This is a genomic window from Salipiger sp. PrR003 (genome assembly GCF_010500785.1).
Classification (GTDB): domain Bacteria; phylum Pseudomonadota; class Alphaproteobacteria; order Rhodobacterales; family Rhodobacteraceae; genus Salipiger; species Salipiger pacificus_A.
On record NZ_JAAGOV010000045.1, the window covers coordinates 1 to 86,367 of the forward strand.

An 86,367-nucleotide genomic window follows, 5' to 3' on the forward strand; every position below is an offset into this window, starting at 1 on the left:
GCTGCGATCAAGCAGGTTTTCTACCGCCCTCGAAAGCAGCGATACATCCTTTACGCAGCATCGGTCAAAGTGGGCTCTTCAGTTACATTCGCCGCGAGGAGAATGAACGTCAACTCCTGCGAAACTCATCCGTGCTCCGCGATGATAGCTCTCGTTGTCTGAACTGCCGAAGCAAGCGTTGTCCGGTCTGTGTTCGTGATACCTAGGCCCTCAACATCAAGCGACAGTTGACCTTGGCCACCTCCGCTTGCAGCAGCACGAGCCGCGCGGCCGCGGGCCTTCGCTGCGCTGACAGGGTCAGTTTTCGATGCGTTAGGCACATTGTGGCCGACTTCCCGCGGTCCCGCAGCCGCCCGCACTTCCTGCAGTTCTTGCTTCAACCTCTCCACCGTTTCCCGGGTCTCAGACATCTGCCGATCCCGCCGCAGGCCGTCCTCGTCCGGATATGGGAAGCTTCCCGATTGACAGGCGTGCAGAACCTTCAACGCCGGGTCCTCGAAATACTTCACCCTTCTTGCCCGGATCGGCATCTGCGCGTCGATCACGAGGATGACCTCGTCGAGGTCCATGCGTCGGGCCTCATCCTCGGTCAGGAGCGGGGTATCTTCTGTCCTCTCCGAGACGCTGCGCCCTTCGAATGGATTGCGTCCAACAGCACGGGAGCGGGTCACCACACGCTTGGTGGTCTTGCCGACAGCCTGGCTCAATTCCTCGATGGTCTTCTGCTCGGACGGGGTGAGGTAGAGCTTTACCCCGGCGCCGCCCTGCAGCGACCTGCGGGTGTTTTCACCATAGATCTCGTCCAGCGCCGGGATCGTCTGGGTCACGATGGCGAGGTTGCCGCCGAAGGAGCGCAGCGTCTTTATGCTTTCGGCGACGATTGGCATTTTCCCGAGCCGGTCAAACTCGTCGAGCATGATCATCACCGGCCAGGGCTCGTCATCGCCGGGTTCCTGTGCTTGCAGCGAGGCGATCAGGTCCGAGAAGAAGAGGCGGATCAGCGGGGCAAGCGGGCGGATCATCTCGGATTCGACCGCAAGATAGATCGCATGTGGGCGACGGCGGATATCCCGGAAGGAAAAGTCAGAGGTCGCGGTGGCCGCGTCGATCGCGCGGTTGTCCCAGGTGTCGAGACCCGATGTCATGAGAAGCGAGAGGTAGGAGGTGAGGGTGTCGTTGTTGGTCGAGGCCATACGCTCGAAGATCAGTTTGGCCGAGGTGTTCTTCACCTCCTGCGAACGCTTCAGATATTCCTTCTGCTTGTCGCCCCCCGAGGCGGTGATGCGGTAGATCTCGCCGATGGTCGGCACGCCGCGCTCGAAGGCCAGAAGACCGGCCGCCACGAACAAGTCGATACCGCCTGCGAGAAGGCCGCTCAGCTTTTCGTTGTCGGTCTGCAGGAAGAGCTTCGCGGTGAGTTTAAGCTCCATCTGCTGCCGGTCGGGGTTGGTCATGGCAGCAATGCGCGCCAGCGGATTATAGCGATGTGTTGGTCGGTCCCAGTCGGTCGGCGCGAAGCGGAAAACCTTGTCCCCCATGCTGGCGCGGAAGCGCGAGGTCTCGCGGAAGTTCTCGCCTTTCACGTCGAGCACCACGGCGGAGCCCTTGTAGGTCAGCAGGTTCGGGATCACGAACCCCACGCCCTTGCCCCGGCCTGTAGGCGCCACGATCAGCGCGTGGGGGAAGGTTTTTGAGACTAGGAACGGGCGCTTGGATTTCGGGGAGCCGAGCTTGCCCAGAAGGAAGCCACCGTCGGGCTTGGCAAAGAAACCGTTCCTGTTCATCTCGCTGCGGGTCTGCCAATGCGTCGTCCCGAAGCGGGTCAATGCATCCCCCAGAAGCGTGACGCTCAGCATCAGCGATGCCAGGCCGAAGCTGCCAAGGATGAGGTTCACCCAGAGGAAGTCTTTCGGTGCAGACTGAGACAGACCCCGATATTCGCGGGCAAGCAGGGTGACGTCGAAACGGGTGGGAGAAAGCCCATAGCGGAACATGACAAAGCCGGTCGCCACGACATAGCCCATGGCGAGACCGACCAGCACGAGGCTCAACACTCCTAAGGCAATCTTGCCTTTATCCATGGGTGATCCCCTTCTCGCCATCTGCCGCAGCGTGGCGTGCGCGCTGCGCCTCTATCTGTTCTTCCGCCAATGCATCGAGAACGCGCTCCATCGCCGGGCCGTGCGCAGTGACCTCGCTGCTCTGGAGATAGGTCTTGGCGAGTTCCAGCTGGCGCAGCGGATCCTCGGTGAATGTGTCCAGGACGTCCGCGTTACCGGCCCGCAGCGCGTCGATTGCGTCGTGGCTTAGTCGCTCGTTTATCTGCCGGACGATGTCCTGCTGCTCTGACTCGGAGAGCGGGCCCTCGACGTCGGCGTTTCGCACAAAGGCCATGACGGTTGGCGCTGTCTCTTCCAGATACCGGCGCTCGGCGTAGTCTTGTCGCGCCTGGTCCTCGATCTCGAAACTGCGCTCGCTGATATAGGCACGCGACGCGCCTAGCGAACGAAGGTGATTGATTTCGTCCTGGACGGCCTTCCCGAATTCATCATCCGGCATCTCCGTGCGATAGCGGGCGAGGGTGCGGAGCTCTTCGGCAATCGGACCGAGATGATCCGAAGGATCCCGCAAGGCGAGGTCCATGTCGCCAGCATGAAGCGTGCGGTCCTGCTCGGATACCGCATATTGCGGCGGCATTCGACTGTCGGTGATCTGTTCCCAGGCCATTGAGGCCAGTTCGGCATGTTGCGGCGATTTCTGCGCGTAGACGTCGAACGCGGCGCGGGCCTCTTCAACCTCCACGGCACCTGCCCGCCGGACGGACGGGTCGTCGAAGAACGGATGATCGAAATCCGTCCGGCGGAACTGCGCCACCAGCGCTCTGAACGCCTGCCGCTCCGATGGGGCAAAGATGTCGGACCCATCTTGCGCGAGATCACTCCCAGGTGTCGTCAACCGTTCACCAAGCGCTGCCTCAGCGTCATCCACCTCGTCGACCTCGGTTGGCGCGCGCAGGACGCGTACATCGGTCAAAACATCGCCCAGCCGAACATGCACGGCTTCCAGCCGGTCGAGCGCGTCTTCCCGGTCCGCAGATTTCTCCAGATCGAGGTCGCTTGCTTTGGCAATCCCCTGCAGATCCTGTGCCAGCCACTGGCGCTCCAATGCGGCATTGCCTGCCCCCTCCCGCAGGCGCGCGGCCACAGCCTCGGCATCGATGCCCGTGCCTTGCAACGCTTCGGCCAGCTTTGGTGCCACCTCTCCATCGTCAAGACGCGCGAGGTGATCTTCACTGGCGTTTGGCCTTGCATAGATGCCGTCCCGGGACGGAGCATCGACCAGGGCGGCGGAGCGATCCCCGAGCGGGTTCAAATGCGCGACCGAGGCCAGAACGTCGGTCAGCTTGCGCTCGATCACCGGCCTCTCGGCCGCCGGCGCCCTGTCGATCGCCGCCTCGATCTGGCGAATGTTCTGAGAAAACTCGGTGATCAGCGTGTCGAACGCTGCTTCGTCTTGGGACATGTAGATGGCTCCGTCAGCTTGCATCTGACCGCCACTGGCAAGGATGGTGCTGGCCCGCTCGAGCGCTTCGGCCACGTCGTCGAAATTCGAACGTGACGCCTCCGCCGCGAGCCCACGGTAGATCAACGCCTTGTGCCTGACGGTTTCCAGAGCGGCCCCCAGGTCCGCGCCGGTTCTCTGGCGCTCAACTGGGGGACGACCTTCGTCGCGAGCCTTGTAGATTTCATCGATCTCGGCGCGGTAGGTCGTGACGCCGCGATCCAGACGACGCGTCGCCTCAAGGCGGATCCCATGAACCCGGGCCGCCTCGACCATCGCCTCGCGAAAGGCGTCGTAGTTGAAGTGATGATCCTTCCCGAGAAAGAACATTTCGCCATCCTTGCTGCGGCGGTTCAGAACAATATGCGCATGTGGATGCGCGCGATCTTGGTGTATTGCAGCAATATAGTCGAATTGCGACCCCTCACCTTGAAAGAACTTCTCGCAGACCGCCTGGGTGATATCGCGCACCTCTTCACCCCTGGTCCCAACCGGGAATGCCATCAGCAGATGCGACGTATGGCCAAGCTTGGGGCTGTAGCGCTCGTTCCACTGGTTCTCGAACCGCCGCGCCACTCGGTTGATCTCGGCTTCCGAGAGCTGCTTCTTCCCGTCATGGGTGCCGCGACTGTCGAGGATATGGGTCGACTTTGTTGTGAGATATGTGAGCTGAGCCCGTAGCTGCGCCCCGGTGTGACAGCCCCCTTTCGAGATAGCCTTGAAGATCGCTGGCGAATAGCCGCGCGCGGCCCGAACCATCTGCGCGCCCCTGGAAAGCCCCTGCCAGGATCCCGAAACTCGGCTCCAGCCGCGGTCAAATAGCGCCGGGTCGATGCCACGGACCCGGTCACTCCGCGCCATTCTCATTCCTCTCGGCGAGGCCCGCCAGGGCAGAGCTGATCTCAAGGTCCAGCACGCTGCGCCGCGCACGCGACATCTCCTGGACCTGGTCGGCCAGATCGAAGACCAGACCCGCAAGGGCGCGGACGTCACGGTGACTTGAGGCCGGGTAGGACAGTCTCTCGCCCCGCACCTTGGCCTCGTTCAGACGTCGCGCGATCTGGTTCACGTTGTTGCCGACCCGGTTGAGCGCGGCGCCGAGGTTGCGCAACTCGTCACACATCTCGTCGTCGGGCAGGAAAACACCTTCGGCCGCCAGCATCAGGCGGCGCATGGCATCCGAGCGGTGCGCAATCCCGCGCCGCGACAGCGCCGCGTCGAACCGGCGCAGGTCGTCGTCCGAGACCCGGATCCCCACAACCCGCGATCGGCTGCCGTTCGCTGTCTGACGCTCATCCCAGTGGTTCACCACGTTGTAGATCGTCTTCAGGCTGACATCGTAGCGGGCTGCCAACGACACCGCGGAGACGCCGTTCCGGCGCTCTTGGGAGATGGTCGATCGTTCGATCACTGACAGTCTGCGGCGGCGGGGCATTTTGAAGTTAACGTTCCTATTTCTTGCCAACTTCGTACAAGCCCGCCGACTCCCAACGCAAGTGGAGTCGACCATAAGGGCTTGTACTCAATGTAGAAAATCGCCCTGCAGGGGCGATTTTCCGTCCTTTGTCAAATGGATCGCGCGTCGCGCTCATTGCACCACGCGATGCGGTCTCCGCATCGCGCATCGCGTCTTTCGCGCCCCGTCTCTTGCACCCCGCAAGACGGGTTTTGCTGCGTGCTAACCGGCTCGCGTCACCCGCAGAACGACATACGCGAGACTGCCTCCCGTCGTCTGGAGCGCGCTAACCGTCACCTGCATTCTGTCCGAAGCGCATCGCCAAGCGTATCCCGACACTTGGAGGGTGTGTGATGCCCCGCGGCGAATGCTGATGGCGCCACGGCAGACGTCGCACGGTCATCGCACAACGCCGCCCGCTGCATGCCAAACGCGGGTCGCATCCCGACTTCTGCTTGACCCCTCCGCCTCATGCGTTTAGCGACATTTGGGTATTATCGTTGCGATTCACTATTTTTGCGGAGGATCAGAATGCCGAACGAAAATCTTGTGGTGATCGCAGCGATGGCCCGGAAAGGGGGCAGTGGAAAAACGACGCTTTCGCGCGCCTTGATCAGCGCCGCGATCGCCGCCGGACGCAGAGTGATGTTGATCGACACGGACAGCACGAGAGTACTCGGTGCCTGGCATGCTCGGGCGGAAACCGGTGGGCTGAGTTCGCCGCTTCTCTGCTCGGTCACCGTCGAAAGCGTGGCGGGTGTCGAGGATCAGATCAATCAGGTCTACATGGCAGGCACGGCAGACTTCATCTTCATCGATACCGCAGGGGTCGGTGCCGAATGGTCAGACGGCATTGCGGTGCTTGCGGACCACATCGTGACGCCCGTCATGCTGTCGACGTCTGATTTCGATGTCGGAGCGCAGACTTCTGATTGGTTTGAGAAACTGAAATCCCGTGTTGACGACCCCTCCAGCCTTCCGCGCCACCACGTCGTCCTCAACATGGTCGACCCGAAAACGACCCGTGCTGACGCCGCCCTGATTGAAGAAGCGCTCACCCGTTTTCCGGTGATTGAGACCGTCATGATGCGACGAAACACTTACAAGGAGATGGATCAGAAGGGGCTTCTCCACGCCTTGGCGCTGGAAAAGCAATCCGATCCGAACCCCCTTATGCGTCCACATGTACGTCATGTCGTCGAGGCGCTTGAGGAGGCGACGGACATTCTCAACAACATTCTTGCTGCGTGAGGACAGTCGATTGCGCAAGAAGATCCCGACCATCACTAGGCCCGACCCAGCCTACGCCGCCACCCTGCAACAGGGTGACCGCGAGGTTCCCGAGAAGGAGGAAGAGGTACAGGTCACAGCAACAAAGACAGGCACCCCAGTCGCTGACGTTGGCGCTGATCGGCACGAGTCAGAGCGTGCGCCGAAAAGTGCCGTGGCGCCGCACCAAGTCACCGCGGAAAGCTCTGACCCGCATACCAGCCTGAGAGCTCCCGTTTCGGCACGAGCTTTGAGCCCGACCCGGAAGATCGACATCAGGGTCAACGCACTCGAACGACAGGAAGCAGCGCTGGAAACTTGTGGTGTTGAGCCGGCACATGTGGTGCGTGCCGCCCTGCGCCGTGCAGTCAAAGGCTGGCAACTGTCGCCGGTCTTCGCGCCAATTGCTGAGGAGCGGCGCACTCGAAACACGCAGTGGCAGGCCCGGACATCACTGGCAGTCGATGCGGCCAGCCTGGGTATGCTCCTTCGGGACCACGACCCCCTCGACGTCTTGAGTAAATGGGCTCTGATCCGCGGCCAAGTGGAACCACGCATATGGGGCGAGATCGACAAAATCTTGGAAGAAATTGCCGTTCGCGCTGCATCGCCGCATGAGCAGCACACACCGTAAGAGATCTATCTGAAAAGATAACTTGCATTTCGCCGGTGGATTTTCGCCCAACGGCAGAAGCTCGCCTTGCAGTTGCGGAAAACGTGGCGCTATTGAGCGTCATATAGATTTTCAGACCTCAGTGGTGACGAGTTACGAGGTCCATTTAGGAGGAACGCATTATGAACACGAAGCCCCGCCTGACTGGCGAACCGATCATGCGCATCCTCTGCAAGACATCTGAAAATCTGGTTGGCTACCTGTACCAATGGAACAATGGCGACGTGCAGCCTGCCTGGTTCGACGGCGCCATGGCGGACGTTCGCTATGAACCATTCATTCAAGCGACGGAACAGAACCCAGTCGATCCGAAGACCCCCAGACCGCGTCAGCAAGATCTGACGCACCTTGAAAAGGCCTAGCTCAAGGCCTCGCGTCGGTTTGTGGGTCATCCCATCCCGCAGGTCCTTTGAGCGATAGAGTTGACTTCTATGCCTCAAAAGTGATCTATCTGTGAGTTATAGAAAGGATATCTATAACTCATGGCTTGGAACTGGACGCTGCCTGATTGGCCGGATTTCCGGTATGACGCCTCCGCGCTGGAGCCGTTTGAGCAGACGTTCCTGCTGTCGTCCGGAGAAATCCTCGGCGCGGTCCATCATGTCAGCCAGCCGGAGCGCGAGCAACTCCGCATCGAACTGCTCAGCGAGGAAGCAATGCAGACGAGCGCCATCGAGGGTGAAATCCTCGACCGGCTCAGTGTCCAGTCTTCGTTGCGCCGCCATCTGGGCCTCGATCCGGACAGCTACCCTGCCAAACCGCGCGAACAGGGCGTCGCGGAAATGATGGTCGACGTCTATTCCAGTTTTGCAGAGCCGCTGACCCATGAGACGCTGTACCGCTGGCATCGAATGCTCCTGTCCCATGACAGTCGGTTGGAAACCATCGGGGCCTACCGACAACACGCCGAGGCGATGCAAATCGTTTCCGGCCGCCTTGACCGGCCCACGATCCATTTCGAAGCGCCGCCCTCGGAGCGGGTCATGCCTGAGATGGAGCGATACGCGGATTGGTACAACAAGACCGGGCCGGGGGGAGCAGAGCCGCTTCCAGCGCTGACGCGCGCAGGGCTAAGCCACCTCTATTTCGAGAGCATCCACCCATTCGAAGACGGCAACGGACGCTTGGGTCGCGCCCTCGCTGAAAAGTCGCTGGCGCAGAATATTGGCCAGCCGACCCTCATCTCGCTCGCCTTCACCATCGAGAAGCAGCGCAAGGCATACTACGACCAGCTCGAGCAGCATCAAAAAACGCTCGATGTGACCGATTGGCTCGTCTGGTTCGCGGAAGTTGTCTTGAAAGCCCAACAGGCAACACTCGACCGCGTCGGCTTCTTCATCAGCAAGGCACACTTCTACGATCGTCACAGAGACCACTTGAACGAACGCCAGGCCAAGGCCATCGCTCGAATGTTGCGGGAAGGCCCTGGCGGTTTCAAAGGCGGCCTCAGCGCCGACAACTACCTCAAGATCACCGGAACCTCACGCGCGACCGCGACCCGCGATCTGCAGGATCTGGTCGAGAAGGGCGTGCTCGCTCGAACCGGCGAGCGGAGGCACACGCGATACTGGTTGAAACTCGACTGGAGTGAATAAAAATTGCATGAAAACAACAATTTATAAAAAATCCGATAATTCGTTTTATGTAATTTTTTTGCCCTATTGATATTTGAATCGGGCTAGCTAAGAATCTGAAAAAACCAGCGCGGTAAAATAGCTCCAAGTAGCGCTTTATTGAGAATGCTTCCCCGGATTCAGCCTGTTTGAGCTGCAACGAGCATGACGATACAGGACGAAGGCCGCCTGAAGGCGGCATGGAACCAGAAGACAATCCCTGTCGCGCTTCGCCGTGACGGCAAGGGCGAACGGGTCAGGGTCCGCCTTCCTTATGCGGACGACAACTATGCCTGGCTCAGGAATGGCCGGCGTATCCGGCCAAGCTGGAACTCGGCACTGGGATGCTGGGAGAGTCCCAAGGCATGGTTCAATGACCTCGTGAACCGCTGTCTTCGCCGCTGGGGCCTGATCTATGTCATCCAACCCTACCGGGAGCAGGAGATCTGCGCTCCGGCCTGCATGAACGCCATCGGCCATGAGTGCCAGTGTTCCTGTATGGGGGCCAACCACGGCCAGGGCGACGATGGCGGCTGGTTCTCGACAAGCGAGGCCTTCGCGGCCCGATGGGGCGACCGTGAGCTCGCCTGTCGTCTCATGACGGTCAGCTCTGAAAAGTAGAGGCCCGGCCGATATGGCCAGGCCTGCGACAGACGTGCAGATGATGGTCATGACCAGACAGAGAGGCCCGTCGAGAACAAATCACAGCTTGGGGCGATCCTGTTCTGGAACCTCCCACGGGTCTTCCAGGGTGACGATGCCGTAGCGGACGCCGTCGTGGCCGGCCTTCGGAAGAAAGGTGATCATCCCGATATCCAGGATCATCCCCTTGTCGTGCATGTGCTGCTGTCGGAAGTGACCGAAGTGCATGAGATATCCGAGGCCCTCCAACTCGAGACACAGCGCAGAGATCGCGGCCGAATACTCAAGCCGCTGGCCGGCGCTGCTCATATCCCAGATCCCGTCCAGATCGGTCATCCAGTCCGAAATCGCGGCAGTCAGTTCGAGGGCATTGCCGGCCTCCACCGCGCCGGCGTTGATCAGGAGCCCGTGCCATTCGCGGTTACGGGAATAGAAGTCGTTGGGCTTCCTGATGGGGGACGTGGGCACAAGCACCGTCTTTTTCAGCGCGCGCTCCATTTCTTCCTGCTGGCGCTTCTCCTCCTCGGGGGTGGGCTTGGAGAAGACCTTGATGTCGAACCCGAGGCCGCGCGCGAGGCTTCGCAAGGTCTGCACCTCGGGCACGTGCCGTCCGCTTTCCACCTTCTGGATCGTGCGGACCGTCAACCCGGAGGTGTCCGCAAGGTTCTCCTGGGTTAGAGAGAACATCTTGCGGATATACTTGCACTGGTTGGCGATATACTCGGCGTCTCGTTCCATCGTTTCCATCAGATCACTCCATGTTGCTGACAGGAATAGCATGGCACGCCGGCTCTGGGGGGGCCCCGAACGCAACCCGAACGCTCGACTGTTATCCCGCCCCGGGGCCGCTGTCCTTGCACCAGTCAATCCGCCCCTGCCGGATCCAGAAGTGACACCGGCATTCGTTCGTCTGGCGGACCGACGGCGAGATGGTCGGGCGCCTCAGCCAGTCTGACATGGCCGTCCACCTGGGCCTCCGGTTCTTGCTGAGGGACAGTTTGATGGTCTCGCCGCACCCACCAGGGCAGTGGAAGCAGGCCCATTTGTCGACGCCATCGCGCACGATGGTCATCTCCCCCGGCACGATCTGATCCGGCGTCGGGTGTGTGGGTGTTACCCTGGCAAGCAGATCACTTCGTGGAATGAGGCGGAAGAGCTCGAGGCTCTTCCGCAGAATGTCGATCATCATCCCGCTCACCCGATGCGATCCAGGAACGGATCGATGTCGCCGAGACCCCAGTATTCCTCGCTGCCGCAGACCGGGCAGTCGGACCGGGGCTGCGCCGCCTGCGAACGCTCTAAACCCTTGTCGAGCTTGCGATAGCGTTGCCATGTCCATCCACCGCCGCCGCGGAAGTCGACGAGACCGGCAAGAAGTTCGTTCACTGCCATGGTGGCGGCCTCGGAGGTGAAGGTCACGACGGCCGGCGCGGGATTACCTCCGCCGCGGACGTAGGCTTCGGTCTTCTGCCGTTCATATTCGGCGGGGTCCGATCGCTGGAGGTCCTCCTCGCGAGCCCTGACGCGATCGACTGTGCCGCGGCAGCCGTGGCACGCCGACGTGGGAAACAGCACGCTGACCCGCGCGGCCATCTCGAGGAGGCCGGGCTCACCATCGTCACGGGGCATGAGGACCAGCCCGACATCGATGACCGGGATCAGGTAGAAGTGCGCCACGCGGTTCAGGTAGAGGCGCCCGGCGTGATCGTCCGTGCATCCGAAGATGACGTCGCAGGATTTCAGCGCGTCACGGATATGCGGCGCATCCACCCAGCCGTTCATCGACCGGATCTCGACGTCGAGGCCCATCATCGTCACCTCGCGCGCCATGACGTCGACCTTGGGCACCGCGTTTTCGGCATCCTTTCGGGTCGCGCCATACAGGCGGTTCAGGTTGGAATGCTCGACCACGTCATCGTCGATGACCAAGATGCGCCCCACGCCGAGGCGAGCGAGGAGATGGACCACCGGGCTGCCGGTGCCGCCGCAGCCGACCACGGCAACGGAGAGCTGTTTGAGGAGTCCGTTGACCTCCGGCCCGAAGGCCAGTGCCTGCCGGGCCAAGGCTTCCGACGGGGTCGGCACGTCGGTCGACTGGATCTCGAGCCGAATGCCGATGACGGTCACGCGGTGACAGGGCAAGGGTGCCATGTCGTCTTCCCAGACCCGTGCCCGGTAGAGGCCGTCACCGACTTGCACGACGCTCACCAAGCGTGTCCCCTCGCCGTTACGGTTCCGAGCCATGGTGAAGAGGTCGCGCTCGTTGCGATCGTCCTGGTCCGAGAAACCGTCGAAGCCTCCCGGGTGACTATGAACGATCGCCGGCACCAGGCCTTCCTCCTTGGCCCGGCGACAGAGCTGGGCGAAGGAGTTGGTATTCCAGGTGACGTGCTTGTCGCTGGCATCGACGCGGTCCTCCTGCGGGATCGCGATGACCTCGTAGGAGGTGTAACGGGTCCGCGGCTCGAGGTCCCAGGGGTCCTGCGCGATCTCGCTTTTGCCGAGCAGCATGTAGGCGGCGCCCTCGTGCCCACGGGGGTGCGCGAGCAGCGCCTGCAGCTTGTCGCGGTGACGGGCGTGGAGGGTGATGTCGCTGCGCTTCATGCCGCCACCTCCAGGGCCTCTTCGACCCGCTTCAGCATGGTCCAGATGCCGTCGGTGCCGGGACGCCACTGGTTGTTATGGCGAGACCAGCGCTGCCAGTTCTGGCCATCAAAGGCCTGGCGTGCCTGCGTGCAGCGGGGCTCACGCTGGCCGGCAAGGAGCTTCAGATGCGGCACGGCGTAGAACATGTCGGGGGCGACCTCGGGATACGAGGGCGGCAGCAGGATCAGGATATCCACCTGGGCGACCTGATACTTGCCTTCCGGCAGCGTGATCCCGGTGAGGATCACGCCCTTCTTTCCGCCTTCGATGACCTCGCGAACGGTGATGCCGCGACCCTCGAGGTAGAGGCGATCCTGACGGGGGAGGAGGCTCATGCCGCACCCCCTTCCGTGGTCTGGGGCACGCCGGTGAAGAAGTGCTCCAGGCCAGCATCCGCGAGGCAGATCAGATCGGTGTCGCCGACCAGGATGTCATCCTTGCCGGGGATCACCTGCCAGACGGCGAACTTCGCGGGATCGACCCCGGCCAGCTTCTTGAGCACGCGCCCGCTGATGACCTTGTGGCCCCACTCGAGGCGTTTGCCATCGATGTCGAAGCGGAAGGATTCCGCGCTCGGGAAGACCAGGAAGCGCTCGACCTGGCCAGGGCGCAGATCCGTGGTTTCCTCGAGGCGCAGTTCTTCAAGTTCACCGTTGCGCAGCACCTGGAACACGAGGTGTTCCTCGGCCTTACGGAAGTCGGCCCCCTCGATGATCTGGCGGCCGGTGGGCGTCGGATCGTCGATGACGGCGTCGGTGAACTTCAGGTCGTGGTCGCCGACTTTGACCTTGTAGGGTCCGTGGTCGCGGGGCTTGCGGCCGGCCTTCAGGGCGGCCTGGAGATCTTCGATTTCCATCTGTTCGGTAGTCATGGCAGCAAATCCTTTTCTTGTCTGCTCGACGCCCGCAGCAGGCGCCATCAATGGTGTATGCGCGGCACAAGAGTGTTCGCGTTCGTAGCCTTAATATTTTTTTGAATTTTCTTGACTGCGATAGGTCGCTGCGTGCGCATATGTATATTAAGAGCAGCGAAGATGGCGATTGGCATGGCGAAAGACACACCCCAAGAGTTCAATACCCTCAAGGAATTCACTGACGAACTGGACCTTCTCTTCCGCGATGATGTCGCACTCAGAAAGCTCCTTCAGAAGGCGCGTAACTGGTGCATTCGGAACAACCGAGTCGGCGACGAGGAGGAGGTCCTTCAAGAGGCCGTCATGAGGGTGATGAAAAGTGAGATCACCGGGACACGCCAATGGCCCAAAGGTGTTGCACTTATGGACTTTCTCTCCGGCGTGATGCGGAGCATTGCATCGGAGCGGCCTAAGATCGGGTTTCGCAAGAACGCCGACAAAGACATGGAGGCCGCGAAGGACATTGCCTCGTCGTGCAACCAAGAAGGGCAGCTCTTCGAGAAAGAATTTATGGCCCGCTTCATGGCGCTCTTCGAGGGTGATGACGATTCACAGCTATACCTCCTGGCTCTGGAGGAAGGGCAATCGAAGTCCGAGATCATGACGGGCCTCGACTGGAATGAAAGGGAATACAACACGGTGGTGCAGCGGGTCAAAAGGACACGCAACGCACACCCGGAAATGAAAGAGATGCTCAATGGCGAAGGATAAGAAAACCTTTCAAGATCGCCTGGCGGAGGAAATCGACGAAGCTATCACGAACGCTTCAGACGAGGATATTCGAAAAGAGGCTGAAGAGGCCGGGGAGGACATTGCTGCTTTCGGTGATCGCATGAGAGCTTGGCTGGAGACCGCGAAAGACGAGGTCGCCGAAATGGCAATGAAGGAAGCCAAGGCCGCAGCTGAGCAAGATCGTGCAACGCGCGACCAAAATGTCGTCTCCATGGCTCAACGCAGGCCTGCGAACAGGCCTGGCAACTTCATGCCCGATACGGTGGCCGCTCGTCATGGAAAGAAGCTGTCGGAGAGAGACAGAAAAGGGATCGAGAAGGACTTGGAAGACCTGTTCGACGATGACGCTTGGCCTGACAAAAACGGCGATGAAGAATGACTCATTCTCCGCGTCGTGCTGAGGAGATCCTCCAGGCTTTGCGCCTGAAGCGACCGGAAGACATCAACCTTGAAGCCATTGCCTGGCTTCAAGGTGCCAAGGTTGACTACCGGGAAATGGACGGATGTGAGGCTTGCATCCATGGTCGAGCTGACGTCGGCCGCGCGATAATCGCCGTGAATGACGCGCATGGAAATCTACGGCGCCAGAGGTTCTCCCTCGCACACGAACTGGGGCACTGGGAATGGCACAGGGGAGAACATCTGTTTTGTGCAAAAGAGGATATCGGGGGTAGCAAGGGGCGGGAACGAGGAATGTCCCGAGAGAAGGGCGCCAACCGGTTCGCCTCAGAGCTGTTGATGCCGGAGTTCATGCTCAAGAGCGCTCTGAATGACTTCAAGAAATTCGATATGCGCACCGTCCGTCTTCTTTCGGACGCCTTTTCTGTCAGCAAGACGGCCATGGCGTATCGCTTGGTGGATCTGGATTTCGAGCCGAGCCTCCTGGCCTCTTACAGCCGCGGCGGCCTCAACTGGTTCAAGAGATCGAAGAGCGTCGGGGAGCGATGGTTCCTGCGTCGAACACTTGACCCGCAGAGCAACGCTCACGATATCCTGCACAAGGGAGCCCGGGACGACATCTCGCTGTCTCTTATGGACGCGGACACCTGGTTCGATACAGAGGGCGCCGATCGGTATGAGCTTGCTGAGCAGTCGTTCCGTGTGGGTGACGACGAGGTCATGACCTTGCTGGTCCTGAAGAGCGAATACATGATGGCGCGATAAAAATTCACAACTTCAATAGCTTCTTCACCCAGCAAGTGCTCAAGCTGACTTAAATTTACCCACGCTGTATTGACGAGATGCCTCAGACTGTCTCCCAAGCATGCGTTCGTACACCTGCCGCTCCTGCTCTAGATCACGTGCTTGGTCGGCTTGCGCTTCACGTTCACAGCCTTTCGCGTATCGCTTCAAAGCAATACATCTCTTGGGAAATGACCGTGCAGCGTTTGAGTTCAAAGTCAGTGGCTGCATCGGGCCGCTTCTTCAAATTTCGCCCAATAATTTGTAGCCCCGCCGCTTCTTCGTCGCCGACAGCTTCATCAGAGCGTTGACCGCCCTGCCCTCGTCATCATGCTGTTCGATTAGCATCTGCCCTCGAAGCCCGATACGGCCCCATTCCCGCACAAGGCATGCGCCGCCAAACAGGTCCGGCTGAACGCTCATTCGATAGAAGCGCCGCATGTTGAGAGACGGGTCGATCCGCTTGAGATCGACCGTTGTCGGGAACACTTCCATTTGCTGCGACGTGTCGAACATGTTGTTGGCGCCTCTCTCCAGACCACAATATCAAGCGCTCTTCGACGTTTCCACATTGTTCTGTCCCGAAAAGAAAGAGAGGGCTCACGCCCCCTTCTCGAACTTCATGACCGGGATGCCGAGCTTCTTGGCCTTGTCGGCGAGGTTTTCCTGGATACCGGTTCCGGGGAAGACGAGGACCCCGACCGGGAGCACATCCAGCATCGCGTCGTTGCGCTTGAAGGGCGCTGCCTTGGCGTGCTTGGTCCAGTCGGGCTTGAAGGCCACCTGCGTCACGCTGCGAGCCTCGGCCCATTTGGCGGCGATGAGCTCTGCGCCTTTGGGGCTGCCACCGTGCAGGAGGACCATGTCGGGATACTTGGTCCGGACCTGGTCGAGCTTGCCCCAGATCAGGCGGTGATCGTTGAAATCGGTCCCGCCGGTGAGGGCGACCTTGGGACCAGCGGGCAGCATCACTTCGGTCTCGGCGCGGCGCTTGGCGGCCAGGAAATCGCGGCTGTCGATCAGAGCGGCGGTCATGTGCTGGCGGTTCACGATTGATCCGGTGCGGGGGCGCCAGGTCGATCCCGTGTGATGGACGAACTCGGTGGCGGCGTGATCGCGCATCATGTCCATGCAGTTGCGCCGTTCAACGAGAGTCAGGCCTTCGGCCGTCAGGCGCTCGAGTTCGACGGACTTCACTTCGGAGCCGTCCTGCTCGCGCTGGAGGCGGCGCTGCGCCTGCTCGTTCTCATCGAGCGTCCGCTCGATCCGGGCCGTGGCGCGGTGGAAGAGGTTGACCTGGCCCCAGAGCACCTCTTCGAGGTCGGGTTCCATACGGGTGTCTTCCAGGGTCGCGACGAGGGCGTCGAAGATGTCGGCGACGGCGACGGCGAGGCGCTGCCCATCGGGCATCGGGCGCGGATCGGGCCCGTCAAAGGGGCGATAGCCGTAGAGCTGGAGCTCGTCGAGCGCATGGGCGGTCTGGGATGCGCTATGGGCGGGTTCATACGCGTCGTCGTGGGTGTGGATCGTCATCGGTTTCTTGCCTCCGGGCCTGTCTCGTCCGCGCGTCATCCCGCGCGGCCTTCATGGGCAGACCCGAGCCGTCGGGGCGGTTGCCCCTTCACCCCGGCTTCACCGGGGCCGGAACAACGTGGAGGAGGTCGGCAGGGAAGCTATTTGTCTCGCGATGCAAAGGCGGCTTTGCCGCCGGCGGAAATAGCTTCCCTTCCGACCTTGCAGGGGCAACTGCTTTGACGGCCTGCCCATCTCTTGAAGGCCGCTCGGGTGACGGGTGGATGCGGAAGGCCCGGGATGGGGTGAGGACGACGATCCAAAGCCACGACTGGGATGCAGCCCCCTTCCCCGTACTCCCAGCCCCCCCTGCGCGATGCAGCTCAGCTGGGCAGGCGATGCCGATCCTCTGGCCCGATCTGACCCGCCAGATGCTGGCGCAGCGCGTCCTTGCCGTTTGCCCGAAGATCATCGTTGAAATCCCCGAGCCGCGGCTCCAGCACGCGCACGTGCACCCCGACCTCGGAGGCTCTGGCGCTCAACTTCTCTGCCGCGCGATGCCCGGCCGGATCGCGATCGATGGCGATGTAGAGGCGCTGGAGCCCCTCCGGCAGCAGAACCGCCCCGAGGTGTCCCGACGAGAGCGCCGCCCAGACGGGCAGACCTGGGATTGCCTCGGACAGGGACAGCATGGTCTCGATGCCTTCGCCGATGACGAGGATGTCATCCTGCGGGGTCAGCCTGACAGCATTGCCGAGGAGGTGACCCATAGCCCGACGCTCTGGCTTCACTGCCGCCTTCCCCTGCCCGTCAGCGGCCAACCAGGTGCGATGCACGCCCTGAACGGCCCCTGCCCCATCGGTAACCGCCGCGATCATCGCCGGTCTGGGGATGTTCCGGGTCTGCCCCTCTTCCCGATGCCAGCACTTCGGGTGGAAGCGTAAGGCGCCGTTCGCCCCGAATTGGGTGATGCCTCGGGAACGGAGGTAGGTCTCAGCAAGCGTGCCTGTGATCGGGTTCGAGGCAGCGAACAAACGCGCCGCCGCCGCAGGAGTGCCACCGAGCGCCTTGGCCTTCCTCGGCTCTTGCCTATCCGGGACGACCGGCTGCGGACGGCCAAGATGCGCTCGGGCCTCGGCGAGAAGGTCGGGGAAGCGCGTGATCCCCATCCGGGCGCGGATGATGTCCAAGAGATCGCCATGCTCGCCTGTGGCCCCATCCGTAAACTTGCCCGCTGCCCCTGGTCCCGACGCAGGGCCCGTCAACCGCACGAAGAGCGACCGGCCGGGGTTGTTCTGCAGATCGCCGACGATCCAGTAGGATCCTTCCCGCCGTCCGGCGGGAAGGTAGGCACGACAGACGCCTTCGGCATTTTCAGCCAGATCGCGCACGAGGTCTTCGGTCTCGGAATACATGGGTCAACAACCTCCGCGATCATGTAGCCTTGCGACAGGACAACGTGCAAGCAGACGATCCAGTATCTCGATGCCATCGGCGTCGGTCGGGCAAAACAGCCGAAGCTTCCAGCTGATGATCTCCGAGAAGAAGCCATCGGCCTTGAGCCGATCCTTGGCGGCCTCCGAGAAGCCCGAGAGTTCGATCCGGTTCACGCCCATGACACGGGAGCGGTGCAACTCCATCCCTTCGGCCAAGCGCACCACAGTCTTTCCCTCCAGAACGAGGGCATGGACCTGCGCGGCCGAGAGCTTGGGCGCATCGGCGGCCAGCGTGGTCGCGACCCAGGCAGGCGAGACTCGTCGACCGATGATGCGCTGACCGTCATCGGTCTGCAGGCGGTAGACGCGGGTTTCATCCTGGGGGAGCTGCTTCCAGATCGGCAGCAGCAGACCTGCCACGATGTGCAGTGTGGAGACCGAAAACTCCGGCACCTCGGCCAGTTCCGCAGTCCACGCCGCAGTGAAGGCCGCGCGGTCGGCCTCGAGCCAGTGGGTGTCCTCCATGACCTTGGCCGGGACCGTGCTGGCATCAAGCGGGCGGATCAGGCGCAGGCGCGGCTCGATGGTGCCATCATCGAGCATCAGGCTGGTGGCGGGCACCTGCACTGCAGCCCGACCCGAGCGGCTGTTGACCAGCAAGCGTGCCTTCGGGTCATCGAGCCAGTCCAGCGCATCCGCGAGCGCGGTAGGCGTGTTGCGGCGCTTTTCCGCGATGGTCAGCAGCTGGGTTTCCGCGCCGGAGCCCGGATGGGTGTAGATGACCTGTACGTCGGTCACCCGGAAGCTCTCGGCACGGAGTGTCTCGAGCCCGAGATCATAGACCCCGGCGGCGATGGCGCCCTCAATTCGCTGATCGAGGAGTTCTTCGAAACCCGCGAACAGCACGGCCTGCATGTCGATCGTCAGCGCCAGCAGGCGATTGAGGAAGGTCGTGATCGGCGGCAGGTCATCCTTCAGCCCGTTTTCATCGGTCAGGCTGAGCCCGGTCGCATCCTCGAAAGCCCCGAGCGAACATCCGGCCAGATCGCCGCGATAGATGCGGCGGTAAAGCTGGCGCAGGGCGTCGCGGGCGTAGGGCGACTCGAGGTTGTCTTCGGGCCGGAACAGCCCTTGCCCGCCGGTCTGGCGCTGGCCGCGCGTTATAGCGCCAAGCGTGTCGAGACGTCGCGCAATGGTCGACAGGAACCGCTTTTCCGCCTTCACATCGGTGGCGACCGGCCGAAAGAGCGGCGGCTGCGCCTGATTGGTGCGGTTGGTGCGCCCGAGGCCCTGAATCGCCGCGTCTGCCTTCCAGCCGGGCTCCAGGAGGTAGTGGACCCGCAGGCGCTGGTTCTTCGCCGCGAGATCGGCGTGATAGCTGCGCCCGGTGCCGCCGGCATCCGAGAAGATCAGGATACGCTTTTCGTCATCCATGAAGGCTTGGGTTTCCGCGAGGTTCGCGGCTCCAGCCCGGTTCTCCACCACGAGCCGTGCCGAATGCCCTTCGCCCTTCCGCACGATGCGCCGCGAGCGCCCCGTGACTTCGGCCACGAGATCCGTGCCGAAGCGCTGGACGATCTGGTCGAGTGCACCCGGCACCGGCGGAAGCGAAGCCAGTTTCTCGATCAGCGCGTCACGACGGCGGACGGCTTCGCGGCACTCCACCGGTTGGCCGTCGCGCGTGACGGGGCGCGACGAGAGGTTACCCTCGCTGTCGGTGAAAGGCTCGTAGAGCTGCACCGGGAAGGAATGGGCGAGGTAGTCCAGAACGTATTCCCTGGGCGTGATGTCGACCCGGATGTCGTTCCACTCCTCGGTCGGAATCTCCGACAGGCGGCGTTCCATCAGTGCCTCACCCGTCGAGACGATCTGGATGACCGCCGCGTGACCCGCAGCCATATCTGCATCGATGGATGCGATAAGCATGGGGGTCTTCATCGAGGTGAGCAAATGGCCGAAGAAGCGCTGCTTGGCTGACTCGAAGGCTGACCGCGCAGCGGATTTCGCCTGGCGGTTCAGCGTGCCCGACCCGCTCGGCCCGTCGGCCGCGCCAGAAATGTTCGCCGCCTCCAACGCCGCGGTCAGGTTGTTGTGAATGATGGCGAAGGCCCCGGCATAGGCATCGTAAATGCCGCGCTGCTCGGAGCTAAGAGCATGTTCCAGCATCTCGTATTCGACACCGTCATAGGAAAGCGACCGCGCTGTGTAGAGGCCGAGCGCCCGGAGGTCGCGGGCCAGAACCTCCATCGCCGCGACCCCGCCAGCCTCAATGGCTTCCACGAATTCCGACCGGGTCTGAAAGGGGAAATCCTCCCCGCCCCAGAGCCCGAGACGCTGAGCATAGGCAAGGTTGTGGACCGTCGTCGCGCCCGTGGCCGAGACATAGACCACGCGGGCATTCGGAAGTTTGTGCTGCAGGCGCAGACCCGCCCTGCCCTGCTGCGATGCCATGGTATCGCCCCGCTCGCCTTTGCCCCCGGCGGCATTGGCCATGGCATGGCTTTCGTCGAAGATGATCACCCCGTCAAAATCCGTCCCGAGCCAGTCGACGATCTGTTCAACGCGGGATTTCTTGGCCCCCCGTTCTTCCGAGCGCAGCGTCGCATAGGTGGTGAAGAGAATGCCCTCGGTCAGAGGGATGTCGCGCCCTTGTGCGAAACGCGACAGCGGCGTCACCAGAAGCCGCTCCTGGCCAAGCGCCGACCAGTCGCGCTGCGCATCCTCCAGAAGCTTGTCGCTCTTCGAGATCCAGAGCGCCTTGCGTCTTCCTCGGGCCCAGTTGTCGAGCAGAATCCCGGCCGACTGACGGCCCTTTCCCGCCCCGGTGCCATCGCCGAGGAAGAAGCCGCGGCGGAAGCGGACGGCGTCAGCGGCATCGTCCGGTGCAGCGGAGACCACGTCTCCGGTCTCATCGACGGTCCAAGACCCAGTGAGATGCGCGCCATGCGCCTCGCCCGCGTAGATGACGGTCTCGAGCTGCGCGTCGGACAGCAGGCCGTCGCGCAGGACGGCCGGGGGCAGCTTGGGGCGGTACGTGGGTTTCGGCGGTGCGACAGAGGCCATGGCCGCCGATTGCACAAGCTTGGTCGGGTGCGATGCGGCGTCTGGGATGTCGATAGCCTGCAGACGGAAGGTCTCGTAGATCGCATCGGACAGCCGTGCGGCGTCTTCGTCCTCGGCGGCGTCGCGGAGTGCGTAGTTTAGGTCCTCGGCCTCAGTCTGGGTTTCAGGCTTCGCCGGATTGGCTGCAGAGGTCGCGTGCGGTCGGCGGACGGGTTTGCGGGTGGTGAGGTGAGAATTTCCCGGATGAGAACGGCGGTGCAAAATTAGTCCACGGTGGCGGCGGGATAGTCCTGCTGCGGGCGGCGTAAAAACCGGCCACTTTGCTCTTCTTGCGGCGGCAGGGAGGGCGTGGAGATCTATACCGTGGAGTTATATCGAAAGGTTCGTCTGGCCTGCGCCGACGGCATGAGCAAGCGTGCGGCAGCAGCCCATTTCAACATCTCTCGTGATACGGTGGAGAAGGCCTTGGCGTTCTCGGTGCCGCCTGGCTATCGGCGAACGGCGCCGATCAAGCGGCCAAAGCTGGACGGGTTTACCGAGATCATCGACGCGTGGCTCGATGGCGACAAGACGGTGCATCGCAAGCAGCGGCACACCGCCAAGCGCATCTTCGACCGGCTTCGTGATGAGCATGGGTTCACCGGCGGCTACACGATCATCAAGGACTACGTTCGGGAGCGCCAGCGGCGTGGACAGGAGATGTTCGTGCCGCTGGCGCATCCTTCGGGGCATGCGCAGGCGGATTTCGGCGAAGCGGTCGTTGTCATCGATGGCGTCGAACAGAAGGCTCATTTCTTCGTCATGGATCTGCCGCAGAGCGACGCGTGTTTCGTGCGAGCCTACCCCGCAGCGACGGCGGAGGCCTGGATGGATGGCCATGTCCACGCCTTCGCTTTCTTCGGAGGCGTGCCGCTGTCGGTGCTTTATGACAATGACCGCTGCCTGGTCTCGAAGATCCTGCCTGACGGGACACGTCGGCGCGCCACGCTGTTCAGTGGGTTGCAGTCGCACTACCTGTTTCGCGACCGCTACGGGCGACCGGGCAAAGGCAATGACAAGGGCAACGCCGAAGGGCTCGTGGGATATTCGCGGCGGAACTTCATGGTTCCCGTCCCGCGCTTTGCCAGTTGGGAAGCTTTCAACGCTGATCTCGAAGTCCGGTGCCGCAAGCGCCAGCGCGACGTCTTGCGGGGCGAGGCCGAGACGATCGGCGCACGGCTGCAACGCGATCTGGCGGAGCTAAGAGCCCTGCCAGGAACGCCGTTCGACGCCTGCGAGCAGGTCAGCGCCCGGGTCAGCTCTCAATCTCTCGTTCGGTACGGCACCAACGATTACTCGGTGCCGGTTGCTTATGGGCATCGGGATGTTTGGGTGCGCGGCTATGTTGATCAGGTCGTGATCGGCTGTCGCGGCGAGGTCATCGCCCGGCACCCGCGGTGCTATGCGCGCGAGGACATGATCTTCGACCCGATCCATTACCTGCCGCTGCTCGAGAAGAAGATCAATGCCCTGGATCAGGCCGCCCCCTTGGCGGGCTGGGGCCTTCCAGTTGAGTTCGAGACCCTGCGCCGCCTCATGGAGGCGCGGATGCAGAAGATGGGCCGCCGCGAGTACGTGCAGGTGTTGCGCCTTCTCGAGACCTTCGAACTCGCCGACGTGCATGCCGCGGTGAAGAAAGCGCTGAAGCTGGGGGCGGTCGGCTTCGACGCTGTCAAACACCTCGTGCTGTGCCACGTCGAGAGGCGGCCACCGAAGCTTGATCTCGACGTCTATCCCTACCTGCCGCGGGCCAACGTGGGGACCACCTCGGCGGCCAGCTACATGTCTCTGCTGTCGGGAGACGCGGCATGACCGGTGCGCCGCAGATCCTGCTTGCTCATCACCTGAAGACGCTGAAGCTCCCGACCTTCTTGCGGGAGCACGAGAAGCTGGCGCGCCAATGTGCAGCCGAGGGCCTGGACCACGTCCAGTTCCTCGCCCGACTGGTCGAACTGGAACTGATCGACCGCGAGGGACGGATGATCGAACGCCGGATCAAGGCTGCAAAGTTCCCCGCCAAGAAGAGCCTGGACAGCTTCGACTTCAAGGCGATCCCGAAGCTCAACAAGATGCAGGTACTGGATCTCGCCCGTTGCGAATGGATCGAGCGGCGCGAAAACGTCATTGCGCTCGGACCGAGTGGCACGGGCAAGACGCATGTTGCTCTGGGGCTGGGACTGGCCGCTTGTCAGAAAGGAATGTCGGTCAGCTTCACTACGGCCGCGGCACTGGTCAACGAGTTGATGGAAGCCCGCGACGAGCGCCGCCTCCTGCGGCTCCAGAAGCAGCTGGCCTCGGTCAAACTGCTCATCATCGATGAGCTGGGCTTCGTGCCTCTGTCAAAGACCGGCGCCGAGCTACTCTTCGAGATGATCTCGCAACGCTACGAGCGGGGCGCCACGCTCATCACCAGCAACCTGCCGTTCGACGAATGGACCGAGACCTTCGGAACAGAGCGGCTGACCGGCGCTCTGCTCGACCGCCTGACCCACCACGTCAACATCCTCGAGATGAATGGCGAGAGCTACAGGCTCGCGCAAAGTCGGGCCCGAAACGCCGGCCAGACCCCATAGAAAACCGCAACGCGCGCTTGAGCCCGCCGCTCGGGCTACGCCCTCCCGGCGGGCTCAAGCGCGCAAGAAAGTGGCCTGCTTTTGCGCCGCCCCGTGGCCGGTTTTTGCTCCGCCGTTGACACTCGTCATCGGGCCGGTTGAACCATTCGGACGACACCCGCCCGTTCCGCTCACCCCGGCTCACATCCACCTTCCAGCCACCAGCCCGCGTCGGCTGTACCGGATCCAGAACTTCCACAACGCCCATCGGCATTCCTCCGCGACAGGCGCCGGGAGCCACTCTCCCAGCCTTTAACCTGTCGCGAAAGCAATCAGCCTTTCTCTCACTCTTCAAAAGAGGCACGAGCGGCGGCAATGCGGGACGAAGCGGGCGCTCGCTGCGATTGCGCAATCGCCGAATTTCCTACCCAGATTCGGTTGTTCCAGCGCAGTATGTGTCCATCTCTAGATGTGCGTGGGAATCTCAGACTTAGGGGGTGAAAGGTGAGCAAGTTGCAGGATGAAGAGGGCAAGACCGACGAACTGCCACAAGGCATTACGATTCCGAGCGACCTTCAGTTTTCCGCCAGAATGTTTCCAGACGAGGACTACGCCAAGGAGGCGATGTACAAGTTGCATTCCGTTCTCAGCGTCATCAGTCAATCCATCGACCTAACTAACCTGGATGGCGTGACGGTCGCCTTCGACTACGACGAAGCACTGGCTGATCTTGATCGTGGATATGAGACAACCTACACACTCACCGCCACCAAAGGTGTCGCCATCGGTGTTGCAATGGCGCCCACGGTAATTCGCGACGGTGTGATCAAAACGCATCTAGTACTTAACGCGAACTACGCGCTCAGCATCCTAGAAGGACCTGGGGAGGAAACCGAATACTTTTGGCAATCACTTCACCTAATTGCACACGAATGCGCGCATGTGGAGGTGACAGCAGCATTTGACAAGTCGTTCCCCGGGTTTCTTCTTCAGAAAACACACAGCAATATCCTAGATAACATGCGCTGGCAGGTTATTCTGGCAACGTGGGATGAGTATGCTGTATGCCGCATCGCCGGCTCCATTGGAGATGATCCCGTAGAGGGTTACCTCGAAACCTTGGTCAAGGTGTTGGGCGATACCAGGGGCCAATGCTGTGAGCTGATTAAGGCATATCGGACCCACGGGGATGTTGGGCAGATTGTAGGGGAAGTATATGGGAAGCTCGGCGATCTGCTGAAGTATTCATCTTACTTTGTGGGTGCTGCAGCAGCGCAGGAAACCCCAGAAACGCATCCGCCTGCTCTCACCGATGAGGCTGAGTTTGGGTGGTTTTCTCCGTTCTACGAACGCTTGATTGAAATGCAGGAGGCGCTTTGGAACGAGTTTGGGAGATGGAAGAATTTGGATGCCTTCGAGGCAATCGGCGATATCTTAGAGGACATGGCTGAGAGCATTGGTGTCGAAGCGTCGCGCGAGTCCGACGACCTGATCAAATTCAATATTCCATACCGACCGGAAAGCATGCCCGACATTGCCATGACGAACCCGTTAATGCGTGCACTGCTCGGCAGATAGCTGCATTGCATCATCGGCCAAAGTGGGCTCGAAGCTACATTGTAGCAGTGCAGCGAACCCGGCGGGTTTCCCCGCCGGGCCTGAGGGGGGGAGACCCCGTTCCTCAGAACGGGATCTCATCGTCGCGGTCGACCAGTTCGGGGTTTTCGTTCTCGGCCGACTTCGGGCGGCTCAGGAAGTCGACCTTCTCGGCAATGATCTCGCAGCCGTAGCGGTCGTTCCCCATGCTGTCGATCCACTTGGTGTAGTGGATGCGGCCGTGGACGAGGACCTTCATGCCCTTTTCGCAATGCTCAGCGACCGTCTTGCCGAGACCGTTGAAGCAGGTGATGCGGTGCCATTCGGTGTCCATGACCCGGTAGCCGTTCTCGTCGCGCATCACACGGCCTTCCGAGAGGCGGGGGCGCGAGGTGGCGAGGCTGAAGTTGGTGATCTTGGTGCCGCTCTGGGTGGTGCGGACTTCGGGGGTCTGACCGATGTTGCCGGCGAGGATGACGATGTTCTGCATGATAAGCTCCTGTGTGTCCTGTCTTCGGGACCGTCCCTTCGACAAGACCCTGAAAAAGCCCGTCGGGTGACGCGTGCACGGTGGACAGCATGGACACCGGAAACCCCCAAAGGACCGGGGTGGAGCGGGCAGGACGCCAAAGGCGGCCAACACGGCCCGGACTGACGCGGGGTTGCGCGCGAGAGCCCGAACGGGATTAGGGGATTGTCAGTCGAAGGGATGGCCCAGAAGACAGAGAGATGCGGGGAGCCCTTGCTAGACCATGTCCCCTTGCCAATCGGGACTGTTTGACCCAAAGCCCAACTCCCCACCAGCGGCGCAAGTGTCCATCACCGGCTCTCGCCCCCCTGCCCTTCCCCGCTGGGAAATGCAGGGCCTTGCCGCGACAGGCTATCGATACCGGAATATTCAGGACACGGACCGCACCCACTAGCTGAGTGGGATCTCGGGACGTTGTCGCTTAACGCGGACAGAAAATGCAGAAGGAAGTCGCCGGGGCATTCTTCACGGTCTTGGATTGGCAGATGGCGAAAGGTTGCGCGAAGGCGGAAGCCATCGCCATGGTATGGGCCACTTCCTGGCCGAGCTGATCGGGGAGAGCGGATACCGCTTTGCGCCAACATTGTTGGATTTCCGGCTCCCTGAGCTCTTGGCGCCGACCTGGTCAGGTCACGGCCGAAAACTACGGGGGTTCGTCGATGTGGCGGCGATAGATTGACGGCTGACGACATGACCGCGCGGCAAACTCCGGGTTCAGTCTGGGTCGGACCGATCAACTGCGTCCAACTCGAAAATCGTTGCCTCGGGTTTCGGCCCCATCACACGCGTTGGCAGATTAGGCGCAGGCAATTGCCCTCTGTGGTGCCCCTTCACCAACACAACTTTACCGCTGCGATAGCGCCGCTCATGTTCGCTCACCCAATGGCGAACAGGGCCGCTTCGCCCGTCCTGGACCTGACGCTCGAACTCAAGGCGAGCCTGCCGCTCCTGCATGTGAGCCGCGGCCTGCGGACCAATGCGGATTGTAAGATGGGATTTCTGCGCACCTAGAATCCAGGACTTCCCGAATTTTCGAGCGGTCTTGGCATCCTTGGCTGTGAACGTCTCGTTTTCCGTGGGAATGATGCCACCCAAGTCCGGGGAAACCAGCATCGCAAAGAGCGCGTAAGGGATGAACAGGTCGTAGCCTGTTTCAACTTGGTGCACCGTGCGCCGACCGTTGATCATTTCCATCGTATCACCGCTCCGCACACGGAATTCGACCATGGAACGGCTCAACTCGACTTCGACGTTGTCGTAGTTCAACTCGCCTGTCGGAATTCGCTTCACGAGCAAAGCGCAGATTGGATCGACGACCCGCGAATTCTCGCGGCGATGGAACATCGTGATGCGCAAGTGGCCCTTGTTACGATCATCGATGAGATAGCCGCGTAGACCAGTGCCTACGGGTTTGTCGTCATGTCTCGTTACAGGTGAAGCCCGTTCAAAGCGCGCGACACCCAGCTCTCGATCGTCGAATTCGACCCAAACAACGTCGGCAGGGAGCTTTACCTCACCCAGAATGGCCATTGCGGGAAGACCGGTTTCCGAAGCCTGCTTGGCGACTGCGTCATGAAGCGTATCGGCATAGGCTGCAGCCATATGGTCGAGCAGGTACACTTTCGCTTGCTGCAGGGCATCGAGCGCATACTCGCGAAAGCGCCTCAGATCTTCGGACGGCGCAAAGTGCCAAACAAGGTCGTCAGCAGGAGCCGATCTACCCGCAAGCGATGAACCGTATAAGGAAATCAATGATTTGTAGAGCATGCGACGTGACCTGAACCAAATACGACGCAGTTTCCGACGAACCCTGACGATATTCAAGCGGTCTTCATGGCACTGCAATTGACCGCTGATGTCTGGGCAAAGCCAGATTGGCTGACGCTCGAGCTCGTTTTTATGCAAAGGCATGCCGACCATCGTCGGCTCATTTTGCCGGTCAGCCGGAACGGTGGACAGGCGAAAGGCCCGGATCGGAGCCTTGCTCCGAACCCGAGCCGTCTGAAACGTGAGGCCGAAGCCTCACCCGAAAGGATCGTATTCCGAGACGATCACGACCTCGTCGCCGTCGATCTCATCGGCGGGGACAGCGCCATAGGTTCCATCCCCGGCCTGGAAGACGACGATCGAAACCATGAGCGTGGCGGCGAGGGAGGCGGCGAAGGCGTGAGCATCTTTGCGGGACATCTGTTTGGCTCCTGTCTTGGAGGCGGGGGACCATCCCCCGCGCGACAGGACCTCGCAGGCCCGAAGACTGGCTGACATCACCGGGTGCGTTCGGCTCGTCCGAATCCACCCGGCGGCACGGGTTCGCCCGTAGTCCGCCCCCTCGCGGGTTGATCTCGAAGACAGGATTCGGGGCAAGGAAGGGAATGGCGAGCGGGGGATGGTGCGACCGCTGACTGGAGCCGTATGTTCCACTGATGTCATCGCTGCCAGCCTCCCGGCAGACATTTGGTACCAGATCTAGTTCCGTGTTGGATTGGAACCTATGGTGCCCCGCGATCTCGCGGGACAGGGTCGTGATGGGTGAGAGGCCCGCGCTTTGGCGGGCCCCTTGGGTTCTACGTAGGCTCAGGCGGCAAGCTCCGCGCCCCCTGCCCTAGCAGCGCCTTCTTCGCCGACAATCTCCAGCCGCGCATTGCGATAGCCTTCTTTGGCGATCCAGAGCTCGGCAGCCGTGACAGACTCGGCCAGGTGGAGCAGCTCCGTGCAACCGCCGAAATCCAAAAGGACGCGAACCTGCCCGGGCTGTGGTTCCTCAGCGACCTCGAAGGTCAAGGCGCTGTCAGCCGAATGCGTTCGCATGATCGTCACGAGAATGACCCCGTCCGAAGAGAAATTCCCCTCGTGCAGCGTGAACGACGCCGGCGCAGTCCAGGTCGGATAGGGTCGCGGTGGCTCCTTCTTGACAAGACGGCCGACGCCGTTCGAGCGCTCCCAGGCCGCGAGCTTCTTTGTGAACCGCGCGGGCGGTTTCGGACTGTTGTCGGTGTAGCGAATGAGCGCCCCCAGGGGCGCGGTGTCGAGAATGGTCGTTGCAGACATGATTCCTCATCCTGAATGCGTGATTTTTCATTCATCTAGTTGATATTGTTGAGATTTATGAGATTGAGGGCGGGTTTTCCCGCCCTCGGATGACTCAGATCACTCCGCAGCCATCATCGACGCATCATCACCCGGCAGGTCAGCGGTGAGGAAGGCGGGAAGGTCGACATCCTCGGTCTGGTCGATGTCGGAAACGGGTTCAGACGCCCCCTGCCCTTCTGCACCGTCCAGTACCGCCGGATCGTGACGGCGAAGAACCTCCGGCAACCAGCCGCTGTCTTTCAGCAGACGCTCGGCTTCAGTCGCCATCTCGCCCTTCTTCAGGTGATCGAGGAGTTGGGCAGTGCCTTCCCCTTTCGCCTCGCGCACGGCCTCGAGGATCCGGGCCTTGGGCACGCGGTTCAGGTAGGTATCGGCAGTCGGCTCCCAACCTGCCTCGACCATGTCGAGTTCGACCGCCTGTGCAACCAAGTCGGACTGAGTCATCCGCTTGGTCAAACCGCTGGCGGTGATACCGGCACCATAGGGGTTCACCTTCTCGTGGAGCGCGTTGATCCCGAAGCTGAGGCAATGCGCGAGCAGCGACAGCCGGCTCCCTTGATCAAGGGAGGTCAGGAAGTCCCAGAGCGCGGCATCGTCGCCGAGCGGCAACTCGGCCTCCCACTCCGCGTGGCGATCGTCCACCAGCTTGGCCACCACGCTGTCTTTCAGATCGCTCGCCTGCGCGGACATGTAGACGTGACGTACCGAGACCTCGAGGCAGCTGCCGACCGAACTGGACGTCCGGAAGGTATCATTGACGAGCCTCAGGAGCAGAAGCGTCAACGCGACGTCAGGGGAGCGACCGACAGCTTCGCGCAGTGCCAATGTCCGGTGCGCCGTCAGCTCCATGACCAGCCGCTCAGGCAAGGGCTTCAAGGCACCGTCGTCCTCGTCTTCGGGCACGTTCGCGCCGAGGGCTTGACCGGCAGCAGTGATCACCGTGCCATTGCCGATACCATCTACGCTGTTCGGCGCTGAAAGCTCAGCGCGCTGCCCGTCTGCCGCCAGTTCACCGCTGTGGACATTGGCGTCTTCCCGAGGCTCATCCTCAGGCCGCACGAAGCCCCGATAAACTGCAAGCTCGCCATAGCGGTCAAGCGTCACAAACGCCCCTGCCCGTGCGATCTCCTCCGCGTCGAAAATCAGCGGCCGGGCATCGAGTTTCTCCATCGCGACTTCCAACTCGCCAAGACGCGCGTCGATCTCTTCGGGGAATTCATCCTGGCCCTCGTATTCCTCCTCGAGCGCCCGGTACTCGGCAAGCAGCTTGGCATGGGCCGCGCCTTCGTCATCTGTCATCGGCGCCGGGTCTCCGCTCAGCCGCCGCAAACCGTGGCTATAGCCATAGGGCAGGTCGAGCGAAACCTCGATCCATTTCCAACCTTCGGTCGCAATCGCTTCGGCTTCAGCCTGAAGCTTCTCGCTGACCAGACGATCGAGCAGGGCAGGGTTTTCCAGCCAGCCGCCGTCATCGCCCTGAAAGAGGTCATGCAACATGGTGCCACCAGCCGTCTCGTACGCCTCGACGCCGACAAAGACAGCACGACGGTCAGAGGCCCGCACCGAGGTTTCTGTCAACATGCGCCGGATCTGATAGGGCTCTTTATTCCAGGACGAACGAATTGCCTCCCAGACCTGAACTTGGCGCTCGTGATCCGGATTGACCGTAAAGGCCATCAGCTGCTCCAGCGTCATCTCGTCCTCGGCATAGAGCTCGAGCAGGGCAGGGGCCACGGCGGCGAGTTTCAGGCGCTGTTTGACCACCTGCGGCGTGACGAAGAAAGCGGCCGCGATCTCTTCATCGCCTTGACCCTTCTCCCGCAAAGCAACGAAGGCGCGGAACTGATCGAGCGGATGCAGGGCTGCGCGCTGCATGTTCTCAGCGAGCGAGTCGTCTTCGGCGAGGATCGCGGAAGTGGCATCCCGTACGATGCAGGGAATGGGCGTCGTCTTGGCCAGACGCTTCTGCTTCACGAGGATAGACAGGGCCTGGAAGCGCCGACCACCAGCGGGGATTTCGAACTTGCCGGTCTCGGATCCATCATCCGCCAGAACGGGCCGAACGCTCAGGCTCTGCAGCAACCCGCGGCGGGCGATGTCTTCGGCCAGTTCCTCAACCGAGATGCCAGCCTTGATGCGCCGGACGTTGGACTGGCTCAGAACGAGTTTGTCGAAGGGGATATCCCGGGACGGGGACAGGGTGACTTTCTGGGTAGATTTCGCCATCAGATATTCTCCACGACGGGCGCCGGAAGCCACTCTCCCGATCTCACTTCCCGTCAACCCTTTCACAGCCCATCTCTACCTCTCAACATGTCCACCGCGGTGGACATCACGCAGTAGCTGCCCCAGAACGAGAAAGCCTCTCCAACAACACTGATGGGTTGAAGTCAGTTTCTCTGCGACCGAGCGTGATGCTGTGGAAATACGCTCCGAAGTCTCGGATGCGGTTGCTCATCTGGAGAATTATGAAGATGGCGCACGATGCTTTTTGAGAGCCTATCTTTCTAGCAGCCTTTTCGAAGGTGCTTTCGTGGATTCCCATCATTGGAGCGAGCGTTCTGGCGTGGCTTTCGACATCGTGCCAGTTTCTAAGTGAGTTCGTCGCGAACGATGTAGCTTGATCACAAACGGTTGTGAGTGTTTGCAGGGGAAGTGTTTCGCTGTCGGTCCCGCTTTCTAAATCTTTTTGTTCTTTTTTAGACTTAGAATGGTGGCGGACAGTTTGCCCGTCATTGGCGGGCAGTTTCATTGTTTCTGGTGCGTCCACCGCGGTGGACATCTGTTTGCATTGAGCTTCCAGTTCGCCGAGCAAAGCACGATACTCCGTGATCGAGAGCTTCCTCCGAAGAACTCGGCGTACCTGATGAGTGAGTTCGTTCTCGGGGTCAGCTTCGTCGATCTGCGCAAGTTTGGTTAGGATTTGCTTTCGCAAAAACACGCGATCCCGACGAGCGTTTTCCATCGCTTGGGCTGTTGCAAGTAGTTCGCCGGCACGCGCGAGCAACGGAGCCAGCGACAAGCCATAGCTAATGGACTGACCTTCGGACGACTTCACTCGGTATCTTTTGCGATTTGGGCTGTCGTGGCGCTTCATAAAACCGAGTTCAACAAAGCGATCGATGTGCCTACGGAGGGTTCGTTCATCGATCCCGCCAACTCGACGGCAGATCTCGTCGTTGGAAGCGAAGACTGTGTCGCCATGCCCAGGCTTGAGAAAGCTCAGCATCGCTTGGAGCGTTTGAACATGTCCTGGACGGAGACCGAACAGGCAGCGACTATCTCTGAGCGCGCGGAAGACTGCCCAGATGTCGGTTTCAGGTGTGGTCGTGGGGGGGGTGCCCTTGCCGACGCCAAAGGTCTGAACGGAAAGCTTTGTGAATGCCATGTTTGTTGAACGACGACCGTTGCGGCCCACAACTTCCCCGGCTCTTCTCGCTGTTTTTGGCGAGAAAAGGCAACAAAAAGACGTCCACCGAATCGGTGACTCTTGACCGGCATGTCGGAGATTGCTACATCACAGGTGCAAATCAGATGATGAGGGCTCTCCGGGGGAAACCTTGGGGGGCTCTTTTCTTTTCGGTCTTCGCCTTTCTCCTCTGCTCGTGTTTTTGGTTATGACCGGGGATCAGCTCCCCGAGCCTCTCTCATTCTGCCATTGTTCAAAAAGCTGTCGCAGCGTGGTTTCCGCGCGCTCTTCGAGCCATTGGCCGAATTCCGGGTTGTCCTTGCGGGTGATCTTGATAGCGATCGACTTGCCATCGACTGAAAGTGTGCCGACAGGGCTACCACTATTGTCCTTTACCACGGTCGTTTGGCCACGGGCGCTTTGGTTGGCTGCGCCACGCGCCTTGCTGGAGCAAGCAACATAGACGGCTTGAAACTTGTCCGTGCTTGGAGTGGTGTCAGGCAGAGAGGCAAGTGTCTCAAGCGCAATGTCGACAAGCGGAACCTTCTCTGAAAGTGCAGCAAGATCACCCCATTGGCGTCGACCTACGCCATGAGCCGGGCCGATAAGCCGGACAAGTTCGTCAGGCAGCTGCTCGATGACTACACGATGGTTCGACACACCTTGCCGGGTGAGGCCTAGGGCGTCCTGAATGACGCCAGGCTTGTAACCGGCCTCCTGCATCTCTTTGATAAAAAGAGATTTTTCAATGAAGGACGGATCCAGCCGCAGGTTGTTTTCCTGACCTTGCGCGATCAGAGAAGCATCATCATCGAGCGTTCGAACGATCGCTTTGACGGTTCCACCAACTCTTCGAATGGCTGCAAGTCTACGACGCCCGTAGATGATGCGGTATCGATCCGGTTGGTCAGAGGGGCGAACCATGATCGGCACTTGCTGACCATGCTTGCGAATGCTTTCGGCGAGATCTTCAATGCTACTATCTTCCAGGATCAGGCGATCCCGGAGACCATCCATATCGATCCGGTCGGGTTCGATATCTCGGATTGAGTTGGCAGTGATTTCCCGGAGAGAATCCCGCAATCCGCCAACCGAGCCAGGTAGCTTCGAGGATTTGACCGGGGCAGGGGAGGAGGCTGCCGACTCTTTCTCGTCTTTCGGTGGCTGGTTGAAGATATTTCGAGCCATCAGCGACGCCCCCATGCCATTTGGATTGTCTGCTCCAGCTCATCGGCAACGCTGTTCACGCTGGTCAAAGCCCGATCAATGGTCTTCCGAATGAGCTGGCTCGGGTCTACCTCATAGATGGTTTGCTGAGTCATGCCGGCGTCAGAAATGGCTGTCGACTTCAGCATCGGTTCAGTCATGACTTGGCCCGCAAGGATTGAACGCAGGTACCCGGCCATTTGCGTTTGTGGTCCGTCCGACGGCTCGTAGCGTGTGATCAGGAACTTTACGAAGTCCCAAGTGACATGTCGTCCAATCGCCTCTTCGACGGCTTTGACCGTTTCCGAAGCGAGTTTGAGGAACTGGCTCATCGAAGCGATGTCGAGCATGCCGGGGACGACCGTCACAAGTAAGCCCGTGGACGCTGCCAATGCTGTCAATGTCAGGAAGCCCAACTGCGGAGGGCAATCAATCAGCACGATGTCATAGTCTGAGTCGACTTCCTCTAGCGCCAGAGCAAGACGCTCTGCAAAAATCGGCTGAACCCTACGCGCAAGGGCATTCGCTGTCTCGGTTTCGTACTCGGACAACATCAAGCCAGCCGGGACCATGTCGAGCTTGTGGAAGTATGTTTTCTGGATGACCTCCGAGAGCGGAACTTGATCATCGTATCTCAATGCGTCGTAGATTGTGCCGCCTTCGGCAAATTCGAGCTCAGGCCGGTAGCCGAAAAATGTCGTCAAACTGGCTTGTGGGTCGAGGTCCAGCACAAGCACGCGGTAGCCACGCAGGGCATACCTGTGTGCCAAATGGATCGTCGCTGTTGTCTTCGAGCTACCGCCTTTGAAATTCACGACCGAAATGACCTGAAGACGGTCGCCGTCTCGGCGGCCAGGTCTGTACGCGTCAGCATTTTTGCCTGTCCGCGCCAAAATGTTGCGGAGGTCGTCAACTTCTTCGGCCGTGTAGAACCTATGACCGCGACCGTCAGTGTGAACTTCTGGGAAGCTGCCATCTTTGTGGCGGTTGCGCAGGTTCGACGTACTAACGCGCAGCAACTCGGCGACCTCGGTCGAGCTGAAGCGGCGCAAGGACTTGCGTTCTTCTGGCTCGAACGCAACTTTCATCTGCCGGTCAAGCGACTCAGCAAGACTGTCTGCGAATGCTCCGATGTCGGAAGAGCCTATACCTTGCGTGTAGCCCGTATTTCGATCATCCATGTTCTGCCGCCTCTCATGGCCTTTGCTAAGGCTCTTTGTCGTTCTGACGGTCGAAGCCGCGTCTGACGCGTTTTGCCGTCAGAATGGAGATGCCACGAACATCTGTGTCCGGCAAGAAGAATCTAGATGTAGTGGAAAAGTTATCCACAGCACCAATTTGGTCGCGCGGGGCTTGCGACAGATAACGCATTGATTAACAACGATAAAGACCGTTTCTGGCGAAGCCGATACCCTTCGAGATATTTTCTGCTCGCGCGAACTAACCCCAAGGCTTTGTTGGATATTTACGTGGCTTTCGTCCAATTGAGGTGATGATTCTGGAAGATTTGGGCCGAGCGAACAGAGTGGTTTGCCGACCATTGGCGCCTACAAAAGGCCGAGACGCTCTGCCCGCTCCAGCAGCATTCTGACTGAGGAAGGCTGCCAGCTGGTACGACCGCGAGGGGTGCGCTCACGCATGGATTCCAGTCGGTCGCAGATTGCCTGCAAGGTGATCTCGGGGTCAGCACCTTTGATCGCAGCGACTATCGCAGGCAGGCGATCGTCAGTTTCGCGTCGTCCGGCGCGGCCAAGAACTTCATCAGGCAGAAAGCCGTCGCGCACATATGCCTTCACGGCGCGGAGCAGGCGGCTTTGGGTCCAATGGCGATCTGGGGGCAGGGGGCCATTGATAATCCGGAGGACGTCTTCCCAAGCCATATCGGGGCGCAAGCGGCGCACATGGGGCACCCAATCCTGCGCTGTCTCGTTCAAGCGCTCCATGTAGCCGTCCTGTCGAGCCACCCGCACCTTGCGCAGCGCTTCAGGGTCCTTGGCGCGAAGACCTGGGTTGCCGCCTACGCGGCCCTTTGAGTGTGCCGAGGCAAGTCCGGCTTTGGTACGCTCGCGGATCAGAGCGCGTTCGAACTCAGCCGCAGCGCCCAGAACCTGCAACGTGAACTTGCCCTGGGGCGAGGCAGTATCGATCGGGTCCTGGAGCGAGCGGAAGAACGCCCCCTTGCCTTCCAGTCTTTCGATCACCTCAAGTAGGTGCGACAAAGACCGCGCAAGCCGGTCGATCCGCACGACGACCAGCGTGTCGCCCTTGACAATCCGCTCCAGCACACGTGCAAGCACGGGCCGCGCGCGATTGCCGCCCGAGGCGTGCTCTTCAAAGATCTCGGCGCATCCCGCAGACTGCAGTGCCTCAGACTGGGGCAGGGGGGTCTGATCCTCGGTGGAGACGCGCGCATAGCCAATCAGCGGCATGAAACTGGGCCGTTTGCAATTTTATGTACCACCAATAAACGACCGTTTGTAAATGAATGCAAGGGCGCGCTCTGTGGCGCTGTTCATCAGAAAGCCCTTGGTTTCCATACGCAGAGCGCGATCAGGGAGGTCTCGCGGACCATCGCGCGCGCGTGCTATGTAAGGTGTACAAACGCACTCTGATAAAACCCTTGGGTAAAGCTCAAAATAGCTGTATTTTGCGCATATGAGGCCTGGAACCCCCGCATTGTATGATGAATCCGACGCGCTCGGCATTTATGCTGAGGAGGTCGAACAGGCGTCTGAGGACGACCTGTGGTTTCTGCCCGGTCCGATGGACGACGAGCCGGACTATTTGCCGCCGGGACCACGGGCCGAACCGCGTGAAACCGAGGTCCTCGACGAATGGCGGAAGGCAGAGGGCGGGCAGGCCGCGCGTCTTGCCCGTGTGGCCGGTCGCGTCGGCGCGCTGGACGACCGGTTGAAGCGCGGACCGGAAGGATGGCGGCATCGGCTTGCGCTGATGGAGGCCGCAGATTTGAGCTGGCACACCGGTGACCGCATCAGCCAAGACCGGCTGGCGCTCTGGATCTCGCTGCGCCTGTCCGGTGTCCAGGACGACACGGCGGCGCTGGCGCGAGTCGGATGGGCGATTCGGCGACTGACGGGTGGACCGGGACCGGAGCAGGACCTTTCCGCCTTCCTCGACCGTCGCGACCCCGAGAACATCAGTGATGAGACCGAGCCGTTCGTGGATCGCGCGAGCGGTTGGCTGGATCTGATGGGGCAGGCCACGGACCTGCACCCGATCACTCGCGCTTGCGCGGGCTTTCACCTCTGGCGCCTCGCGGGGCTCGGGCAGCACGACGACCGTATGGAAGCGGCTGTCGCAGCTGCGCGGATCGCGGCCAGCGATGGAAGAGGCGCAGTCTTCACGCCTCTGGCCATGGGCGGGGCAGGGGGACTACGAGCCGGTGGTTCACCGTTCGAACGTCTGGAACGCTGGCTATACGGGATGGAAGCCGCGTGCCTGACCGCGGTGCGGCACCTTGACGATATCGAGGCATGGTCGGCGCGGGCGGAAGCCGAAATGACATTGCTCTCGGGCAGGACGCCGCCGGCCTTGCGCGCAGTGCTGACCGAATGGCCGCTCGTCTCTGCGCCAATGGCCCAGGCCCTGACGAGTGCCAGTCGCGCCGCTGTTCAGCGCAACCTTGCATGGATGCAAGAGCGGGGTCTGATCCGCGAGGTGACAGGACAGGGGCGGTTCAGGATGTGGAAGGCGACAAACTGAAGGTTAGCGTGGGTCTCACCCGCTCACTCGACAGCAGCGATAACCGCGAGCACGCGGCAGGGCGCGCAGAAACTCACCAACACTTAATGCATTTGTTGCACTTATTTCATATATGGTGGTAGAGAACAGAAACCGGAGAGGAGACCACCATGAACATGCTGGCACACCGACATCTTCCGCCCACGCCGCAGGACGCAGCGATTGCGCGCGTCTCTGGCCAGGCATTGTCACGCTTCGCCCAGGCGCGCGCGCCGTTGAAACTTCGTGTGACGGACTCCGAGCAGATGGAGCCGATCGAGCTTCCTGCGGGCGCCGTATCGCTGCTCATGGAGATCCTCGAGGCGATGGCAGCGGGGCGGGGGGTCACCATCATCCCCGAGAACGCCGAACTCTCGACCGTACAGGCCGCTGAGGTTCTGAACGTCTCGCGTCCGTTCCTGATCAAGCTGCTCGAGGATGGTGCCATACCGCATCGGAAGGTCGGCAAGCATCGCCGCGTCCGCATGGAAGACGTGATGTCCTACAAGGCCGCGATCGATACCGAGCGTGAAGCTGCGCTCGATCAACTGGCCGCCGACGCTCAAGAGCAGGACATGGGCTACCGCTCGAAATGAGCCAGTACACGGTCCTGTTCGATGCGAACGTCCTTTATCCCGCGCCGATGCGCGATGCACTGATGCAGTTGGCGGTCACAGACCTTTTCAAGGCCAAGTGGACGGCCGATATCCATCGGGAGTGGATTGATGCGCTTCTGCGCAATGAACCTCATCGGGAGCGCGCCGCGCTGGAACGAACTCGCGACTTGATGGACAGGGCCACACGCGACTGTCTGGTCACCGGCTACGAGGCATTGGTGCCGGCCCTAACACTGCCGGACCCTGACGATCGGCACGTTCTGGCGGCGGCAATCGTTGGGCGCTGTGACGCGATCGTCACGCAGAACCTGAAGGACTTCCCACCAGCGGCACTTGCGCCCTTTGGCATCGAGACCCAACACCCTGACGACTTTTTCCGGAACCAACTGTCTCTCGCGCCCGGTCTGGTCTGTTCCGCGCTGCGGAAAGTTCGCGCGCGCCTCAAGAATCCGCTCAAAAGCGTCGACGAGTATCTCGCGATCCTGACACAGCAGGGGTTGGTCGCCACGGTTGCCGACCTGGAGCAATTCGCCGACCTGCTTTGATCCCAGAACTGCCCTGACTGAATACGTTCTGGCCAGAGTTGTGGCACCCGATCCATCATCACCGCGAGATTTCGCCCGCCAGGACTGCACGCCCGTGGACTGCAAGCGTAGCAGTGAACCTCGGGCAACCGAACTGCCGGATCACGGCGACAATGCGCGCATCGTACGCCGCTTGCCCTATGACGCGACACAGGTCTGACGCGTGAAACTGGCGGTTCGAGCTTGGCGCAGCCTTGATCTGTTCGTGCAGCTCGCGCTCTCGTGGCTCTTGAACCGGCTGTGGTGCGGGGAGAGCCGGTGGGCGCGTCGCTTCTCCAAGCGAGGTGCGCCACCGGCGCATGAAGCCGAGCAGGAAACCGGCCGGAACCTTGCTGTTCCCACGGGCCCGGTTGAAGGCAAGGAAGCGTTCCCAGATCACTTGCGTATCGACGTTCCAGCAGGGTAGGGCGCTCTTCGCGGCCTTGATCAGCTCGGCCCAGCATGTTCGGAACACGTTCGAGCAACCGTCAATGTTGATCTGTCCTGTGAATATAGTTTTGTTAGATTCTTCTCTAGATAGTGATGTGTCGCCTCCGCCTGACACGAGATCGTGGGTCTGTTCGCCGTCGTCAAAGGCCGCGAAGCGGAAAAGCCAGGGGGCGAACTTGCCGTTCGATTTCTCGCGCTCAAGCTTCAGTTCAGAAGTTTCAAGCTCACTCAGCAGAACGCTCAGGTACTGGCGCGAGACGCCCATCTTCGCCGCCAGAGAGGACAGGGTGAAGGCAGCCGTGCCGCGGGGCAGGCCGTTATACCCATCCTTCCACGCAATTCCGTCGAGGATGAGCGTGGCCAGCTTGTGCGCCGAAACGGAGAGGTCTGTCTGCGTGATTCGCCTGAGGATCAGGCCGGTCGTTGGTTCCATGGTCGTATCTCCTAAGAGACGATGCCATGTCGAGAGCAAACAACATTCTTGCCAGCAAAAACACTTTGCTGGTTGCAGGGGTTCGGACACTGCGCTAAAAAGACCGTGTTCAGGGGTTTTTTTCTAGCGCGGCGTCAGGCTTCTCGGTCTGGCGTCGTTTCCCTTTTTTGGGGTGATGCACTGCCTCCGGTGCAAGTTGATCGGAGCGGGCCAGTGCTACGCTGGCCCGCATGGGGTTCAGTATCGAACCTCTTCGAAGCCGTAGTTTCCTTCATGGTCGCGCCAATCGACGAAGACCGAGCGATAACTCACCCAACCACAGTGCTCGGGACGGGGCAGAAGCGAGGCAGGTGGAACAGCTCCCACGCTCGATCTCTGCCAGCGATAATCGCCCTGCACACCGTAGGAGCCGAGCCTAGTCGAGTCGTAGCGGATGCAATCACCGTCACGATCCTGATGTTGGCTGAACTGGACATGGTAGACGCGGATGCTCCGAACGAAGTCGAAGGCGCTGCCAGAGATGTCGATATCGGCGCGTTCATCGGCCTGCGCCAACACGAACGGACCTGTCGCATCCGGGAGGCTGATCTCAGGCCGGACGGGCGTTGTTGCAGAACTCAGTCGGTGAAGGATTCACATCGGGAATCCATGCGGTTAGACGATCTGCATGAGCAAGCCCAAGCCCGCCCGCTACCGCACGACGAACTGGTCCAGCTACAACGATGCGCTCAGGAAGCGCGGATCGCTGCTGATCTGGCTGGACAAGGAGATGACCTGGCACGCGCCGCATGAGGGACGCCCAGGGCGCCCGCCGGTCTTTTCGAATGCCGCGATCCAGTTTTGCCTGTCGCTCAAGGTTCTGTTCAAGCTACCGCTCAGGCAGACAGCCGGAATGGTCGCGAGCCTCCTGCGCCTGGCAGGGCTAGACTGGCCCGTTCCGGACTACTCGACGCTGTGCCGCAGACAGAAGACCCTCAAGGTGCAGATCCCCTATCGCCGTGCCGAAGGGCCGCTGAATCTTCTGGTGGACAGCACCGGCATCAAGTTTCTTGGCGACGGCGAATGGCAGGCCCGCAAGCATGGCGTTCAGGGCCGCCGCCAATGGCGCAAGGTGCATCTGGCGATGGATATCGCCACCTCGGATATCCGGGCCGTCGAGTTCACCCCTAGCCGGGAAGGCGACAGCCCAGTCCTGCCGGACCTGTTGGGCCAGATCCCCGAGGACGAGGACATCGGCACCGTGACCGCGGATGGTGCCTACGATACCCGCCGCTGCCACGGCGCCGTCATCGCACGCGGTGGCACGGCAATCATACCGACCCGAAGGAACGGTCGAGCTTGGAAAGAGGACTGCCCGGCTGCCAAGGCGCGCAACGAAACCCTGCGCGCCACGCGTCACTACGGTCGGGCATTCTGGAAGCGGTGGACCGGATACCACGCCCGTAGCCGAGTGGAGGCCAAGATGCGATGCCTGAAGGCCTTCGGTGAGCGCATCGCCGCGCGGGATCCAGATCGCCAAACCGCCGAAATCCACATCCGGGTCGCCCTTGTCAATCGCTTCAACGCGCTCGGCACCGCCCACGTCGTCCGCGTGGCATGAAACTGAATGGGAAAGGGGCACTCACAACTCAGGCCGACTTTCTGCAACAACGCCAACGAGATCTACGCGGCCCCTGTCTCCTGAGCGCGGAACCGCTGACGGAATGCGTGAAGCTGAGAAGAGATGACAAACCGGTCGAACCGGGGATCGGGACACCCCAGGGGGTCAAGGCGCAGAAAGCGCGCAATTTTGATTGGGACCCGATCCGCGGACTTCATCTGGGCCAGCGGCTAGACCGCACCACAAAGGCCGTAGACATGACTGCTTTCGGCATAGGCGCGTCAATTCCCAGCTTGCGCAGCAGGGGTCGTCCAGACATGGGAACACTTGCCCTCGCCAGAGATGCCCACTGCGCGTTGGCGACGGTCCACCAATGACTTGCGCCACCGGACCTGTGGGGGAACCGGCGCAGCGCCAGTTCCCCATCGGCTCATTCTGCCGGAACCCAGGGCCGGTTATAGGCTGCCACGCGCCAATCACCGTGTTCGATGAACCGGGGGGCGCTCCCGGTTTCCAGCGCCTCGGCTGCGGCGTTCAGCGCCTCGGGCGATGTCTCGGGCCAGGCGCCCGTTTCGATCCGTTCGACCAGGGTCTCGACGATGGCCGTGCTTTCGGCAGCCGTGAACTCGCAATGGCCCGTGCCCTGGACCAGCGACTGCCGATACAGATCGCCGGTACCCTGCTCCTGCACCAGCGCGCCGTAGCCTTCCATCAGCGTGTAGGGAATGGCCCAGTCGCCCAGCATGTGGATGCGGATCGCCGGAACCTGCAGATCGCCGGTCGTCGTGCGCCCGTCTGCGGCCCAGAAATCGCGCGCATAATCCGAGGCCGCGATGCGGGGGGCGGCGTCGATCCTGGCAATGTCGGCCTGAAGGTCCAAACCGGCCTGTTCGTAGAGCGCCTCAACCGTCCGCGCCATCGCGGGTGCGGCATTCTGGTAGAAGGCGGCATAGTCGACCCCCTCGTTCCCGGAAAGTTGCTGCCCCGATGCGGCGTTTTCGAACAGAAGCCGCGAGGACCCGCCAACATTACCGCCGATGCGCAGCGCCGAGGCCACGATCATGTCGGCCATGGCGCCGGCATCCGCGGTGTCGGGTAGTTCGGTCCCCTCGACCATCCACGGCGACCACTGTCCGATGGCGAAGGCAAGCGCCAGCCGCGCGCGGCCCTCCGGGCTTTCGCCCGCCGTTTCGATGGCGGCCATCCAGGACGCACGGATCGCGTCAAGGCTGCGCTCGCCACCCGCTCCGGCATTGGGCAGGCCGACGATGGCGAGATCGCTGGCCGGACCGTGCCCAGCGGCCTCATAGCTTTCGCCCAGCAGGGTCTGCATGGCGAACCAGCCATCCAGGAAACTGCTCATGATCCAGACCGGCGTATGGGCGGCAAGCACGGCGGCACCGTCGATCCTGTCCGGGTAATCCTCGGCCGAAGCGAGGCTGTCGAGCCCTCCGCCAGAACAGCCGTATTGCAGCACCATGTCAGGAGCGCGCTCCAGGTCCGTGAAAATGTCCTGAACAGCTTGTAGATTCAGGATTTCACGCTGCGGATCGTATTGCCACAGGCGCAGCGGGTGCCGGGCGAGCCCGGCGAAGGCATAGCCACGACCGAGCAGGTCGTCATACCGCTGGACCGCTGACGCGACCGAAACGTTGCTGGCGAAATCCAGATCCCTGAGTAGTCGACCATTCCAGTTCTCGGGCACGCGGATCAGCCATGCCGTCCCGTCCGGCAGGGTTCCCGCATGTTCGTTGAAGGCGGGCTGCTCCTGCGCCGACGCGAGCGGGGCGAAGCCCGCGGTCAGAGCGAGGCAAAGCACCACCATTCCGGTCCGCGAACGCGGGCCGGCCAAATTGGCTGTCCGTGACATGAATTTCCTCCAGTTTGATGCAGCGATGAAATCCGGCTCCTCTTCCGGGGAACCATCGCCGGGAAAAAACATAGATAGCTAATTATTAGTGTCAAGGGCTCTGATGCACAAATCGGCTTAAGGCCGAGGTTCCCCTTTCCCCGGACGGACTTATCCCACAGCTTCCGTGACGGGTATTCCGAGCGCGGTGTAGCCGTTCAGGACGGCGATGCGGACCTGGAGTTCGGCGACCTGTCGGTCGAAGTCCCGTGCCATGAGCCGCTGGCCCAGCAACTTGATACAATGCATCTTTGTCTCGACGCGGCTTCGGCGGTGGTATCCACTCCATCGTCGCCAGAGCGCGCGGCCCAGGTATTTCGCCGCGCGCAGGGCCTCATTTCGCGCCACGGCTCCGGCGGTGATCGTCTTCCAGGGCTTCGCGTTCTTGCGGGGCGGGATGACGGCATGGGCACCGCGATCTGCAATCGCATCGTGGCATTTGCGCGTGTCGTAGGCGCCATCAGCCGTAACGCTACCGATTTCCTGGTCCTGCGGGATTTGGTCGAGAAGGTGGGTAGGATGGGCGCATCACCGATGTGGCTCCCGGTGACTTCGACGGCCCGGATCTCCAACGTTTCTTCATCGATCCCAAGGTGGAGCTTGCGCCAGACGCGCCGTTTCGGGCCGCCATGCTTGCGTGCGTGCCACTCGCCTTCACCTTCGACCTTGATCCCGGTGCTGTCGATCAGCAGGTGCAACGGCCCCTTGGAGCCGCGGTAGGGGATGTTCACGGCCAAGGTCTTCTGGCGGCGAGATAGCGTGCTGAAGTCGGGCACCGTCCAGTTCAGGCCGACCAGCCGTAGCAGGCTCTCGACGAACCCGGTCGTCTGCCGGAGCGCCATGCCGAACAGCACTTTCATCGAGAGGCACGTCTGGATAGCGGCATCGCTGTAGGTCTGCTGGCGGCCACGCCTGCCTGTCGGCGCGGCATCCCAGCTCATCTCGGGGTCAAACCAGATCGTCAGCGAGCCCCGGCGCTTGACTGCTTCATTGTAGGCTGGCCAGTTCCTGGTCTTGTAGGTCGGGGGTATGGGTCTGCTCATGCAGCCTGACTAACAGACTGGATTCGCAAGGTGAAACCTTCACAGCATTTGCGCAACATGTATAACCGCCCCTTGCGCAAGAGGGTTTCTGGATCAGTTTCGCGCGGTGTCGGGTGCTGACATGTATCCGGCCTCTGTTGCGGCCATCATCACGCCGCGGGCCCGTATGGTGTTCGCAGGTCGGGTCCAGATCAAAGCCGCGTGCTCGATGGCACTCTGTTGCGCTCTGGTCCTCCCGATCCCGTCTCACGACCGTGCGCCAAACGTCTCCTTGCCCTCTTCCGCTCCGACGTCCTCGCGACCAGTGACGGCTTACGCCGCAGCGGTCGGAGACTGGTAGGCGCCGCCTCGGGCCATCAGCGCCCAGACGATCCGCGCCATTTTGTTCGCCAGCGCGACCCGCACCAGCATCGGCGGCTTGCGCGTCAGCATCTCGCCAAGCCATGTGCCCGGCCGGGCAGCGGCATGAACATGCCGCTTGATGATGACGCTGTTGGCCCCGATGATCAGCAATCGCCGCAACGACCGTTCGCCCATCTTCGTGTTGGCCCCGAGACGCTGCTTGCCTCCTGTGGAATGCTGACGGGGCGTGAGCCCGAGCCAGGCCGCGAAGTCGCGCGCTTTGCGGAACGTCTCGGGGGGCGGAGCCAGAACCGCTATGGCCGTGGCAATCAGAGGACCTATCCCCGGGACTGTCATCAGGCGCCGCGCCACCTCATTCTCCTTGGCACACCGGGCGATCTCGGCATCGAGCTTGCCGATTTCCGCTCCGAGATGGGCGAGTGACGCCACCAACACCTTGAGCGTGGGGATGGCATCGGCAGGCAGACCGCTTTCCGGGTCTTCCACAATGGCAATCAGCTTCGACATGTTGGCCGCGCGCTGCGGAACGATCATTCCGAACTCGCCCAGATGCCCGCGCAGGGCATTGATGGTCTGGGTTCGCTGCCGGATAAGCAACTCGCGGATGCGAAAGACCATCGCCGCGCCTTGGGTCTCCTCGCTCTTCACCGGCACGAAGCGCATCGTCGGGCGCGTCGCCGCCTCGCAGATCGCCTCGGCATCAGCCATATCATTCTTCTGGCGCTTCACGAATGGCTTCACGTAGGCGGGTGGGACCAACCGCACGTCATGCCCGATCTTCCCGATCTCGCGCCCCCAGAAATGGGCGCCACCGCAGGCTTCCATCGCGACGACGCAGGCCGGCAGCTGTCCAAAGAATGCCAGACCTGATCTCTTCGCAGCTTCTTGCGCAGCACCGCCCGGCCCGTAGCGTCGGCACCGTGGACCTGAAACACATTCTTCGCCAGATCGAGCCCGACCGTGATAATCTCCGACATGACCGCTCTCCTTTGTGGATCCTTGCAGACCCACCTTGGCACATCGATGCCGTCGGGGGGGCACACCATCAAAGCCGCAAATCCTCATGAAATGCGCGGCCCGCCTCGGCGTCGTAGCACCGGTAGGCGCAATAGTGCTGCTGCAGGATGGGCGAGGGCGCCCGCCCGCACAGGGTCTTCGTCATGATGTATGTTGCCTTCGTGAGTGTCGGCATTACCCGGTTTCCAGCGCCGCGGGGGACCGTAACGCCTTCCGCGTCGAGCTTGAGTGGGGGGATAGCAAGCTTTGGTATCTAATCGTTGACAATCTCCTAGCGAGGGCTTTAAAGATAGATGTCTAAGCTATGTTTCGCAAACCACCGATCCGGCCCCCGTGTTCCGGATGTCGGACGGGAGAGGGGCGCGACGCAGGGCCAAACGGGAGGACATGATTATGCGTTTCACTGCAATCGCGATGGCTGCCGGCCTCGCCGTCTCGGCGACGGCTGGTCACGGCCAATCGCTCAACCTCACTCTTTCAGGCGGGAACCCGGGCGGCCTTTGGTCGCTGCTGGGCGCCGGCATCGACCGCGCCGCGCAGGTGGCGGACACCTCGGCCGTGGTGACCTATCAGGCTACGGGCGGCGGGTTCGCCAACATCGGCCTGCTGGGCGCCGGGCGCACGGATCTGGGCCTGGTGCACGACGCCGAGGCGCAGCTCGCGCTGGGAGGCGAAGAGCCCTTCCGCGGGCCGATCACGAACATGCGGGCCATCGGCTACATGTACAACTGGGCGCCGATGCACTTCTTCCTCGACCGCTCGATGGCCGAGCAATACGGCATCGACAGCCTGGACGACATCGCCGGCAGCGGCGCGCCGATCCGCATCGGCATCAATCGCTCGGGGAACATCACCTCGAACATCGCGCTGATGATGTTCGAGCTGGTGGGGGTGACCGACGAATCCCTGGCCGAAGCTGGCGGCCAGTTCGTGCGCGCCGGCGCCAATGAGCAGGGCGAGCTGCTGCAGGACGGACGGCTCGACATGATTACCAACGGCATCTTCATCAACCACTCGTCGTTTCGCGCGGTGGACACGAATGCTGACGTTGTGCTGCTGTCGGTCCCGCAGGAGGTCATCGACGCCACCAACGAGCGCTTCGGCACCGGCCAGATGGTCATTCCCGCTGGCAGCTATTCGAACCAGCAGGCGGACGTGAACACCGTGACGCTGGGGGCGCTGCTGGCCGCGACCGACGCGATGAGCGACGACGACGCCTATGCCTTGACCAACGCCCTAATCACCAACATCGACGAGGTGCGCGCGGTTCACAGCGCGATGCAATCCCTGACGCCCGAGTTGCTCGCCACGCCCAGCGTGCTCGAGTTCCACCCCGGCGCCGCCCGTGCCTACAGTGAGGCAGGGCTGTCGCAATGATCGGGACACTCGTCTCCACTGGCCGCAGGAGGGATCTTGCGGCCGGCCAGCAACGGGCCATCGTCGTGGTGGCCGCGATCTTCTCGGCCTGGGTGATCTACGCCAACCTCTTCACCATCTCGGATCCGCTAGTTCTGGGCATCCTCTTCGTTTCGGGGATCTACGCGATCATGTTCGCGGCGATCGGTGCCACGCCGAACGCTCCCGACCGCATCCCGTTCTATGATATCGCCCTGTCGCTGCTCAGCCTGGCAGCGGGCATCTTCTTCTTCGTGAACGCCACCGCCATTGCGGACCGCATCAGCCTGCTGGATCCGTTCACGCCCGCGCAGCTCTTCTTCGGCATCTCGCTACTGCTCCTGACCCTCGAAGCGACGCGCCGGACCACGGGCATGGGACTTACCATCGTGGTCGTGGCCTTCCTGGCGTACAACTGGTTCGGCTACCTGCTGCCGCCGCCCTTCGGGCATGGCGTCGACGATTTCACCTACCTGCTCGATATCTTGGTCTTCACCACGGATGGCGTGTTCGGGGTGCCGATCCAGGTGGTCGCCAGCTACGTCTTCCTGTTCGTGATGTTCGGCACTTTTCTGTCGAAAGCGGGTGGGGGCGAGTTCTTCTTCAACCTCGCGGCGCTTCTGACCGGGCGCACCCGCGGCGGTCCGGCGAAGATCGCGGTGATTTCCTCAGGGCTCTACGGCACGATGTCGGGCAGCCCGACCTCGGACGTGGTGGCGACGGGCTCGATCACCATCCCGGTGATGAAGCGACTGGGCTACAGCGCGCGCTTCGCCGGCGCGGTCGAGGTCGCGGCCTCGACGGGGGGCAGCGCGATGCCTCCGGTGATGGGGTCGGCCGCTTTCATTCTCGCCGAATATACCGGCGTGGATTACAAGGCGGTGGTCGTCGCCGCCGTGGTGCCCGCACTGCTCTACTACCTCGGCGTCTTTAGTCAGGTCCACCTGCGCGCCGTGCGCGAAGACCTGCGCCCGTCCGAGGACGAGATGCCGACCGTAGCGCAGACGTTCCGCACGGGCTGGGTCTTCCTGCTGCCGATCATCGGCATCGTGGTGGCGCTGCTCTCGGGCTATTCTCCGACCTTCACCGCCGGGATCGGCGTGATGGGTGTCATCATCGCCTCGACGCTGCTGAAGGCGACGCGCCTGTCGCCGTGGCAGGTGATCGAGGGCTTGGGCGAGACCACGCTGCGCATCCTGCCGGTGGCTGGCGCCTGTGCCGCCGCGGGTCTGGTGATCGGGGGCCTGTCGATGACGGGGCTGGGTATGAAGGCCGCGAACCTGATCCTGGTGATTAGCAACTCGCAGCCGATCCTGACGCTGGTTATCGCCGCTGTCGTGACGATCATCCTGGGTCTCGGCATGCCGACCCCGAGCGCCTACATCCTGGCTGCCGTGCTGGTCGGTCCGGCGCTGGCGCAACTGGGCTATCCGGTGCTGCAGAGCCACATGTTCCTGCTGTACTTTGCCGTTCTCTCGGCGCTGACCCCGCCGATTGCGGTGGCGGCCCTGTCGGCGGCGGCGATTGCGCATGAAGACCCGTTCAAGATCGCCTTCACCTCGGTGAAACTGGCCTCGATCGGCTTCATGCTGCCCTTCGCCTTCGTCTGGAACCCGGCACTGATGCTGCTGGCCGACCCGCTGTCGAATACTTTGGCCGTGGTTGGGGGCGTGATTGCCACGCTGTCCGTGGCCACCGCGGTCGAGGCCTTCGCCAGCAAGCCGGTATCGCCGGCGGAGCGGGTACTTCTGCTAGGCAGTGCGGTTGCGGCGGTCGCGCCCTTCCAGCTGCTCGCGGTCGCGGGCATCGCGCTCGGGGCAGCCATGTTGGCACGGCACCTGGTGGCGGGGCGCCGGGCCAGCGTGCAACAGAACGCCGCCGGCTGATGCCACCCTGGCGCAGCCTAACAGATCGCGCGGCCCGGACCCCTCCGGGCCGCGCGTCCTTTTGCAAGAGAGACCGACGTGACCCATCCGACCCAGACCGCAGAGCGACTCACGACGCAGAGCCCCTCCGCCGTGCCGCCGCAACAACCGAAGTTCTGGAAGCGCTGGGCGGTCAGCATGCTGGCCGTCTATCCCGCGCTTATCGTCCTGGTGCTGGCCACGCGGCCCTTCACCCAGGGCATGCCAATGGCGGTCTCGCTGTTCATCGTGGCGCTGCTGCTGACCGGATTGAATGTCGGGCTGATCCTGCCATTCCTGAACAGGAAGTTGGGGCGCTGGCTGGCTGCGCGCTGAAGCCGGAACGGGCAGGGCGGTACGATTTCATATATGTGAAATGTCGCAATGATCCCGCCGGCAATCAAGACAAGGTGCTCTCCGCCAAATAAGCTTAGATAGCTTACCCTTTAGGTTGAGCAGCCAATCCAGACCAGACTGTCCGCCCAGGGGCGGCGCAGTCGGAACGCTACGGGAGGAGCGAGCGACATGACTTCATCCACCACATTCACCAACAAACTGCGTGCCCTTGCGGGCGCTTCGGCGCTGTCGGCCGCGACGCTGGGCCTGACTGGTGCCGCCGAGGCACGCGACTTCCGCCTGCTGTCGGGCTGGGATTCCAGCTATGTTGCGGTCGACGTGCTGACGTCGTTCATCGAGACGCTCGACGAAGCCGTAACCGAGGGCTTCGGCGTCAACGTCATGGGCCCCGAGACCGTGCCCCCGTTCGAGCAGTTCGACCCGGTGTCGCGCGGCCTGTTCGACCTGCTGTTCACCAATGGTGCCTATCACTTCAACCAGACTTCGGTGGGAATGGCGCTGGACGGCCTGTCGGGCGATACCGAGGCCTTGCGCGAAGCCGGAATTTGGGACGCGGTGGATGCCGATTACCAGGAGCAGGGGTTGAAGCTGATCGCTGTGCTTTACGACCTGAATGGCTACCACATCATGCTGAACGAGCCGGTCGGCGAGAACGGCCTCGAAGGACGTCGCGTGCGCGGCACGCCGATCTACCACCCGGCGATCAACGTGCTGGGTGGCTCGCCCGTGGTGCTGCCGGGCGGCGAGATCTACCCGGCGCTGGAACGCGGTGTGATCGACGGTGCGGCCTGGCCGACCATCGGCGCTCTGTCCTACCGCTGGTTCGAGGTCGCCGACTACATGATGCGCCCGACCTTCGGCCAGGTCGGCCATCTGGTGTTGATGAACCTTGACACCTGGAACGACCTGTCCGAGGAAACCCGGGCCGAGATCGAGACCGCCGCGCGCGAGTTCGAGATCGAGGCCAATGGCCTGTTCGACACGCTAGTCGCCGAAGAGAGCGCCGCCCTGGAAGCAGAGGGCATGAGCGTGACCGAGCTGTCCGAGGAACTGGCGGGCACGCTCAGCTCGGCCTGGTTCTCGGGCGTGATGGACCTCGCGGCCACGCAATCGGGCGAGGCGATCGAGGAAATTCGCCGTCTGGCAACCGAAGCCGATCTCGACGGCTGATCGGGGCCCGGCCCCTTCCGACGCGCGGCCGCTTGGTGCCGCGCGTCTTTCCGTCCCCCGGTCGTCCTTCTCGGCCCATTCTCTTCGGCCTTTCCGTTCCAGGAGCTTCCCTCCATGCGACCGATCCTGACGCTTCAGGACGTGCTGACCCGGCTGATGTTCTTCATCGGCGTCGGTGCGCTGGCAGCCATCGTGCTCATCTACGCCTTCGAGGTCGTCTCGCGCTATGCCTTCGGCGCGCCGACCCTCTGGGCGAGCGATTTCGTTTCCTTCCTGCTGCTGATCACGGTGTTCAGCACCGCGCCCTGGCTGACCCGCGAAGGCGGGCACGTGGCCGTGACTATCCTGCCCGACCTGGTCGGCCGGCTGCGCCAGGTGATCCTGCGCGCGGGCTTCCTGGTGGCGGCGGCGACCTGTCTCTGGGCTGCCTGGCTTTGCATCGGCGAGGTGCAGCACCTGGCCTCGCGCGGGACGGCGACCCTGACCACCGTGCGCATTCCGAAATGGATCCTGGTGGCCTTCATCACCTATGGCGTGGCCAATTCCGGCCTGTATTTTCTGCGCCTCGCCTTCGGCCAGGCGCTTTCCGAGACCGACTCCCAACCCGAGGTGACCCATGGTTGAAGGTATCGCCGCCGTCGCGACCGGCGTGGGGCTGCTTCTGGGCTTCATGGCCGTAGGCCTGCCCGTCTTCGCGGCCTTCCTGCTGGTCAACCTGCTGGCCGTCGCGGTCATCATGGGACCGATGGGCTACGGCATGTTCGTCAACTCGCTCTACGAGACGACGACCACGCAATCGCTGGTCACCATCCCGCTGTTCATCCTGATGGGCGAGATCCTGTTCCGCTCGAACTCGGTCGAGGTGCTGTTCCGGTCCATCGACACGCTGGTCGGTCGGGTGAAGGGGCGCCAGTACGTGCTGTCGATCCTGCTGGCCACGGTGTTCAGCACCCTGTCGGGTGCTGCGATGGGCGTGGCGGCCATGCTGGGCCGCTCGCTGCTGCCGGGTATGATCGCGCGCGGGTACGACGCGCGGCTGTCGGCCGGCACGATCCTGGCCGGCGCCAGCCTGGCGCCGCTGATCCCGCCTAGCGTCCTGGTCATCATCATTGGCACGCTGGCCGGCGTGTCGATCGCCGGGCTGCTGATCGCGGGGATCATCCCGGGGCTGATGTTCGCGGGCATCTTCCTGGGCTATTGCTTCATCCGGGTCTGGCTCAACCCCTCGCTGGCGCCCGACGAGCCCGACGACGGCACCCGTGCCACGCTGGCCGACAAGGGCTGGGCGCTGCTGCGGGTGGTGCCGTTCTCGATCATCATCCTGATGGTGATGGGTCTGATCCTGGCCGGGATCGCCACGCCGACCGAGGCGGGCGCGATGGGGGTCATCGGCTCGCTCATCACCGCCGCGATCTATCGCAACCTGTCCCTGAAGATGATCGGCGAGTCGCTGGTCTCCTCGGCCAAGGTGGCGGCGATGATCCTGTTCATCATGGCCAGCTCGAAGCTGTTCAGCCAGCTGCTGGCCTTTACCGGCGGCGCCTCGGCGATGACCGAATGGGTCGTGGGGCTGGAACAGTCACGCTGGGTGATGCTGATCCTGCTGATGCTGCTGCCCTTCGTGCTGTGCATGTTCATCGACCAGATCGCGCTGATGCTGATCGTCATCCCGATCTACCTGCCGATCATCGAGGAGCTGCAATTCGATCCGATCTGGTTCTGGCTGCTGTTCTTGGTGAACATCACCGTGGGGGGCATGACCCCGCCCTTCGGCTACACGCTGTTCGCGCTGAAAAGCGCGTGGGAGGATGCCAGCCTCGGCAAGGTCTTCTCCTCGGCCTGGCCCTTCGTGCTGCTGTACCTGCTGGGCATGATCGTGCTGGCGCTGGTTCCCGGGCTGACGACGCTGCTGCCGTCGATGCTGTGACAACCCTCGGCGCGGCGGCCCCGGTCGCCCGCCCCCTGCAAGACAAGGAGGGCTCCATGCTCGAACCGATCCTGCCCGACAACCTGGGCCTCTACTACGGCAATGCTTGGCACGCGCCGCAATCCGGGCGCACCGATCCGACCTTCGACCCGGCAACCGGCAAGGTGCTGGCCCAGGTGGCCACGGCGGGCGAGGCGGATGTCGACGCGGCCGTGGCAAGCGCCCGCGCGGGGTTCCGCGAATGGCGCGACGTGGCGCCCCTGGAGCGCGCGCGCGTGCTCAAGGAGATCGCCGCCATCATCCGCAAGCACGGCGACGAGCTGGCGCTGCTGGATTCCGCCAATTGCGGCAACCCCTATACCGAAATGCGCGGCGACGCGGGCGTCGCCGCGGCGCAGATGGAATTCTTTGCCGGCCTCGTCACCGAGATGAAGGGCGACACCATCCCGATGGGCCCCGAGCGCATCAACATGACCCTGCGCGAGCCGTTGGGCGTGGTGGCGCGGATCCTGGCGTTCAACCACCCGCTGATGTTCTGCGGCGGCAAGATGGGCGCACCGCTGGCTGCGGGCAACGCGGTCATCATCAAGCCTCCGGTGCAGGCGCCGCTCTCGGCGCTGAGGCTGGCCGAGCTGATCGACGGCCTGCTGCCCAAGGGTGTCTTCACCGTGCTCCCCGGCGGGACGGAGGCGGGCGCGGCGCTGGCCTCGCACAAGGGTATCGACAAGGTCACGCTGATCGGTTCGGTGGGGGCCGGGCGCGCGGTGATGCGCGCGGCCAGCGACACGCTGAAGCCGGTGCTGCTGGAACTGGGCGGCAAGAACGCCCTGATCGCCTATCCGGACAGCGACCCCGACAAGGTGGCCAACGCCATCGTCGCGGGCATGAACTTCAGCTGGTGCGGGCAGAGCTGCGGCTCGACCAGCCGCGCCTTCCTGCATGACGACCTGCACGACGCGGTCGTCGAGCGGCTGGAGGCGGATGTGTCGCGCTTCAAGCCGGGCATGCCGACCGATCCCGCGACGACGATGGGCGCGCTGGTCGGGCGCGAGCATTTCGACCGGGTGATGGGCTACATCGCCTCGGGCAAGGCAGAGGGCGCGCGCGTCGTCACCGGCGGCAACGCGGTGACCGAGGGCGCGATGGCGGACGGCTGCTTCGTCGAACCGACGATCTTTGCCGATGTCACGCCCGACATGCGCGTCGCCCGGGAAGAGATCTTCGGCCCGGTTCTGGTGCTGCGCCGCTGGTCGGAAGAGGGGGCGATGATGGACGAGGTGAACGGCCTCGACGTGGGCCTGACCTGCTCGATCTGGTCGAAGGACCTGGCCACGGCGCATCGCGCGGCGGCCCGCGCGGAGGCCGGCTTCGTCTGGATCAACGAGGTCGGGCGGCACTTCCTGGGTGCGCCCTTCGGCGGCTACAAGCAGTCGGGCTTGGGGCGCGAGGAGGGGATCGGCGAGCTGATCTCGTTCACGCAGGAGAAGAACATCCACATCAACCTGGGCGGCCAGTAAGCCTTTATCCGGACTGTGGGAAAAGGAAAGGGGGCGGATCATCCGCCCCCTTTTTCGTGTCTCAGCGGGGCGCCAGCCGGCCCACCGGGTCGCGCTCCCGCAGCCAGTCCAGGAGGTCTGTCAGCTGGCGGTCGCGCTCCTCGACGATCTCGGCATAGGGCGCGTCGTACTCGTACCAGCCGCGTCCGGTGATCGCGCCCATGTGCCCGGCCTCGGCCAGGTCGCGCAGCGCCTTGCGGCCCTTGTAGTTCTCGTCCCCGGTCTGGTGGTACAGCGAGTCCGTGACCGCCAGCGCCGTCGCCTTCGACACGATCAGATCTTCGGTCAGCAGCGGCCCCCACAGCGCGAGGCGCGGCCCGATGCTCAGCCGCACGGCCGCGTCGATATCGTCGCGGCTGGCGATGCCCTCGTCCATCAGGCGATAGATCTCGGTCAGCATGGCGAACTGGATCTTGTTGATCAGGAAGCCCGGCCGCTCACCGCAGGCGACGCCCACGTGATCGATGGATTCGACGAAGGCCCGGCCCCATTCCACCAGCGACGCCGGGGTGAAATCGGCGTGGATCACCTCGATCGAGCGGATGATGTGCCCGGGCGTGATATAGTGCAGGCCCAGTATCCGCTCCTTGCCGTTCACCCTGGCGCCGATGTCCGACAGCAACAGCGACGAGGTGTTGGTGGCCAGAACCACCTCCGACGGGCAGAGCGCGTCCAACTCGGCGAACAGCGCCTGCTTGGTCTCGAGCTTCTCCTGCACCGCCTCATGCACCATGAAGGCGCCCTTCACGGCCTCGGCCAGCGAGGGCTCGGTGCGCACGCGTGCCAGCATCGCGTCGACGGCGGCCGAGTCGTCTGCGAAGGTCGCGGCGATCGGGCGCGCGCGCTCGGCAAAGCTGGCCAGCAACTCGGTATTCATGTCGCACAGCGCGACATCATGGCCGTGGTGGGCATAGAGCGTGGCGATCACGCAGCCCATGAAGCCCGCGCCGACGACGCAGATCGTGCCGGACGACGGCGGGAGGGGGATGGAGGGGGCGGTGTCGGGCATGGAACCTCGTCTGGTGTCAGGGCGCGGTCGGGGCGTGCCCGCCGCCTGCCGAAAGGGATGAACGGGGAGGGCCGTGCCACTGCGCAATCGCGCGCGCATCCTGCCGTCTCCCTTGCCGACAGCCTTGCGAAATCGGGCCCCCGGTCAACGCGAACCGCCCCGCATGGCGGATATTTCGAGGATGTGAATTCTGCCCGAAGGCCCGCGCGCCGGCTGCGGGACATCCGCCGGGGCCGCGTCGCGAACCCTTTCCGCAGCGCCCCGATTCGCCTAGATTGTGACAGGGCGGAGCGGGCCGGTACGGGTCGCCGAGCCGTGTGAATCGGAAGGGCAGGGGAGATGACCGCAGACAAGGTGAAATCCGCTGCGCGGGTGTTTGAGATCCTCGAGTTCTTCGCCAGTCACCGACAGCCTGCCCGGCTGCACGAACTGGGCGCCGCGCTCGGCTATCCGGTTTCCAGCCTGACCGCGCTTTTGCGTACCATGCTGGACATGGGTTACATGACGCTCGATCCCGCGACCCATGCCTATCTCCCCGCGCCCCGGCTGCAGACGTTGACGGGCTGGATGCAGGTCGACGATTATGAGCAGACCGTGCTGTTCGATGCCCTGTGCCGTCTGCGCGAGGCTGCGGGCGAGCCGGTGGTGCTGGCCGCGCCCGCCGACCTGCATGTCGATTACGTCACCTCGCTGCACCGGCAGGAGGGGCGCAACACCCATATCCGCGCGGGCGACCGGCGGCTGATGGTGCAGAACGGCACCGGCTGGCTGATGCTGGCGCGCGCGCCGCGGCCGGTGGCGCTGCAGATCTACCGTCGCACCGTGGCCGAGGGGCTGATCTCGCCGCGCGACTACCCCCAGGCGGCCTTCGAGGCGGTGCTCGACGCCAATCGTGATACCGACGTGTCGATCCTGCACGCGCGCGACCTGCTGGACATTCCGACGCACCGCACGGTGCATTGGGATGCGTCTATGATGTCGACGCTGATCCCGGTGCCGCCGGGGCACGCACGCCCGCTGGGCATCGGGATTCATGGGCCGACGGAGCGCATATCACGCCGCGCGGATGAACTCTCCGAGCTGCTGCGCCGGACGTCGGCGGAGCTGGCGGCGCGCCTCGAAACCGTCTGAAGAGGCGCGCGCAACTCTGAACAAGACCATGAAAAAAGGCCCGCACGATTGCTCGTGCGGGCCTTCCCTGCGTGCGCCTTGGGAGGAAAGCGCCAGCGCGTCACTCGGCCGCTTCGGCCGGGTCATGGGCGACCAGCGTGCGCCAGTCGACATCCTTGGGATAGACCCCCTCGTGCGAGGCGATGCGCGACTGCAGCGCGAAGCTCGCGGTGCCGATCGCCGGGCCGCCCTCGGCCACCTTCTGCGCGGCGTCGGTCATCAGTCGGCGGAACTCGACGATGGCGAGGTCCGAGGCGCCCAGCACGTCGGTATGGCGCTGCACGCGGCTGCCCATCGACACCCACATGATGATGTCCTCGTTCGGGATGCCCGGAACGCCGGTGAAGTGGCCTTCCTTCATCAGCTCGCGGTCCTGCTTGAAGTCGTTGTCCAGCGTCCGAAGCGTGCGCCACTTCTCATCCAGGTCCTTGCCCGGAACAGCGTGGTTGAAGGCGCGCCATTCCTCGGTCGAGGGCACTTTCGGGCCGCCGAAGGCGAGGAAGTGGAACGCAGTCTCGTCGTCGTTGATCGGCACGATGACGCTGGCGACCTTGTAGGCGTTGTTGGGCGGGATCAGCGAGTAGTATGGCGCCACGAACTCGGTGATGCGCAGGTAATGATGCGTTGCTGCGTTCTTGATCGGCTTGCGGATCGCTGCGTAGTGGAAGCCGTAGCTGGTGGTCTCGGTCTGCATGCGCGGCGATTTGTCGGTCGACGGGCGGTACCACGATTTGTCATCGGCTGCGGCACTTTCCACGCGGGCCGGTTTCATCGTTGATGAATGCAGCGACGAGGAATGCGCGCTGTCGATCTGTCCTTCGTGGATCTGCGCCCAGTTGGCGGGGACACGGATCTTCAGGATGGCGACCGGGGTGTCTTCGGTTGGGGCGAAGGCGGGGGGCTGGAACTCCGGCATGTCGGTCTTGTCGCCGAGCCACGCCCAGACGAAACCGCCCCATTCGCGCACCGGGTAGGAACGGGCCTTGACCTTGTCCATCAGCGGGCTTCCCTCGGGCTCGGACGACATGGCGACGACGTTGCCGTCCACATCCATCTTCCATCCGTGGTACAGGCAGCGCAGGCCGCAATCCTCGTTGCGACCGTAGACCAGCGAGGCTTTGCGGTGCGGGCAGAGCTCGTCGAGCATGCCGAGACGGCCCTTGGTATCACGGAACGCGACGTAGGATTCGCCAAGCACTTCGACGCGCAGCGGCTTGCCGTCGTTCTCCGCCACTTCTTCCATCAGGCAGACCGGCGTCCAGTGCTGACGCATCAGTTTCGCCATCGGCGCGTCACCCGTCACGCGGGTCAGGACTTCGTTCTCTTCGGGGGTCAGCATCTCGTACTCCTCCTGCGGCCCGGGCCCGTGAAGGCCAATCTCGAATGCTTGACAACATATACTTAGCTATCTAAACGAGCAAGGGCAGATACACGTTTTTTGGGAGGGGCGAATGGAGCTCATCAGGATGCGCGTCGGTGCAAGACGCGCGCTGACCCCGCAGATCACCGAATTCACGCTGGTTCCGATGGAAGAGGGCGCGCTGCCCGGATTCACGCCCGGCGCGCATGTCACGGTCGAGACGCCCTCGGGGGCAATGCGGCGCTATTCGCTGGTCAACGACGGCACCGCGCCGGACCATTACAAGATCGCCGTGAAGCGCGAGCCGGCCAGCCGGGGCGGCTCGGCCTCGATGCATGACGAGGCGGTCGAGGGGTTCGAGCTGAACGTCGAGGCGCCGGAAAACGACTTCCCCATGGCCGACGCGCCGCGCTACCTGCTTATCGCGGGCGGCATCGGGGTCACGCCGATCTCGGCCATGGCCGCGCATCTTGAGCGCGAAGGCAAGGATTTCAACATCATCTACCTCAGCCGCAGCGCGGAAGAGGCGGCCTACCTGGAAGACCTGACCACCGCTTACGGCGACCGTGTCCTGGCCCATCACGACGAGGGCGACCCCGAGAAGATCTACGATTTCTGGGACCATTTTGCCGAGCCGCAGAAGCTGAATGTCTATTGCTGCGGGCCAAAGCCCCTGATGGACGAGATCGAGGCGATCTCGGGCCATTGGCCGGAAGGCCGCGTCAACTTCGAGGATTTCAAGCCCGTCGACGTTGTGCGCGCCGATGACGAGGCCTTCGAGGTCGAGCTGAAGAAGACCGGCATCACGCTGACCGTGCCCGCCGACCGTTCGATCCTCGAGGCTATGCGCGATGCCGGGTTCCCGACCGTCAGCTCGTGCGAGAGCGGCACCTGCGGCACCTGCAAGACGCGACTCCTGGAGGGCGAGGCCGATCACCGCGACATGGTGCTGATGGACGAGGAAAAGGCCGACAAGATCATGATCTGCGTCTCGCGCGCCTGTTCGGGCGGGAGGCTGGTCCTTGACCTCTGAGCCCGCGCAAATGCCCGTCAGGCTAGGCGTCGTCGGGCTGGGTCGCGGCTTCATGCTGATGATCCCGACCTTCACCGCCGATCCGCGCGTGAAACTGGTCGCCGCCGCCGCCCCCCGCGCCGAAAGCCGCGCGGCGTTCGAGGCCGAGTTCGGCGGTCGGACCTATGACGACATCGTGCCGCTTTGCGCCGATCCTGAGGTGGAGGCGGTCTATATCGCCACGCCGCACCAGATGCACGCCGACCACGTCTGCACCGCGCTGGCCGCCGGCAAGCATGTGCTGGTCGACAAGCCGATCGCCATCTCGATGGCGGATGCCGACCGCATGGTCGCGGCCGCCGAGGCCTCGAGCAAGCATCTGATCGTAGGCCCCAGCCACAGCTTCGACCCGCCAGTCGAGGCCGCGGCGCGCCTGATCGAGAGCGGTGAGGTGGGATCCCTGCGGATGATCCAGGCGTTCAACTACACCGATTTCCTCTACCGCCCCCGGCGCCCCGAGGAACTGCGCACCGAAGAGGGCGGCGGCATCCTGTTCAGCCAGGCGATCCACCAGATCGACGTGGTGCGCCGGCTGGCCGGTGGCCTTGCCACCCGAGTCACCGCGATGACCGGCGCCTGGGATCCCGCGCGCCCGACGGAAGGCGCGTTCAGCGCGCTCATCGCCTTTGCCAATGGATCCTTCGCCAGCCTGACCTATTCCGGCTACGCGCATTTCGACAGCGACGTCTGGATGGATAATGTGGGCGAGCTGGGCCAGCGCAAGGACCCCGCCGCCTATGGCAAGGCGCGTCGCGCCTTGCAGGGGCTCGACGCCGAGGCCGAAGCCGCGCTCAAGCAGACCCGCACCTACGGCAGCGGGGCCGGGCTTATCGAGGCGGAAAACAACGAGCATTTCGGCCCGGTGATCGCGCTGTGCGACCGCGCCGACCTGCGGCTGACGCCTGCCGGGCTGGATGTCTTCGGCGACATCGAGCGCCGCTTCGTCGAGGTGCCCTTCGGCCCCGCCCCGCGCGGACCTGTCATCGACGCGCTGGTCGGCGCCGTGCGCGAGGATCGCGCGCCCGCCCAGACCGGCGCCTGGGGCCGCGCGAGCCTCGAAATCTGTCACGCGATCCTGGAATCGGCGGCCTCGGGCCAGCCGGTGGATCTGCAGCGCCAATGCGGCATCACGTAAAGGAGGAACACGTGTCCGATCTGAAACTCTCCCTCGCCATGGGGAATTACGACCGCACGCGGGCCATCGTCGACGGCCGGGTCAAGATCGACGGCGTCGATCCCGTGCCGATGCTGCTGTCGCCCGAAGAGATGTTCTTCCGCGCCTTCCGGCACGAGGCCTTCGACATCTCGGAGCTGTCGCTGTCGTCCTATTCGATCTCGGTCGCGCGCGGGAACCCGCATTACGTCGCGATCCCGGTGTTCCTGAGCCGCGCGTTCCGTCATACCTCGGTCTATATCCGCACCGACCGCGGCATCGACCGGCCCGAGGATCTGAAGGGCAAGCGCATCGGCATCGCCGAGTACCAGCTGTCGGCCAACGTCTGGGTGCGCGGCATCCTGGAAGAGCATTTCGGCGTGAAACCCTCGGACGTGACCTGGGTGCGCGGCGGCATGGACACGCCGGGCCGCCCGGAAAAGATCGCGCTGACGCTGCCCGACGACATCACCATCGAGCAGGCGCCCGAGGGTGCCACGCTGAACGGCATGCTGGCGGCGGGCGAGATCGACGGCTTCATCGGCCCGCGCTGGCCGCGCTGCTTTGCCGAGGGCCATCCCCATGTCGGCCGCCTGTTCCGCGACAGCATCGGCGCGGCCGAGGAGTATTTCCGCCAGACCCGCATCTTCCCGGTGATGCACGTTCTGGGCGTGCGCCGGACCTTGGTCGAGGAATACCCCTTTCTGCCCGCAGCGCTGCTCAAGGCGTTCTCGGAGTCGAAGAAGCTGGCCGAAGAGGCCTTGAACGACACCTCGGCCACCAAGGTGACGATGCCCTTCGTCGAGGACACGCTGAACCGTGCCCGCGCGCTGATGGGCCCCGATCCCTGGAGCTATGGCGTCGGCGCCAATGCGCATGTGCTCGACAAATTCCTCGACTACCATTTCGCGCAGGGCCTCTCGCCGCGCCGGGTGCAGGTCGACGAGCTGTTCCACCCCTCGACCCTCGAAGCCTACAGCCTGTGAGCAAGGAGGCCCCATGAGCCGTTACCAACCCGGCGATATCGTCGAGATCCGGCTGGAGCAGGGCCTCGCCTATGCCCAGCTGACCCATGAGCACGAAAGCTACCCGCCCGTCGTGCGCCTGTTCCGGGGGCTGAGCGACAGCCGCCCCTCCGATCTGGAGGCGCATGTCGCGCAGGCTCCGCGCCTGACGGCGATGATCCCGCTGGAACAGGCGCTGGACCGGCTGGGGCTGGCGCATGAAAAGGCGGGCAGCGCCGCGCTGCCCGAGGACGAGCGCAAGTTCCCCACCTTCCGCATGCCGATCCGCGACAAGCAGGGCGAGATTGTCTATTGGTGGTTCTGGGACGGGCAAGGGCTGAGCTATTCGGTCGAGCTGGACGCGATCCAGGACAGCCTGCCGCTGCGCGAGGTGATGTCCTCAGCCAGGTTGCTGCAGGAATTGCAGGCCCCGGCCTGAGCACGAAACACGACAGGTCCCCATGATCCCCTTTATCGGCGAGATCTTCGCCATCCTCGCCGCCTTTTGCTATGCCTTCGGCTCGGTCGCCGCGACCAAGAACGCGCGCGAAAAGGGCGGGCGGGGCAATGCCGTGCTGCTGTCGATCGTGTTGACGGCGCTGTTCTCGGGCGGGTTGTGGCTGATCATGGGGCCGTCGCTGCCGCCGATTGACACAGGCTTCTGGATCGGCGTGGCGATCTTCGTCGTCGCCGGCATGCTGGCCACGGTGCTGGGGCGGATCTTCTTCTTCCGCTCCATCGAGCTGGCCGGCGCCATCGAGACCGGGCTCATCCGCCGGCTGATCCCGGTGTTCGCCGCCGTGCTGGCGATCCTGTTCCTGGGCGAGAGCCTGACCATCGCCAGCGCGCTGGCCTTCGTGCTGGTCTTCGCCGCCGTGGCGCTGGTGGTGTTGTCGAACAGGGGCCAGATCGTCGCCGATGACGAGGACGCCCGGCGAGCGGCCGGCGAGCGCAACACCGGCCGTGTCCTGGCGCTGATGTCGGCGGCGAGCTATGGCGGATCCTACGTGGCGCGCAAGTTCGCCATGCGCTGGCTGCCCGATCCGCTGATCGGCGCCTTCATTGGCGCGGTAGCCGCCTTCGTGTGGTTCGCCGTCGCAGCCCTGTTCAGCGCCGCCTATCGCCGCCACCTGAGCGAACTGTTCCGCCGCCCGACCGGCTGGCAGCTGGTGGCGGCCGCCTTCGTATCGCTGGGCCAGACCGCGCAATTCGTGGCGCTCAGTTTCACCACCGTCACCGCCGTGGCGATCATCGGCACGATCGAGATGTTCCTCGCGGCCTGGCTGGCCGCCTGGGTCCTGCGCACCGAGGATCGCCCCGGCCCGATCTTCGCGCTGGCTTCGCTGATGGCGATGGCAGGCGTGATCGTGCTGGCGCTGGTGCGCACCTGAAATAACACAAGAATTCCGAAACGGGAGAGAGACAGATGACCAGGGAAACCGACCGCCCCACACCCTGCGAGGTGAAGACGCTCTACGGCAGCGACGCCATCGCCGAGATGCTGCGCCGGCTCGACACGCCCTACGTCGCGCTCAACCCCGGCTCGAGCTTCCGGGGCCTTCATGACAGCATGGTCAACTACCTCGGCAACCAGGATCCGCACATGCTGCTGTGCCTGCATGAGGAACACGCGGTTTCCATCGCCCATGGCTGGGCCAAGATCACCGGCAAGCCGATGACCGTGGTGCTGCACGCGAATGTGGGCCTGATGCACGCCGCGATGGCCATCTACAACGCCTGGTGCGACCGCGTGCCGATGCTGATCCTCGGCGCGACCGGCCCGGTCGACGCGGCCAAGCGTCGGCCCTGGATCGACTGGCTGCATACCTCGCGCGATCAGGCGGCGGTGGTGCGGCCCTATGTGAAATGGGATGATCAACCGGCGTCGCTGGCCGCCTCGCTGTCGTCGCTGATGCGGGCGATGCAGATTACCACCTCGGCCCCGATGGCGCCCACCTATGTCTGCTTCGACGTGACGGTGCAGGAAACCGCCATCGAAGCCATGCCCGCGCTGCCCGATCCCGCGCGTTTCGCAGCCCCTCAGGCCCCGGGTGCGAGTGCCGCGCAGGTCTCGGCCCTGGCCGACATGCTGGCCGAGGCGCAATCGCCGGTGATCCTGATGGGCCGCGTCTCGCGCGATGAAGGGGACTGGGCGCGGCGCGTGGCGCTGGCCGAGTATTTCGGCGCCCGCGTCATCACCGACATCAAGACCGGCGCCGCCTTCCCGACGCGCCACAAACTGCACGCGGGCGCGCCCGGGTTCTTCCTGTCGGCTGAATCGGTCGAGGCGCTGTCGGGCGCGGATCTGGTGCTGTGCCTCGATTGGGTGGACCCGGCCGGCACGCTGGCGCAGGGCAAGCTGGGCGCCGGGGCCAAGGTGGTCAACGCCACGCTCGAGCCGATGCTGACGAACGGCTGGTCGATGGATCATCAGGACGTGGTGGCGAGCGATCTCACCATCCTGACCGAGGCCGATGCGCTGGTCGCGGCGCTGTGCGAACGGCTGGGGCTGGAACCCGCCGCACCCGCGCCCCGCACGGCACCCGCGCCGCACGGGCAGGAGCCCGATGCCGTGCTGTCGCTCGACGCGCTCTCGCATGTGCTGCGCGCGGGGCTGGCCGAGGATCCGCACACGCTGGTGCGTCTGCCCCTGGGTTGGGACGGTCGCCATTGCGATTTCACCGGGCCGCTCGATTATCTGGGCTATGACGGCGGCGCAGGCATCAGCTCGGGCCCCGGCATGGTCGTGGGCGCGGCGCTGGCACTGAAGGACACGGGCCGCATGCCGGTCGCGGTTTTGGGCGACGGCGATTTCATCATGGGCGCGACCGCGCTGTGGACCGGGACGCATCAGAGCGTGCCGATGCTGATCGTGGTGGCCAACAACCGCTCGTTCTTCAACGACGAGATCCACCAGGAACGCGTCGCCCGCGACCGCGACCGCCCGGTCGAGAACAAGCATATCGGCCAGGCGATCGACGAGCCGGATATCGACATCGCCGGCCTCGCGCGGGCGCAGGGCGCGGTGGGCATCGGCCCGGTCGCGACGGTGGCCGCCTTCGAGGCCGCGCTGGCCGATGCCGTGGCGCAGGTGCGCGCGGGCAAGTCGGTGGTGATCGACGCCCGCATCCTGCGCGGCTACGTCAAGGAGATGGCCGAAGGCATGACCGCGGAACAGGACGGCTGAACAGAATGGCTATGCGGGGCGTCGTGGATGGGCAACGGGTGACACGAAACGGTTGAAAAGACATCTAACCCTTGTGTCCTGCACGGGAAATCAGCACAAATGGAAGCGACCCGTCGCCGGCATCGCGCTGGCGACGGGGCTTTCGTTTCTGGCCGATTGAGACCGTTCCACATGGATGAAACCGCGCCCTCGGGGCATGAAGACTTCGATCCCAAGCTGACCGAAGAACGCCTCGCGCGTCTCGTTCGTCTCGCCGCCAGGGCTTTCAACCGCTCGCTGCAGATGCGCCTTCAGGACGAGGGGATCACCTTCGGCCAATGGATCTTCCTGCGCATCCTTTGGTACAATGACGGGTTGTCGCAGCGCGAGCTGAGCCAGCGCGCGCATCTGACCGAACCCACCGCGCACGCCGCGCTGACCAAGCTGGAGAAGCAGGGCGTGATCACGCGGCAGAAGATGGACGGCAACAAGCGGACTTTGCAGATCTTCCTGACGCCCAAGGGCTGGGAATTGCGCGACCGGCTGGAGCCGATGGCGCATGACGTCAACCTGATTTCGCTGAAGGGGCTGGAGGAGGACGAGGTGCGCGTGCTGCGCAAGGGTCTCCTGGCGATCATCACCAATCTCGAGGCGGATGAGAACGCCGCCGCCGAGCAGGGGATCAAGGTGCCCGCGACCCGGTCGAGCTTCTGACCGGGGCGCAGGCGGGTTGGTGGGGCAGGGCGCCGTTCAGGCGCCCGCCATCTCGCGCATCAGCGCCGCGTCGAGCGAGACCACGTCGGCATATTTTGCCTGCAGGTCCAGCAGGCTCTGCTCATGTGCGGGCTGGCTGCGGTCGCCCACCGCCTCGCGCACCACGATCGGACGGAAGCCGTTCTGCAGCGAGTCCACCGCCGTCGCGCGCACGCAGCCCGAGGTCGTGCAGCCGGTGATCACCAGCGTGTCGACACCCTCGGCTACCAGGCGGCTCGACAGATCGGTGCCGAAGAAGGACGAGGCGTATTTCTTCACCAGCGTGCGTTCTCCGGCCGCGAGGCTCAGCCTCGGGTCCAGCTCGGCCCCGTCGCCGCTGGCGGCCAGCGTCTTCAATCCGCCCTGTTTCAGCGGCCAGATCCCGGCGTCCGACAGATCCGGCTCGTCGTAGCGCACGGTGGTAAAGAACACCGGCTCGCGGCGGGCCGCGAAATCGGCGATCAGTGCGTTGATCGCCACGATCTGCGACGACAGGTCCGCGCCCAGCGGCAGGTCGGGATTGGTGAAACCCTTGATGACATCGATCACCACCAGCGCCGAGCGGCGGCCGAAACCGATGGTCTGCCCGAAGCCACGGGCCTTGAAGGCTTGTTCGTCCATGAAGTTTCTCTCAGTTTGGATCCCGGAAGCCCAGGGATCGGGATATGGAATGGGCATAGAGGCGGTTGAGCCGCCCGGTATCCTCGCGCCGGCCGTCGCGGCTGCCGTCGCGGTCGTAGATCGTGCTGAGCACGCCCACCGGCGCGCCGGTCTCGTCGCGGAAGGCGCAGGCAGTGCCCTCGATGTTCTCCAGCCCGCTGCCGAGGTTCTCGGCGTAACCCAGGTCGCGGGCGGCGGTGACGCGCTCGGCCAGACCCTCGTAGGTCAGGCCGCTGTCTTCCAGGTGGCGGCTGATCTCATCGCGGCGCGAGGTCAGCTCGACCTCGGGCTTGGCGGCGATATAGGCGATCTGGAAGGCCACGAAATCGGACCAGCCGTAGATGATTCGCCAGATCGGCACGCGGGTGCCCGTGGGCCAAAGCCTGCGCATGGGATGGGCGATCGGCGTACCGATCCGATCATAGAGGGTCAGTTCCTGGCGTTCCTCGGCTGCCAAAGTGATGTGCACGAGGCAGTTCGCCTTGAGCGCGAGCCCGTCCGCGTCATTCAGCGCAAGTTGTCCTGCGCGCGAGTGCAGCCATACCTCGTAGCCCATCTCCCAGTAGCGCAGCGAAGGGCTGTAGCGGGACTTGGTGTTCTTGTGGACGAATCCATACGCCGCAAGGGTTTGCAACAGGCGGTGCACGTTGCTCTTGGTCATGCCGAGAGCCGCCGACAGGTCGCTGATGCCCGCCGGCGCCTCGCAGGTTGCTAGGTGCCGCAACAGGATCAGCCCCTTCGAGAAGGACTTGTCGAGACCTGCCTTATTGTTGGGCAGATCGGGGCTTTCGTCGGTCATGCCGCACGCCTTACTTGACGGAAAGAAATGTGAAAAATTAGTCGCAAATTACGGTACAAGCTTTCTACAATATAGAACAAGGGAGGTCAATATGATCCGCCATACCGGAAAGCCCCTTATCACCACCGCGCTTTCGTCCGTGCTGTTCGCAGGTGCCTTCACCGGCCCCGCGCTGGCGCAGGAGCTGATCGAAGGGCATCTCAACATCATCGGCTCGGCCAGCTTCATGCCCCTCTATGCCGAGCGGGAGATGCCGTTCTGGACCCAGACCCTGGCCGAGGAATCCGACGGGCTCATCACCGCCGACGTGCGCCCGTTCAACGCGTTCAACGAGGCCGGCCTCAACGGCACCGAGCTGTTGCGCCTGCTGCAGCAAGGCGTGGCTGATGCAGCGACGCCGATCCTGAGCTACCTGGCTGCCGACGACCCGATGAGCGAAGCCATCGACCTGGCCGGCATCGCCCCCGACTTGGCCAGCGCCCGCGCCGTGTCCGAAGCCTGGGCGCCGGTTCTCGACGCGCATTTCGCCGAGCGCAACGACGCGCGCGTGCTGGGCGTTCTGGCCTATCCGTCGGGCGCTGTTGGATAAATCAGCTGGCGAGCGCAATCCCCCTTTCCCCGGGCACACTTACCCTGCGGCCACGGTCATCGGGATGCCGAGTGCCGTGAAGCGGTTGAGGACCGCCACCCGGATCTGGACCTCCGCCACCTGGCGGTCGAATTCCCGGGACATCAGCCGCTGGCCGAGCAGCTTCACGCAGTTCATTCTCGTCTCGACCCTGCTGCGCCGGCGGTACCCGCTCCAGTTCCGCCAGAGTGCCCGGCCCAGGTGCTTCGATGCTCGCAGGATCTCGTTGCGTGCGCGAGCTCCTGCCGTGTCCGGCTTCCAAGGCCGGGCGTTTCGACGGGGTGGAATGATCGCTGTTGCTCCACGGGCCGCAATGGCATCGTGGCAGGCGCGTGTGGCGCAGGCACCGTCAGCCGAGACAGTGGCGATGTCCTCGTTCGCCGAGATCTGGGCGAGAAGGTTCGGCAGCATCGGGGCGTCGCCGACATTGCTTGAGATGACCTCGACCGCCCGGATCGCTCTGGACGCTCATTCGGTAGAAGCGCCGCATGTTGACGGCCGGGTCGATCCGCTTGAGACCGATCACGGTCGGGAACACCTCGAGCTCGTGCAGTAGGTCGAGCATTGAGCAGCCACCTCTTCAGCGGCCAGTTTTTCAGCCGGCGCTCGGCGTCTCCACTCAATTGGAACCAAGGGCCGGGATTGGGGGCTCGCGCCCCCACCTCGAACTTCATGACCGGGATCGGACGCCTCGATGTGTTGAACTTGGATCTGGCGCCCATGCCAAGCGTGATCCACGCCGTACATCTGGGGCGGCATGGCATGCGCCCGGCAGTGGCGCAATTGCTGGATTGGCTGAAAGTCTCTGCGAAACGCCTTGTATGACGGACCCGTGCGGCACGAGGCGAACAGATATCTTCCGCAAACAAAGGAAACCGATCAGGCTGATCTATGTGGGCGTCGCCGACGCAGATACCTGCGCGTTCAGCCGTGAAAATCTTCCTTGAATCTGTCGATCTGATGCATGCGCTCATGCAGGATCGCGACGATACCGATATCGCCGTCGGACAGTCGGCGCCAATAGACGATGTGGTGTTCGTACCGAAAGAAGAACCCTTCGACGCCGAACTCTGCCGGGATCAGCTTTGAGGCGACGCCATGGGCCTCGATCCGTTCGAACGCTTCGAACATGCCGGTGATGTAGCGGTCCGCCTGGACCTCGCCCCATCGGTCGCGCGTATAGCGGTAGATGTCATCGAGGCGGAGTGATGCCGCCTCCTGAACCCGGATCGCCATCTGGTCAGGCCCGGTTGCGAGCGATGACTTCGGCGGCCGTCAGCGGCCTGTAGCTGGTCTCGGGCGCTGCGAAGGCGCGGGTCAGCTCGGCCTTCAGCCGGTCGAAAGCCTCCTGCTCGGCCCGCTCCTTGTCTCGCCGGATCAGGTCGCGCACGTATTCGCTGATGTTCTCGTAGGAGCCGTTCTCGCCGACATTGGCCGCGACGAAATCGCTGAGCGCACCGCTCAGACGGACGGTCATGGTCGTGGTGCGGGACATGGAAGGCTCCTCATGCTTGGCGCGTATTCAATATAACCAAAAAACACTACACATCAAGTCTGGCGGCGGTGGAGCAATTTGGCCTCCCCGCCGCCTCAGTGGCGGCTTGACCTTATTCGGCATCCGCGCCGTCGTGCCGATCGGCCAGCAGCAAGACCATGTGGAACACGATATCCGAGTGCCTGGCCAGTGCGATCAGATGCTCGCCGCTGGGTCCACGCTCGCCCGCAATCCAGTATTTCACGGTTCGCTCGCTGGCGCCCGTCCACCGCATCGCCGTCTTGACTGCTCGATGCGTCAAGCCGAGTTCGTCCCGAAGCGCCGCGGCAATGGCGGTCCGGTAGTCGGCGGCATCGGCTTCAAGGTGCACATTTGTGCCCGTTTTCGGCACAAATGTGCCCGTCTTGGTCCGCATCTCTGCGTCCTCCTTCGATAATACTCTGGGAAGGACATGAAAAGCGGCAGTTCGTATTTGCGCCCAATCTGCGGTAGAGGGCCATCAGCTCGAAGCAGCCCACATGATTTCTTGGGAGGCGGGCGTGGCTCGGGGAAAAGCACCATTATCCGAAGGAGAAACCGAGCCGTCCGCGCAGCTGCTGGCTGCGGAGTACGTCCGGATGTCGACCGAGCATCAACAGTATTCAACCCAGAACCAGGCGCAGACGATCCGCGAATACGCCGAACGCCGCGGCATCAGGATTGTCAAAACCTATTCGGATGATGCGAAAAGCGGCCTGATCATCGGCGGCAGGATGGCATTGCAGCAGATGATCGCCGATGTCGAATCCGGCGTGGCCGACTTCAGCGTGATTCTGGTCTATGACGTCACCCGCTGGGGACGTTTTCAGGACACCGACGAATCTGCCTATTACGAATATCGCTGCCGAAAGGCGGGAATGCAGGTCGCCTATTGCGCCGAGCAATTCGAGAACGATGGTTCTCCGACCTCTACCATCGTCAAAAGCGTCAAGCGGGCAATGGCGGGCGAATACAGCCGTGAGCTTTCAGTGAAGGTCTTCGCGGGCCAATGCCGTCTGATTGAGCTCGGCTATCGTCAGGGCGGCCCGGCGGGCTTCGGGTTGCGTCGCGCCCTGCTCAATGAGCGGGGCGAAGTAAAAACCGAACTGAAGCGCGGTGAGCACAAGAGCCTTCAGACGGATCGCGTCGTCCTGGTTCCCGGACCAGACGATGAGGTCCGGACGGTGCGCTGGATCTACAGCCAGTTTCTGAAGAAGGGCCTGTCGGAAACCGAAATTGCGACAGAACTGAACGCGCGCGGCATCCTCACCGATCTCGGGCGGGCCTGGACCCGCGCGACCGTCCATCAGATCCTGACCAATGAGAAATACATCGGCAACAACGTCTACAACCGGCGCTCGTTCAAGCTGAAGCGAAAGCGGGTCGCAAACGGCCCGGAGATGTGGATCCGCTCGGACGGCGCCTTCGATGCCATCGTCGAGCCGAAACAGTTTCAGAAGGCCCAGGCCATCATCGCGGCACGCAACCGTCGCTTCTCGGATGAGGTGATGCTGGAGCGCCTTGCCCGGCTCTTCCAGCGTCATGGTTACATTTCCGGGCTGGTGATCGACGAAGCAGATGGCATGCCGTCCAGCGGCGCCTATGCCCATCGCTTCGGCAGCCTGCTCAGGGCCTATTCCCTTGTCGGGTTCACCCCGGATCGCGACTATCGCTACATCGAAGCCAACCGCCTGTTGCGGCAATTTCACGGCGACGAGATTGAGCGCGTGATCCACGAAATCACCCTGCTTGGCGGTGCTGTGATCAGGAACCCTGCGACGGACCTGCTGACCATCAACGGCGAATTCACGGCATCCGTCGTCGTCGCCCGCTGCCGCGAAACCTCCTCAGGCGGCCTGCGCTGGAAGATCCGCTTCGACACCGGACTCGCGCCCGACATCACCATCGCCATCAGGATGAACCGCACGAACACTGACGCGCTCGATTACTACCTGCTGCCCCAATTCGAGATGCGGAGCAAACCTCTGGGGCTTGCAGAGGAGAATGGCCTGATGCTGGACGCCTTCCGCTTTGAAACGTTGAACTTTTTCTTCGACATGGCCCGGCGCGTTTCCGTTTCCGAGGTGACACCATGGTGAGCGATATCGAAACCCACGCCGAGGTTCAGATTATCCCCATTGCGGCCATCACCGTGGAAAATCCGCGAGAACGATCTGAAAAGACCTTTCGTGCGCTGGTGGACAGTATCGGCAAGGTCGGGCTGAAGAAGCCGATCACCGTCGCGCAGGATGACACGGCGTCAGGGGATGCCTATCGGCTGGTCTGCGGTCAGGGGCGGATGGAGGCCTATGTTGCACTGGGCGAAACCCACATCCCGGCCATCGTCGTGGACGCGAACGAGGTCGAACGACTTCTGCGTAGCGTGATCGAGAATATCGCCCGCCGTCAGCAGCGACCGCTCGAGCTGCTGCAGGACATCGCCATCCTGCGCGACCGAGGATACTCGGACCACGACATCACCGAGAAAACCGGATTGTCATGGTCGTACGTTCACGAAATCGGCGAGTTGATCGCCAACGGCGAGGAACGACTGCTGATCGCGGTCGAGACCGGTCAGATGCCCCTCAGCGTCGCACTGTATATCACGAGGGCGGAAGAGAAGGATGTGCAGAAGGCGCTGGAAGCGGCCTATGCCTCGGGTGAATTGCGCGGCAAGAAGCTGCTTGAAGCACGGCGGCTGGTGGAACTGCGCCACCGGCACGGCAAGAAAAAGGGTGCCACACGCACAAAACGATCTGGGGTGCGGATGACATCGGCGGCGCTGGTCCGGGCCTATCGTATCGAGGCAGAACGCCAGCAGGACATGATCCGCAGGGCCCAGTCGACGCGCGGCAACCTGCTGTTCCTCGACGCAGCGTTCCAGTCCCTGCTCAAGGATGAGAATTTCCTCACTTTGCTCCGTGCCGAGGGGTTGGATTCCCTGCCGAGCATGGTGGTCGACGGTCTCAAGGAACCTCGGGCATGACACATATGGGCAAAACGCCCCCGCCCAAGGGGCCAGGATTTGAGCCGACCCTGCGTCAGATCCCGATCGCCACCATCCTGCCGGTGAAGCAACTGCCGATCACGGTTCCCAAGGGCCAGAAGTATGCACAGATCGCCGCATCGATCCGCGAGGCCGGCTTGATCGAACCGCTCGTGGTTGCGCGCGCTCCTGGTCAGGACGGCACGTTCATCCTGCTCGATGGTCATGTCCGTCTGCATGTCTTGAAGGAAATGGGCGAGGAAACCGTCACCTCCCTGGTCGCCACAGACGACGAGTCTTTCACCTACAACAAGCGCATCAGCCGTCTCGCGACAATTCAGGAACACAAGATGATCTTGCGGGCCATTGAGCGTGGCGTGCCAGAGGCCCGTATTGCTGCTGCACTGAATGTGGATGTGGCGTTGATCCGGCGAAAGCGGACATTGCTGAACGGCATCTGCCCCGAGGCTGCTGAACTCCTGAAGGACAAGCATTGCCCGGTCAACAGTTTCAGGTCCCTGCGCAAGATGAAGCCCTTGCGGCAGATTCAAGCGGCGGAACTTATGATCGCCGCGAACAACTACACGGTGGCCTATACCGAGGCCATCCTTACCGCGACCGATGCCGAAGACCTTGTCGATCCGGAAATGAAAAAAGAAACCTCTGGCATTACGCGCGAACAGGCGGAGCGGATGAAGGCCGAAATGGCCAGCCTGCAGAAGAACATCAAGTTGATCGAGGGGACGCTTGGCCCCGATCATTTACGCCTTGTGGTAGCGGGTCGCTACGTCGAACGGCTGCTCACGAATGAACGGATCAATCGCTATCTCGAAAAGAACCATGGAGAGATCCTCGGCGAGTTAGGTCGAATCGTGGCGGGCCTGTCTCGACCGGAACCGTCTTCGGAAGGGCCCGACGAGGCGGACGATTAAGGGATTCTGGAACAATCTGACGATGGGGACCCGGACCCAGTTCAAGCGCGGGGACCGCGGGAGACGCCGGACTGTGGGCCGGATCAAGCGCGGAGGTGGGGATGGCGGCGAACCCGTTCGGAGCCCACCAAGGTCGGCGGACATATCGCCGACCACGCAGGTATTCTTTTGCGATGACTATCTGCGATGTTTGACGGGCGCGCTGCATTCGACCGGATATTGGGTGCCAGTTGGGTTGGCGGCGCGCCCGCGAGTGACCACGTTTTGGTTGGCCAACACTTCGGTACTCAATGCCTGTCTGCCGCGATGCAGGGCAGGCCAGAATGGATTGGGCCCGCAAGTCATCTCGATATCTCGCCGGCCAGCACCGCGAGTCCGTGCACCGCCAAGGTCGCTGAAAACCTCTGGCACTCAAACTTGCGGATCACATCGAGGACCCGCGCTTCGTAGGCAGCGTGTCCAATCAAGCGACACAAGTCGGACGCGTGGAACTGGCGGTTCGCCGTTGGTGCGGCTTGCATCTGTCTCAGCAATTCGCGCTCTTTGGGGTCCGTTGTTGGTCTCGCGGGCGGCTTGACCGCGGGACGAGTTGGAGTTCCCGACGAATTTCGCCACCGGCGCATGAAGCCAAGCAGGAAGCCGGCCGGCACCCTGCCGTTGCCTCGCGACCGGTTGAAGGCGAGGAAGCGATCCCAGATGACCTGGGTGTCGATGTTCCAGCAGGGCAACGTGGCCTTCACTGCTTTGATGAGCTCTGCCCAACTGGTCTGAAAAACGTTCGAACTCGCGGTGATATCGATCAGCCCTGAGAAGATAGTTTTGTTATTATTATCTCTAGATAGTGATGTGTCGCCTTCACCTGACACGAGATCATGGGTTTCACGCTCCTCGTCGAAGGCGGAAAACCGAAAGATCCAGGGCGCGAACTTGCCATTCGGCTTCGCCCGCTCGAGCTGCAACTGCGAAGCCTCAAGTTCGTTCAGAAGAACCGTAAGATACTGCCGTGAGACACCCATCTTCTCCGCCAGGGCCGAGAGGGTGAAGGCTGCCGTTCCGCGCGACAAACCGTTGTAGCCATCCTTCCAGGCGATGGCGTCGAGGATGAGGGTGGCAAGCTTGTGCGCTGCGACAGAGAGATTTGTCTGTGTAATCCGTCGCAGGATCAGGCCGGTCGTAGGTTCCATAGTCGAGGTCTCCTTGGAGATCCGACGCCATGTCGTGAGACAACAACATTCTTGCCAGCAAAACAACTTTGCTGGTTGCAGGTGTTTTAGCGGTGCGCTAGGAAACTCTTGTTCACGGAGTTTTCTAGCGCGGCGTCAGGCTTCACGGTCTGGCGTCGTATCCTTTTCTTGGGGGTTAAGGGGTGCCACGCTTGGTCGTCAGGGCAAGAACGACGAAGCGCGGGCCGGTTTGTCAGTAGTGAACTTCTTCGAATCCGTAGCTGCCTGCGTTATCTCGCCAGTCGACGAAGACGGATCGGTATAAATAGCTGCCACACCGATCAGGGATGCTCAGGCCAGCTGCGGCCGGCACTTGGCCAACGTTGGATCTTGTCCATCGGTAATCGCCCTGCACGCCGTAGGACCCCAATCGCGTGAGATCGCTATGATGACATGTGCCATCTCGGTTCTCGTACTGGCTATACTCGATGTGATAGACGCGAATGCTGCGCACGAAATCAAAGGCGTCGCCCGAAATGTCGATGTCGGCTTGCTCATCCGCTTGGACGCGGACTAGGGGAATTGGATTCGAGGCCTGCGGTTCGGGCGGATTGCGGAACGTGATGTCATAAAGGCGTTCCATAGGCGACATTGGACTGGGGTCTTTGAACGACACACCCATTGGGCACCGCCAGATTTGTAAGGGCGGCTCGATCGGCCATGGCGTGATCCGCCGAATGAAGACCGCTCTGGCATGCGCGCAGGGCGCAGAGGCAGGCCAACCGCCCGCAAGGCAGAGGAGGATCGCACAATCCACCTGATAGGCCTGAGCCGGAGCTGACGAGGCCATTAGTCCGGATATGCTTATTGCCGTGGCTGTTGCCACGCCGTGGATCACGTGCTTCATGATGCCGACTCCATCTATAATGGTGCAGCGATACGAAACAACATTAATGATAGCAAGGAGATTTGATTGATGGTTGCGTGCGATTGTTCGCTTGTCTAGCTTGATGGCTTCCAAGAACTGACGTCGGTTCTGGCTGCTTCGGCGTCTTGAAAGTGGCCAAAATTGCGGACCTCTTTCATGTTAACTTTCACTCAAATATCTGTAAAAAAATACAAATATAGCATTTCAATGCGGCCACGAAAGCGGTCATGGAAGAACAGGCCGCATGAGCCCGTCACACGGAGAGTCGCAGCGCTCATGGTCTCAGGAATGGCAGAACGGAAAACTGTCTCGCCTGGTTCCCCGGCGGGAATCCGGGCGCAGAAGGACGGGGTGGAGCAACGAGCCTATGTTGGGACCGAACATGACCTTGAAGATTTATGTCAGTATCTGATACGATTGAGCATGGATAGGAGAGTCTGATGCCAAACGTCCACCTGACCGAACCGATGCAGAAATATGTGCAGGCGCAGATCGAGTCCGGCGCCTACGCCAATTTGAGCGAAGTCGTGCGCGCCGGCGTCAGGATGCTGATGGAGCGGGATGGCGCCCGGCAGTTCTATTCCCTCAAGGCCGACCTAGAGGAAGCAGCCTCCCTGGCCGAAAATGGGGATTTCGCCGAGTTCGATGCTCATGCCTTCGAACCGGATGCGTTTGATCGCTGACCCACATGACAATTCGGCTTTCCGGTCGGGCCAGGGCCGACCTTGAAGAGATCCGTGCCTACACCGTCGAAACTTGGGGTAGGGACCGATGGCTCGTCTATTACCGCCAGTTGGTCAACGCCTTCGAGCAGATCACCGGGGATCCCGACCGGGGTCGGGACAGGAGTCTCTTCGTTCCGGGGATGCGGTCCGTCAACTGCCAACGTCACGTGATCTTCTACAAGCGGCTAGATGCGGCGGACGGGGCGGCAGTCATCCTGCGCATCGTGCACCTGCGCCGCAACATGCCCGCGCTCGTCTACTACGAGGATCTCGACGGCGGTTAAGCCCTTGCGTTTCCTCATTCCAATAGCTCGACCAGTTTCCCATAGTCTTCACTGACCTCGCGTGCCTCCTGAAACGCGCGTTGACGCTCGGCATCAAGGCAACGGAAGTATTCCTGGATGTCGGCGATGTAGCCCTCGAAATCAGAACGCAGCAGATCGGCATAGGCACGCATGTCTTCTTGCGACTGGGGCAAGAACGGTCGCTCGGGTGGTATGCAATCCGCAGCTGCGGCTACCGGCATGCTTCTAAGCAGGAACGCGAACAGCAACGGTGCGTTGCGCGCAATAAACAAGCGCAGGGCAAAACTCCTTTGCCGCCTTTAAGATTATCATTCTGTCGGATATCACCCTTATCGGAGCAAGGCGAACTTCGTCAACACGTTATTATTGTCTTGCTATCATTAATGTTGTTTTGTATCGCTCGCGGTGTTGCGACCCCGTGGGCCTGATACTGCACCCAGGCAGAACAAGGACCCAAGGGAAGGCCATGATAGAAGAAGCCCCGAATGTGGTTACAGAAGACGGACTGCGCGGCTTGCTCGCCGAGGGCTACCTCATTGAGGTGGTCTGCAAGGAGAGAGCAGAGAAGCGCCATAACAGCTGGTACGGCTCGTGGGTCATCCGCGCCGTCGCCACTGATGGGCGTGACGATAAGATGCTCGTCACCAGCCGAAGCGTCCTCAAGCTCCGCGACTTCAAAACCATCGTTGGCCTTGTCAGTTTCCTGGCCGACATGGGCTGTACGACCGCTAGCATCCCACTTGAAGAAGGTGGCCGCGAACGCCACGCCGCGCCTCCGGTCAAAGGCAGCTGACTGCGCGACTGCGCTCGTCGTTGCTTTGGGTACAGGCGTTTGTTCCGCGCCCCCGGCCCTGGCCGACGGTTTCATCTTTTCGGTTGGCCCAGACGGCCAATTGATTTCCACTTCTCAAGAGGCAAACGGGCGCCTTTTTCTCTTCGCAGAACCTCGCGTTCCTGACGCAACGAGCGAGACAGCGATCCCGGCTCGATCCGCCGCCCGCGCCACCCCAGAAATCCTCCATGCGATCGAGACCACGGCTCTGCGGTATGCCGGGCATGGTGCGCTGCGTCGCGCAGGGCTTTCAGTCACTGATTGGGCGCTCCTTTACCGGGCCAATATCGAAGTCGAGAGCGCATACAATCCGGCTGCACGTAGCCCTGTCGGTGCCATAGGCCTTGGCCAGCTTATGCCGGATACCGCCCGCGACCTCGGCGTGGACCCACATGACATGGCGCAGAACCTCGACGGATCAGCCCGCTACTTGCTGATGATGCTCGACCAGTTCGGTGAGGGCTCTCTGGCCCTTGCGGCGTACAACGCTGGCCCTGAGGCGGTCACACGCCACGGCGGCATCCCGCCTTTTCGAGAAACCCAAGGGCATGTGGCCCGTGTGACTGCCGTGTTTGAGCGGCTCAGAGGAGATCTTTCATGACATCGAGACCTTCGATCGTCGCGCTCGGCGCGATGGCCCTTATCGTGCTGGCGGGTCCAGCGCTTGCGCAGAGCATTGACCTCTCGCCGGTACAGACCCTGCTTCAAGGAATTGTCGATGCGATCACCGGCCCCTTGGGAATCGTGATCGGAACGCTTGCGCTGATCGGGGTGTTCCTTTCCTGGCTCTTTGGCATCCTCGACTTCCGTCAGGCGCTCTGGGTCGTGGTTGCAATCGCGGGCATCGCCGCAGCACCCACCATCGTCGCCGCCATCTGGACCACCTGAGCAATCCTGGAGTTCTTGGCCATGGCTGACCAGTCCCGCGTGTTCATCGGCCTTCTCAGGCCACCCAAGCTGATGGGCTTGCCGATCATGTACGCCATGGTCTGGCTCTTCGGCTCGACGCTTCTGTTCCTCTGGGTGCAGAGCTGGGTGGTGGCTGTTTTCGCGGGGCTGGCCTGGCCGGCGCTCTGGAAGGCCGCGGACTGGGATCCGAACTTCCTCGATGTCCTGGTGATCACCCTGCAGGAAACCCCGCCCACGACGAACCGCAAGCTGCACGGAGGCGACAGCTATGCCCCGTGATGGACTCGCCAATGACGTCGCAGAGGCGCTCGATCCGCTGACTGCGTTGCCCGCATGGGTCAGGGGCGAGAAGCGGCTCTCGTCGATGCTGCCATACGTCAGCCTTGTCACCGACCGAACGATCCGGACACGCGGCAACGAACTGATGCAGTGCATCCGCCTCGAGGGGGTGAACAGCACCACGAGCGAGGACGGGCATCTCGACCGGATCGGCGGGCTCCTGGCAGGCATCGTCGCGCAGGTGGGGACCGAGTTCTCCTTCTACCTGCACAAGGTGTCGAAAGCGGTCGATGTGACCCTGCCGCCCATTCCGGGCGAAGGATTTGCTGCCGCCGTCGACAAACGATGGCACGCGCATCTCGGCCGCGCGGGCTTGCGCGACAAGACATTGACCCTGACGGTGCTGAAGCGACCAGAGACCGGCAGTCGCTTGCCGTTCGGACTTGGGGCTTCCCGCGCGCGGATTGCGGCAGATACGACCCGGCGCTTGCGCAAGCTCGATGAGGTCGTAGGGTTTCTCCTTTCCTCCTTCGATGAGCTGAAGCCCCGCCTGCTGGCCGCAAGCACCGGCGAGCTTCTGGGCTTCTTCGGTTCACTCAACACAGGCGAGGAGCACCCGCTCTTCCCCCGGTCGCGCCTTGGCGTGATCGCCGAGGACGTGGCCAATACCCGCGTCACCTTCCGCGGCACGACCATCGCACTCTCGGACGGTGCCGTCGGCGACAAGCTCGGGGCGATCTTTGCGGTGAAGAACTACCCCGCCAAGACCGATAGCCTGATGCTCGACGAGTTGAATCTGCCCGTCGACATGGTCGTCACGCACTCTTTTGTGCCGATCAACGCCAACATCATGGCGGGCCGGATCAAGCGGCAGCTGCGGCTAATGCAGGCCGCCAATGACGGAGCCGTCAGCCTCGCCCAGGAACTGGAACTCGGCCAGGACGATCTGGAATCCAAACGCCTGATCTTCGGCGAGCACCACATGACCGTGGCCGTCTATGCCCGCACCCAGACGGCGCTTGACGATATCGCGGCCGAGATCCGCAACATCTCCGCCACCTCCGGCATCAACCTGATCTCGGAGGCCTTCGGGGCGCGGGCGCATTTCATGGCGCAGCATCCCGGGAACACAGGGGCGCGCAGCCGCAAGGCCGCAATCACGAACCACAACTTCGCCGATCTCGCTACCTTCCACCGCACCCCGCTCGGAAAGACAGGGCGGGAAGTCCCCTGGGGCGTGCCGATCACGCTCTTTCCGACACCCGAGCGCAGTGGTTTTCGCTTCAACTTCCACGAACAGGGCGCGCCGGATCGCGAACCCACGGGTGGCCACACGCTGATCCTCGGCCGTCCCGGCTCGGGCAAATCCGTGCTGGCAGCATTCCTGATGACCATGGCACGGCGGGCAGGTGCGCGGGTCTTCGTATTCGATTATCGCGCGGGCATGGAGATGGCCGTCCGCGCGCTCGGCGGCAGCTATTCGACCGTGCGGGCGGGGCGCCCCACGGGCCTCAATCCGCTCCAGACCGAGATCGACATGCGGGGCCAGGCATGGCTTGCTGATTGGCTCGCGAGCCTCTTGGAGCGGCGCGATCGGCCTCTGACCCCGGTGCAGACCAACCGACTGCAGGAGGTCGTACGCCAGAACGCGAGCGCAGGACATGCGGGCCTACGGAACTGGTCGGATTTCGCCTCGCTGCTGGTCTCGACCGATGACGAGGGCGATCTCTTCGAGCGTATGCAGGAATGGACGGCCGAGGGTCGCTACGGCTGGATCTTCGGGGCCAATGCCGAGGACAGTTTCAGCATCGATGGAGACGTCGCGGGCTTTGACCTCACCGGCATCCTCGATTCCGAGAGCGAGCGGGAACGCATGGCGGTCCTGTCCTACCTCTTCCGCCGGGTCGAGCGGGTGATCGAGGACCGCAAGCCCACCATCATCGTCATCGACGAGGCATGGAAAGCCCTCGACAACGCCTACTTCGCGGAGCGACTCAGCAACTGGCTGGTGACCGCCCGCAAGCAGAACGCCGTCGTCGTGATGATGACGCAATATGCCAGCCAGCTCGAGCGCACGCGCACCGGCAAGACCATCGTGGAAGCGGTGCCGACGCAGGTGCTCTTGCCCAACATTCGTGCTTCCGCCGCTGACTACGCGATGCTCGGCCTGACCGAGAAAGAGCTCGACGTGCTTCTTGGCGTCGGCTCGGCCTCGCGGCTCGCGCTTGTACGCGACGACCGTGGTTCCGTCGTGATCGATGCCGATCTCAGCGCGCTCGGCCCGCTCGTGACCATCCTTGGCGGAATGGAGAAGGGCGAAGCGCTTGTCGGCGCCGATTATCGCGAACGTCCTGATTTCTGGAGAGTGACATGACCCGTACCATCATTCGCAGCGTAGTGCTGCTCGGGCTCGGCCTGACCCTGACAGCCTGTGCGCAGCATAACCCCCCGCAAGCCAACTGCTTCAATTTTCGCGAGGCTCCTGCGCAGGCAGGAACCGCCACCGCCACGATCTCGACCATGGGGGCGGAGGTCACGCGCCGCGACACGGCCTGCGATTTCGTCCTCTTGGGGGCGGGCGGCTGAGCCAATGCGGACCTGGCTTCCTCTCTCGATGATCGGCTTTGCACTGGCAGGTCCCACGGCGGGGCCAGCGGTCGCCCAAGGCGTGCCGACCTTCGATCTGCGCCTCTTCGCAGAGCGGCAGGCCATCCTTGAGCAGACCGATCGGGACCTGGCACTGCAGCAGGTCCGGCTAAGCCGAGAGGAGGAACTGGCCGAAATCGAGCGCCAGCAACTCGCCTCCCTCGAAGGGCTGATGGATGCCATGTCGCTTGGCGCTGGAGACGTGGCCGGAACCGTGGCGGGGCTCGAGGCGGGGCAGGGGGCGGTCGACGACGTCGAAAGCGCGGCCGCCAGTCTTTATGCGCCCGAGGACACCAATCCAGCGGCAGCGCGGATGTTCGGCGATGCCAGGGAGGGGATCGAGGAGCTGATCATCCGCGCAGCACGCGACACCCATAGTCTGTCCGGGGTCGGCCGCGCAGGTCTTTCGCTCGTGCAATGGCGCTGTCTCTTGCAGGCGCTGATCTGGCAGGAAAGTCGTTTCCAGATCGGGGCACGCTCACCCGTGGGGGCCTTCGGACTTACCCAGATCATGCCCGGTACCGCGGGCGATCTCGGGATCTACCCGGCCTATTACGACGATCCCTATCTGCAGGTCACCGGCGGTGCGCGATACCTCGCACAAATGCTGAACATGTTCGATGGCAACATTATCCATGCGCTCGCCGCCTATAACGCCGGTCCTGGCAATGTGCAGGATTATGGCGGTGTGCCGCCTTTCGCGGAAACCCAGCACTATGTCGTGGTGATCCCGCAGCAGTACAACAGCTACCTCGCGGCCATGGGCGGCATCGATGCGCTCGGCACCATCGACCCGGTCCTTCTGGCGAATGCGAGTTTCAGCCTCTCGGCCCACGGCGCAGGGGTCTATGGCGACTACTCGCTGGTCTCAGTCCGCGCGGCCGCCCTGCGCGTGCAGGACATCATCACCCGCATTGGCGAGACCGAGGATCTCCACGAGGCCATCGCGCTCAACACCTATGCCCGGGCCGAACAGGCCCGGCTGGTCGCAATCCGGACCCGGATCAAGGCCGCCCGAACCGAGCCACTCAGTGCCGAGCAGATCGCCTTGGCGGCGGCCCAGGCTGCCGAGCGGCAATTCATGGATTTCAGTCAGGAGGATTTGCGTTGAACCTGCGCCTGCCCCGTTCCCTTTTCGCCGGTAGCATTGCTCTCGCGCTCACCCTCAATGTCACCGGACCTGTCGCGGCACAGGGTGTGCCCACGGTGGACACTCAGAACATTGCTCAGGAAATCCGCCAGCTTCAACAGATGCTGCAGGATTTCGGGATCCAGACGGATCTTCTGGACAATGCGTTGGAGCAACTGGACATGCTGCAAAGCCAACTCGATCAGCTGAACGAGATGTATGCCTCGCTCACCGGGCCGCGCAGCATCCTCGGACTTGCCATGGGCGGGGACCTCGACACCTTGCTTGAGGCCAACTTCGAAGACATCCCCGGCCTGATCCGAGGCATCCAGGCGGGCGATTGGAGCGCTCTCATCGGGCCCAATGCCGGGCCCATGCGCACGCAGATGGAACAGGCGCTGGCAAGTGCCGGGTTCGACGAGGATTCTCTCCGCGAAATCGCCACCAGCGGCAATCCGGGCGCTGAAGGCGTGGCCACGCGGGCAACCACAGGTGCTGTGATGTCGGCAGCGGCGCAGAACAGCCACGCAGAGGCGGAACAGTCTCTCGAACGGGTGGAACGTCTGGTCGAGATGATCCCGGACATGGAGGATCTCAAAGCCTCGATGGATCACAACACCCGCGTCACGGCGGAACTCGCCATCGCTATGACCCGGATGTGGGAGCTGGAAGCGATTCAAACCCTAGGCGCAGGCAATGCAGGCGTGGTTGACGCCGCCACCGTTGCCGAAGAACGCCGCTACATGGACTTCACCTTGCCGGACCTTGAGCCATGAGTAGGGCAGGGGTGATGACTGCGCGCGAACTCGTGGAAGAGGAACTTGTCTACGGTGCCCTGCGCCGGGAACAGCTTTGGCGGATGATCGGCCTTTCTGGAGCAGGCTTTGGTGTATTCGGCTGTTTGACAGCTGCGGCTGTCGCGCTGATGGTCGAGACGCCGCCTCCCGTGGTTGTCCCCTACGATCCCGCGACCGGGATGGCGCTCCCCAATGCCACGGTTGAAACCGTGTCGCTCGCCGAACGCCCTGCCGTGATCGAAGCGCAAATCTACCGCTACATTCTCGACCGCGAAACCTACAACCAGCTCGACAACGATCTTCGTGTCCGCCGTGTCCTGGCGCAGTCTTCCGGGTCGGCCGAGGCCAGCATGCGCGAGATGTGGACATCGGGTCAGGAGAACTATCCGCCGACGCGATACGGGGCTGCGGCCGAGATGGCCGTTGAGATCGCATCGATCACCCTTATTGGCGATAACCGCGCCCAGGTCCGGCTCAGAAAGCGCCTGACAAGCCCGCAGGGGGTACAGGATGGATCGTTCACTGCCACGTTGATGTTCGAATTCCGGCCCGAGCGGACCCGCGCGATCGACGATGTCTGGCAAAACCCTTTCGGTTTCACCGTCACCCAATATGCCATCCGATCGGACCGTTCCGAATGACTAGCACTCCAATCTTTACCTTGTTGGCCGCCAGTTTTCTCACGTTCGCGGGATCGACTGCCTTGGCCGAGACCACGCCCCGCCCAGGTTCTCATGACAACCGCGTGCGCGTAGCGACCTGGACTGAAGGCCAAGTTTACCGTGTCGTCACGACTCTGACCCGCGTCACCACGGTCGAATTCGGTGAGGGTGAAACCATCCGCTCGATCATCGCCGGCGATACGGTCGGGTTTCAATTCGACGGTGTCCCGGGTGGCCGTGCCTTCGCCATTAAGCCGACAGCATCTGGCGTCGCCACCAACATCACCGTCTACACCAACCGCCGCTCCTACTACTTCCATGTCGTCGAAGCCCGGGAGACGCCGCATTATGTCGTGCAGTTCCGCTATCCTGAAAACCGCGTGCAACCCACCAGGGCGGTTGCGGCCGATGCGCCGAATGCGAACTATGCGGTCAGCGCCCGAGAAGAGTTCACGCCGACGGCCATCTGGGATGATGGTACCTTCACGTATTTCCGGTTCGCACGGAATGCGCCGGTGCCCGCCATCTTCCGTTATTCGAACGGCAGGGAACGCGCGGTGAACAGCCAAGCCTTGAGTGACGGCGTCATCCGCGTGTCCGGCGTCAACCGACAATGGGTCCTTCGACTTGGCGAAGAGGTGGTTTGCGTCCAGGACGCAGGACAGGCCACATCATGACCGAAGGTACGGAAGACCTCGCCGCGCGCCTCGCGGCTCTCGAAGGCTCGACAGGCAAAGCGAAGGCAAGCAAGCGGCCTGCGCCGCTTGCCGCGATCCTTGGGGTCGTCGGCATCGCGGCAGCAGGCGGTCTGGCATGGGCTGCCCTGCAGCCGTCGGCAGAAGCGCCAATGGCGACCGCCGCGCCGGAAGAGTTCCAGAGCAGCGGCCCCGGATTCGGAGATCTGGCGCTGATTTCTGCCCCGGAGCCCAGCCAAGCCCCGCCTGCGGACACAGGTCCGAGCGAGTCGGAACTCGCGCTGATGGAAAGTCTTGCGACATTGAGAGCGGAACTCGAGGAACTGCGCGCAAGACCGGCCGAGGCCGCGGATAGCGGGGCGGAGCAGGCTATTGCCGACCTGACGGCGCAAATTGCCACCTTACAGGAAGCATCCGCCGAGGCGCAGCGTGCCCTCGAGCGGCAACTGACCGAGCGGGATCGCGAATTGAATCAGCTCCGCATGGACTTGGAGCTTGCACGGCTTGTACCACCAGAGCCGAGCTCATTGGGACCAAGTGAAGAAGAATTGCGGCTGGCCGAACTCGAAAGGCGGCGCGCAGCCGAAGCTGAGGCCCGCGCAGAGCGCATCGCGTCTCCTATGATCGCGTTCTCCGGGATGGGCGCGGGTGCGGATAGGGAGAATACGCTGGAAGCCGCGCGTCTGAATGCAGATGAAGCCTTTGTTCGTTCGGGCGCGCAACCAGCACAGGTGACACGTGCCGAAGTGATCGCGAACCCATCGAACACGGTTGTTCAAGGCACCATGATTCAGGCTGTGACAGAGACGGCCCTCGACAGCACACTGCCCGGCGCGATCCGCGCCATCGTCTCGGAAGACGTCCATTCTTTCGATGGAACGCGTATCCTGATCCCGCGCGGCGCGCGGCTGATCGGGCGCTACCGCTCCGATGTCGCACTTGCCCAATCGCGCGTCATGGTGGCATGGGATCGGATCATCTTGCCCGATAATCAGACCGTGCAGATCAGCGCCTTCGGTGGAGACGAACTCGGCCGTACTGGCACCACCGGGTTTGTCGACACCCGTTTCGCGCAACGCTTCGGCTCCGCCGCGCTGATCTCCTTGATCGGCGCCTTGCCTGCGGCTGCAGCGGGTCAAATCGACAGCGAGGCGGCGGCCGATGTTGCGAGTGATGTCGGCAGCGACCTGCGCGATAGCACGCAAAGCGTGATGCAGGACTATCTGGCGATCCGGCCAGTGATACATGTCGATCAGGGTACACGGATCACGGTCATGGTTGATCGTGACCTCGAGATTTTCTGACATGGCTGCAAGTTATCTGGAAGCGTCGCTCGACCGTTTCGGCCCCGAGGTCCTGCGCGACGACACGATCGAGATCTGCATCAATCCCGACGGACAAGTCTGGGGCGAATTCCAGGGCGACCACTTCATGCGAGGTCTCGGCAGCCCGCTGAGCCCAACCGAGATCAAGGACCTCGGCAACCAGATTGCCTCCGCCGCCTCGACCACACTCAGCACCAAGAAGCCTATCGTCTCGGTCTCGATCCTATATCGAGATCGCCCGATCCGCGCGCAGGTGATCCAGCCGCCGGCAGTCGAGGGCGGGTTTTCGATATCACTGCGGTTTTTCTCCTCCCTGCCGCTAGAGGCGATCCGGCTCGGATTTCTCTATGGCAAGGAGCGCAGCCTCGAAGGCTTGCGCCGCGAACGTAACGCCGCACTGCGCGATGTGGTGACATCCGGCGACATCGGCGCCGCGCTGCGGTTTTGCGTCGAGAACAAGCTCAACATGATCGTCTCGGGTGGCACGTCGACCGGCAAGACGGTTGCGGCGCGCAAGATCCTTTCGCTGATTCCGCCCGAAGAGCGGATCATCACCATCGAGGAGGCGGCCGAGCTGCGCCCCGAGCAGCCCAATGCCGTGACGTTGATCGCGGACCGGGACACGGATGCCCGCAGTGCCGATGTGCTCTTGGCCTCAACGCTTCGCATGCGACCCGACCGGATTGTCCTAGGCGAAGTCCGCGGTCGCGAGGCGATGACGTTTCTCGAGGCAATCAACACCGGCCACGGTGGATCGCTGACTACGCTGCATGCCGAGACCCCACAACTTGCTGTTCGCCGCCTCGCCATCGCCGCCCTGAAAACCGATGTGCCGATGACCTATGCCGACATGATCGATTACATTGAGGGCTCGATCGACGTGATCATTCAGGCAGGCCGCCATGAAGGCGCGCGCGGGATCACCGAGTTCTTCCTCCCGGGTCAAACCACAGATTTGAACCTCGACACGGTCGACGGCAGAGGCAACAAGAGCCCCTCCGTTGCCGCTGAGTAAAAAAGGAACCCCCCAGATGCGAAAACCAATTCTCGCACTCATGCTTGCCGCCTTGGCGGGCCCCCTTGTGGCGCAGACTTCGCCTCCGATCTCAAACGATCTCACGGTCGATATGTCGCCTCAAAAGTACCGGATTTGCAACGATCGTCCGGCGCGCCCGACCTGGATGGACGAAATCAATCCGCGGGAAGCCTACAAGGCAGCAGCTTTGATGGAATTGTACGAAATTCGGGCCTGGGAGGAGATCGCTGAATCTGGCGACTGCGGCTGTGAAACCCGCTTTCCCGCTTGGGGTAGCTCCGATGGCGAGTATCATGAAAGGTATGCAGGCCTTAGCCAAGCCGAGCATTCAGCGTTTCGCCGCGACTGGATTGAAGTAAGGAAGCAACTCGAGCCGAGCGTGCGTACAATCTGCGAAGCTCAAGGCAACTGGTAATGGGCGTCGTCAGCTGGATGGTCGGAACGGCAGACGCGTTCCTTGTCGATGCGGCTGAGTCCCAGTTCGGGGCCGTGGCAAGCAATACCGGCACGATCGTCCTGCTGATGGTCACGCTTTCGCTAATCGGCGTCTGCATCAACATGGCATTCCAGTTCCGCAGCATGGATGGGGCCAGCTTCTTCTGGTACCTGATCAAGCTGATGCTGATAGGGCTCTTCGCCTTCAACTGGGCAAACTTCAATGCAGTAGCGAACGCCGTCATTGGAGGCTTGGACTACGTCGCTGGCGCGCTGGTGTCTTCGGTTGGCGGCGGAGGAGCCGGAGCCACACACTTTGCCGGCGAATTCGACATCCTGATCGAAAAATTCAGCCAGTACCTGAATGCCATCGGCAGCAATTTGAACTGGATGACGGGCGCGATCCTAGGCGGCATCGGGCTTATTCTTTTGAGCCTCCTTGGCTTCATGACCGGCATCGTCCTCATATTCGCCAAGATGATGCTGACCCTCATGCTCGGCCTTGCTCCGATCATGATCGCTCTGTCGCTCTTCGACGCGACCAAGGATTTCTTCCATAGGTGGGTCTCGACGACGGTCAGCTATGCCTTCTACCCCATCGTCATCGCAGCAATGTTTTCGACCGTCGTCGGCATGGCGAATTCGCTTCTCGCGCAGCTCGGTGATCCAAACTCGGCAACCAACATCGGATCGCTCGTGCCGTTCTTCGTCATGGTGTTCCTAGCCAAGGGCTTCGTCGCTGCAACGCCCCTGATTGTGCGGGGGATCTCTGGGAACCTGATGGTAGCCGCAGCGCCCGCTGTGGTCGCTGGATCGACCGGGATCATGCGGGGGATCTTCAATACCGACGGCGTGAAGGGCCGGGCGCGGATCGGTGCGCTCACGACAAGCGAAGTAATCGGACGAGGCGCGGTGCAGACGCCTGCCGCTGTGCGGAGCGCCGCGGCAACGACAAGCGCGCAGGTGGTCAGAATGGCGGAACGAGCAAAACGTTTGCGAGAGTAGAAAGGAGAAAGCAGCCTTTCGCCGCACTGTGCATGAACTCACACAATGCGGGACTTTTCGGGCTTTCGCTGCGCCGTTCACGAAGGTCCGTTGCCCCCTCTTCTTCAGGGTGGACTAAGCATCGAGT

General features: G+C 62.6%; 84 protein-coding genes and 5 pseudogenes. 50 read left to right on the forward strand and 39 right to left on the reverse strand.

All coding sequences use genetic code 11. From position 1 onward, the window contains the following. Window positions 1-125: 125 nt before the first annotated feature. Genes G0D83_RS16455 through mobC form a run of 3 tightly spaced genes read right to left on the reverse strand, consistent with a single transcriptional unit; the run spans window position 126 to window position 4,972 of the window. A complete protein-coding gene (locus tag G0D83_RS16455; protein ID WP_040545947.1) occupies window positions 126-2,081 on the reverse strand; it encodes a type IV secretory system conjugative DNA transfer family protein in 1,956 nt (651 codons plus the stop codon). After that, the gene (locus G0D83_RS16460; protein ID WP_007803321.1) at window positions 2,074-4,422 is read right to left on the reverse strand and encodes a relaxase/mobilization nuclease domain-containing protein; all 2,349 of its coding nucleotides are present in this window, start codon (window positions 4,420-4,422) and stop codon (window positions 2,074-2,076) included. Before G0D83_RS16460 ends, G0D83_RS16455 begins: the two co-directional genes overlap by 8 nt. Next, window positions 4,409-4,972 (reverse strand): plasmid mobilization relaxosome protein MobC, encoded by a 564-nt coding sequence (gene mobC / locus G0D83_RS16465; RefSeq protein WP_007803319.1) that lies wholly within the window; start codon window positions 4,970-4,972, stop codon window positions 4,409-4,411. Before mobC ends, G0D83_RS16460 begins: the two co-directional genes overlap by 14 nt. Before the next feature lie 576 nt (window positions 4,973-5,548). Here mobC and G0D83_RS16470 point away from each other — a divergent pair. The 5 genes from G0D83_RS16470 (at window position 5,549) to G0D83_RS16490 (ending at window position 9,193) form a co-directional block, all read left to right on the forward strand. Next, window positions 5,549-6,268, forward strand: a complete 720-nt coding sequence (locus G0D83_RS16470) for a ParA family protein (RefSeq protein WP_007803318.1) — start codon at window positions 5,549-5,551, stop codon at window positions 6,266-6,268. Between the two features lie 10 nt (window positions 6,269-6,278). After that, on the forward strand, window positions 6,279-6,920 hold the full coding sequence (locus G0D83_RS16475; protein ID WP_040545943.1) for a hypothetical protein: 642 nt from the start codon (window positions 6,279-6,281) through the stop codon (window positions 6,918-6,920). 161 nt (window positions 6,921-7,081) lie between these two features. Beyond that, the gene (locus G0D83_RS16480; RefSeq protein ID WP_043754644.1) at window positions 7,082-7,321 is read left to right on the forward strand and encodes a hypothetical protein; all 240 of its coding nucleotides are present in this window, start codon (window positions 7,082-7,084) and stop codon (window positions 7,319-7,321) included. 120 nt (window positions 7,322-7,441) lie between these two features. Beyond that, window positions 7,442-8,554 carry a Fic family protein gene (locus G0D83_RS16485; protein ID WP_007803314.1) on the forward strand — a complete coding sequence of 371 codons (1,113 nt, stop codon included), beginning with the start codon at window positions 7,442-7,444 and terminating at the stop codon, window positions 8,552-8,554. 183 nt (window positions 8,555-8,737) lie between these two features. Continuing rightward, window positions 8,738-9,193, forward strand: coding sequence for a hypothetical protein (locus G0D83_RS16490; RefSeq protein WP_009574178.1), 456 nt, complete (start codon window positions 8,738-8,740; stop codon window positions 9,191-9,193). A gap of 81 nt (window positions 9,194-9,274) precedes the next feature. Here the strand turns inward: G0D83_RS16490 and G0D83_RS16495 are convergent, their stop codons facing one another. The 5 genes from G0D83_RS16495 to G0D83_RS16515 all read right to left on the reverse strand — a co-directional run bounded on the left by G0D83_RS16495 (window position 9,275) and on the right by G0D83_RS16515 (window position 12,731). Then, window positions 9,275-9,961 carry a helix-turn-helix domain-containing protein gene (locus G0D83_RS16495; protein WP_040403100.1) on the reverse strand — a complete coding sequence of 229 codons (687 nt, stop codon included), beginning with the start codon at window positions 9,959-9,961 and terminating at the stop codon, window positions 9,275-9,277. 82 nt (window positions 9,962-10,043) lie between these two features. Beyond that, window positions 10,044-10,403, reverse strand: a complete 360-nt coding sequence (locus tag G0D83_RS16500) for a DUF6527 family protein (protein WP_226946310.1) — start codon at window positions 10,401-10,403, stop codon at window positions 10,044-10,046. A gap of 5 nt (window positions 10,404-10,408) precedes the next feature. After that, entirely contained in the window at window positions 10,409-11,818 is a 1,410-nt protein-coding gene (locus G0D83_RS16505) for a ThiF family adenylyltransferase (RefSeq protein ID WP_009574181.1), read from the reverse strand. Continuing rightward, entirely contained in the window at window positions 11,815-12,195 is a 381-nt protein-coding gene (locus G0D83_RS16510; protein ID WP_040403102.1) for an E2/UBC family protein, read from the reverse strand. Before G0D83_RS16510 ends, G0D83_RS16505 begins: the two co-directional genes overlap by 4 nt. Beyond that, window positions 12,192-12,731, reverse strand: coding sequence for a multiubiquitin domain-containing protein (locus tag G0D83_RS16515; protein WP_051130673.1), 540 nt, complete (start codon window positions 12,729-12,731; stop codon window positions 12,192-12,194). Before G0D83_RS16515 ends, G0D83_RS16510 begins: the two co-directional genes overlap by 4 nt. A gap of 162 nt (window positions 12,732-12,893) precedes the next feature. On the opposite strand from G0D83_RS16515, the gene G0D83_RS16520 reads away from it, so the two are divergent. Genes G0D83_RS16520 through G0D83_RS16530 form a run of 3 tightly spaced genes read left to right on the forward strand, consistent with a single transcriptional unit; the run spans window position 12,894 to window position 14,669 of the window. Continuing rightward, the gene (locus G0D83_RS16520; RefSeq protein ID WP_009574182.1) at window positions 12,894-13,484 is read left to right on the forward strand and encodes a hypothetical protein; all 591 of its coding nucleotides are present in this window, start codon (window positions 12,894-12,896) and stop codon (window positions 13,482-13,484) included. Beyond that, window positions 13,471-13,884 carry a hypothetical protein gene (locus G0D83_RS16525; protein WP_074646428.1) on the forward strand — a complete coding sequence of 138 codons (414 nt, stop codon included), beginning with the start codon at window positions 13,471-13,473 and terminating at the stop codon, window positions 13,882-13,884. Before G0D83_RS16520 ends, G0D83_RS16525 begins: the two co-directional genes overlap by 14 nt. Then, window positions 13,881-14,669 carry an ImmA/IrrE family metallo-endopeptidase gene (locus G0D83_RS16530; protein ID WP_009574185.1) on the forward strand — a complete coding sequence of 263 codons (789 nt, stop codon included), beginning with the start codon at window positions 13,881-13,883 and terminating at the stop codon, window positions 14,667-14,669. The genes G0D83_RS16525 and G0D83_RS16530 overlap by 4 nt, the downstream gene beginning before the upstream one ends. Window positions 14,670-14,930: 261 nt before the next feature. Here G0D83_RS16530 and G0D83_RS16535 read toward each other — a convergent pair whose 3' ends face one another. The 4 genes and pseudogenes from G0D83_RS16535 to G0D83_RS16550 all read right to left on the reverse strand — a co-directional run. After that, window positions 14,931-15,203, reverse strand: coding sequence for a WGR domain-containing protein (locus tag G0D83_RS16535; protein ID WP_074646427.1), 273 nt, complete (start codon window positions 15,201-15,203; stop codon window positions 14,931-14,933). 84 nt (window positions 15,204-15,287) lie between these two features. Next, window positions 15,288-16,220, reverse strand: a complete 933-nt coding sequence (locus G0D83_RS16540) for a DUF2493 domain-containing protein (RefSeq protein ID WP_009574188.1) — start codon at window positions 16,218-16,220, stop codon at window positions 15,288-15,290. Window positions 16,221-16,582: 362 nt separating this feature from the next. Next, a complete protein-coding gene (locus G0D83_RS16545) occupies window positions 16,583-17,614 on the reverse strand; it encodes a toprim domain-containing protein (protein WP_074646426.1) in 1,032 nt (343 codons plus the stop codon). Window positions 17,615-17,617: 3 nt separating this feature from the next. Further along, window positions 17,618-20,800: pseudogene (locus G0D83_RS16550) on the reverse strand (strawberry notch family protein); the annotation flags it as partial. Between the two features lie 303 nt (window positions 20,801-21,103). Here G0D83_RS16550 and istA point away from each other — a divergent pair. Both istA and istB read left to right on the forward strand, forming a co-directional pair. Beyond that, entirely contained in the window at window positions 21,104-22,549 is a 1,446-nt protein-coding gene (istA, locus tag G0D83_RS16555; protein WP_203594891.1) for an IS21 family transposase, read from the forward strand. Beyond that, window positions 22,546-23,310 (forward strand): IS21-like element helper ATPase IstB, encoded by a 765-nt coding sequence (istB, locus tag G0D83_RS16560; protein WP_066111331.1) that lies wholly within the window; start codon window positions 22,546-22,548, stop codon window positions 23,308-23,310. The genes istA and istB overlap by 4 nt, the downstream gene beginning before the upstream one ends. A 121-nt stretch (window positions 23,311-23,431) precedes the next feature. Here istB and G0D83_RS32780 read toward each other — a convergent pair. Continuing rightward, window positions 23,432-23,557, reverse strand: a pseudogene (locus G0D83_RS32780) (DUF932 domain-containing protein); the annotation flags it as partial. A 236-nt stretch (window positions 23,558-23,793) separates the two neighbouring features. Between G0D83_RS32780 and G0D83_RS16570 the strand changes: the two are divergent. Further along, complete coding sequence (locus G0D83_RS16570) at window positions 23,794-24,867, forward strand: hypothetical protein (protein ID WP_143093134.1); 1,074 nt, start codon at window positions 23,794-23,796, stop codon at window positions 24,865-24,867. Between the two features lie 103 nt (window positions 24,868-24,970). Here the strand turns inward: G0D83_RS16570 and G0D83_RS16575 are convergent, their stop codons facing one another. The 9 genes from G0D83_RS16575 to G0D83_RS16610 form a co-directional block, all read right to left on the reverse strand. Next, the gene (locus G0D83_RS16575; RefSeq protein WP_008335991.1) at window positions 24,971-25,375 is read right to left on the reverse strand and encodes a single-stranded DNA-binding protein; all 405 of its coding nucleotides are present in this window, start codon (window positions 25,373-25,375) and stop codon (window positions 24,971-24,973) included. 753 nt (window positions 25,376-26,128) lie between these two features. Then, window positions 26,129-27,334 carry a hypothetical protein gene (locus G0D83_RS16580; RefSeq protein ID WP_009574203.1) on the reverse strand — a complete coding sequence of 402 codons (1,206 nt, stop codon included), beginning with the start codon at window positions 27,332-27,334 and terminating at the stop codon, window positions 26,129-26,131. A 102-nt stretch (window positions 27,335-27,436) separates the two neighbouring features. Beyond that, window positions 27,437-27,601, reverse strand: coding sequence for a hypothetical protein (locus G0D83_RS31905; protein WP_009574204.1), 165 nt, complete (start codon window positions 27,599-27,601; stop codon window positions 27,437-27,439). Between the two features lie 387 nt (window positions 27,602-27,988). Continuing rightward, window positions 27,989-28,462, reverse strand: coding sequence for a hypothetical protein (locus G0D83_RS16585; protein ID WP_009574205.1), 474 nt, complete (start codon window positions 28,460-28,462; stop codon window positions 27,989-27,991). Between the two features lie 99 nt (window positions 28,463-28,561). Beyond that, window positions 28,562-30,730 carry a ParB/RepB/Spo0J family partition protein gene (locus tag G0D83_RS16590; RefSeq protein WP_009574206.1) on the reverse strand — a complete coding sequence of 723 codons (2,169 nt, stop codon included), beginning with the start codon at window positions 30,728-30,730 and terminating at the stop codon, window positions 28,562-28,564. A gap of 106 nt (window positions 30,731-30,836) precedes the next feature. Continuing rightward, window positions 30,837-31,922: a plasmid replication protein RepC gene (gene repC / locus G0D83_RS16595; protein WP_233545060.1), complete on the reverse strand. Its 1,086-nt coding sequence runs from the start codon at window positions 31,920-31,922 to the stop codon at window positions 30,837-30,839. 210 nt (window positions 31,923-32,132) lie between these two features. Further along, complete coding sequence (repB, locus tag G0D83_RS16600) at window positions 32,133-33,101, reverse strand: plasmid partitioning protein RepB (RefSeq protein WP_226562387.1); 969 nt, start codon at window positions 33,099-33,101, stop codon at window positions 32,133-32,135. Then, window positions 33,101-34,300, reverse strand: coding sequence for a plasmid partitioning protein RepA (gene repA, locus G0D83_RS16605; RefSeq protein ID WP_009574209.1), 1,200 nt, complete (start codon window positions 34,298-34,300; stop codon window positions 33,101-33,103). Before repA ends, repB begins: the two co-directional genes overlap by 1 nt. Window positions 34,301-34,666: 366 nt before the next feature. Continuing rightward, window positions 34,667-35,548, reverse strand: a complete 882-nt coding sequence (locus G0D83_RS16610) for a recombinase family protein (protein ID WP_009574210.1) — start codon at window positions 35,546-35,548, stop codon at window positions 34,667-34,669. Window positions 35,549-35,774: 226 nt separating this feature from the next. Between G0D83_RS16610 and G0D83_RS16615 the strand changes: the two genes are divergently transcribed. From G0D83_RS16615 to G0D83_RS16625, 3 genes are all read left to right on the forward strand, one after another. Then, entirely contained in the window at window positions 35,775-36,842 is a 1,068-nt protein-coding gene (locus tag G0D83_RS16615) for a helix-turn-helix domain-containing protein (protein ID WP_007803223.1), read from the forward strand. 149 nt (window positions 36,843-36,991) lie between these two features. Next, window positions 36,992-37,456, forward strand: a complete 465-nt coding sequence (locus G0D83_RS16620) for an excisionase family DNA-binding protein (protein WP_007803221.1) — start codon at window positions 36,992-36,994, stop codon at window positions 37,454-37,456. Further along, window positions 37,453-38,022 carry a PIN domain-containing protein gene (locus G0D83_RS16625; RefSeq protein WP_007803220.1) on the forward strand — a complete coding sequence of 190 codons (570 nt, stop codon included), beginning with the start codon at window positions 37,453-37,455 and terminating at the stop codon, window positions 38,020-38,022. The genes G0D83_RS16620 and G0D83_RS16625 overlap by 4 nt, the downstream gene beginning before the upstream one ends. 58 nt (window positions 38,023-38,080) lie before the next feature. Here G0D83_RS16625 and G0D83_RS16630 read toward each other — a convergent pair whose 3' ends face one another. Both G0D83_RS16630 and G0D83_RS16635 read right to left on the reverse strand, forming a co-directional pair. Further along, window positions 38,081-38,923, reverse strand: a complete 843-nt coding sequence (locus G0D83_RS16630; protein WP_018065890.1) for a hypothetical protein — start codon at window positions 38,921-38,923, stop codon at window positions 38,081-38,083. A gap of 237 nt (window positions 38,924-39,160) precedes the next feature. Further along, window positions 39,161-39,481, reverse strand: coding sequence for a hypothetical protein (locus tag G0D83_RS16635; RefSeq protein ID WP_275634938.1), 321 nt, complete (start codon window positions 39,479-39,481; stop codon window positions 39,161-39,163). Window positions 39,482-39,590: 109 nt separating this feature from the next. On the opposite strand from G0D83_RS16635, the gene G0D83_RS16640 reads away from it, so the two are divergent. After that, window positions 39,591-40,523 carry an IS5-like element ISRhba5 family transposase gene (locus tag G0D83_RS16640; RefSeq protein WP_007803217.1) on the forward strand — a complete coding sequence of 311 codons (933 nt, stop codon included), beginning with the start codon at window positions 39,591-39,593 and terminating at the stop codon, window positions 40,521-40,523. Window positions 40,524-40,953: 430 nt separating this feature from the next. Here G0D83_RS16640 and G0D83_RS16645 read toward each other — a convergent pair whose 3' ends face one another. The 3 genes and pseudogenes from G0D83_RS16645 to G0D83_RS16655 all read right to left on the reverse strand — a co-directional run bounded on the left by G0D83_RS16645 (window position 40,954) and on the right by G0D83_RS16655 (window position 44,815). Next, window positions 40,954-42,393: a hypothetical protein gene (locus G0D83_RS16645; protein WP_024099412.1), complete on the reverse strand. Its 1,440-nt coding sequence runs from the start codon at window positions 42,391-42,393 to the stop codon at window positions 40,954-40,956. Window positions 42,394-42,543: 150 nt separating this feature from the next. After that, window positions 42,544-43,397, reverse strand: a pseudogene (locus tag G0D83_RS16650) (IS5 family transposase). A 390-nt stretch (window positions 43,398-43,787) separates the two neighbouring features. Further along, a pseudogene (locus tag G0D83_RS16655) lies at window positions 43,788-44,815 on the reverse strand (IS110 family transposase). Window positions 44,816-45,248: 433 nt separating this feature from the next. On the opposite strand from G0D83_RS16655, the gene G0D83_RS16660 reads away from it, so the two are divergent. The 7 genes from G0D83_RS16660 to G0D83_RS16690 all read left to right on the forward strand — a co-directional run bounded on the left by G0D83_RS16660 (window position 45,249) and on the right by G0D83_RS16690 (window position 53,125). Beyond that, window positions 45,249-46,232, forward strand: a complete 984-nt coding sequence (locus tag G0D83_RS16660; RefSeq protein WP_018065884.1) for a TAXI family TRAP transporter solute-binding subunit — start codon at window positions 45,249-45,251, stop codon at window positions 46,230-46,232. After that, on the forward strand, window positions 46,229-48,136 hold the full coding sequence (locus G0D83_RS16665; RefSeq protein ID WP_089849673.1) for a TRAP transporter fused permease subunit: 1,908 nt from the start codon (window positions 46,229-46,231) through the stop codon (window positions 48,134-48,136). Before G0D83_RS16660 ends, G0D83_RS16665 begins: the two co-directional genes overlap by 4 nt. A 78-nt stretch (window positions 48,137-48,214) precedes the next feature. Beyond that, complete coding sequence (locus G0D83_RS16670) at window positions 48,215-48,490, forward strand: hypothetical protein (RefSeq protein ID WP_089849675.1); 276 nt, start codon at window positions 48,215-48,217, stop codon at window positions 48,488-48,490. 189 nt (window positions 48,491-48,679) lie between these two features. Beyond that, entirely contained in the window at window positions 48,680-49,681 is a 1,002-nt protein-coding gene (gene dctP / locus G0D83_RS16675; RefSeq protein ID WP_018065881.1) for a TRAP transporter substrate-binding protein DctP, read from the forward strand. Between the two features lie 114 nt (window positions 49,682-49,795). Next, the gene (locus G0D83_RS16680; protein ID WP_018065880.1) at window positions 49,796-50,305 is read left to right on the forward strand and encodes a TRAP transporter small permease; all 510 of its coding nucleotides are present in this window, start codon (window positions 49,796-49,798) and stop codon (window positions 50,303-50,305) included. Continuing rightward, window positions 50,298-51,608 carry a TRAP transporter large permease subunit gene (locus tag G0D83_RS16685; RefSeq protein WP_089849677.1) on the forward strand — a complete coding sequence of 437 codons (1,311 nt, stop codon included), beginning with the start codon at window positions 50,298-50,300 and terminating at the stop codon, window positions 51,606-51,608. The genes G0D83_RS16680 and G0D83_RS16685 overlap by 8 nt, the downstream gene beginning before the upstream one ends. A gap of 56 nt (window positions 51,609-51,664) precedes the next feature. After that, window positions 51,665-53,125, forward strand: coding sequence for an aldehyde dehydrogenase family protein (locus G0D83_RS16690; protein WP_089849679.1), 1,461 nt, complete (start codon window positions 51,665-51,667; stop codon window positions 53,123-53,125). Window positions 53,126-53,186: 61 nt separating this feature from the next. Here G0D83_RS16690 and G0D83_RS16695 read toward each other — a convergent pair whose 3' ends face one another. After that, the gene (locus G0D83_RS16695) at window positions 53,187-54,173 is read right to left on the reverse strand and encodes a 3-hydroxyacyl-CoA dehydrogenase family protein (protein WP_089849681.1); all 987 of its coding nucleotides are present in this window, start codon (window positions 54,171-54,173) and stop codon (window positions 53,187-53,189) included. A gap of 339 nt (window positions 54,174-54,512) precedes the next feature. On the opposite strand from G0D83_RS16695, the gene G0D83_RS16700 reads away from it, so the two are divergent. Then, entirely contained in the window at window positions 54,513-55,304 is a 792-nt protein-coding gene (locus G0D83_RS16700; protein ID WP_089849683.1) for a helix-turn-helix domain-containing protein, read from the forward strand. 100 nt (window positions 55,305-55,404) lie between these two features. Here G0D83_RS16700 and G0D83_RS16705 read toward each other — a convergent pair whose 3' ends face one another. Then, window positions 55,405-56,682 carry a Rieske 2Fe-2S domain-containing protein gene (locus G0D83_RS16705; RefSeq protein ID WP_018065875.1) on the reverse strand — a complete coding sequence of 426 codons (1,278 nt, stop codon included), beginning with the start codon at window positions 56,680-56,682 and terminating at the stop codon, window positions 55,405-55,407. Between the two features lie 112 nt (window positions 56,683-56,794). Between G0D83_RS16705 and G0D83_RS16710 the strand changes: the two genes are divergently transcribed. From G0D83_RS16710 to G0D83_RS16740, 7 genes are all read left to right on the forward strand, one after another. Further along, window positions 56,795-57,736, forward strand: coding sequence for a PDR/VanB family oxidoreductase (locus tag G0D83_RS16710; protein ID WP_018065874.1), 942 nt, complete (start codon window positions 56,795-56,797; stop codon window positions 57,734-57,736). Beyond that, window positions 57,726-58,910 (forward strand): Gfo/Idh/MocA family protein, encoded by a 1,185-nt coding sequence (locus G0D83_RS16715; RefSeq protein ID WP_210162262.1) that lies wholly within the window; start codon window positions 57,726-57,728, stop codon window positions 58,908-58,910. Before G0D83_RS16710 ends, G0D83_RS16715 begins: the two co-directional genes overlap by 11 nt. 11 nt (window positions 58,911-58,921) lie before the next feature. Next, window positions 58,922-59,914, forward strand: coding sequence for an ABC transporter substrate-binding protein (locus G0D83_RS16720; RefSeq protein ID WP_018065872.1), 993 nt, complete (start codon window positions 58,922-58,924; stop codon window positions 59,912-59,914). A 13-nt stretch (window positions 59,915-59,927) separates the two neighbouring features. Continuing rightward, on the forward strand, window positions 59,928-60,371 hold the full coding sequence (locus G0D83_RS16725) for a hypothetical protein (protein WP_018065871.1): 444 nt from the start codon (window positions 59,928-59,930) through the stop codon (window positions 60,369-60,371). A gap of 22 nt (window positions 60,372-60,393) precedes the next feature. After that, on the forward strand, window positions 60,394-61,323 hold the full coding sequence (locus G0D83_RS16730) for a DMT family transporter (protein ID WP_018065870.1): 930 nt from the start codon (window positions 60,394-60,396) through the stop codon (window positions 61,321-61,323). A 35-nt stretch (window positions 61,324-61,358) separates the two neighbouring features. Next, window positions 61,359-63,119, forward strand: coding sequence for a thiamine pyrophosphate-binding protein (locus tag G0D83_RS16735; protein WP_018065869.1), 1,761 nt, complete (start codon window positions 61,359-61,361; stop codon window positions 63,117-63,119). Between the two features lie 171 nt (window positions 63,120-63,290). After that, window positions 63,291-63,812, forward strand: a complete 522-nt coding sequence (locus tag G0D83_RS16740; protein WP_089849685.1) for a MarR family winged helix-turn-helix transcriptional regulator — start codon at window positions 63,291-63,293, stop codon at window positions 63,810-63,812. 36 nt (window positions 63,813-63,848) lie between these two features. Here G0D83_RS16740 and G0D83_RS16745 read toward each other — a convergent pair whose 3' ends face one another. Together G0D83_RS16745 and G0D83_RS16750 are read right to left on the reverse strand one after the other, a co-directional pair. Next, window positions 63,849-64,472, reverse strand: coding sequence for an isochorismatase family protein (locus tag G0D83_RS16745; RefSeq protein ID WP_018065867.1), 624 nt, complete (start codon window positions 64,470-64,472; stop codon window positions 63,849-63,851). Between the two features lie 10 nt (window positions 64,473-64,482). Next, window positions 64,483-65,310 (reverse strand): IclR family transcriptional regulator, encoded by an 828-nt coding sequence (locus G0D83_RS16750; protein ID WP_089849687.1) that lies wholly within the window; start codon window positions 65,308-65,310, stop codon window positions 64,483-64,485. Window positions 65,311-65,401: 91 nt separating this feature from the next. On the opposite strand from G0D83_RS16750, the gene G0D83_RS16755 reads away from it, so the two are divergent. Beyond that, window positions 65,402-65,899, forward strand: coding sequence for a hypothetical protein (locus G0D83_RS16755; protein WP_089849690.1), 498 nt, complete (start codon window positions 65,402-65,404; stop codon window positions 65,897-65,899). Between the two features lie 39 nt (window positions 65,900-65,938). On the opposite strand, the pseudogene G0D83_RS16760 reads toward G0D83_RS16755, so the two are convergent. The 5 genes and pseudogenes from G0D83_RS16760 to G0D83_RS16780 all read right to left on the reverse strand — a co-directional run. Beyond that, window positions 65,939-66,394: pseudogene (locus tag G0D83_RS16760) on the reverse strand (IS5 family transposase); the annotation flags it as partial. Further along, on the reverse strand, window positions 66,288-66,503 hold the full coding sequence (locus G0D83_RS32785; protein WP_199672162.1) for a hypothetical protein: 216 nt from the start codon (window positions 66,501-66,503) through the stop codon (window positions 66,288-66,290). The gene G0D83_RS32785 and the pseudogene G0D83_RS16760, both read right to left, overlap by 107 nt. A 359-nt stretch (window positions 66,504-66,862) precedes the next feature. Beyond that, the gene (locus G0D83_RS16770; RefSeq protein WP_089849693.1) at window positions 66,863-67,174 is read right to left on the reverse strand and encodes a type II toxin-antitoxin system RelE/ParE family toxin; all 312 of its coding nucleotides are present in this window, start codon (window positions 67,172-67,174) and stop codon (window positions 66,863-66,865) included. 4 nt (window positions 67,175-67,178) lie between these two features. Beyond that, window positions 67,179-67,433 (reverse strand): addiction module antitoxin, encoded by a 255-nt coding sequence (locus tag G0D83_RS16775; protein WP_089849696.1) that lies wholly within the window; start codon window positions 67,431-67,433, stop codon window positions 67,179-67,181. Between the two features lie 112 nt (window positions 67,434-67,545). Beyond that, window positions 67,546-67,848 carry a helix-turn-helix transcriptional regulator gene (locus G0D83_RS16780; protein WP_089849698.1) on the reverse strand — a complete coding sequence of 101 codons (303 nt, stop codon included), beginning with the start codon at window positions 67,846-67,848 and terminating at the stop codon, window positions 67,546-67,548. Between the two features lie 103 nt (window positions 67,849-67,951). On the opposite strand from G0D83_RS16780, the gene G0D83_RS16785 reads away from it, so the two are divergent. The 3 genes from G0D83_RS16785 to G0D83_RS16795 are packed head-to-tail and all read left to right on the forward strand — an operon-like array spanning window position 67,952 to window position 71,369. Further along, window positions 67,952-69,550 carry a recombinase family protein gene (locus tag G0D83_RS16785; RefSeq protein ID WP_226562356.1) on the forward strand — a complete coding sequence of 533 codons (1,599 nt, stop codon included), beginning with the start codon at window positions 67,952-67,954 and terminating at the stop codon, window positions 69,548-69,550. After that, window positions 69,544-70,437 carry a ParB/RepB/Spo0J family partition protein gene (locus tag G0D83_RS16790; protein ID WP_089849702.1) on the forward strand — a complete coding sequence of 298 codons (894 nt, stop codon included), beginning with the start codon at window positions 69,544-69,546 and terminating at the stop codon, window positions 70,435-70,437. The genes G0D83_RS16785 and G0D83_RS16790 overlap by 7 nt, the downstream gene beginning before the upstream one ends. Next, entirely contained in the window at window positions 70,434-71,369 is a 936-nt protein-coding gene (locus G0D83_RS16795) for a plasmid partitioning protein RepB C-terminal domain-containing protein (protein WP_089849704.1), read from the forward strand. Before G0D83_RS16790 ends, G0D83_RS16795 begins: the two co-directional genes overlap by 4 nt. Before the next feature lie 341 nt (window positions 71,370-71,710). Here the strand turns inward: G0D83_RS16795 and G0D83_RS16800 are convergent, their stop codons facing one another. Next, window positions 71,711-72,553: a hypothetical protein gene (locus tag G0D83_RS16800; RefSeq protein ID WP_089849706.1), complete on the reverse strand. Its 843-nt coding sequence runs from the start codon at window positions 72,551-72,553 to the stop codon at window positions 71,711-71,713. Between the two features lie 232 nt (window positions 72,554-72,785). Continuing rightward, window positions 72,786-73,439: a hypothetical protein gene (locus G0D83_RS16805; RefSeq protein WP_226562355.1), complete on the reverse strand. Its 654-nt coding sequence runs from the start codon at window positions 73,437-73,439 to the stop codon at window positions 72,786-72,788. Window positions 73,440-73,900: 461 nt separating this feature from the next. On the opposite strand from G0D83_RS16805, the gene G0D83_RS16810 reads away from it, so the two are divergent. Further along, a complete protein-coding gene (locus G0D83_RS16810) occupies window positions 73,901-74,143 on the forward strand; it encodes a type II toxin-antitoxin system ParD family antitoxin (RefSeq protein ID WP_089849711.1) in 243 nt (80 codons plus the stop codon). A 5-nt stretch (window positions 74,144-74,148) separates the two neighbouring features. After that, window positions 74,149-74,469, forward strand: coding sequence for a type II toxin-antitoxin system RelE/ParE family toxin (locus G0D83_RS16815; RefSeq protein WP_089849714.1), 321 nt, complete (start codon window positions 74,149-74,151; stop codon window positions 74,467-74,469). 14 nt (window positions 74,470-74,483) lie between these two features. Here G0D83_RS16815 and G0D83_RS16820 read toward each other — a convergent pair whose 3' ends face one another. Further along, a complete protein-coding gene (locus G0D83_RS16820; RefSeq protein WP_057796709.1) occupies window positions 74,484-74,711 on the reverse strand; it encodes a hypothetical protein in 228 nt (75 codons plus the stop codon). 245 nt (window positions 74,712-74,956) lie between these two features. Between G0D83_RS16820 and G0D83_RS16825 the strand changes: the two genes are divergently transcribed. From G0D83_RS16825 to G0D83_RS16890, 14 genes are read left to right on the forward strand one after another with little or no spacing between them, the layout of a single operon-like run. Next, window positions 74,957-75,283, forward strand: a complete 327-nt coding sequence (locus G0D83_RS16825; protein ID WP_010138156.1) for a hypothetical protein — start codon at window positions 74,957-74,959, stop codon at window positions 75,281-75,283. Beyond that, window positions 75,240-75,923, forward strand: coding sequence for a lytic transglycosylase domain-containing protein (locus G0D83_RS16830; RefSeq protein WP_119400795.1), 684 nt, complete (start codon window positions 75,240-75,242; stop codon window positions 75,921-75,923). The genes G0D83_RS16825 and G0D83_RS16830 overlap by 44 nt, the downstream gene beginning before the upstream one ends. Next, complete coding sequence (locus G0D83_RS16835; RefSeq protein WP_054540759.1) at window positions 75,920-76,210, forward strand: TrbC/VirB2 family protein; 291 nt, start codon at window positions 75,920-75,922, stop codon at window positions 76,208-76,210. Before G0D83_RS16830 ends, G0D83_RS16835 begins: the two co-directional genes overlap by 4 nt. 21 nt (window positions 76,211-76,231) lie before the next feature. Next, window positions 76,232-76,510 (forward strand): type IV secretion system protein VirB3, encoded by a 279-nt coding sequence (locus G0D83_RS16840; protein WP_009574151.1) that lies wholly within the window; start codon window positions 76,232-76,234, stop codon window positions 76,508-76,510. Beyond that, window positions 76,500-78,884: a type IV secretion system protein B4 gene (locus G0D83_RS16845; protein WP_149884460.1), complete on the forward strand. Its 2,385-nt coding sequence runs from the start codon at window positions 76,500-76,502 to the stop codon at window positions 78,882-78,884. The genes G0D83_RS16840 and G0D83_RS16845 overlap by 11 nt, the downstream gene beginning before the upstream one ends. Beyond that, the gene (locus G0D83_RS16850; protein WP_028095514.1) at window positions 78,881-79,096 is read left to right on the forward strand and encodes a hypothetical protein; all 216 of its coding nucleotides are present in this window, start codon (window positions 78,881-78,883) and stop codon (window positions 79,094-79,096) included. Before G0D83_RS16845 ends, G0D83_RS16850 begins: the two co-directional genes overlap by 4 nt. 4 nt (window positions 79,097-79,100) lie before the next feature. Beyond that, window positions 79,101-80,267 carry a lytic transglycosylase domain-containing protein gene (locus tag G0D83_RS16855; RefSeq protein WP_090062937.1) on the forward strand — a complete coding sequence of 389 codons (1,167 nt, stop codon included), beginning with the start codon at window positions 79,101-79,103 and terminating at the stop codon, window positions 80,265-80,267. Continuing rightward, window positions 80,264-81,061, forward strand: a complete 798-nt coding sequence (locus G0D83_RS16860) for a type IV secretion system protein (RefSeq protein WP_057796681.1) — start codon at window positions 80,264-80,266, stop codon at window positions 81,059-81,061. The genes G0D83_RS16855 and G0D83_RS16860 overlap by 4 nt, the downstream gene beginning before the upstream one ends. Window positions 81,062-81,075: 14 nt before the next feature. Next, window positions 81,076-81,723, forward strand: coding sequence for a virB8 family protein (locus G0D83_RS16865; protein WP_090062939.1), 648 nt, complete (start codon window positions 81,076-81,078; stop codon window positions 81,721-81,723). Then, window positions 81,720-82,421, forward strand: a complete 702-nt coding sequence (locus G0D83_RS16870; RefSeq protein WP_149884459.1) for a TrbG/VirB9 family P-type conjugative transfer protein — start codon at window positions 81,720-81,722, stop codon at window positions 82,419-82,421. The genes G0D83_RS16865 and G0D83_RS16870 overlap by 4 nt, the downstream gene beginning before the upstream one ends. After that, a complete protein-coding gene (locus tag G0D83_RS16875; protein WP_090062942.1) occupies window positions 82,418-83,743 on the forward strand; it encodes a TrbI/VirB10 family protein in 1,326 nt (441 codons plus the stop codon). The genes G0D83_RS16870 and G0D83_RS16875 overlap by 4 nt, the downstream gene beginning before the upstream one ends. 1 nt (window position 83,744) lies before the next feature. Further along, window positions 83,745-84,779 carry an ATPase, T2SS/T4P/T4SS family gene (locus G0D83_RS16880; RefSeq protein WP_090062945.1) on the forward strand — a complete coding sequence of 345 codons (1,035 nt, stop codon included), beginning with the start codon at window positions 83,745-83,747 and terminating at the stop codon, window positions 84,777-84,779. A 16-nt stretch (window positions 84,780-84,795) separates the two neighbouring features. Further along, window positions 84,796-85,215 (forward strand): hypothetical protein, encoded by a 420-nt coding sequence (locus G0D83_RS16885; protein WP_078572064.1) that lies wholly within the window; start codon window positions 84,796-84,798, stop codon window positions 85,213-85,215. After that, window positions 85,215-86,240: a type IV secretion system protein gene (locus G0D83_RS16890; protein WP_009574169.1), complete on the forward strand. Its 1,026-nt coding sequence runs from the start codon at window positions 85,215-85,217 to the stop codon at window positions 86,238-86,240. The genes G0D83_RS16885 and G0D83_RS16890 overlap by 1 nt, the downstream gene beginning before the upstream one ends. Window positions 86,241-86,367: the final 127 nt, after the last annotated feature.

What these genes read in the sequence shown, in the direction of transcription:
- G0D83_RS16695 (WP_089849681.1), bottom strand. Translation starts at nt 54,173, where the DNA reads ATGCCCGACACCGCCCCCTCCATCCCCCTCCCGCCGTCGTCCGGCACG.
- G0D83_RS16755 (WP_089849690.1), top strand. Translation starts at nt 65,402, where the DNA reads ATGATCCGCCATACCGGAAAGCCCCTTATCACCACCGCGCTTTCGTCC.
- G0D83_RS16845 (WP_149884460.1), top strand. Translation starts at nt 76,500, where the DNA reads ATGCCCCGTGATGGACTCGCCAATGACGTCGCAGAGGCGCTCGATCCG.
- G0D83_RS16515 (WP_051130673.1), bottom strand. Translation starts at nt 12,731, where the DNA reads ATGACTACCGAACAGATGGAAATCGAAGATCTCCAGGCCGCCCTGAAG.
- G0D83_RS16805 (WP_226562355.1), bottom strand. Translation starts at nt 73,439, where the DNA reads ATGAAGCACGTGATCCACGGCGTGGCAACAGCCACGGCAATAAGCATA.
- G0D83_RS16455 (WP_040545947.1), bottom strand. Translation starts at nt 2,081, where the DNA reads ATGGATAAAGGCAAGATTGCCTTAGGAGTGTTGAGCCTCGTGCTGGTC.
- G0D83_RS16735 (WP_018065869.1), top strand. Translation starts at nt 61,359, where the DNA reads ATGACCAGGGAAACCGACCGCCCCACACCCTGCGAGGTGAAGACGCTC.
- G0D83_RS16610 (WP_009574210.1), bottom strand. Translation starts at nt 35,548, where the DNA reads ATGCCGCTGATTGGCTATGCGCGCGTCTCCACCGAGGATCAGACCCCC.
- G0D83_RS16525 (WP_074646428.1), top strand. Translation starts at nt 13,471, where the DNA reads ATGGCGAAGGATAAGAAAACCTTTCAAGATCGCCTGGCGGAGGAAATC.
- G0D83_RS16890 (WP_009574169.1), top strand. Translation starts at nt 85,215, where the DNA reads ATGGGCGTCGTCAGCTGGATGGTCGGAACGGCAGACGCGTTCCTTGTC.
- G0D83_RS16640 (WP_007803217.1), top strand. Translation starts at nt 39,591, where the DNA reads ATGAGCAAGCCCAAGCCCGCCCGCTACCGCACGACGAACTGGTCCAGC.
- G0D83_RS16770 (WP_089849693.1), bottom strand. Translation starts at nt 67,174, where the DNA reads ATGGCGATCCGGGTTCAGGAGGCGGCATCACTCCGCCTCGATGACATC.
- G0D83_RS16875 (WP_090062942.1), top strand. Translation starts at nt 82,418, where the DNA reads ATGACCGAAGGTACGGAAGACCTCGCCGCGCGCCTCGCGGCTCTCGAA.
- G0D83_RS16580 (WP_009574203.1), bottom strand. Translation starts at nt 27,334, where the DNA reads ATGGTCGGCATGCCTTTGCATAAAAACGAGCTCGAGCGTCAGCCAATC.
- G0D83_RS16500 (WP_226946310.1), bottom strand. Translation starts at nt 10,403, where the DNA reads ATGATGATCGACATTCTGCGGAAGAGCCTCGAGCTCTTCCGCCTCATT.
- G0D83_RS16490 (WP_009574178.1), top strand. Translation starts at nt 8,738, where the DNA reads ATGACGATACAGGACGAAGGCCGCCTGAAGGCGGCATGGAACCAGAAG.
- G0D83_RS16710 (WP_018065874.1), top strand. Translation starts at nt 56,795, where the DNA reads ATGGAGCTCATCAGGATGCGCGTCGGTGCAAGACGCGCGCTGACCCCG.
- G0D83_RS16520 (WP_009574182.1), top strand. Translation starts at nt 12,894, where the DNA reads ATGGCGATTGGCATGGCGAAAGACACACCCCAAGAGTTCAATACCCTC.
- G0D83_RS16630 (WP_018065890.1), bottom strand. Translation starts at nt 38,923, where the DNA reads ATGGAACCAACGACCGGCCTGATCCTCAGGCGAATCACGCAGACAGAC.
- G0D83_RS16705 (WP_018065875.1), bottom strand. Translation starts at nt 56,682, where the DNA reads ATGCTGACCCCCGAAGAGAACGAAGTCCTGACCCGCGTGACGGGTGAC.
- G0D83_RS16620 (WP_007803221.1), top strand. Translation starts at nt 36,992, where the DNA reads ATGAACATGCTGGCACACCGACATCTTCCGCCCACGCCGCAGGACGCA.
- G0D83_RS16870 (WP_149884459.1), top strand. Translation starts at nt 81,720, where the DNA reads ATGACTAGCACTCCAATCTTTACCTTGTTGGCCGCCAGTTTTCTCACG.
- G0D83_RS16485 (WP_007803314.1), top strand. Translation starts at nt 7,442, where the DNA reads ATGGCTTGGAACTGGACGCTGCCTGATTGGCCGGATTTCCGGTATGAC.
- G0D83_RS16800 (WP_089849706.1), bottom strand. Translation starts at nt 72,553, where the DNA reads ATGGAACCTACGACCGGCCTGATCCTGCGACGGATTACACAGACAAAT.
- G0D83_RS16880 (WP_090062945.1), top strand. Translation starts at nt 83,745, where the DNA reads ATGGCTGCAAGTTATCTGGAAGCGTCGCTCGACCGTTTCGGCCCCGAG.
- G0D83_RS16815 (WP_089849714.1), top strand. Translation starts at nt 74,149, where the DNA reads ATGACAATTCGGCTTTCCGGTCGGGCCAGGGCCGACCTTGAAGAGATC.
- G0D83_RS16825 (WP_010138156.1), top strand. Translation starts at nt 74,957, where the DNA reads ATGATAGAAGAAGCCCCGAATGTGGTTACAGAAGACGGACTGCGCGGC.
- G0D83_RS16660 (WP_018065884.1), top strand. Translation starts at nt 45,249, where the DNA reads ATGCGTTTCACTGCAATCGCGATGGCTGCCGGCCTCGCCGTCTCGGCG.
- G0D83_RS16790 (WP_089849702.1), top strand. Translation starts at nt 69,544, where the DNA reads ATGGTGAGCGATATCGAAACCCACGCCGAGGTTCAGATTATCCCCATT.
- G0D83_RS16855 (WP_090062937.1), top strand. Translation starts at nt 79,101, where the DNA reads ATGCGGACCTGGCTTCCTCTCTCGATGATCGGCTTTGCACTGGCAGGT.
- G0D83_RS16625 (WP_007803220.1), top strand. Translation starts at nt 37,453, where the DNA reads ATGAGCCAGTACACGGTCCTGTTCGATGCGAACGTCCTTTATCCCGCG.
- G0D83_RS16740 (WP_089849685.1), top strand. Translation starts at nt 63,291, where the DNA reads ATGGATGAAACCGCGCCCTCGGGGCATGAAGACTTCGATCCCAAGCTG.
- G0D83_RS16865 (WP_090062939.1), top strand. Translation starts at nt 81,076, where the DNA reads ATGACTGCGCGCGAACTCGTGGAAGAGGAACTTGTCTACGGTGCCCTG.
- G0D83_RS16585 (WP_009574205.1), bottom strand. Translation starts at nt 28,462, where the DNA reads ATGTCTGCAACGACCATTCTCGACACCGCGCCCCTGGGGGCGCTCATT.
- G0D83_RS16850 (WP_028095514.1), top strand. Translation starts at nt 78,881, where the DNA reads ATGACCCGTACCATCATTCGCAGCGTAGTGCTGCTCGGGCTCGGCCTG.
- G0D83_RS16885 (WP_078572064.1), top strand. Translation starts at nt 84,796, where the DNA reads ATGCGAAAACCAATTCTCGCACTCATGCTTGCCGCCTTGGCGGGCCCC.
- G0D83_RS16615 (WP_007803223.1), top strand. Translation starts at nt 35,775, where the DNA reads ATGAGGCCTGGAACCCCCGCATTGTATGATGAATCCGACGCGCTCGGC.
- G0D83_RS16810 (WP_089849711.1), top strand. Translation starts at nt 73,901, where the DNA reads ATGCCAAACGTCCACCTGACCGAACCGATGCAGAAATATGTGCAGGCG.
- G0D83_RS16685 (WP_089849677.1), top strand. Translation starts at nt 50,298, where the DNA reads ATGGTTGAAGGTATCGCCGCCGTCGCGACCGGCGTGGGGCTGCTTCTG.
- G0D83_RS16540 (WP_009574188.1), bottom strand. Translation starts at nt 16,220, where the DNA reads ATGACGATCCACACCCACGACGACGCGTATGAACCCGCCCATAGCGCA.
- istB (WP_066111331.1), top strand. Translation starts at nt 22,546, where the DNA reads ATGACCGGTGCGCCGCAGATCCTGCTTGCTCATCACCTGAAGACGCTG.
- G0D83_RS16470 (WP_007803318.1), top strand. Translation starts at nt 5,549, where the DNA reads ATGCCGAACGAAAATCTTGTGGTGATCGCAGCGATGGCCCGGAAAGGG.
- G0D83_RS16510 (WP_040403102.1), bottom strand. Translation starts at nt 12,195, where the DNA reads ATGAGCCTCCTCCCCCGTCAGGATCGCCTCTACCTCGAGGGTCGCGGC.
- dctP (WP_018065881.1), top strand. Translation starts at nt 48,680, where the DNA reads ATGACTTCATCCACCACATTCACCAACAAACTGCGTGCCCTTGCGGGC.
- G0D83_RS16775 (WP_089849696.1), bottom strand. Translation starts at nt 67,433, where the DNA reads ATGTCCCGCACCACGACCATGACCGTCCGTCTGAGCGGTGCGCTCAGC.
- G0D83_RS16820 (WP_057796709.1), bottom strand. Translation starts at nt 74,711, where the DNA reads ATGCCGGTAGCCGCAGCTGCGGATTGCATACCACCCGAGCGACCGTTC.
- G0D83_RS16795 (WP_089849704.1), top strand. Translation starts at nt 70,434, where the DNA reads ATGACACATATGGGCAAAACGCCCCCGCCCAAGGGGCCAGGATTTGAG.
- G0D83_RS16530 (WP_009574185.1), top strand. Translation starts at nt 13,881, where the DNA reads ATGACTCATTCTCCGCGTCGTGCTGAGGAGATCCTCCAGGCTTTGCGC.
- G0D83_RS31905 (WP_009574204.1), bottom strand. Translation starts at nt 27,601, where the DNA reads ATGTCCCGCAAAGATGCTCACGCCTTCGCCGCCTCCCTCGCCGCCACG.
- G0D83_RS16535 (WP_074646427.1), bottom strand. Translation starts at nt 15,203, where the DNA reads ATGTTCGACACGTCGCAGCAAATGGAAGTGTTCCCGACAACGGTCGAT.
- G0D83_RS16690 (WP_089849679.1), top strand. Translation starts at nt 51,665, where the DNA reads ATGCTCGAACCGATCCTGCCCGACAACCTGGGCCTCTACTACGGCAAT.
- G0D83_RS16785 (WP_226562356.1), top strand. Translation starts at nt 67,952, where the DNA reads ATGATTTCTTGGGAGGCGGGCGTGGCTCGGGGAAAAGCACCATTATCC.
- G0D83_RS16505 (WP_009574181.1), bottom strand. Translation starts at nt 11,818, where the DNA reads ATGAAGCGCAGCGACATCACCCTCCACGCCCGTCACCGCGACAAGCTG.
- G0D83_RS16590 (WP_009574206.1), bottom strand. Translation starts at nt 30,730, where the DNA reads ATGGCGAAATCTACCCAGAAAGTCACCCTGTCCCCGTCCCGGGATATC.
- G0D83_RS16840 (WP_009574151.1), top strand. Translation starts at nt 76,232, where the DNA reads ATGGCTGACCAGTCCCGCGTGTTCATCGGCCTTCTCAGGCCACCCAAG.
- G0D83_RS16680 (WP_018065880.1), top strand. Translation starts at nt 49,796, where the DNA reads ATGCGACCGATCCTGACGCTTCAGGACGTGCTGACCCGGCTGATGTTC.
- G0D83_RS16780 (WP_089849698.1), bottom strand. Translation starts at nt 67,848, where the DNA reads ATGCGGACCAAGACGGGCACATTTGTGCCGAAAACGGGCACAAATGTG.
- G0D83_RS16460 (WP_007803321.1), bottom strand. Translation starts at nt 4,422, where the DNA reads ATGGCGCGGAGTGACCGGGTCCGTGGCATCGACCCGGCGCTATTTGAC.
- istA (WP_203594891.1), top strand. Translation starts at nt 21,104, where the DNA reads ATGAGCAAGCGTGCGGCAGCAGCCCATTTCAACATCTCTCGTGATACG.
- G0D83_RS16665 (WP_089849673.1), top strand. Translation starts at nt 46,229, where the DNA reads ATGATCGGGACACTCGTCTCCACTGGCCGCAGGAGGGATCTTGCGGCC.
- G0D83_RS16750 (WP_089849687.1), bottom strand. Translation starts at nt 65,310, where the DNA reads ATGACCGACGAAAGCCCCGATCTGCCCAACAATAAGGCAGGTCTCGAC.
- G0D83_RS16835 (WP_054540759.1), top strand. Translation starts at nt 75,920, where the DNA reads ATGACATCGAGACCTTCGATCGTCGCGCTCGGCGCGATGGCCCTTATC.
- repB (WP_226562387.1), bottom strand. Translation starts at nt 33,101, where the DNA reads ATGGCTCGAAATATCTTCAACCAGCCACCGAAAGACGAGAAAGAGTCG.
- G0D83_RS16575 (WP_008335991.1), bottom strand. Translation starts at nt 25,375, where the DNA reads ATGCAGAACATCGTCATCCTCGCCGGCAACATCGGTCAGACCCCCGAA.
- G0D83_RS16745 (WP_018065867.1), bottom strand. Translation starts at nt 64,472, where the DNA reads ATGGACGAACAAGCCTTCAAGGCCCGTGGCTTCGGGCAGACCATCGGT.
- G0D83_RS16545 (WP_074646426.1), bottom strand. Translation starts at nt 17,614, where the DNA reads ATGTATTCCGAGACCGAAGACCTCGTGCGCGATCTGGCTGAAAATGCC.
- G0D83_RS16730 (WP_018065870.1), top strand. Translation starts at nt 60,394, where the DNA reads ATGATCCCCTTTATCGGCGAGATCTTCGCCATCCTCGCCGCCTTTTGC.
- G0D83_RS16645 (WP_024099412.1), bottom strand. Translation starts at nt 42,393, where the DNA reads ATGTCACGGACAGCCAATTTGGCCGGCCCGCGTTCGCGGACCGGAATG.
- G0D83_RS16700 (WP_089849683.1), top strand. Translation starts at nt 54,513, where the DNA reads ATGACCGCAGACAAGGTGAAATCCGCTGCGCGGGTGTTTGAGATCCTC.
- G0D83_RS16495 (WP_040403100.1), bottom strand. Translation starts at nt 9,961, where the DNA reads ATGGAAACGATGGAACGAGACGCCGAGTATATCGCCAACCAGTGCAAG.
- repA (WP_009574209.1), bottom strand. Translation starts at nt 34,300, where the DNA reads ATGGATGATCGAAATACGGGCTACACGCAAGGTATAGGCTCTTCCGAC.
- G0D83_RS16725 (WP_018065871.1), top strand. Translation starts at nt 59,928, where the DNA reads ATGAGCCGTTACCAACCCGGCGATATCGTCGAGATCCGGCTGGAGCAG.
- G0D83_RS32785 (WP_199672162.1), bottom strand. Translation starts at nt 66,503, where the DNA reads ATGCTCGACCTACTGCACGAGCTCGAGGTGTTCCCGACCGTGATCGGT.
- G0D83_RS16480 (WP_043754644.1), top strand. Translation starts at nt 7,082, where the DNA reads ATGAACACGAAGCCCCGCCTGACTGGCGAACCGATCATGCGCATCCTC.